The 114,232-nt window shown below is 63.5% G+C and carries 103 protein-coding genes, 4 tRNA genes, 1 other RNA gene and 1 riboswitch (1 of these 109 cut by a window edge); of the genes, 65 read left to right on the top strand and 43 right to left on the bottom strand.

What is annotated here, in order from left to right:
- The 3 genes from O3301_RS28160 to O3301_RS28150 all read left to right on the top strand — a co-directional run.
- On the top strand, positions 1-31 hold the final stretch of the coding sequence (locus O3301_RS28160; RefSeq protein WP_010396213.1) for a YbdD/YjiX family protein. 170 nt of this gene lie to the left of the window's left edge; only the last 31 of its 201 coding nucleotides appear in the window; its start codon lies off the left edge, out of view; its stop codon occupies positions 29-31.
- Positions 32-346: 315 nt separating this feature from the next.
- A complete protein-coding gene (locus O3301_RS28155) occupies positions 347-3,205 on the top strand; it encodes a response regulator (RefSeq protein WP_305058100.1) in 2,859 nt (952 codons plus the stop codon).
- A gap of 1 nt (position 3,206) precedes the next feature.
- Positions 3,207-5,366 carry a bifunctional diguanylate cyclase/phosphodiesterase gene (locus tag O3301_RS28150; protein ID WP_305058099.1) on the top strand — a complete coding sequence of 720 codons (2,160 nt, stop codon included), beginning with the start codon at positions 3,207-3,209 and terminating at the stop codon, positions 5,364-5,366.
- On the opposite strand, the gene O3301_RS28145 is transcribed toward O3301_RS28150, so the two are convergent.
- The 5 genes from O3301_RS28145 to dnaX are packed head-to-tail and all read right to left on the bottom strand — an operon-like array spanning position 5,335 to position 11,045.
- Complete coding sequence (locus O3301_RS28145; RefSeq protein WP_305058098.1) at positions 5,335-6,477, bottom strand: esterase-like activity of phytase family protein; 1,143 nt, start codon at positions 6,475-6,477, stop codon at positions 5,335-5,337. The genes O3301_RS28150 and O3301_RS28145 overlap by 32 nt on opposite strands.
- A 33-nt stretch (positions 6,478-6,510) precedes the next feature.
- Positions 6,511-7,731 (bottom strand): CaiB/BaiF CoA-transferase family protein, encoded by a 1,221-nt coding sequence (locus tag O3301_RS28140; RefSeq protein ID WP_305058097.1) that lies wholly within the window; start codon positions 7,729-7,731, stop codon positions 6,511-6,513.
- 7 nt (positions 7,732-7,738) lie between these two features.
- Positions 7,739-8,329 carry a recombination mediator RecR gene (recR, locus tag O3301_RS28135; RefSeq protein ID WP_034786598.1) on the bottom strand — a complete coding sequence of 197 codons (591 nt, stop codon included), beginning with the start codon at positions 8,327-8,329 and terminating at the stop codon, positions 7,739-7,741.
- A gap of 47 nt (positions 8,330-8,376) precedes the next feature.
- Positions 8,377-8,703, bottom strand: coding sequence for a YbaB/EbfC family nucleoid-associated protein (locus tag O3301_RS28130; RefSeq protein WP_034759121.1), 327 nt, complete (start codon positions 8,701-8,703; stop codon positions 8,377-8,379).
- A 41-nt stretch (positions 8,704-8,744) separates the two neighbouring features.
- Complete coding sequence (dnaX, locus tag O3301_RS28125) at positions 8,745-11,045, bottom strand: DNA polymerase III subunit gamma/tau (protein WP_305058096.1); 2,301 nt, start codon at positions 11,043-11,045, stop codon at positions 8,745-8,747.
- A 56-nt stretch (positions 11,046-11,101) separates the two neighbouring features.
- On the opposite strand from dnaX, the gene O3301_RS28120 reads away from it, so the two are divergent.
- Entirely contained in the window at positions 11,102-11,254 is a 153-nt protein-coding gene (locus O3301_RS28120) for a hypothetical protein (RefSeq protein ID WP_161789605.1), read from the top strand.
- A gap of 28 nt (positions 11,255-11,282) precedes the next feature.
- On the opposite strand, the gene ffs is transcribed toward O3301_RS28120, so the two are convergent.
- Positions 11,283-11,381: signal recognition particle sRNA small type (ffs, locus tag O3301_RS28115), an RNA gene on the bottom strand.
- A gap of 82 nt (positions 11,382-11,463) precedes the next feature.
- Positions 11,464-12,948, bottom strand: a complete 1,485-nt coding sequence (gene ubiD / locus O3301_RS28110; RefSeq protein WP_071650179.1) for a 4-hydroxy-3-polyprenylbenzoate decarboxylase — start codon at positions 12,946-12,948, stop codon at positions 11,464-11,466.
- Positions 12,949-13,427: 479 nt separating this feature from the next.
- Here ubiD and O3301_RS28105 point away from each other — a divergent pair, with 479 nt between their 5' ends.
- Positions 13,428-14,345 carry a lytic transglycosylase domain-containing protein gene (locus O3301_RS28105; protein ID WP_180278601.1) on the top strand — a complete coding sequence of 306 codons (918 nt, stop codon included), beginning with the start codon at positions 13,428-13,430 and terminating at the stop codon, positions 14,343-14,345.
- Between the two features lie 121 nt (positions 14,346-14,466).
- Here the strand turns inward: O3301_RS28105 and nusB are convergent, their stop codons facing one another.
- The 3 genes from nusB to ribBA form a co-directional block, all read right to left on the bottom strand.
- The gene (gene nusB, locus O3301_RS28100; protein WP_034759129.1) at positions 14,467-14,937 is read right to left on the bottom strand and encodes a transcription antitermination factor NusB; all 471 of its coding nucleotides are present in this window, start codon (positions 14,935-14,937) and stop codon (positions 14,467-14,469) included.
- Between the two features lie 188 nt (positions 14,938-15,125).
- A complete protein-coding gene (gene ribH / locus O3301_RS28095; RefSeq protein WP_034759563.1) occupies positions 15,126-15,608 on the bottom strand; it encodes a 6,7-dimethyl-8-ribityllumazine synthase in 483 nt (160 codons plus the stop codon).
- A 176-nt stretch (positions 15,609-15,784) separates the two neighbouring features.
- On the bottom strand, positions 15,785-16,903 hold the full coding sequence (ribBA, locus tag O3301_RS28090; RefSeq protein ID WP_289918956.1) for a bifunctional 3,4-dihydroxy-2-butanone-4-phosphate synthase/GTP cyclohydrolase II: 1,119 nt from the start codon (positions 16,901-16,903) through the stop codon (positions 15,785-15,787).
- A 368-nt stretch (positions 16,904-17,271) separates the two neighbouring features.
- Here ribBA and O3301_RS28085 point away from each other — a divergent pair, with 368 nt between their 5' ends.
- On the top strand, positions 17,272-17,697 hold the full coding sequence (locus O3301_RS28085; RefSeq protein WP_305058095.1) for an OsmC family protein: 426 nt from the start codon (positions 17,272-17,274) through the stop codon (positions 17,695-17,697).
- Here the strand turns inward: O3301_RS28085 and O3301_RS28080 are convergent.
- From O3301_RS28080 to glyA, 11 genes are all read right to left on the bottom strand, one after another.
- On the bottom strand, positions 17,694-19,073 hold the full coding sequence (locus O3301_RS28080) for a hypothetical protein (protein WP_305058094.1): 1,380 nt from the start codon (positions 19,071-19,073) through the stop codon (positions 17,694-17,696). The two genes, O3301_RS28085 and O3301_RS28080, sit on opposite strands and share 4 nt — an antisense overlap.
- A gap of 99 nt (positions 19,074-19,172) precedes the next feature.
- Positions 19,173-19,808 carry a riboflavin synthase gene (locus tag O3301_RS28075; RefSeq protein ID WP_034786589.1) on the bottom strand — a complete coding sequence of 212 codons (636 nt, stop codon included), beginning with the start codon at positions 19,806-19,808 and terminating at the stop codon, positions 19,173-19,175.
- 30 nt (positions 19,809-19,838) lie between these two features.
- Positions 19,839-20,912 (bottom strand): bifunctional diaminohydroxyphosphoribosylaminopyrimidine deaminase/5-amino-6-(5-phosphoribosylamino)uracil reductase RibD, encoded by a 1,074-nt coding sequence (ribD, locus tag O3301_RS28070; protein ID WP_369812253.1) that lies wholly within the window; start codon positions 20,910-20,912, stop codon positions 19,839-19,841.
- A gap of 76 nt (positions 20,913-20,988) precedes the next feature.
- Positions 20,989-21,639, bottom strand: coding sequence for a GspH/FimT family protein (locus O3301_RS28065; protein ID WP_369812250.1), 651 nt, complete (start codon positions 21,637-21,639; stop codon positions 20,989-20,991).
- A 3-nt stretch (positions 21,640-21,642) separates the two neighbouring features.
- A complete protein-coding gene (locus tag O3301_RS28060; protein WP_305058092.1) occupies positions 21,643-22,146 on the bottom strand; it encodes a type IV pilin protein in 504 nt (167 codons plus the stop codon).
- A 58-nt stretch (positions 22,147-22,204) separates the two neighbouring features.
- On the bottom strand, positions 22,205-25,984 hold the full coding sequence (locus O3301_RS28055; RefSeq protein ID WP_305058091.1) for a PilC/PilY family type IV pilus protein: 3,780 nt from the start codon (positions 25,982-25,984) through the stop codon (positions 22,205-22,207).
- 155 nt (positions 25,985-26,139) lie between these two features.
- Positions 26,140-26,769 carry a PilX N-terminal domain-containing pilus assembly protein gene (locus tag O3301_RS28050; RefSeq protein WP_305058090.1) on the bottom strand — a complete coding sequence of 210 codons (630 nt, stop codon included), beginning with the start codon at positions 26,767-26,769 and terminating at the stop codon, positions 26,140-26,142.
- Positions 26,770-26,808: 39 nt separating this feature from the next.
- A complete protein-coding gene (locus tag O3301_RS28045) occupies positions 26,809-27,768 on the bottom strand; it encodes a PilW family protein (protein ID WP_305058089.1) in 960 nt (319 codons plus the stop codon).
- Complete coding sequence (gene pilV / locus O3301_RS28040) at positions 27,765-28,334, bottom strand: type IV pilus modification protein PilV (RefSeq protein WP_305058088.1); 570 nt, start codon at positions 28,332-28,334, stop codon at positions 27,765-27,767. Before pilV ends, O3301_RS28045 begins: the two co-directional genes overlap by 4 nt.
- Positions 28,335-28,576: 242 nt before the next feature.
- Complete coding sequence (nrdR, locus tag O3301_RS28035; RefSeq protein ID WP_077401309.1) at positions 28,577-29,038, bottom strand: transcriptional regulator NrdR; 462 nt, start codon at positions 29,036-29,038, stop codon at positions 28,577-28,579.
- A 144-nt stretch (positions 29,039-29,182) separates the two neighbouring features.
- Complete coding sequence (gene glyA, locus O3301_RS28030; RefSeq protein ID WP_034786580.1) at positions 29,183-30,430, bottom strand: serine hydroxymethyltransferase; 1,248 nt, start codon at positions 30,428-30,430, stop codon at positions 29,183-29,185.
- 111 nt (positions 30,431-30,541) lie between these two features.
- Positions 30,542-30,666: riboswitch (ZMP/ZTP riboswitch) on the bottom strand.
- 314 nt (positions 30,667-30,980) lie between these two features.
- Here glyA and ybgC point away from each other — a divergent pair.
- From ybgC to O3301_RS27975, 11 genes are all read left to right on the top strand, one after another.
- On the top strand, positions 30,981-31,382 hold the full coding sequence (ybgC, locus tag O3301_RS28025) for a tol-pal system-associated acyl-CoA thioesterase (protein ID WP_099387060.1): 402 nt from the start codon (positions 30,981-30,983) through the stop codon (positions 31,380-31,382).
- 47 nt (positions 31,383-31,429) lie between these two features.
- A complete protein-coding gene (gene tolQ, locus O3301_RS28020; RefSeq protein ID WP_034759183.1) occupies positions 31,430-32,119 on the top strand; it encodes a protein TolQ in 690 nt (229 codons plus the stop codon).
- A 15-nt stretch (positions 32,120-32,134) separates the two neighbouring features.
- Positions 32,135-32,575, top strand: a complete 441-nt coding sequence (locus O3301_RS28015) for an ExbD/TolR family protein (protein ID WP_223278896.1) — start codon at positions 32,135-32,137, stop codon at positions 32,573-32,575.
- 48 nt (positions 32,576-32,623) lie between these two features.
- Positions 32,624-33,637, top strand: coding sequence for a cell envelope integrity protein TolA (gene tolA / locus O3301_RS28010; RefSeq protein ID WP_289912157.1), 1,014 nt, complete (start codon positions 32,624-32,626; stop codon positions 33,635-33,637).
- A gap of 5 nt (positions 33,638-33,642) precedes the next feature.
- Positions 33,643-34,911: a Tol-Pal system beta propeller repeat protein TolB gene (tolB, locus tag O3301_RS28005; RefSeq protein WP_369812252.1), complete on the top strand. Its 1,269-nt coding sequence runs from the start codon at positions 33,643-33,645 to the stop codon at positions 34,909-34,911.
- A gap of 43 nt (positions 34,912-34,954) precedes the next feature.
- On the top strand, positions 34,955-35,476 hold the full coding sequence (gene pal / locus O3301_RS28000) for a peptidoglycan-associated lipoprotein Pal (protein ID WP_034786578.1): 522 nt from the start codon (positions 34,955-34,957) through the stop codon (positions 35,474-35,476).
- Positions 35,477-35,610: 134 nt separating this feature from the next.
- On the top strand, positions 35,611-36,369 hold the full coding sequence (ybgF, locus tag O3301_RS27995) for a tol-pal system protein YbgF (RefSeq protein WP_099664974.1): 759 nt from the start codon (positions 35,611-35,613) through the stop codon (positions 36,367-36,369).
- Positions 36,370-36,436: 67 nt separating this feature from the next.
- A tRNA-Lys gene (locus O3301_RS27990) sits at positions 36,437-36,512 on the top strand.
- A gap of 89 nt (positions 36,513-36,601) precedes the next feature.
- Positions 36,602-36,677 (top strand) — tRNA-Lys (locus O3301_RS27985).
- A gap of 294 nt (positions 36,678-36,971) precedes the next feature.
- Positions 36,972-37,721, top strand: coding sequence for a hypothetical protein (locus tag O3301_RS27980; RefSeq protein ID WP_305058087.1), 750 nt, complete (start codon positions 36,972-36,974; stop codon positions 37,719-37,721).
- Positions 37,718-39,223, top strand: a complete 1,506-nt coding sequence (locus O3301_RS27975) for a hypothetical protein (protein ID WP_305058086.1) — start codon at positions 37,718-37,720, stop codon at positions 39,221-39,223. Before O3301_RS27980 ends, O3301_RS27975 begins: the two co-directional genes overlap by 4 nt.
- Before the next feature lie 311 nt (positions 39,224-39,534).
- On the opposite strand, the gene O3301_RS27970 is transcribed toward O3301_RS27975, so the two are convergent.
- Together O3301_RS27970 and O3301_RS27965 are read right to left on the bottom strand one after the other, a co-directional pair.
- Positions 39,535-40,659, bottom strand: coding sequence for an acyltransferase (locus O3301_RS27970; RefSeq protein WP_305058085.1), 1,125 nt, complete (start codon positions 40,657-40,659; stop codon positions 39,535-39,537).
- Positions 40,660-40,781: 122 nt separating this feature from the next.
- The gene (locus tag O3301_RS27965) at positions 40,782-41,123 is read right to left on the bottom strand and encodes a helix-turn-helix transcriptional regulator (protein WP_289907442.1); all 342 of its coding nucleotides are present in this window, start codon (positions 41,121-41,123) and stop codon (positions 40,782-40,784) included.
- Between the two features lie 106 nt (positions 41,124-41,229).
- Here O3301_RS27965 and O3301_RS27960 point away from each other — a divergent pair, with 106 nt between their 5' ends.
- Entirely contained in the window at positions 41,230-42,318 is a 1,089-nt protein-coding gene (locus tag O3301_RS27960) for an NADH:flavin oxidoreductase/NADH oxidase (RefSeq protein ID WP_305058084.1), read from the top strand.
- Here the strand turns inward: O3301_RS27960 and O3301_RS27955 are convergent.
- Positions 42,312-43,799, bottom strand: coding sequence for an MDR family MFS transporter (locus O3301_RS27955; protein WP_305058083.1), 1,488 nt, complete (start codon positions 43,797-43,799; stop codon positions 42,312-42,314). The genes O3301_RS27960 and O3301_RS27955 overlap by 7 nt on opposite strands.
- Complete coding sequence (locus tag O3301_RS27950; protein ID WP_305058082.1) at positions 43,796-44,254, bottom strand: MarR family winged helix-turn-helix transcriptional regulator; 459 nt, start codon at positions 44,252-44,254, stop codon at positions 43,796-43,798. Before O3301_RS27950 ends, O3301_RS27955 begins: the two co-directional genes overlap by 4 nt.
- A gap of 130 nt (positions 44,255-44,384) precedes the next feature.
- On the opposite strand from O3301_RS27950, the gene O3301_RS27945 reads away from it, so the two are divergent.
- The 5 genes from O3301_RS27945 (at position 44,385) to O3301_RS27925 (ending at position 47,385) form a co-directional block, all read left to right on the top strand.
- Positions 44,385-44,460 (top strand) — tRNA-Lys (locus tag O3301_RS27945).
- A gap of 72 nt (positions 44,461-44,532) precedes the next feature.
- A tRNA-Lys gene (locus tag O3301_RS27940) sits at positions 44,533-44,608 on the top strand.
- A gap of 206 nt (positions 44,609-44,814) precedes the next feature.
- On the top strand, positions 44,815-45,915 hold the full coding sequence (locus tag O3301_RS27935) for an alkene reductase (protein WP_305058081.1): 1,101 nt from the start codon (positions 44,815-44,817) through the stop codon (positions 45,913-45,915).
- A 16-nt stretch (positions 45,916-45,931) separates the two neighbouring features.
- Positions 45,932-46,420, top strand: a complete 489-nt coding sequence (locus tag O3301_RS27930) for a nuclear transport factor 2 family protein (RefSeq protein WP_305058080.1) — start codon at positions 45,932-45,934, stop codon at positions 46,418-46,420.
- Entirely contained in the window at positions 46,417-47,385 is a 969-nt protein-coding gene (locus tag O3301_RS27925; RefSeq protein ID WP_305058079.1) for an LLM class oxidoreductase, read from the top strand. The genes O3301_RS27930 and O3301_RS27925 overlap by 4 nt, the downstream gene beginning before the upstream one ends.
- A 6-nt stretch (positions 47,386-47,391) precedes the next feature.
- Here the strand turns inward: O3301_RS27925 and O3301_RS27920 are convergent, their stop codons facing one another.
- Positions 47,392-48,318: a LysR family transcriptional regulator gene (locus tag O3301_RS27920; protein ID WP_305058078.1), complete on the bottom strand. Its 927-nt coding sequence runs from the start codon at positions 48,316-48,318 to the stop codon at positions 47,392-47,394.
- 83 nt (positions 48,319-48,401) lie between these two features.
- Positions 48,402-49,181, bottom strand: a complete 780-nt coding sequence (locus tag O3301_RS27915) for a helix-turn-helix domain-containing protein (RefSeq protein ID WP_305058077.1) — start codon at positions 49,179-49,181, stop codon at positions 48,402-48,404.
- A 65-nt stretch (positions 49,182-49,246) separates the two neighbouring features.
- Here O3301_RS27915 and O3301_RS27910 point away from each other — a divergent pair, with 65 nt between their 5' ends.
- Together O3301_RS27910 and O3301_RS27905 are read left to right on the top strand one after the other, a co-directional pair.
- On the top strand, positions 49,247-49,504 hold the full coding sequence (locus O3301_RS27910) for a hypothetical protein (protein WP_305058076.1): 258 nt from the start codon (positions 49,247-49,249) through the stop codon (positions 49,502-49,504).
- Positions 49,505-49,571: 67 nt separating this feature from the next.
- Positions 49,572-50,180 (top strand): YigZ family protein, encoded by a 609-nt coding sequence (locus O3301_RS27905; protein ID WP_289899320.1) that lies wholly within the window; start codon positions 49,572-49,574, stop codon positions 50,178-50,180.
- Between the two features lie 260 nt (positions 50,181-50,440).
- Here the strand turns inward: O3301_RS27905 and O3301_RS27900 are convergent, their stop codons facing one another.
- Genes O3301_RS27900 through O3301_RS27890 form a run of 3 tightly spaced genes read right to left on the bottom strand, consistent with a single transcriptional unit; the run spans position 50,441 to position 51,860 of the window.
- Positions 50,441-51,046 (bottom strand): hypothetical protein, encoded by a 606-nt coding sequence (locus O3301_RS27900; RefSeq protein WP_305058075.1) that lies wholly within the window; start codon positions 51,044-51,046, stop codon positions 50,441-50,443.
- Between the two features lie 33 nt (positions 51,047-51,079).
- A complete protein-coding gene (locus O3301_RS27895; RefSeq protein ID WP_289899322.1) occupies positions 51,080-51,469 on the bottom strand; it encodes a hypothetical protein in 390 nt (129 codons plus the stop codon).
- Positions 51,470-51,482: 13 nt separating this feature from the next.
- Positions 51,483-51,860: a nuclear transport factor 2 family protein gene (locus O3301_RS27890; protein WP_251350913.1), complete on the bottom strand. Its 378-nt coding sequence runs from the start codon at positions 51,858-51,860 to the stop codon at positions 51,483-51,485.
- 262 nt (positions 51,861-52,122) lie between these two features.
- On the opposite strand from O3301_RS27890, the gene O3301_RS27885 reads away from it, so the two are divergent.
- The 4 genes from O3301_RS27885 (at position 52,123) to O3301_RS27870 (ending at position 58,018) form a co-directional block, all read left to right on the top strand.
- Complete coding sequence (locus tag O3301_RS27885; RefSeq protein ID WP_251350914.1) at positions 52,123-53,523, top strand: L-cystine transporter; 1,401 nt, start codon at positions 52,123-52,125, stop codon at positions 53,521-53,523.
- A 483-nt stretch (positions 53,524-54,006) separates the two neighbouring features.
- Positions 54,007-56,520 carry a TonB-dependent siderophore receptor gene (locus O3301_RS27880; RefSeq protein ID WP_305058074.1) on the top strand — a complete coding sequence of 838 codons (2,514 nt, stop codon included), beginning with the start codon at positions 54,007-54,009 and terminating at the stop codon, positions 56,518-56,520.
- Positions 56,521-56,540: 20 nt separating this feature from the next.
- On the top strand, positions 56,541-57,464 hold the full coding sequence (locus O3301_RS27875) for an S-adenosyl-l-methionine hydroxide adenosyltransferase family protein (RefSeq protein ID WP_305058073.1): 924 nt from the start codon (positions 56,541-56,543) through the stop codon (positions 57,462-57,464).
- 236 nt (positions 57,465-57,700) lie between these two features.
- Complete coding sequence (locus tag O3301_RS27870; RefSeq protein ID WP_289918904.1) at positions 57,701-58,018, top strand: hypothetical protein; 318 nt, start codon at positions 57,701-57,703, stop codon at positions 58,016-58,018.
- Positions 58,019-58,118: 100 nt separating this feature from the next.
- Here O3301_RS27870 and O3301_RS27865 read toward each other — a convergent pair whose 3' ends face one another.
- From O3301_RS27865 to O3301_RS27855, 3 genes are all read right to left on the bottom strand, one after another.
- Positions 58,119-61,340 carry an efflux RND transporter permease subunit gene (locus O3301_RS27865; protein WP_305058072.1) on the bottom strand — a complete coding sequence of 1,074 codons (3,222 nt, stop codon included), beginning with the start codon at positions 61,338-61,340 and terminating at the stop codon, positions 58,119-58,121.
- 3 nt (positions 61,341-61,343) lie between these two features.
- Entirely contained in the window at positions 61,344-62,516 is a 1,173-nt protein-coding gene (locus O3301_RS27860) for an efflux RND transporter periplasmic adaptor subunit (RefSeq protein ID WP_077401247.1), read from the bottom strand.
- A 240-nt stretch (positions 62,517-62,756) separates the two neighbouring features.
- On the bottom strand, positions 62,757-63,182 hold the full coding sequence (locus tag O3301_RS27855) for a divergent PAP2 family protein (protein WP_289918902.1): 426 nt from the start codon (positions 63,180-63,182) through the stop codon (positions 62,757-62,759).
- Positions 63,183-63,416: 234 nt separating this feature from the next.
- Between O3301_RS27855 and O3301_RS27850 the strand changes: the two genes are divergently transcribed.
- The 11 genes from O3301_RS27850 to O3301_RS27800 all read left to right on the top strand — a co-directional run bounded on the left by O3301_RS27850 (position 63,417) and on the right by O3301_RS27800 (position 74,111).
- Positions 63,417-64,499, top strand: a complete 1,083-nt coding sequence (locus tag O3301_RS27850; protein ID WP_289912190.1) for a DUF475 domain-containing protein — start codon at positions 63,417-63,419, stop codon at positions 64,497-64,499.
- A 225-nt stretch (positions 64,500-64,724) separates the two neighbouring features.
- Complete coding sequence (locus O3301_RS27845) at positions 64,725-65,300, top strand: TerD family protein (protein ID WP_099664994.1); 576 nt, start codon at positions 64,725-64,727, stop codon at positions 65,298-65,300.
- A 187-nt stretch (positions 65,301-65,487) separates the two neighbouring features.
- Positions 65,488-66,204, top strand: a complete 717-nt coding sequence (locus O3301_RS27840) for a TIGR00266 family protein (protein WP_070224704.1) — start codon at positions 65,488-65,490, stop codon at positions 66,202-66,204.
- Positions 66,205-66,301: 97 nt separating this feature from the next.
- Positions 66,302-67,339 carry an ATP-grasp domain-containing protein gene (locus O3301_RS27835; RefSeq protein ID WP_305058071.1) on the top strand — a complete coding sequence of 346 codons (1,038 nt, stop codon included), beginning with the start codon at positions 66,302-66,304 and terminating at the stop codon, positions 67,337-67,339.
- Positions 67,336-68,493 (top strand): phosphoribosyltransferase domain-containing protein, encoded by a 1,158-nt coding sequence (locus O3301_RS27830; RefSeq protein WP_289912193.1) that lies wholly within the window; start codon positions 67,336-67,338, stop codon positions 68,491-68,493. Before O3301_RS27835 ends, O3301_RS27830 begins: the two co-directional genes overlap by 4 nt.
- Positions 68,471-69,223 (top strand): HAD family hydrolase, encoded by a 753-nt coding sequence (locus tag O3301_RS27825; RefSeq protein ID WP_099664997.1) that lies wholly within the window; start codon positions 68,471-68,473, stop codon positions 69,221-69,223. Before O3301_RS27830 ends, O3301_RS27825 begins: the two co-directional genes overlap by 23 nt.
- Positions 69,220-70,320, top strand: a complete 1,101-nt coding sequence (locus tag O3301_RS27820; RefSeq protein ID WP_305058070.1) for a cysteine protease StiP family protein — start codon at positions 69,220-69,222, stop codon at positions 70,318-70,320. Before O3301_RS27825 ends, O3301_RS27820 begins: the two co-directional genes overlap by 4 nt.
- The gene (locus O3301_RS27815) at positions 70,313-71,299 is read left to right on the top strand and encodes an HpcH/HpaI aldolase/citrate lyase family protein (protein ID WP_289899329.1); all 987 of its coding nucleotides are present in this window, start codon (positions 70,313-70,315) and stop codon (positions 71,297-71,299) included. The genes O3301_RS27820 and O3301_RS27815 overlap by 8 nt, the downstream gene beginning before the upstream one ends.
- Positions 71,296-72,540: a TerD family protein gene (locus O3301_RS27810; protein WP_289918892.1), complete on the top strand. Its 1,245-nt coding sequence runs from the start codon at positions 71,296-71,298 to the stop codon at positions 72,538-72,540. Before O3301_RS27815 ends, O3301_RS27810 begins: the two co-directional genes overlap by 4 nt.
- Positions 72,541-72,573: 33 nt before the next feature.
- The gene (locus O3301_RS27805; protein WP_046682297.1) at positions 72,574-72,948 is read left to right on the top strand and encodes a hypothetical protein; all 375 of its coding nucleotides are present in this window, start codon (positions 72,574-72,576) and stop codon (positions 72,946-72,948) included.
- A gap of 209 nt (positions 72,949-73,157) precedes the next feature.
- Positions 73,158-74,111: a hypothetical protein gene (locus tag O3301_RS27800; RefSeq protein WP_305058069.1), complete on the top strand. Its 954-nt coding sequence runs from the start codon at positions 73,158-73,160 to the stop codon at positions 74,109-74,111.
- Positions 74,112-74,193: 82 nt separating this feature from the next.
- Here O3301_RS27800 and O3301_RS27795 read toward each other — a convergent pair whose 3' ends face one another.
- Both O3301_RS27795 and O3301_RS27790 read right to left on the bottom strand, forming a co-directional pair.
- On the bottom strand, positions 74,194-76,641 hold the full coding sequence (locus O3301_RS27795; protein ID WP_305058068.1) for a hypothetical protein: 2,448 nt from the start codon (positions 76,639-76,641) through the stop codon (positions 74,194-74,196).
- 232 nt (positions 76,642-76,873) lie between these two features.
- A complete protein-coding gene (locus O3301_RS27790; protein WP_305058067.1) occupies positions 76,874-77,887 on the bottom strand; it encodes a serine/threonine protein kinase in 1,014 nt (337 codons plus the stop codon).
- 104 nt (positions 77,888-77,991) lie between these two features.
- Here O3301_RS27790 and O3301_RS27785 point away from each other — a divergent pair, with 104 nt between their 5' ends.
- The 6 genes from O3301_RS27785 to O3301_RS27760 all read left to right on the top strand — a co-directional run bounded on the left by O3301_RS27785 (position 77,992) and on the right by O3301_RS27760 (position 84,300).
- Complete coding sequence (locus O3301_RS27785) at positions 77,992-78,690, top strand: UPF0149 family protein (RefSeq protein WP_034785080.1); 699 nt, start codon at positions 77,992-77,994, stop codon at positions 78,688-78,690.
- A 78-nt stretch (positions 78,691-78,768) separates the two neighbouring features.
- Positions 78,769-79,689, top strand: a complete 921-nt coding sequence (locus O3301_RS27780; RefSeq protein WP_305058066.1) for a LysR family transcriptional regulator — start codon at positions 78,769-78,771, stop codon at positions 79,687-79,689.
- Positions 79,690-79,799: 110 nt separating this feature from the next.
- Positions 79,800-81,335 carry an MFS transporter gene (locus tag O3301_RS27775; RefSeq protein WP_305058065.1) on the top strand — a complete coding sequence of 512 codons (1,536 nt, stop codon included), beginning with the start codon at positions 79,800-79,802 and terminating at the stop codon, positions 81,333-81,335.
- Positions 81,336-81,362: 27 nt separating this feature from the next.
- Positions 81,363-82,433, top strand: coding sequence for an HlyD family secretion protein (locus O3301_RS27770; RefSeq protein ID WP_305058064.1), 1,071 nt, complete (start codon positions 81,363-81,365; stop codon positions 82,431-82,433).
- Positions 82,430-83,869 carry an efflux transporter outer membrane subunit gene (locus O3301_RS27765; protein ID WP_305058063.1) on the top strand — a complete coding sequence of 480 codons (1,440 nt, stop codon included), beginning with the start codon at positions 82,430-82,432 and terminating at the stop codon, positions 83,867-83,869. The genes O3301_RS27770 and O3301_RS27765 overlap by 4 nt, the downstream gene beginning before the upstream one ends.
- Complete coding sequence (locus O3301_RS27760; RefSeq protein ID WP_305058062.1) at positions 83,866-84,300, top strand: hypothetical protein; 435 nt, start codon at positions 83,866-83,868, stop codon at positions 84,298-84,300. Before O3301_RS27765 ends, O3301_RS27760 begins: the two co-directional genes overlap by 4 nt.
- A gap of 13 nt (positions 84,301-84,313) precedes the next feature.
- Here the strand turns inward: O3301_RS27760 and O3301_RS27755 are convergent, their stop codons facing one another.
- From O3301_RS27755 to O3301_RS27735, 5 genes are all read right to left on the bottom strand, one after another.
- Positions 84,314-85,102: an ATP-binding cassette domain-containing protein gene (locus tag O3301_RS27755; RefSeq protein WP_305053575.1), complete on the bottom strand. Its 789-nt coding sequence runs from the start codon at positions 85,100-85,102 to the stop codon at positions 84,314-84,316.
- Between the two features lie 10 nt (positions 85,103-85,112).
- Positions 85,113-86,165, bottom strand: coding sequence for an iron ABC transporter permease (locus O3301_RS27750; protein WP_305058061.1), 1,053 nt, complete (start codon positions 86,163-86,165; stop codon positions 85,113-85,115).
- A complete protein-coding gene (locus tag O3301_RS27745) occupies positions 86,162-87,088 on the bottom strand; it encodes a hemin ABC transporter substrate-binding protein (protein ID WP_305058060.1) in 927 nt (308 codons plus the stop codon). Before O3301_RS27745 ends, O3301_RS27750 begins: the two co-directional genes overlap by 4 nt.
- Positions 87,076-88,173, bottom strand: coding sequence for a hemin-degrading factor (locus O3301_RS27740; protein WP_305058124.1), 1,098 nt, complete (start codon positions 88,171-88,173; stop codon positions 87,076-87,078). The genes O3301_RS27745 and O3301_RS27740 overlap by 13 nt, the downstream gene beginning before the upstream one ends.
- A 224-nt stretch (positions 88,174-88,397) precedes the next feature.
- Entirely contained in the window at positions 88,398-89,297 is a 900-nt protein-coding gene (locus O3301_RS27735) for a DMT family transporter (protein ID WP_099665011.1), read from the bottom strand.
- Positions 89,298-89,614: 317 nt separating this feature from the next.
- On the opposite strand from O3301_RS27735, the gene gcvA reads away from it, so the two are divergent.
- A complete protein-coding gene (gene gcvA / locus O3301_RS27730) occupies positions 89,615-90,559 on the top strand; it encodes a transcriptional regulator GcvA (RefSeq protein WP_289899339.1) in 945 nt (314 codons plus the stop codon).
- Positions 90,556-90,903: a hypothetical protein gene (locus O3301_RS27725; protein WP_305058059.1), complete on the top strand. Its 348-nt coding sequence runs from the start codon at positions 90,556-90,558 to the stop codon at positions 90,901-90,903. The genes gcvA and O3301_RS27725 overlap by 4 nt, the downstream gene beginning before the upstream one ends.
- Here O3301_RS27725 and orn read toward each other — a convergent pair.
- Positions 90,898-91,494, bottom strand: coding sequence for an oligoribonuclease (orn, locus tag O3301_RS27720; protein WP_180278604.1), 597 nt, complete (start codon positions 91,492-91,494; stop codon positions 90,898-90,900). The genes O3301_RS27725 and orn overlap by 6 nt on opposite strands.
- Before the next feature lie 56 nt (positions 91,495-91,550).
- On the opposite strand from orn, the gene O3301_RS27715 reads away from it, so the two are divergent.
- The 15 genes from O3301_RS27715 to O3301_RS27645 all read left to right on the top strand — a co-directional run bounded on the left by O3301_RS27715 (position 91,551) and on the right by O3301_RS27645 (position 109,483).
- Complete coding sequence (locus tag O3301_RS27715; RefSeq protein WP_289907387.1) at positions 91,551-92,831, top strand: M48 family metallopeptidase; 1,281 nt, start codon at positions 91,551-91,553, stop codon at positions 92,829-92,831.
- Positions 92,828-93,193: a 4a-hydroxytetrahydrobiopterin dehydratase gene (locus O3301_RS27710; RefSeq protein WP_305058058.1), complete on the top strand. Its 366-nt coding sequence runs from the start codon at positions 92,828-92,830 to the stop codon at positions 93,191-93,193. Before O3301_RS27715 ends, O3301_RS27710 begins: the two co-directional genes overlap by 4 nt.
- Positions 93,190-94,095, top strand: a complete 906-nt coding sequence (gene rsgA / locus O3301_RS27705) for a ribosome small subunit-dependent GTPase A (RefSeq protein ID WP_099665016.1) — start codon at positions 93,190-93,192, stop codon at positions 94,093-94,095. Before O3301_RS27710 ends, rsgA begins: the two co-directional genes overlap by 4 nt.
- A gap of 266 nt (positions 94,096-94,361) precedes the next feature.
- Positions 94,362-94,811, top strand: coding sequence for a hypothetical protein (locus O3301_RS27700; protein ID WP_305058057.1), 450 nt, complete (start codon positions 94,362-94,364; stop codon positions 94,809-94,811).
- A 173-nt stretch (positions 94,812-94,984) separates the two neighbouring features.
- On the top strand, positions 94,985-97,840 hold the full coding sequence (locus O3301_RS27695) for an ATP-binding protein (RefSeq protein ID WP_305058056.1): 2,856 nt from the start codon (positions 94,985-94,987) through the stop codon (positions 97,838-97,840).
- A 285-nt stretch (positions 97,841-98,125) separates the two neighbouring features.
- Positions 98,126-99,046: an ornithine carbamoyltransferase gene (gene argF, locus O3301_RS27690; RefSeq protein ID WP_077401165.1), complete on the top strand. Its 921-nt coding sequence runs from the start codon at positions 98,126-98,128 to the stop codon at positions 99,044-99,046.
- A gap of 69 nt (positions 99,047-99,115) precedes the next feature.
- The gene (locus tag O3301_RS27685; RefSeq protein WP_034759383.1) at positions 99,116-100,351 is read left to right on the top strand and encodes an argininosuccinate synthase; all 1,236 of its coding nucleotides are present in this window, start codon (positions 99,116-99,118) and stop codon (positions 100,349-100,351) included.
- A 187-nt stretch (positions 100,352-100,538) separates the two neighbouring features.
- Complete coding sequence (locus O3301_RS27680; RefSeq protein WP_289912213.1) at positions 100,539-102,350, top strand: methyl-accepting chemotaxis protein; 1,812 nt, start codon at positions 100,539-100,541, stop codon at positions 102,348-102,350.
- A 4-nt stretch (positions 102,351-102,354) separates the two neighbouring features.
- Entirely contained in the window at positions 102,355-102,810 is a 456-nt protein-coding gene (locus O3301_RS27675) for a chemotaxis protein CheW (protein ID WP_099665020.1), read from the top strand.
- Complete coding sequence (locus O3301_RS27670; protein ID WP_289899347.1) at positions 102,807-104,048, top strand: protein-glutamate O-methyltransferase CheR; 1,242 nt, start codon at positions 102,807-102,809, stop codon at positions 104,046-104,048. Before O3301_RS27675 ends, O3301_RS27670 begins: the two co-directional genes overlap by 4 nt.
- Positions 104,049-104,057: 9 nt before the next feature.
- Complete coding sequence (locus O3301_RS27665) at positions 104,058-104,744, top strand: chemotaxis protein CheW (RefSeq protein ID WP_305058055.1); 687 nt, start codon at positions 104,058-104,060, stop codon at positions 104,742-104,744.
- Positions 104,741-107,044 carry a hybrid sensor histidine kinase/response regulator gene (locus O3301_RS27660; RefSeq protein WP_305058054.1) on the top strand — a complete coding sequence of 768 codons (2,304 nt, stop codon included), beginning with the start codon at positions 104,741-104,743 and terminating at the stop codon, positions 107,042-107,044. Before O3301_RS27665 ends, O3301_RS27660 begins: the two co-directional genes overlap by 4 nt.
- Positions 107,045-107,054: 10 nt before the next feature.
- Positions 107,055-108,107: a chemotaxis-specific protein-glutamate methyltransferase CheB gene (gene cheB, locus O3301_RS27655; protein WP_099668186.1), complete on the top strand. Its 1,053-nt coding sequence runs from the start codon at positions 107,055-107,057 to the stop codon at positions 108,105-108,107.
- Positions 108,108-108,117: 10 nt separating this feature from the next.
- Complete coding sequence (locus O3301_RS27650; protein ID WP_305058053.1) at positions 108,118-109,143, top strand: diguanylate cyclase; 1,026 nt, start codon at positions 108,118-108,120, stop codon at positions 109,141-109,143.
- Between the two features lie 25 nt (positions 109,144-109,168).
- A complete protein-coding gene (locus tag O3301_RS27645; protein ID WP_099665025.1) occupies positions 109,169-109,483 on the top strand; it encodes a pyrimidine/purine nucleoside phosphorylase in 315 nt (104 codons plus the stop codon).
- Between the two features lie 65 nt (positions 109,484-109,548).
- Here the strand turns inward: O3301_RS27645 and murB are convergent, their stop codons facing one another.
- Complete coding sequence (murB, locus tag O3301_RS27640) at positions 109,549-110,577, bottom strand: UDP-N-acetylmuramate dehydrogenase (protein WP_305058052.1); 1,029 nt, start codon at positions 110,575-110,577, stop codon at positions 109,549-109,551.
- Positions 110,578-110,762: 185 nt separating this feature from the next.
- Between murB and O3301_RS27635 the strand changes: the two genes are divergently transcribed.
- A complete protein-coding gene (locus O3301_RS27635) occupies positions 110,763-111,248 on the top strand; it encodes a YajQ family cyclic di-GMP-binding protein (protein WP_034759416.1) in 486 nt (161 codons plus the stop codon).
- A 183-nt stretch (positions 111,249-111,431) separates the two neighbouring features.
- Positions 111,432-112,697, top strand: coding sequence for a nitronate monooxygenase (locus tag O3301_RS27630; protein ID WP_305058051.1), 1,266 nt, complete (start codon positions 111,432-111,434; stop codon positions 112,695-112,697).
- Between the two features lie 54 nt (positions 112,698-112,751).
- On the opposite strand, the gene O3301_RS27625 is transcribed toward O3301_RS27630, so the two are convergent.
- On the bottom strand, positions 112,752-114,050 hold the full coding sequence (locus tag O3301_RS27625; protein ID WP_305058123.1) for a leucine-rich repeat-containing protein kinase family protein: 1,299 nt from the start codon (positions 114,048-114,050) through the stop codon (positions 112,752-112,754).
- Between the last annotated feature and the right edge of the window lie 182 nt (positions 114,051-114,232).

Raw genomic sequence — 114,232 nt, 5'->3', positions numbered from 1 at the left:
CGGCGCCGGCAAGCGTGGCGGTTGCTGTTAGCGGACACCTGACCCAGCCTACTGCGCGTCGGCATAGGCGGCTTGCGATGCTCACCGCCTCGGCGGCCCCGTACAAAGTACGGTTGCGCTTCTCGGCCACCTCTCCCTTCCGCTCGCTACGGCTGAGTCAGGTGTTGTTGCTAAGCAATAATTTGAGGGCGGTCTTGTGAGACTGCCCTTTTCATTTCCTCTCTTATAAGTTCCCCTCCCCTTTCTTCCATTAGACCCACATCAATATCAGGGTGTGTCTTCGCGTCTATATTTTTCCAATAGGAATTAAATAACAGTCAACGGGCGACCGGGGAAGCAGCGACGCATGTTCAATTTCCAACGCTCCAGCATCAGCCAGAAGCTGACCATGATCTCGGTACTGTCGTCGGGCTGCGCGCTGCTGCTGGTGTTCGTGGCGTTTGCGCTGACGTCCGTGCTCAGCCACAAAAATGATGAAGGCAAGCAACTGCTGTCGCTGGCGGGCGTGATCGGCGCGGCCGGCGCCGTGCCTTTGCTGGCGGGAAAATCGGCGCAGGGGCAGGCGGAACAGGTGCTGGCGGCTTTGTCCGCGCGCAACGAGGTGGCCCAGGCGGCCCTGTTCGACAAGGGCGGGCGCCTGTTCGCCCTGTACCGCGCGCCGCAGCATGCGGACGGCCTGCCGGCGCCGGAAGACATGGACCCGGCCTTGCTGGCCGACATGGCCGTGCAGCCCGTCACGCAAGGCTCGGGCACGACCCTGGCGCCCGCCATGCGCCTGTACCGCCCCGTCTACCGGCCGGGCGAGCCGCAACAGATCATCGGCGCCGTGCTGATCGAGGCGGACCTGAACCACATGTGGCGCGACATCGGCCGCCACGTGAGCGCCATCGGCGGCGCCACCGTGCTGTCCTTCCTGGTCGCCGTATTCCTCGCGCGGCGCTTCAAGAGCGTGATCGCCGAACCGATCACCAAGCTGATCGATACGGCGCAGAAAGTGTCGAGCAGCCAGACCTACAGCCACCGCATCGCGCACCAGCGCAGCGACGAGCTGGGCGTGCTGATCGACAGTTTCAACGACATGCTGGCGCAGATCGACAGCCGCGACAGCACCCTGGCCAATTACCGCGACCAGCTGGAGCGCCAGGTGGGCGTGCGCACGGCGCAGCTGGAAAAGGCCAAGGATGCGGCCGAGGCGGCCAGCCAGGCGAAGAGCGCCTTCCTCGCCACCATGAGCCATGAAATCCGCACGCCGATGAATGGCGTGCTGGGCATGACGGAACTGCTGCTGGCCAGCCCTTTGAGCCCGCAGCAGCGCCACTACACGAGCATGGTGCAGCGCTCGGGACAGAATTTGCTGGTGATCATCAACGACATCCTCGACTTTTCCAAGATCGAGGCGGGCAAGCTGAGCGTCGAATACATCCGCTTCAATTTCCGCGAATTGCTCGACGATATAGAACACGTGTTCGCGCCGCAGGCGGAAGCGAAAAACATCAGCCTGGAATTCGACATCGCCTACGACATCCCGATCGCCATCTGCGGCGATCCGAACCGTTTGCGCCAGATCATCGTCAACCTGCTGGGCAACGCCATCAAGTTCACGGAAACGGGCAAGGTCACCGTGAAAGTGACCGTGTGCAGCGAAGACGCGCCCAGCGTGGGCTTGCGCTTCGAGGTGCACGACACGGGCATCGGCGTGTCGAACGAAGCGCAGACGCGCATCTTCGAATCGTTTTCGCAGGCGGACGGCTCGACCACGCGCAAGCACGGCGGCACGGGCCTGGGCCTGACGATCTCGAAACAGCTGGTGGAGCTGATGGGCGGCACTATCGGCGTTGATAATGCTTTAACGCAAGGCTCGATCTTCTGGTTCGAAGTAAATTTCGATAAGCGGCGGGTCGACAGCGACGACCCGTCCTTCAACCTGAAAACCACGCGAGGGTTACGCGCCTTGATCGTCGACCACACACCCGCCACGCGCGCCGTGCTGGAGCGGCAACTGGCCAGCTGGCACATCGTCAGCGACAGCGCCGGCACGGCCAGCGACTGCCTGGGCAAGCTGCGCGCGGCCGCCCAGGCGGGCACGCCGTATGCCGTGGCCCTGCTCGACATGGAATTGCCGCGCACCAGCGGCCTGGCCCTGGCCGCCAACATCAAGAGCGACCCGCTGCTGGCCGACCTCAAGCTTTTGCTGCTGAGCACGGAACAGGCGGCGGCCGACCCCGTGCAGCGGCGCGAGGCGGGCGTGGCCTACCAGCTGATCAAGCCGGCCCGCGAATGCGACCTGTTCGACTGCATCGTCACGCCGCCGCGCGCCAGCGACAGCCTGCGCATCCATCCGCCGCACACGGCGCGCCAGGTGGGCCGGCGCCAACGCCGCCGCGTGCTGCTGGCCGAGGACAATCCCGTCAACGTGGAAGTGGCGCTGGCCATGCTCGACAGCCTGGGCCTCGATGTCGTCTGCGCGCGCAACGGCGAAGAAGCCCTGCAGGCGGCGCAAGCCGAGGATTTCGATCTGATCCTGATGGATTGCCAGATGCCCGTGATGGATGGCTTTGCCGCCACGGCGGAAATCCGCCGCCATGAACAGCACTGCGGCCACGCGCGCGTGCTGCCCATCGTCGCCATCACGGCCAATGCGCTGCAGGGCGACCGCGAAGCGTGCCTGGCGGCCGGCATGGACGACTACCTGAGCAAACCTTTTACGCAGCAAGACCTGGGCCACACGATCGCCCGCTGGATCACCCTGCCGCGCGCGGCCACCGTGCACCACAGCGAAGCGCCGCAGGAGGCGCCTGCCGAGCCGCCGCCCGTGGCGACGCCGCCGGCGCCTGCATCCCCGGCATCGGCCCCGCCGCTGAACCGGCAGGCGCTGGAAAACATCCGCGCGCTGTCCGGCACGGATGGCGATGCGCTGCTCGAACGGGTCATCCTCGCGTTTACCGGCGAGACGCCGCGCCAGCTGGGCGCCATGCGCGAAGCCATCGCGAAAGCGGATGCGGAAGCGCTGCGCAAGGTGGCGCACAGCCTCAAGTCGGGCAGCGCCAACGTGGGCGCCGACGGCCTGGCGCAGCTGTGCAAGGAAATGGAAAAACTGGGCCGCGCCGGCAGCACCGAGGGCGCGACTCCCCTTCTGCAGCAGATGCAGCAAGCCTTCCTGGCCGTACGCGAATCGCTGAACGCCATCCTCGTGAAGGAACACTGACATGACAGCGCCCCTCTCCCCTCCCCGCGGCCTGGTGCTGGTGGCCGACGACGATCCCGTGATGCGCCTGCTGATGCGGCAAATGCTCACGCAGGTGGGCCTGGACGTGATCGAGGCCGAGGACGGCGTGCAGGCGTTGGCCAGCTACAAGCACAGCGGGCCGGACCTGGTCATGCTCGACGTCGACATGCCGGCCATGGACGGCTTTGCCGTGTGCCGCGAAATCCGCCACCAGGAAGTGGGCGGCACGGTGCCCATCATCATGGTCACGGGCGGCGACGAGCTGGAAGCCGTCACGCGCGCGTACGAGGTGGGCGCCACGGATTTCATTTCCAAACCCATCAACTGGCCCATCCTCGGCCACCGCGTGCTGTACGTGCTGCGCGCCAGCGACGCCATCGCCCGCCTGCGCATCGCCGACGCGCACAACCGCGCCGTGCTGGCCGCCATCCCCGACACCTTCTTCCGCCTGAACCGCGAAGGCTTTTATCTCGACTACGAACAGGGCCACGACGCCAGCGCGGGATTTTCCCTCAGCGACTGCGTGGGCAGCCATATCCGCGACGTGCTGCCGCCCGAGATCGCCGCGCGCCTGCTCGACAAGGCGCACGCCGTGCTGGCCACGCAGCATATCGGCTCGGTCGACTACACGCTCACGCACGAAGACAGCACGCGCCATTTCGAGGCGCGCCTGGTGGCGACGGGGGCCGACGAGGTGCTGGGCCTGGTGCGCGACATCAGCGAACGCAAGCGCACGGAAGAACAGATCCGCCGCCTCGCGTATTGCGACAGCCTGACGGGCATCCCCAACCGGCAAGCGTTCCTGGAAACCCTGGAGCGCGAACTGCTGCGCTCGAAAGAGCACGACAAGAAATTCGCCGTGCTGTTCATGGACCTGGACGCCTTCAAGCGCATCAACGACACCCTGGGCCACGACGTGGGCGACCATTTGCTCAAGGTGGTGTCCGAGCGCCTGCGCGAAACCATCCGCCCCAGCGATCTGGTGCTGCGCGCCGAACACGAGTTTGAAACCACCTTCGGCGGCAACAACCTGGCGCGCCTGGGCGGCGACGAATTCACGATCCTGATTCCCGACCTGGAGCGGGTGGAAGACGCGCTCAACGTGGCGCACCGCGTCAAGGAAGCCATGCGCCGGCCCTTCATGATCGAAGGACATGAAATTTTTGTCACGGCCAGCATCGGCATTTCGCTGTATCCGGAAGATGGCGAGGATTGCAACTCGCTATTGAAATATGCGGACACGGCCATGTACCACGCGAAGAACTGCGGCAAGAACAACGCCAAGCTGTACAGCTCTTCGCTGACGATGGAAATCATGAGCCACGTCAAGATGGAAGTGGGGCTGCGCAAGGCCTTGCAAAACAACGAGCTGTACTTGCTGTACCAGCCGCAGATCGACGTGCCCAGCACGCAGATCGTCGGCGTGGAAGCGCTGGTGCGCTGGCGCCATCCCGAACGGGGCATCATCTCGCCCACGGAATTCATCCCGCTGGCCGAAGAGACGGGGTTGATCGTGCCCATCGGCGAATGGGTGCTGCGCACGGCGTGCAACCAGGCCAAGGCGTGGCAAAGCGACGGCGGGCGCGCCATCCGCATGGCCGTCAACCTGTCGGCCAAGCAATTCAAGGATGAAAACCTGATGCAGATCGTGCTGTCGGTCCTGGCCGACACGGGCCTGGATGCGCGCCTGCTGGAGCTGGAATTGACGGAGGGAACGTTGATGGACGATGCGCGCGCCACCATGGTGACCCTGGAACAATTGCGCGGCATCGGCGTGTACCTGTCCATCGACGACTTCGGCACGGGCTATTCGTCCATGAATTACCTGAAACGCTTCGACGTGCGGGCCTTGAAAATCGACAAGAGTTTTATCGCCGGCTTGCCGCAGGATACGGAAAACGCGGCCATCACGCGCGCCATCATCGCCATGGCGCATGGCTTGAAAATGGTGGTGGTGGCCGAGGGCGTGGAAACGGACGAACAGCTGCTGATGCTGGAAGAATACGGCTGCGACATGGCGCAGGGATATTTTTTAGGCCACCCGTCGCCGCACGACACGATCACGGCCATGCTGGCCAGGCAACGGGGCCAGCTGGCCAGCGTGGAAACTAGAGCACTTCGAAGGCAAGGATTTGCGTGACTTGCTGGGCGTTGAAATTATCGTCGGAAATCATCACCAGGCTGCGGCGGCCGTTTTCCAGGCGCGGGCCCCAGCTGATGCCTTCGATATTGTCGACCCGCGGCAAGCCGATCTTTTCCAGGTCCAGCAGCAATCGCTTGCGCGCCGGCACGTATACCGCGCCCACCAGGGCCGGGATGGCCTGGATATCGGTGGCGCCCTGCGTATCCATTTCGTAGATGCGCACGTGATTCGTGTAGATGCCGTCGGCGTGTTCCACGCCGGCCCGCTCCACCACCAGCACCTGGTGATCGTTGACGGCGAGGATTTCCGACACGCCATTGTCCGCTTCCTTCCCCGGCGCGGGCCGCGAGGCCACCGGCTCGATCGGATACGCGTACTGGCCCAGCACGGTGCCCGCGCGGTCCAGGCGCGTGATGCGCACCACGGAGCCGTTATCGGGCGTGGCCAGCGGGCCATCCTGGTACAGCGCCGCTTCCATGCCCAGCCACAGGCTCTTGCCATCGCTGGCAAACGACAGCGCTTCAAAGCTCATGTTGTTGCGCGATCCCGTTTCATCCTTCGCCACGTTGAACATGGCGGGCGTGGGCAAGGTGGCCAGGTAGTGGCCGCCGCTATCGGCGTGGCGCACGAACGGGTGCAAACCCACCTTGCGGTTGCCTTCGCTGCCGTACCACAGGCTGCCGTCCTGGGGGTCGACGCGGATGGTTTCGATGTCGGGCACCTGGTCGCCCTGCTCCAGCCTTGCATGGGCCAGGTTAGGATAGCGGCTGCCGTCGGGCTGCGTGAAGAAATGCACGCTGTTGAAGGTCACACCGGCAAATGCGCGGCTGTCGTAGTCGAGCGCGGCGCGGTAGAAGCGGGCCGGATTGATTTCCGAGCGGTCATCGCTTTCCATCACCCAGCTGTTATTGGCCGCATCGTAATCGATGCCGGACAGGCCGCCCACCGTCGTGCCCTCGAACGGGTATTTCAAGGCGATGCGCTGTTCGCCGATCAGGCGCAAGCCCGCGATCGGTGCGTCGTGGGAGAAGCTGGCGCAAGCGGAGAGAAGAACGGCGGCGGACGCCAGGGCAAGCGCGGTGCGCGCGCTGCGGAACAATTGAGGCATGATCGGTATCAAAGGAGTCAGCGGGAGCGTGGCTTACACCACGCCATCGGTCTTGAGCCGCGCGATGGCGGCCGCATCATAGCCGAGCGACGCCAGCACCTCGTCGTTGTGCTGGCCCAGGGTGGGCCCCAGCCACTGCGTCTTGCCCGGCGTGGCGGACAGTTTCGGGCTGATGGCGGGCAATTTGACGGGCGTGCCGTCGGCGAAATGGTGTTGTTCGAACATGTCGCGGGCGAGGAATTGCGGGTCGCTCAGCATGTCGCGCACGGAGTAAATCTTCCCGGCGGGCACGTCGGCCGCCTTCAACACGGCCAGCGCGCTGTCTATCGTGTGCGTGGCGCACCAGGCGCCGATGGCGTCGTCGATTTCCTGCGTGCGCGCCACCCGGCCGTCGTTGCGCGCCAGTTGCGGGTCGCCCGCCATGTCGATGCGGCCCATGGCCAGCATCAGCCGCTTGAAGATGGCGTCGCCATTGCCTGCGATGACGATGTTTTCGCCGTCGCCCGTCGTGTAGGTATTCGAGGGCACGATGCCGGGCAGGGAACCGCCCGTGCGCTCGCGCACCACGCCCGCCTGGTCGTATTCGGGCACCAGCGACTCCATCAGGTTGAACACGGATTCGTACAGGGCCACGTCGACCATCTGCCCTTCGCCGCCATCCCGGCCACCCGTCACGTCGCGGTGGCGCAGCGCCATCATGGCGCCGATCACGCCGTGCAAGGCCGCCACGGAGTCGCCGATGGACACGCCCACGCGCACGGGCGGACGGTCGGCAAAGCCGGACACATAGCGCAAGCCGCCCATGGATTCGCCGATGGCGCCGAAGCCAGGCAAGTCCTTCATCGGCCCCGTCTGGCCAAAGCCGGACAGGCGCACCATGATGAGGGACGGTTTCTCTTTCTTGAGCTGCTCGTAGCCGAGATCCCACTTTTCCAGCACGCCGGGGCGGTAATTCTCGATGATGATGTCCGCTTCCAGGGCCAGCTGGCGCGCGATGGCGCGGCCCTCTGGCGTTTTCAGGTTCAGCGTTAAACTTTTCTTGTTGCGCGCCTGCACCGACCACCACAGCGAGGTGCCGTCCTTCAGCACGCGCCAGGTTCGGATGGGGTCGCCGCCATCGGGCGACTCGATCTTGATCACGTCGGCGCCGAATTCGGCCAGCATGCGGGCACAGAACGGCCCCGCGATCAGGGTGCCCAGTTCCAGCACTTTAATGCCTTGCAGTGGACCAGTGGTCGCGGAGGATTCTGTCATGTTGTAGTCAGGTTGCCCTGCGGTCGAGCATCGCGCGGGCGATGGTGCCCGCGTCGACGTATTCCAGTTCGCCGCCCACGGGCACGCCGCGGGCCAGACGGCTCACGCGCAAGCCCCGCGCCTTCAGCATTTCGCTGATGTAGTGGGCCGTCGCTTCGCCTTCATTCGTGAAATTGGTGGCCAGCACCACTTCGCCGACCACGCCATCGTTGGCGCGGTTCAGCAATTTTTCCAAGTGGATATCTTTCGGGCCGATGCCATCCAGCGGAGACAATCTCCCCATGAGGACGAAATACAGGCCCTTGTAGGTGAGCGTCTGCTCGATCATCAGCTGGTCGGCGGGCGTTTCCACCACGCACAGCAAGCGCTTGTCGCGCTCTTCGTCGAGACAGGTCTCGCACACTTCGTGTTCGGTAAACGTATTGCACAGGCCGCAGTGATGCACGGCATCGACGGCCTGGAACAGGGCGCGCGACAGCATGGCCGCGCCTTCCCTATCGTGCTGCAACAAATGAAATGCCATCCGCTGCGCCGACTTGGGGCCGACGCCGGGCAGGCGCCGCAGCGCCTCGGTCAGGAATTCAAGCGACTTGGACATGGATCAACCTTGCCCCGTGCCATGGATCGAGCGCATGCGGCAGTGCATCAGAATGGCATTTTGAAGCCGGCTGGCAAGTTCATGCCGCCAGTCAAGCCTGCCATTTTTTCCGCGGACGTCGCTTCCGCCTTGCGCACAGCGTCGTTGAAGGCGGCGGCCACCAGGTCTTCCAGCATGTCCTTGTCGTCGGCCAGCAGCGACGGGTCGATGGACACGCGCTTGACGTCGTTCTTGCACGTCATGACGATTTTCACGAGGCCGGCGCCGGACTGACCTTCCACTTCCACCAGCGCCAGTTGTTCCTGGGCCTTTTTCATGTTGTCTTGCATTGCTTGCGCCTGCTTCATCAGGCCAGCCAGTTGATTTTTCATCATGAGAATGCTCCGTTCAATTCAGTTTGTGAGTGTGTTAATCATCAATGCAGGGTCGGCGCGGCGGAGCCGGCCGGTGCAGGGGTAATTGTTCCCGGCACAACAAAAGCGTCGAATACACGCTTCATGTCGAGCACGAAGGGATCGCTGGCGATGGTTGCTTCCGCTTGCAGCTGGCACGCCTCGCGGTGTGCCTGCGCTTCCGCGCTGGCCGTGTACCAGACGGCGCCCAGTTCCGTATCGACCGCGACCTTGCGGCCGAAGCGTTCGGTGAGCGCGGCCGCCAGTTTTTCCACGTTGGCGGGACTGCGCCACGTGTCGATGGGCACGCGCAGGCGGAACGTGGTGCTGTGGCCGTCGTGCAGGCATTCGATCAGCTCGGCCTGCACGGCCAGCTGCTGGGCCACGCCGCGCAAGGGCAGCACGGCGGCGACGGCCGGCCAGTTGCCGTCCCAGTCCAGGCCCGGCACGGGCGTGATCACATACGGCCCGCTGGGCGCGGCTTGCTTGGCGGCACGCTGCGGCATGACGACGGCCGGCTGCTCGCTGCTCGGCGCGGCGGGTGCCGACACGGCGGCGGACGCGCTGTCGTCGGAAAATTCGGTGACCCACGGCGGCAAGTCGTCATCCGGCTGCGCTGGCGGCGGCGCGGCAGGACGCGCCTGCTGCACAGGCGCCGCGGCGGCCGCCGGTGCTTCCATCACGGCAACTGGGGGCGCATCGTCCCACGGCGCAGGCGCTTTTGCGGCGGCGGGCGGCGGCGGTGGCGCGGCCTGGACGGGTGCGGCCGGGGCTGGCGCCGCGGAGACCGGCTCCGGTGCGGGTGCAGCCGGCTTGGGCGCCGACGATGGAGCCGACGGCGCGCTGCCGGGACGGCCTTTCGAGGCGGCGCGGGCCGCTTCCAGCGCCGCATTGATGGCGGCGCGGGCGGAGCTGATCGGGGCGCCCGATGCGGCCGGGGCGGCTGCGGCAGGAGCAGCCGCTGGTGGCGGCGCCGGGGCGGCGACAGGCGCCGGTGCCGGAGCAGCCGCGCGCGGCGGCGGCGCTTCGCTGCGCGCCATGCTGGCGGCAGCGGCGGCCACGACGGCGGGCGGGGTCACGGCGGCATGGCTGGCCACGCTGTTCGTGGCGGCGCGGGCTGCCGGGGCGGATGCGCCAGCGGCGGCGCGCGCGGCCGCGACGGCGGCGGGACGGTTACCCGGCGCGGCCGCTGGTGCGGCGGCCGGCACGCCATCGGCGCCGCCTATGCCGGGCCGAAAGGCCAGCATGCGCAGCAGGGTCATGGTAAAGCCCGCATATTCATCGGGCGCCAGGCCCAGTTCATTGCGGCCATGCACGGCGATCTGGTAAAACAGCTGCACTTCTTCCGCGTCAAATGCGCCAGCCAGGCGCACGATATCCGCGTATTCAGGCAGATCCTGCGGCAAGGCGGCCGGCACGGTTTGCGCCAGCGCAATGCGGTGCAATAAAGTGCCCAAATCCTGCAGGGCGCCGTTGTAGGACAGGCTGCGCGAGGCCATCTCGTCGGCCACGGCCAGCAAATCGGCACCATCCTGCTGCGCCAGCGCGTCGAGCAGGCGCACCAGGTACGACTGGTCGAGCGCGCCCAGCATGCCTTGCACGGCATCTAACGTGACTTCGCCGGCCGCATAGGCGATGGCCTGGTCCGTCAGCGACAGCGCGTCGCGCATGGAACCGTGGGCGCCCTGGGCCAGCAGGCGCAAGGCCGGCTGTTCGAAGGCGATGCCTTCCTGTCCCAGGATATTGTCCAGGTGGCTGATGATGTGGCCGGGCGGCATCTGCTTGAGATTGAACTGCAGGCAGCGCGACAGCACGGTCACGGGTATCTTTTGCGGGTCCGTCGTGGCCAGGATGAACTTGACGTGCTCGGGCGGCTCTTCCAGCGTCTTCAGCATGGAATTGAACGCGTGGTTCGTCAGCATGTGCACCTCATCGATCATATAGACCTTGAAGCGGGCATTGCTTGGCGCATACACGGCTTGTTCCAGCAGCTGCGCCATTTCATCGACGCCGCGGTTCGACGCCGCATCCATCTCTATATAGTCGACAAAGCGTCCCGCGTCGATCGCCGTGCACGCTTCGCACACGCCGCACGGCTGGGCCGTGATGCCGCCCGTGCCATCGGGGCCGATGCAATTGAGCGACTTGGCCAGGATGCGCGACAGGGTCGTCTTGCCGACGCCGCGCGTGCCCGTGAACAGGTAGGCGTGATGCAATCGGCCGCTGTGCAAGGCATGCGTGAGCGCGCGCACGACGTGCTCCTGGCCGACGAGCGTCTCGAAATTCTTGGGGCGGTATTTACGGGCGAGGACTTGATAGGACATGCTGAGATTTTACCATGCGATTTTGCGGGTGATCCTGCGCGGCGGGCGCAAGCCTCATGGCCGGGCCATTCAAAATGGCAAACGCGGCAAAGCAGCAATTGTATAACATGGCCAGCTGGAAATATGGAAAACACGGCAAGCCCGGCAATGCTGCGGGTCGGCAAGAAAATGGCGCCGTAAAAGCAAAAAAGCTGCCCATGGCAGCTTGATTGTCGATCCTGATAAAACATTCCCGAAGGAGGCGAGCCTGATCTGCGGCACTCATGGTTAATAGCCGTGGCTGCTTCGTTCCCGACCTGACCAGGTTAGCCATGCCACGATGCGCAGGGGCCCGCCGGGGACAATTATAACCGGTCTGCGGGGAATGGGGAAGTTGAGGCACAAACCGCCCTTCCCCGCAAGCAAGCGGCTGAGCGTATTACAAGCCCAGCTCTTGCCAGATGCCATCCACCTTCGCCTTCACTTCCGGCGTCATGGCGATCGTCGTGCCCCATTCGCGCGTCGTTTCGCCCGGCCATTTATTCGTCGCATCGATGCCCATCTTGCTGCCCAGGCCGCTGACCGGCGAGGCGAAGTCCAGGTAATCGATGGGCGTGTTGTCGACCAGGGTCGTGTCGCGGATGGGGTCGACCCGCGTCGTGATGGCCCAGATGACCTCTTTCCAGTCGCGGATATTCACGTCTTCATCGACCACCACGATGAACTTGGTATACATGAACTGGCGCAGGAAGCTCCACACGCCGAACATCACGCGCTTGGCGTGGCCCGCGTACTGTTTCTTGATCTGCACCACGGCCATGCGGTAGCTGCAGCCTTCGGGCGGCAGATAGAAGTCGGTGATTTCGCTGAACTGCTTTTGCAGCAGGGGCACGAACACTTCATTCAGGGCCAGGCCCAGCACGGCCGGCTCGTCCGGCGGTTTGCCTGTATACGTGGAGTGGTAGATCGGGTCGCGGCGCATGGTGATGCGGTCGATGGTAAACACGGGGAAACTGTCCTGCTCATTATAGTAGCCCGTGTGGTCGCCATACGGCCCTTCCAGCGCGTGCTCATAGCCGCTCGGATGATTTTCGTCCGGGTAGATATGGCCTTCGAGCACGATTTCGGCGGACGCCGGCACGCGCAGCTCGCTGCCGATGGCTTTCACCAGCTCCGTGCGGCTGCCGCGCAGCAAGCCGGCGAACTGGTATTCGGACAGGCTGTCCGGCACCGGCGTGACGGCCCCTAATATAGTAGCGGGATCGGCGCCCAGCGCGACGGCGATCGGATACGGCTTGCCCTTGCTCTGGATCGCGTGCTCGCGGAAGTCCAGCGCCCCGCCCCGGTGCGCCAGCCAGCGCATGATGACTTTATTACGCCCCAGCACTTGCTGGCGGTAAATGCCCAGGTTTTGCCGCTTCTTGTTGGGGCCCTTGGTGATCACCAGGCCCCACGTGATCAGGGGAGCGACGTCGCCGGGCCAGCAATGCTGGATCGGCAGGCGCGCCAGGTCCACGTCGTTGCCTTCCCAGACGATTTCCTGGCATTTCGCGCCGCGCAACTCCTTCGGCGACATGTCCCACACGGATTTCACCAGGGAACCGAGTCCCAGCAAGTCCTTGAAATCCTTCGGCGGTTCCGGCTCCTTCAGCCGCGCCAGCACATGGCCGATCTTGCGCAACTCGCTGACGTCTTCCGCGCCCATGCCCAGCGCCACGCGGCGCGTGGTGCCGAACAGATTGCCCAGCACCGGCATGTCGTATCCCGTCGGATTGTTGAACAGCAAGGCCGGTCCGCCTGCGCGCAAGGTGCGGTCGCAAACTTCCGTCATCTCCAAAATCGGTGAAATGGGGGTCGAAATGGGCTTAAGTTCACCCATTTGTTGCAGTTGAGAAATAAAATCTCGCAAATCTGAATATTTCATGTGTTTTTAATTTTTTTTGACGTCGGACGCCGTTGCTGAAGGATCTATGCCAAGTAATTGATTTTATTGGCTTTTGGCACAATGCAAGTCAAAAAGTAAGACATAAAAGTAATAAAGAAACGATTCGTTAGTATTGACTTGATATAAAACGGCTTCTACAATTCGCCCAACTTGAAAGAGCACGCCGGCCCAGAGCTTGATTTTAGCGTTTCTCTTTCATTCACGGAGTCGGGGCTCCACATGACATTTTAAGGAGTGTTTTCAAAAGGCGTCTGCCTTACCCCCGGTAAAAGTTGTATTGCGACTGATCCAATACCAAAAACGGGACCGATCAGCTCAAGCAAGCAATGACGGCGTTTCTCGCACGCATCCATACGCGGCGGAAACGATGATATTTCTGATGCACGGCATTGGCAGTACCCACAACACCGCGAGACCGCGGAGGGACTGCCTGTTGACGCGACATTTCGGGGAACTCTATGACTCATCGTAGCACTGAAGCAGCATTGCCTGCTTCAACCGTGGCTGGCCAGCCAGCGTTGGCGCGTTTGCGCGCCCGCGCACAGGCCATTTCGGCACGTGGCGTTTTGACCACGGCACAACACACACTGACAGTCTTCGGCATTTCCGCCCTGGCACTGATCGCCCTGCTGATGTTCCGCCCTGACCTGGGCAAGCAACTGACGCACAGCCTGTTCCCGCTGCCGATGGCAGAGGCGCAAGCCGTTGAAGCACCGGCCCTGTCCGCACTGATGGAAGCGCCTGCTTCCGTGCAGACGGCCGCCGCCAGCGATACCCCGCTGACCAAGGAAGAAAAAGCCTTGCTGGGCACGCAAAAGCAGCAGCAATGGGTTACCAACTGGCTCTCCAAGCGCTACCGCGTGGCCAACGACGCGACCAATATGCTCGTCTCGACGGCGTACCTGACGGCCCGTGAAATCAAGCTGGACCCGCTGCTGATCCTTGCCGTGATGGCCATCGAATCGGGCTTGAACCCGTTCGCGGAAAGCCCAGTCGGCGCGCAAGGCTTGATGCAAGTCATGTCGAAAGTGCACCATGAGCGCTTCCAGGAAATGGGCGGCGTGCAAGCAGCGCTGAACCCGGTCGCCAACATCCGCGTCGGTTCGCTGATCCTGAAGGATTACGTCACGCGTGGCGGTTCCGTCGAAGCGGGCCTCAAAACCTATGTGGGCGCCGCCAACTTCGCCACCGACTCGGGCTACGGCTCGCGCGTGCTGGCCGAATACCGCCGCCTGAAACAAGTGTCGGCCGGCCAGCGCGTGCCGACGACGACACCGGTGATGGCATCGAACACACCAGCGCCAGCCAAGGCGCCGGCAGCGGAAAGCGGCATCACCATCAAAGTACTGCCCCACAACGAGATCGCCGGCCTGTGACCCTTTAAAAGCCCTCACAGGGGCATCCAAAAAGCAGCACCCAGTAAAAAAGCCACCGCACGCAAGTGCCGGTGGCTTTTTTATTGCCCTGCGGCACTGGCCGCAGGAACTGCTCTGTATATTACTTGCGCTTGTTGGCGTTGACTTCTTCCTCGCGGAATTTCACTGCCAATTTATCCAGCACGCCGTTCACATACTTGTGGCCATCGATACCGCCAAACGACTTGGCCAGCTCGACCGCTTCATTGATGACGACGCGGTACGGGATTTCCATGTTGTTCTTCAGCTCGAAAGCGCCGATCAGCAGGATGCCGTGTTCGATGGGCGACAGTTCCGCGATATTGCGGTCGATCAAGGGTGCCATGCTTTCGCGCAGCGCCAGCGAATCCTTGATGGCGCCGTACAGCAACACCGTGAAATGATCGCCATCGGCCTTGTCGAAACCATGCGCGGCGCGAATATTGTTCACGACGGTAGTCGCGTCTTCATTGTTCAGCAGCCACTGGTACAAGCCCTGCAGCGCAAACTCGCGCGCGCGGTGACGCGGCGTGCGGTTTTTGCTGGGATTGGCGAGCAAATTTTTCTCAGTCATGATTGTTACCTGTTCTTAAGTACGTGTTCACTACAAATTCCGGCGAGACACCGCAGTGCGCTTTTAGGCAGCGCAGCCGCGGCTCAAGCGTGCGTGAGAAGGATGTCAGGGCAAGGCGCGAGGCCGAAGACAGTACGAAAGTACGGCGAGGCCTTGCAACGCAGCCATGGCATTCTTATCACACGCGCTTAGTCTTCGTCGGTGTCCTGCAACTCTTCCAGCGCTTGCGCCAGATTAGCCATTTCCACTGCCACGCGTGCCGCTTCTGCTCCCTTGACCAGCATGCGTACTTCCGCTTGCTCATCGTTTTCCGTCGTCAACACTGCGTTGGCGATGGGGATGCCGTAATCGAGACCGACGCGCGTGATGCCCGCGCCCGATTCGTTCGATACCAGCTCGAAGTGGTAGGTTTCACCGCGAATCACGGCGCCCAGTGCGATCAGGGCATCGAATTGCTCGGTTTCCGCCATTTTTTGCAGAATCAGTGGGATTTCCAGGGCGCCCGGCACGGTCACGTGCAGGATATCTTCATCGGCCACGCCCAGCTTGCTCAACTCTTCCAGGCATGCCGACAGCAAGCCACCACCGACGATTTCATTGAATCGTGCCTGGACGATACCGACGCGCAAACCTTCGCCGGCAAAATTAGTTTCGTATGCTCCTACGGTCATCATATGCCTCTTTAATCTGGTGGTTCAGGGCGACATGCACATGTCGCCATCGTTTACTCTACATCGACGCCTGACAAAATCGTAGCGAGCGGCAGCGAGTTTCGGTCGAGAAGCGCAACTGTACGAAGGTACAGTGAGCATCACAGGCCGCAAATCGCGACGCGCAGTAGATTTAGTCAGGCGTCCTGGCCTGGGTGGCACTGAAAACCTGTTACTTCCAGGTCGAAACCGACCATCGACGGCATCTTGCGTGGGCTGGCCAGCAATTGCATCTTGCTCACGCCCAGGTCGCGCAGGATTTGCGCGCCGATACCATAGCTGCGCAAGTCCATGCTGGCGGCGCGGCCTTTCGGCTTGGCTTGCGGCGTATCGAGCGCGGCGAACTGGGCAAACAGCTCGCCCGACGTCTCGCCGCAATTCAGCAAGACCATCACGCCCCGCTCGGCCTGCTTGATGGCGGCCATCGAGGCGGCCACCGTCCACGAGTGGGTAGTCGCTTCGCTTTCCAGCACGTCCAGCAAGGAAACGGGCTGGTGCACGCGCACCAGCGCTTCCAGGCCGGGCGCCAGGTCGCCATGCACGAGGGCCAAATGGGCCGATGCGCTCGGTTTGTCGCGGAAGGCGATCAGACGGAATTCGCCATGCGCCGTATGCAGGGTGCGCTCGGCAACACGCTCGACCAGGGACTCCGTCTGGCTGCGGTAATGGATCAGGTCGGCAATCGTACCGATTTTCAAGCCATGTTGCTCGGCAAACAACAGCAAGTCCGGCAAGCGCGCCATGGTGCCGTCGTCCTTCATGATTTCGCAAATCACGGACGCGGGCGTCAAGCCGGCCATGGCCGTCAGGTCGCAACCGGCTTCCGTATGGCCTGCGCGCATCAGCACGCCGCCTTTTTGCGCTTTCAGCGGGAAGATATGGCCAGGCTGGACGATATCGCTGGGCTGCGTGCCCTTGGCAACAGCCACCTGGATGGTCTTGGCGCGGTCGGCGGCGGAAATGCCCGTCGTCACGCCTTCGGCCGCTTCGATGGACACGGTAAAATTGGTGCCGTAGGCGGTGCCGTTGCGCGATGTCATCATCGACAGGTTCAGCTCGTCGCAACGCTCTTCCGTCAGGGTCAGGCAGACCAGGCCACGCGCATGCGTGATCATGAAATTGATGGCTTCAGGCGTCACGAAATCGGCGGCAAGCACCAGATCGCCTTCATTTTCCCGGTCTTCTTCATCGACCAGTATCACCATGCGGCCGGCGCGTAATTCAGCGACGATCTCTTCGGTGCTGGATATAGACATTGTTCATCCTCGTATGACGCCTGGCAAAACCTGCTGCGCGTCGGTTTTGCCAGGCGTTGTTAGTGAAACTAAAAACGAAACTAAAAACTGAAACCGAACTGAAACATCGAGTGCGAATCTTCCGCGAATTTCCGGGAATTTTCTTATAACCTGCTATTTTAAAGGATTTAGCGCTTGCAGACCTGAAATAAGACAGCTTTGCGGCACGGATGCCACCGCCTGCCCCGCAAAGCGCCAATTCCCTGATCCAGCGCACACGGCGGCGGCAAGACGCGCGCCGCCGGCCTTGCAAAGAGCATAAGATCAACCCGTCACCGCCACGGCGCTGACGCCCCATTCGCAGCGACACCCCACACAGGAGCGGCACTATGAAAACCAACGGATCGGCCATCTGGTCAGGCGGCATCAAGGATGGCAAGGGCGCCATCAGCACGCGCAGCGGCGCCTTGCAGGAATACCCCTATGGCTTTGCCAGCCGCTTCGAAGGCAAGCCGGGCACGAATCCCGAGGAACTGATCGGCGCCGCCCACGCGGGTTGCTTCACCATGGCCCTGTCGCTGATCCTTGGCGAAGCGGGCCTGACGGCGGAAAAGATGGAAACGACGGCCGAAGTGACCCTCGACAAGGTGGACGACGGCTTTGCCATCACGGCCGTCCATTTGATCCTGAAAGCAAAAATCCCCGGCGCCAGCCAGGCTCAATTCGAGGAATTGACGTCCAAGGCCAAGGCCGGCTGCCCCGTGTCGAAGCTGCTCAAAGCCAATATCACGCTGGACGCCACCCTGCTGCCCTAGATTTTCGTCACGGGCTTGACGGGCTCCACGGCAGCGACGGGCGCCACCAGCGGCAGGCGCGAGTCGCTGGCCGGCAAGGGCCGGTTCATCAAGCCGGGATTCAAGGCTGCATTGTTCAGGTTATACGCGGCGATGGCCGCCGCCACGGACGGGTCTTGCGACGACGGCGGCGGCACGGCCATGCCCGCGTTTTGCGCGGCCAGCTCTTGCGCCTGCGCATTTTGCTGGGCCAGCTGGGCTTGCGCCGTCGCCAGGCCCGCGTCGGCTTGCCCCTGCGCTGCGCGCGCCAGCGACTGCGCCCGGTCGGATGCCGCCTGGGCCGCCATCTGCGCGTCGCTGGCGGCCAGCTGGGCCCGCACGGCGTCGTCCGCGGCCGCTTGCGCCTGCTGCTGCAAACCCTGCTGCTGCACTTGCCCCTGGCGCAGCTCGTCCACGCGCGCAGCATCCTGCTGCTGCGCCTGCTGATCGGCATCCAGGCGCTGGGCATCGACGCGCAGGTTGTCCGTGCGCTGCGTCTGCAGCAAGTCCGCTGCATTGTCGGCCTGTTGCGCTGGCGGCTGGGGCCGCAGTTCCTGCAAGTCCAGGTTCAGTTCTTCCGCTTCCAGTTGCTGCTGCAGTTCCAGTTGCCGCTGCGCAATGGCGGCTGTCTGCGGCAGTGCCGCGTCGACGGGCTGCTGCGCGGCCTGCGACGCCTGTACGGCGCCGGACGGCAGTGTTTCTCCCGTCAAATCCGCTTCGACACCGGCCGCCAGCGGCGCGCCCTGCTGCCGGGCCAGCACGGCGCCCACTTGCGCCAGCACCTCCGTTCCCTGTTGCAAGGCGTCCAGAGTGGCATTGCTGTCGGCCGCATACGCGGCTTGCAATGTTGCCGCATCGACATCTTCATTGCGCAAGTCGATGCCGATGCGGGCCAGTTGTGCCTGCGTGAGCAAGCTGCCGTCCTGCGCCAGCGCCGTGGCCGCATCCGTCGTGCCGTCGCCCGACAATAAATCGTAGCGCTGCGCCAGGCTGCCCGGCGTGTCGCCGGCCGTGGCCAGCTGGCTGGCGTCGATGCCGCTCGTTTGCAACTGGGCGAACGATTCCGTCAGTTGCCGCGCCAGCGCCAGCAAGTCGTCATTGACATTCACGGGGGTATTGGCCGCCCTGGCCTCTTCCGTGGCGCCCTGCAAGGCCAGCAGTTGCCGGCGCGATAAGGCCACGCCGGACAGGAACTGGCCCAGCGGGGAGATGTCTACCTGCGTCGAGGAAAGTATTGCAAGGGCAGCCGCCGCGCCGGATGCCGGCACGGGCTGCGCCGGCGCCAGAGCTGCCGTTGCGCCCACGCGGGACGTGGCCGGGATGGTGTTGGGCACGGTTGCGCGCGAAATCGGGTCCATGGCTAGCCTCCACTGCGGAAAGCTTCATAGTATGCGCGTCTGCAAGAAAAGCAACACACGCCTGGCAAGGCGGCTGTGTTGCCCTGTTCAGTTCTTATATCAGGCGGCGGCCTTGTCCAGCGACAGCATGCGCTCGACATAGCGGGCGATCAGGTCGATTTCCAGGTTGACCTTGCCATCGACCGTCAAATGTTTCAGGGTCGTCATGGCGATCGTGTGCGGGATCAGGTTGATCGAGAAGCGGCAGCCGTTGACGGCGCCCGCGCCCAGGTCTTCCACGCGGTTGACGGTCAGCGACACGCCATTGACGACGACGGAACCCTTGAAGGCCAGGTATTTCGCCAGTTCGTGCGGCGCTTCGATCACCAGCTCCCACGATTCGCCCACGGCTTCGAACTTGCGCACGATGCCCAGGCCGTCGACGTGGCCGGACACCAGGTGGCCGCCCAGGCGCTCGGCCAGGGTCAGGGCTTTTTCCAGGTTCACTTCCGTGGTGGTATCGAGGCCCACGGTGCAATTGAGGCTTTCACGCGAGACATCGACGGCAAAACCCGTGTCCGACTTTTCCACCACCGTCATGCAGGCGCCATTGATGGCGATCGAATCGCCCAGGGCCACATCGGCCAGCGGCAAGCCGCCCGCGTGAATATTCAGGCGCACGCCTGCATCGAGGCCGCCGTCGAGCGGTTGCACGGTTTCAATTTTGCCGATGGCGGCAACAATTCCTGTAAACATGGAGCTAACCTTATAAAAAGTGTAAATCTATTAAGTACGCTGGGCGAATCTTGCAAGGATACGCACATCTTCGCCCACTTGCTGAACCTGGTGAAATTTCAAAGTGCGCTGCTGCTTGATATCCGTCAAGGCGGGCAAGGCAAACATGCCTTGCGCATCACCCAGCAAGGTGGGCGCCAGGTAGACCAGCAGCTCGTCGACGCAGCCTTCGCGGATCAGCGAACCGTTCAGTTTGGCGCCTGCCTCGACGTGGACTTCATTGATTTGCCGGCGTCCCAGTTCCAGCATCAGCGCGGCCAGGTCGACCTTGCCGGCCGCGTTCGGCAACAGGATGACTTCGGCACCCAGCGCCTGCAGTTGCGCCTGTTTCTCCGGGTTGGCGACGGCCGCCACGATCCACGTGCCGCCGCCCTGCAGGATGCGCGCGTCGAGGCTGATGTCGAGCCGGCTGTCGACGACGATGCGGCGCGGCTGGCGCGGCGTCTCGACGGCGCGCACGTTCAGTTGCGGGTCGTCCGCCTTGACCGTGCCGATGCCCGTCAGGATGGCGCAGGCGCGCGCGCGCCAGGCATGGCCGTCGGCGCGCGCCTCGGGACCCGTGATCCACTGGCTCTGGCCATTGTGCAAGGCCGTCATGCCGTCCAGGCTGGCCGCCGTTTTCAGGCGCACCCACGGCTTGCCGCGCTGCATGCGCGAAAAGAAGCCGATATTCATTTCATGCGCCTCGTCGGCCAGCACATCCGTGGTGACGGCGATGCCGGCCGCTTCCAGCTTGGCCAGCCCCTGCCCTGCCACCAGCGGATTCGGATCCGTCATGGCGGCCACGACGCGGCCCAGCCCCGCGCGCACGAGCGCATCGGAGCATGGCGGCGTGCGGCCATGGTGGTTGCACGGTTCCAGGGTGACATAGGCCGTGGCGCCGCGCACGTCGTTGCCGCGCGCCGCCGCATTGGCCAAGGCTTGCACCTCGGCATGATCCTGCCCGGCCGCCTGCGTCACGCCGGCGCCGATCACCTGGCCATCCTTGACGATCACGCAGCCGATGCGGGGATTGGGCGAGGTCGTGTACAAACCGCGCGCCGCCCATTCCAGCGCCAGGCGCATGCCATCGATATCGTTGAGTATTTCCACGGGCTTCTTTGATAGTGAGTGATAGGTGAGTCGGATTAGATGAGTCGGATTACGAACTGTCGGCCACGCCGCTGCAATTGGCCGCTTGCTGCTGCGGGTCGCACACGCGCACCCTGCCCAGCATATTGATTTTAATATGGCGCACCTGCTTTCCCAAAGCCAGGGACAAGGTCCCCCAGCGCGCCGCCAGACTATTGGTCGCGCTGCAACTGCGGCCTGCGCCATTGTAGGCGATATAAAACGGCACCGTGGCCGACGAAAACGCGAACTGGGCCGTGATGCCCTCCGGCAGCGGCCCCTGGCGGAACAGCAATTCGTCATCGCCATCGAACGCCAGGTTGGCATTGCGGTCGATGAATGCCAGCCAGCCCATGCGCCAATCCATGCCACCGGGTCCGGCCGGCATCAGCAGCACGCGCTGCCCCCGCGCCATCGCCTGCGCCCGCGTCAATTCGATGGCCGAGAACAAGTCCATGGCCGCCGCCCGCACCTGCTGGCGCGCCAGCACCTGCTGCAGACTGGGCATGGCGGCGGCCGCCAGCAGCGCGGCAATCGCCAGCACCGCCAGCAATTCGAGCAAGGTATGCCCCGCCCGGCGTGGCTGCTTGCGCGAACGGGCAAACCAGGGCCGGCCGCAGGAAGGCGAAAGGCGGCATGAGAGTAAATCCCCGCTGCCTCGTGCCCGCGCCAGCGCAACCATGACCTAGGGCCAGCAATGGCTGGCTGGGCCGCTGCTGCCGCGCTGGCCCGTGCTGTTCAGGGACAGGATGCCGCAATCGGTATCCTGGAATTGCGCATCGACCTTGGCCGTGCCCGGCATGGCCCGCAACAGCACGCATTGCCCGATAGTCGCGCCGGGACAGGCCAGCGCCTCGATTTCATACGCGCTGCCGGCAGCCGGTCCTTCGCCGGACCACCAGGGAAACTGCTGCGCCTGCGGCGCGGGCGACGCCGAGGAAAAGGCCAGATAGTGATTGTTTTGCGAATAATAGCGCTCCTGTTGCTGCATCAGGCGCAGCAGGGCCGCCTGCCCCTGCACCCGCTTGGCGCGCACGACATGGCCGTGATAAGCGGGCGCGGCCAGCGCCAGCAGCAGGCTCACGATCGCCAGCACGGCCAGCAGTTCGATCAGGCTGAAGCCCGGCGGGTTGGCAGCAGGAGCGCCTCCGTTTGCAGTGCACCAGTTCCGCCTTGCCAACGTCCCCATGCGATTTCCCCCTTTCCAAAAAGCGCCAGCCGATACGCTGCACCGGCCTTGCCCATGGCTATTTTTTCTTGGCCGCCTCGTGCAATTCGCGCCAGTTCGCCACTTCACGCCAGCTGAGGCGCCGGGCCGGCAGCGGTGCACTGGCGACCTTGAGCGCCGCCCCGCTGGCTGCGCCGGGCAAGCCCGGTTGCAGCACGGCCAGTTCCTTGCGCCCCTCGGCCCGCCCTGCCGCCGTCGGGGCGCCCACCGTGCTGTTCAGTTCGAGCGCCAGCGGCGGCGCGCGCGCCAGGCCATCGAACAAGCGCCCCGTCTGCGCGCCCGCCTGCACGACACCGGCACCATCGGCGGCAAAACCGCTCAGCACATCGAGCACGTACAGGCGCGTGGCGGGCTTGGCGCAAGGGTCGCGCCCCGGCAAGACGGTGTTGAACAACACCTTGCCGGCGGCCAGCACGGGACTGCTGACGCTGCGTTCGCCCGTTTGCCCGGTATTGAGGAAATCGAGATACCAGCCGCGCATGGCGTCGCTGCCCGTGTAGCGCAGCTCCGCGCCGTCGACGCGCACGCCGCCCGCCGCCTCGCCCAAGCTGCGCTGCTCCAGGTCGGCCCGGCTGCGCGTGGAAGATGACTCGCGCACATCGTCGTGCACGGCATAAAACGACTGCGACAGGAAGGCGGAAGGCCAGGTATCGGCCGCTTCGACCAGCTTTCCCGTGCCGAACAGCAGCACATAGCCGCCGCCGGGCGCGTAGGCCACGCTCAGTTGCTGCGTCACGGGCTGGCGCCGGCCCTGCGCATCGCGCGCGACAAAGACGAGCTTGCGTCCCTGTCCCTCCTTCCACGGCGGCCCGCCAGCCATGTCGAGGCGCCAGATATTGCCCTGCAAATCGCCCGCATACATGTACGCCAGCGCGCCGTCGCTGCCCGGCACCACGGCGGGCGGACCCAGCGCCTGGGGGATGGCGTCCTCATCCGCGTTCGCGCCCGCATCAGCGTCGTGGCCGCCGCCGCTGGCCACGGGCACCTTGAGGCGGAAGTAATTACTTCCCAACACCCATGGCATGCCGGGCGCCTTGTCCAGCGCCAGCAGGAAGATGGCGGCGGCCGACGCGGGCGCCGTCGTGTCCTTGCCATCGTTCACATGGTTGTTGTAGCCGCTGGCGACGATGGCAAAGTCGCGGTAGGCCGGCGCGCCCTCCTTGCCACCCATATTGATGCGGGCGAAGGCGGGCGGCGCGCGCACATTGCCCATCAGCCTGTCGTCGCGGTCCGTAAATTCCCACAGCGCCCCGTCTTGCGCGAAGCGGGCCGGGTCGGTGATATCGAGCGCAAACACGCCCTGCGCCCCGCCGCCCATGCCCGACACCAGCACCGTCTTCCAATGTCCCAGCGCCAGCACTTCCGCCGTGGCCGCCGCGCCGTCGAGCAGCGGACCGGAGCTGTAGTGAGTGCTCGCAGCGGCTGGCGCAAGGTGCAGCAGCGCTTGCGGCAGATAGGCAAACAATTCGCTGCCCGTGCGCGCATCGAAGGCATGCAGCAAGCCATCGCTGGCGCCCAGGTACAGCATTTTGCGCCGCTGCAGCAGCGCCTGGCGGTGCAAGCCATAGCCGGCGCCCGGCATGCCCAGCCCGGGCGCGCCCACGTACAGCAGATTGCCGTATGGCGCCGCGCCCAAGCTGCCTGGCCTGCGCCGCAGGAAGCCGCCTGGCTGGCCCACCTCGTGCGTGCGCTGGCCCAGCAGGTACGCCAGGCGCGCCTCGCCCCGGCCATCGCCACTGTCGAATGCGCCGCGCTGCACTGCGTCGAGGCGGTTCCAGGCCAGCGGCATCAGGCTGCCCTGGGCGTCGAGCGTGTAGACGGGACGCAAGGACGCGGGCGCGCCATCCGGCACGGGCTTATCCTGTCCGCCGGCAGTCCACCATGGCTTGCCGGGAAGCAATGCGCCATCGGCCCCCACGGCAAACGCGGTGCGAGACAAGGTCATGCCGCCATCGGCCAGGCGCAGCTGCGTCTGGAACCAGTATGCCTCTTCCGTGCCGCTGGCCAGCGCCATCAGGGCCGGTCCTGCGAGCGCCGCCGGCAAGGTGCCCTTATCGGCTGCTGCGAAGGCTGCGCGCAGTCCCGCGATCAGGGCGGCAGGATCGCTGCCGGGCAAGTAATGACCAGGCCAGCGGCCATCGAGGCTCCATTCATCCAGCGCGCCGCCCGTCGCGCTCTTGAAGGGGTTGGCATCGCCATTCGCATCGAGAAAACCGCCATATTTGGACGCCAGCAGCAAGGGGGTGGCAGCAGATTCGCCGGCCGGGTCGCCCTGGCGCAAGTCGCCCGCATAGTGCTCGACCTTTGCACCGCCGTCGTTCTTGCCGCCGGGACGCAGAGCCTGCACGTGCGACCAGTAGGCCAGGCCCGCCGCATGGTAGCTGGCGCCGCCCGCCCCGTCGGCCAGCAATTCCAGCGCCGCCAGCTCCGGCCGTGGCGCGGGATTGCCGGGCGTGCCACCGCTTTCCAGGCTGCCCACCGCATGCGTCCAGGCCATCGCATCGAACGGCGGCGGCGCAAAACCGTCCGGCGCGCGGGCGCGGTCGCCGGATGCGGCGGGAGTGACCGGGACATTGCCGGGCACGTAACGGTCGCCCGCCATGCCCGCATCGCCGAGGCTGACGACGATGTGCCGCTGGCAACTGGCCGTTTGCGGGTCGCTCCATTGGGTCACGACCGGCAAGCCGTCGTCGATAGCAGGCGGGGCCGTCACAGGCGGCACCGGGGCGCTCGCTTGTCGTCCCTGCAGGTAGCGCAGCGATTCGTACAGCAATTCGGCCAGCGGCGCCGCCCTGGCGTACGCGCCAGGATGCCCCGGATTGCCGCGGCCCAGGCCATTGATGTAAGCGGTCACCCCGCCGCCAAGGCCCGCGCCCTGGGTCGCAGCTTCGGCCACACACACGCCGGTGGCAGGATGCCACTCGGCGCCGGCATTGTCTTGCGGCAAATAGTCGGGCGCCGTCCAGCGCTGCCTGCCCACATGGGCCAGCGGCGCGCGCAGCACGCCGCCATACATGGGGCCAGCGCTGGCGGGCATGCCGTTCAAATGACCAAACACGCCCACGCGCACCCTGCCACCATGGCGCTGCACGGCGCCCACCGGCTTGTAGTTCTTGCCATACGCCAGACACAAGTCGTCGCGCAGCGGCCCCTCATTAGCATCGCACACGCGCACGCGCGCGAGGAACACCCCGTGCGTGGCAGCAAGGCCAGGCGCATCGCAAGTGCCGCCCGCAGACTGGCCAAGGCTGGCGTCGCCGAACAGCAGGCGGTTGCGGCAGGAAACGATGGCCAGTTGCGCCAGCGCAAATGGCGTCGCCGCCGCCACGCCAGCCTGCAGTACCTTGCGCGGGAAAAAGACGGGGTGGGCAAAAAAGTCGATGGGGCTGTCGGCGTCGGGCAGGTAGGCGCGCTGCAGCACCGTCTTGCGCACTTCGTCGATGACGCGGTCGCCACCCGTCAGCGCGTAGCGGACGAGGTCGAGCATGCTGGTGCTGGCCCAGTTGAGAAAGTTGCCGCTGAAACTGTCGCCGCCGCAACCGTGCAGCGCATCGGCCGGTTTCAGCACGGAGAAGTAAGCGGTCGCTACGCGCAAGTCCGGCAGCATGACGCCATCCTTGCTGCGATACGGATAGCTGTAGCACATGCGCGCATGAAAATACCCTACGTACTCGCGCTGCGGCGCATAGTCGCCGCCATGCGCGGCAGCGGCTGCCGCATGCGTGAAGGACAGGTTGAGCAACAGATTCGGCGGCACCCTGGCGCCGTGCAAGCCCGCGTCGGCCCGTGCCAGCGTCACCGGCGGGACGGCGGCGGCAAGGGCGCCGCCGCAACAGAGGCTAGCCAGACAGGCCAACAGCATCAGCCAGACGCAGCCGGCATGCCGCCGGGCAGACCGCAAAGCATGCCACAAAGTGGACGGCAAAGTGGGCGGCAAGATGAACCACGACGCCCTCATGGCCCCGCTCCCGCCGCCTGCTTGCGGTAATAGCTTTGCAGCACGACTTGCGTGCTTTCCTGCGCGCCAAAACCGATGGCCGTGATGCGGTACACATAGCTTTCCGTGGCCAGACCGCCGGCCGCTGCCGTGGCCTGCGCGCCGGGCGGGTGAAATGGCAGCAGTTCGATCAGGTAGCGGGGCCGGCGCGACGGCAGGAAGCCCTGCCCCGTCTGCATGACGGCGCCCGTAAACTGGCCATACGGCACGGTGCGGCTGCTGCCTTCGGCGCCATCGAGGTCCGTACTCAACCAGAGCGCCGGCGCCTCCGGGGCCGCGGGCAGGCACAGGCCCAGTGCGCCGCCCTCGCCGCAGCCGTCCGCGAACCCGGCCGCACTGCCTGGCGCGAAGAGGCTGCTGCGTCCCGGCGCGCCGGGCAAGCCTTCGATATCGTTCTGCGCATCCACCAGTGCCTCCTCCGCCGCCTGAAACGCGATCTGCCGGTCGCGCTCGCCGCGCGCCGCCTTTTCTCCCTGCAAGGCCATCTGCGCCGCCGATATGCCCAGCAACAAGATGATCACCAGCAGGCACAGCACATACACGAGGGTGGCGCCGCCGCATCGCGCACAAGGTGGGCGCCAAGGCACGCGACAGCGGACGCCCGCGCCAGCCATCGCGCCGCCCGCCTAGGCCGGCCCGTTGCGCAGCATGATGCTCGTCTGCACCAGTTGCCGCAGCCGCGAACGCGTCGCGGCAGGCAAGGACGCGCGCGCGATGCGCACGCCCGTGTCGCCGGCGCCATGCGCCTCGGCATACGCCTTGCCGAACAGGTCGAACTGCGCCGGCCCCAGTTCCGCCATCTTGTCGGCCGGTCCCGCCTCGCCATGCAGCAACAGCGCCACGCGCACGCTGGCCACGCGTTTCCAGTGCGTGCGCCGTTGAAAATCGCGCTGGCGCGCGGCCGCGTCCGCCCCCTCCAGCAGCAGCGCCGCATCGTAGGCGTCGAGCGCGCTGGCGTTGACATAGCGGTTCGCCACGCCGTCAGGCGGCGTATCCGTGTCGAGGCCATACAGCACCTGGAAAGCATCGACGCCACGGATGACGGCGTCCGCGCCCCAGCCGTTCGTGCCGCGGTATTTGCAGCGCAGCTCGCCTTCGCCATCGGCGCCCTGCGCCACGTAGAAAACGCTCCAACCCCGCTGCGCCTCCGTTTGCGCCGCGCCCACGCCGAAGCCGGCGCAATTGAGGACGGAACCGTCACCGCCCTCTTCCTTGCCGGCGCCGTAATAGCGCAGGGCCAGCACGTCGCTGCCATGCAGGGCGCCGGGCAGCGCGCCGCTGATGCCGTCGCTGTTCTTGCCCAGGCTGTGCGCGTCGAGACCGGCGATATTCGCGCTGTCGTAATCGGCATGGGCGACGGGCGCGGCGCTGCTATCCCAATTCACATACGCCGTCTGGCGCACGGCGCGGGCGATGGCATCGAGCGCATAGCGGGCGTTGTCATCCAGGCGCGCGCTGGCGGACTGGTCGCCATAGCTGCCGCTGGCCGCCAGCAGCACGCTACTGGCGGCCAGCATCAACAGCGCACCGAGCGACAGGGCCACCAGCAATTCGATCAGGCTCATGCCACGATGCCCGCCGTTCATGCGCCGCCCCCGCCCAGCTGGAATGCCAGCCTGGGCAGCGACTCGCCTGCCGCATTCACGGCGGGCGAGCCATCGGGCAGGCGGCCGCGCCAGCCCAGCTTGATGACGATGGGCGCCCCCTTGCCGCCGCTGCACGCCCACTGCAAGCCCTGGGCGGCGGCATCCCACGCGGCAAGGTCGCGGCAGATGCGCAGGCGCGCGCCGGGCAAGGCCGCGTGCAGCCCTTGCTTCCATTCGGCGATGTCGAATTGCGCCAGCTCGGCCGCGCTGCAGGCGGCAGCGCCAAGACAGTCCGGCGCGCCGCCGCCAGCTTCGGCGCCGTCCGCCGCCGCATATGCCACGTTCAGGTAGGGATTGCCCGCATCGGGGCCATTCATGAGCACGTTGTTCGCGCGCATGCGCTCGGCCATGCCGGCGGCCAGTTGCACGCCCGCCGACAACAGCGCCGACTCGTGGCGCGCGCGCACGGCGTTCAATTGCAGGATGCTGGCGCCCAGCAGGCCCAGCGCCAACAGCAGCAGCGACACCAGCACTTCGACAAGGCTGCTGCCACCCGCAGGAAACATAGTGCGACCGCCCTTGCGCATACGCTACTCCCTTCCGCAGAAAGAGCCGCAGGAACAGGCGGCCCAGCTACAAGATAGGCGCGCGCAAAAACCCGCGTCTGCGCTAGCGCAAACAGGACGATGATAAGTCGAGAAGAACGGCGTTGGGATTGATCAGACCGCTTGCCAGGCAAGCGCCGGCATGGTGAACACGGGGCGCAGGAGCGGCCCCGCTGCCGGCAAAGTGAATGTCCGGGTGAGCGTCAGGGCTTGCGCGCCTGGCCCACTTCGGCGATCGCGTCCTGGAACTCGGCCAGGTCTTCGAAATTCTTGTAGACGGAGGCAAAGCGGATGTAGGCGATCTTGTCCAGGCGCTTGAGTTCCTGCATGACGAGTTCGCCGATATAGCCGGATTCGACTTCACGCAAGCCGCTGGTAAGCAGCTTCTCTTGGATGGACGCGATGGCCGTATCCACAGAGGCGGCCGCGACGGGACGCTTACGCAAGGCCAGCATCAAACTGCCGCGCAACTTATCCGCAGCGAACTCCGTCCGGCTGCCATTCTTTTTGACGACGGCCGGCATGATAAGTTCAATGCGTTCGTACGTGGTAAAACGCTTGTCGCATTTGCCGCAGCGGCGGCGGCGCCGAATGGCATCCCCTTCCTCCGATACGCGCGTATCGAGAACCTGGGTGTCGCCGTGCTGGCAAAATGGACATTTCATGGGCTGGCTACAACTTTATAGTAATAATTACGGGAAATCGCCGCCCTTGTACAAAGGGCGCCCGAATCACTCCGGGCGCCCTTGGGCACGACTGGAATGTGTCATACAGAATCTTACTCCGTATGACACATTCTGGACAAATAATTATGCTGCGTACACTGGGTGCGCGTCGGCCAGCACTTTCACGGCCGCTTTCACGCGCTCGATGGTGGCGGCGTCATGCGGATTGTCCAGCACGTCGGCGATCAGGTTGCCCACCTCTTCCGCTTGCGCTTCCTTGAAACCGCGCGTCGTCATCGCCGGGCTGCCCAGGCGGATGCCCGAGGTGACGAACGGTTTTTGCGGGTCGTTCGGGATGCCGTTCTTGTTGCAGGTGATGTGCGCGGAACCGAGGATGGCTTCGGCTTCCTTGCCCGTCAGGTTCTTGGCGCGCAGGTCGACCAGCATGACGTGCGATTCGGTGCCGCCGGACACGATGCGCAGGCCGCGCTTGATCAGGGTTTTCGCCAGCACGTCGGCGTTCTTGATCACTTGCTTCTGGTATTCGACGAATTCAGGGCTCAGCGCTTCCTTGAAGGCGACGGCCTTGCCGGCGATCACGTGCATCAGCGGGCCGCCCTGGATACCAGGGAAGATGGCCGAGTTGATGGCTTTTTCGTGTTCGGCCTTCATCAGGATGATGCCGCCGCGCGGGCCGCGCAACGATTTGTGCGTGGTCGAGGTGACGAAGTCGGCGAACGGCACCGGGTTCGGGTACAGGCCGGCGGCGATCAAGCCGGCGTAGTGGGCCATGTCGACCATGAAGTAGGCGCCCACTTCCTTGGCGATCTTGCTGAAGCGTTCGAAGTCGATCTTTTTCGAGAATGCCGACGCGCCGGCGATGATCAGCTTTGGCTTGCGTTCGCGGGCCAGGCGTTCCATTGCCTCGTAGTCGATGTCTTCTTCCGCCGTCAAGCCGTAGGAAACGACGTCAAACCATTTGCCGGACATGTTCAGCGGCATGCCGTGGGTCAGGTGACCGCCTTCGGCCAGCGACATACCCATGATCAGGTCGCCTGGTTTCAACATGGCGAAGAACACGCCCTGGTTCGCCTGCGAGCCGGAATTCGGCTGCACGTTTGCGCATTCGGCGCCAAACAGCTGTTTCACGCGGTCGATGGCCAGTTGCTCGGCCACGTCGACGTATTCGCAGCCGCCGTAGTAGCGCTTGCCTGGATAGCCTTCGGCGTACTTGTTCGTCAGCTGCGAGCCTTGCGCTTCCATTACGGCTGGCGACGTGTAGTTTTCCGACGCGATCAGTTCGATGTGGTCGTGCTGGCGCGTGTTCTCTTTTTGAATGACGGCGAACAATTCAGGATCGACGTTGGCGAGGTTGTGATCTTTTGCAAACATGTAAAAACTCCAAGTATGAGGGTGCTTGTACTGGCAGGTTGGATCGAATGAGGGGAGCCGGCGTTAAGTGAATAACAACATTGGACAGGCAGCCTCTTCGTGCTTTTCCATAGTGGCTACCCAGGCGAACGGCTGATGAAAAATCTCACGTTTCCCGGTGGGTGCCCACCTTTCGCCGGTTTGCCGACCGCCATTCATGGAGATCGCCCGACTTTTCGCCAGTCACGTGAGACGTAATGGAAGTCAAATTGTAAGTTAAGTACCCAAATTGAGCAAGGAATGCAACCGTGCGGCTATAATCGCCGCGCGCTATCGCAGCCCGGGCGCGGCCACAGGCCGCCCCGGGGATGGCCGCCGCTTTTAAGCTGGGCTTAAACCTGGCCATGGCATGTAAGCGTATGTTACGAAGCTTGCCATTGCACACGCCGGATTTACAATGCTGCGGTGCAACTTATATGCAGCTTTTGCATGGCTTTCCAGCAAGCGCCCACAGTCACAAGAAGAAAAATCGCGTAAAATGTTGCTCAATCTCACTACTGGCGCAATAAACATGCCTTCAGTCTTTACCTGGAACGTACGTGTCTACTATGAAGACACCGACGCCGGCGGCATCGTCTATTACGCTAACTACCTGAAATTCTTCGAGCGCGCGCGCACCGAATGGCTGCGTGCCATCGACGTGGGCCAGCAGGCATTGCTGGAACAGCATGACGCGATGTTCGTTGTCAAAAGCGTCAACGCCGACTATCATGCGCCAGCCAGGCTCGATGACACGGTAAGATTAACCTTAAGCATAGAAAAAATGGGGCGTGCCTCCATCGTTTTCCTGCAACAAGCCTGGTGCGGCGACCGCCTGCTCAACACGGCCCGCGTCAAGATCGGCTGCGTCGATTCGGCACTGCGCCCGCGCGCCGTGCCTGATGCAGTCGCGGCCCGCATGCGCGCCGCCTGAGCCCTACCCGCCACCTCCGGACAATTCACCCAACAGACTGCCAGCCAATGAACGTTACACAAGATCTTTCTTTCCTCGCGCTCATCTCCAATGCCCATTTGATCGTGCAACTGATCATGGCCCTGCTGCTGCTGATTTCCCTGACCAGCTGGACCTACATTTTCCGCAAGATGTTTGCCGTGCGCCAGGCGCGCAAGCAAACCATCGAATTCGAACGCAGCTTCTGGGCCGGCGGCAACCTGCATGCGCTGCACCAGAACGCCAGCGGCAACCGCGACCAGAGCGGCGCGCTGGCCCGCATCTTCGACGCCGGCATGGGCGAATTCATCAAGGGCAAGGCTTCCTACGGTTCGCGTGAAGCGCTGGACGTCGGCGCCGTGCTCGACGGCGCACGCCGCGCCATGCGCGCCGCTTTCCAGCGCGAAATGGACGTGCTCGAATCGCACCTGGCCTTCCTCGCTTCCGTCGGCTCCGTCTCGCCGTACATCGGCCTGCTCGGTACCGTCTGGGGCATCATGAACGCCTTCCGCGGCCTGGCCAACGTGCAGCAAGCCACCCTGGCCGCCGTCGCGCCCGGCATTGCCGAAGCGCTGATCGCCACCGCCATCGGCCTGTTCGCAGCCATTCCCGCCGTCGTCGCCTACAACCGTTTTTCGCATGACATCGACCGCCTGGCGATCCGCTTCGAGAGCTTCGTCGAGGAATTCTCCAACATCCTGCAGCGCCAGTCGCGCTAAGAGGGAGCAAGTTTCATGGGTTCCTCCTTTAATAGTGGCGGCATGCGCGGTGGCCGTGGCCGCAAGTTCAAGTCCGAGATCAACGTCGTGCCGTATATCGACGTGATGCTGGTGCTGCTGATCATTTTCATGGTGATGCCGTCGTCGAACAATCCCAGCGTGGTGAACTTGCCCAACGCGGAAAAGTCGGCGAAACCGCCCGATGACTATATTCAGATCGTGCTGAAACCGAATGGTTCGCTGTCGATCGGCGTCATCGGCAAGGAACAGCTGTCGCCGGAAACGGAACCGAACCGCGACGCCCTGCTGCGCAAGCTGCGCGGTTTGCACGAAAGCAATCCCGACTATCCCGTGATGATCGCGGGCGACAAGGAAAGCAAGTACGACGATGTGATCCAGCTCATTTCGGAAGCGAAAAAGATGGGCATTACCCGCGTCGGCCTGGCCACCAAGTAAGCGCAGCACCCTGTTTCCAGACTTGACCGTTTTTAGATAGACTAGACTTTGCAGACCAAACAAATCGACCATGTACTCGGCAAGCCCTACAGCGTGCCGCGCGAACGCAGCCGCTGGCCCTCGCTGGGCCTGGCGCTGGCGATGCACCTTGGCCTGCTGTTTTTCCTGTGGGTGGGCGTACACTGGCAAAATACGGAACCTGTCGCCGTCGAAGCGGAAGTGTGGGACCTGAAAGTGCAGACGGCCGCGCCGCCGCCCGAAGTGGCGACGGAACCGGAGCCGACACCGGCGCCGCCGCCGGAACCGCAAGTGGAACAGCCGGCCCCGCCGCCACCGCCGCCCGTGGCCGCGCCCGAGCCGAAGGTCGACCTGCGCGAGGCGGAAATCGCCCTCGAACGCAAGAAGGCCAAGCTGAAAGAAGAGAAAGCGGCAGCGGAAGAACGCCGCAAGCAGGAATTGAAGGAACGCGAGGAAGAAAAGCGCGAACTGGAAAAACAGAAGCAGAAAGAAAAAGACAAGGCTGAAAAGCTGGAAAAAGAAAAGGCCGACAAGCTGGAGAAAGCCAAGCAAGCCAAAGAGAAAGAAAAAGCGGCGGAAGAAAAAGCCGAGAAAGAACTGTCCGATAAAAAAGCGGCGGCCGAAAAAGCGGCCAAGGCGAAAAAAGCGGCGGAAGAGAAAAAAGCCGCCGACAAGGCGCGTGAGGCGGAAATGCGCCGCATCACGGGCGCTGCAGGTGCAGGCACAACAGGTACGGCCGCGAAAGCGACCGCGCCACGCAAGGACAGCGGCTATGTCGCTGCCCTGACGAGCAAGATCAAGAGCAATATCGCGTACAGCGGTAGCACGGACGTGCCGGGCAACCCGCGCGCCGTGTTCAAGATCGAGCAACTGCCAACTGGGGAAATTATTTCGGTCCGAAAGATTAAAAGTAGCGGCCTGCCGGCGTATGACAGCTCGGTGGAAAACGCCATTAATAAATCGTCGCCACTGCCGAAGAAAAAAGACGGCACCGTGGAACGCGAGATTGAACTCATATTCGAGATGAAGGATTTGCCTAAATGATGACCATGAAAAAAATGAGCTATGTCGTGCTCTGCGCCGGCCTGATGCTGGGAGCCGCCGGCGCCCAGGCGCAGCTGCGCGTGGAGATTACGGGGATCGGCAGCAACCAGATCCCGGTGGCTGTCGCCAGCTTCGTCAATGAATCGGCGGCGCCGCAGTCGCTGTCGGGCATTATCAAGGCCGACCTGGCGCGCAGCGGCGTGTTCAAGCTGATCGACGCCGATGCGCCCGTGTCGGAAACGGCGCCCGTCAGCTACGAGCAGTGGAAATCGCGCGGCGCCGACGCGCTGGCCGCCGGCACCGTGCAAAGCATGGCCGATGGCCGCCTGGACGTGCGCTACAAGCTGTTCGACACCATCAAGGGCGCCCAGATCTCCAGCATGAACAATGCGGCCGCGCCGCAGTTCAACCGCTTGCTGGCGCACAAGATCGCCGACGATATCTATGAAAAGTTGACGGGCGTCAAAGGCGCGTTCGCCACGCGCATCGCCTACGTCACGCAATCGGGCCGCGAATACCGCCTGGAAGTGGCCGACGCCGATGGCGAAGGCATCCAGGTCGCCCTGCGCTCGAACGAGCCTATCATTTCGCCGTCGTGGTCGCCGGACGGCACCAAGGTCGCGTATGTATCGTTTGAAAAGAAAAAGCCCATCGTCTACGTGCAAAACCTGGTGACGCGCCAGCGCACCATCGTGTCGAATGAAAAAGGCAGCAACTCGGCGCCGAGCTGGAGCCCGGACGGCTCGCGCCTGGCCGTGGCCCTGTCGCGCGACGGCCATACCCAGGTCTACACCGTCAATGCCGACGGCAGCGGCTTGCGCCGCGTCAGCACCAGCAGCGGCATCGATACGGAACCCCAATTCTCGGCCGATGGCCAAAGCATTTATTTCACCAGCGATCGCAGCGGCGGACCACAAATCTACCGCATGTCGACCAGCGGTGGCGAAGCCAAGCGCGTGACGTTTGGCGGCTCCTACAACATCAGCCCGCGGATTTCGTCCGACGGGAAGACACTCGCTTATATTTCCCGTCGCGACGGCAATTTCCAGCTCTACGCGCTCGACCTGGCTAGTGGCCAGGAACTGCGCCTGTCGGACACCGCCAACGACGAATCACCGAGCTTTTCGCCCAACGGGAAATATATCATGTACGCGACCGAATCCGGACGACGCAAGTCGCTGGCAGTGGTATCGGTGGATGGCCGCGTCAAACAGCGTTTGACTACGCAAGCTGGCAATATCAAGGAGCCCACCTGGGGTCCTTTTATGAAGTAAATGCTGTACAGTTTCACCTTTAACCATGACCCGGAGAATAAAAATGAGTAACTTTAAAAGTTTGGCTTTCATCGCCGCTACCGCAGCCCTGCTGTCCGCCTGCAGCACCCCAGTCAAAGTAGCAGAGACCCCAGTGGTTGAGCGCGCTCCTGAAAAAGTCGTCGCTCCAGTTGACACCCGTCAAGTTCAGCCAGTAACGACCGCATCGGTCGATCCACTGGACGATCCAAAAGGCGTGCTGGCTAACCGCAGCATCTACTTCGACTTCGACAAATACGTCGTGCGCGAAGCGGACACCCCAGTTGTGCAAAACCACGCTGGCTACCTGGTGAAAACGCCTAGCCGCAAGATCCTGATCCAAGGTAACACCGATGAACGCGGTGGCGCTGAGTACAACCTGGCCCTGGGCCAGAAACGTGCTGAAGCCGTGCGCAAGTCGATGGCAGCCCTGGGCGTGCCAGAAGGCCAAATGGAAGCCGTGTCGCTGGGCAAAGAAAAGCCTAAAGCTCAAGGCAGCAACGAAGCAGCATGGGCAGAAAACCGCCGCGCTGACATCGTTTATTGATGTTCAGGGGTGAGCGCGGCAGCATTGACGCTTACCTAACTGGCCAGTCATAGGCATAATAATGGGGCGCAGCGCGGTGATTCACCGCCCGGCGCCCCGTTTGCATGTTTGCGTAACTTTTGAAAGCCCGACTCATGATGACATTCTCGAAAGCCGGCGTCGCCGCCGCCTTGATGGCCGCGTTTGCCTACCTGCCCCTGCACGCCAACGCCGCCCTGTTCGATGACGACGAAGCACGCAAGGCCATCCTCGAGCTGCGCGCCAAGGTCGACGCCATGGCGCGCGACCTGAACAGCCGCATCGACGCCAAGGCGGACAAGACCAGCACCTTGAGCCTGCTCAACCAGCACGACCAGACCATGCAGGAGATCGCCCGCCTGCGCGGCCAGATCGAAGTGCTGGGCAACGACCTAGCAAACACGCAAAAGCGCCAGAAGGATTTCTACACCGATATCGACGCGCGCCTGCGCAAGCTCGAACCGCGCCAGGTCACCATCGACGGCCAGGAAGCGGCCGTGGGCGTGTCCGAGCAAAGCGCGTACGAATCCGCGTTCGGCCTGTTCAAGTCGGGCGATTACAAGGGCGCCGTGACGGCCCTGGACGGCTTCGTGAAACGCTATCCGGAATCGGCCTATGCGGCCAACGCGCAATACTGGCTGGGCAACGCCTATTACGCCCAGCGCGACTGCAAGAGCGCCATCACGGCCCAGCAGGCCGTGCTGAAACACTACCCGGACAGCCCGAAAGCGCCCGACGCCATGCTCAACATCGCCAGCTGCTACACGGAGCTGAAAGACAAGCCGAACGCGACCAAGACGCTGAACGCCCTGATCTCGCGCTACCCGGACTCCAGTGCGGCCCAGGCGGCCAAGGAACGGGGCGGCAAAAAGTAAAAGCGGGGAAAAAGTTGCCCGTTAGGTTTGACAGAATCCCGGGCACCCCCTATAATCTTTCTTCTTCGGGTCGTTAGCTCAGCTGGTAGAGCAGCGGACTTTTAATCCGTTGGTCGCAGGTTCGAATCCCGCACGGCCTACCACGAATACGCAGTACTGATCTGCTTGCGAGTTGTTATAGCAAGCATTTTTTTACGGCACAGTGTTACCGAAGTTGTTGTAAAAAGTTTTTGGGTCGTTAGCTCAGCTGGTAGAGCAGCGGACTTTTAATCCGTTGGTCGCAGGTTCGAATCCCGCACGGCCTACCAAATACTATGAAGAAGCCAACCGTTCGCGGTTGGCTTTTTTGTTATGGGCCCGCCTTGCCCCCCCCCAAGTAGCTTACTCATTCGAGAGGCTTGATGGCCCGCTGCTCCCCATATCAATGGGAATGAAATTTACTGCATTTGTCGATCTGCACATCTCTGAGGCGATGAGCTAGCTATCAAAGATAGAATGACCACCTTCTCTTTTGTGTCAATTAAATCGCTGCAAGTGAAAAATATAGACTTCTAGCAAATCCATAAGTATCCTATCCAGAAATCTATTTTCCCATATGCCCAATGACTGACATCGAATTCCTGCTGTGTGGCACTAACGCCGAAAGCGGAATAGCAAAAAAGGCTTTAGATCAGCTTTCAGCTTCGATCAAGAGCTTCTCAACCCGCTCACTATCGCTATTGAATGACGGCCCGCAGGCTGACGTGATTTCGCTAGGTCCGTTTTGCGCTCGCGTGTTATTAGAAAACTCTTGTGCTGCATTGGTGGGCAGACTCGATCCATTTCGAATGCTGTATCTAGCCGAATTCCAGAATCAAGTTGAGTATGAACCTGGGAAACGCGCCAAGTCAGCATTCTCCTGGACAGGCGATGTTCTACCCGTGGAGGAAAAGAATCAAGTCTTATGGCACCTTGACTTTGATGTCCCAAAAATTAGTCGAGCTTTGTTCTCGAAGCATATGGATCACATCTATTGGAAGCTTGCCGTGGAAAACATGTTGGACTATGTTTCAACCTTACCAAATAACCCACTCTTTTCGGAAATCTACGGCCTAGACTCCGAAACTTATCTTCGGGAAACTGGGGGGCGAAGTAGTCAACTTTACTCGATGCTATCCAAAGGCGTACATTGGGAGTTTTTTAGTAGCGCACTACTTTTTGATGAGGAGACCGTTAAAAATGCTATCAGAGACACATGTGCATTAGTAGCACACCTAGGTTTAATATCCCATTTCATACCCACTTCTTATGCCAAATTGGCACCTGAAGTTGCGGCTCAAAAATACTTAAGTTTCAGAGGGCTTTTCTCGTGAATGGCAACAATAATTTTGATGATGACGCAGGCTTAATTTTAGCTGCTGAGGAATGCCCTCCAGAAAAATTTGAGGAATATCACAAATTTTCGAAATATGATGAGGTCATCATCCGAAAGCTATGCGCACATGGCCCTGTTCTCATACGTGGTGGACGTGGGAGTGGAAAAAGTGCATTGCTAATCGAATCCTATCGAAGGATGAAAAAAATTGACGGAATATTTCCAGTTTATGTAAGCTTAAGATATTTACCGCTATTGCAATCAGATGGCTTGGAATATATCACTCATTTCTGCAGCGTTCTTTCAAATTCCATACAACGTGAGATTTCCGAACTAGATTTAGACTACACCTTCACTTTTGCAACAGATCAACTCTCGTTGCAGCTGGAACTATTGAATTTGGCGCAGACCGTTGGCGTTCGTATTGTTCTTCTTTTCGATGATGCCGCACATATTGGCCGCGAAAAGCCTCTAGAGGTATTTTTTGATCTATTTAGAACCTTATCTAGTAGCCTTATATCGTGCAAAGCCTCTATATATCCAGGGGTTACAAAATTTGGCATAAGATTCGATGTATTCAATGACTCAACGGTTGTTGACATCAGTCGATCGGATGTCCTATCAGCTCCCGACTTCTTCCCTGATGTAGTTCGGGCACGCTACCCATCCCTTGCAGAAAAACAAACATTTTCTGACAGACTTTCACCATCTAACTTTGCGAATCTTCTAGGAAGAGCAGTCGTTGGTAATTTACGTGGATTTATTCTAGCCTGCAATCGTTTTGATGGTTTAGAAAAAGTGGGGATACCTGAAGTTAATAAGTGTATGCTAGATATGGCGTCCGACTATTTCTGGCCGCTAATGGATGAGGTAGCGCCAAAACTCGGCGTATATGAACCTTTAATTGAGCCTGCAAGAGAAATTATAGAAGCCATAGTGGAACATGCCACAAAACCTGTTCGTGATCGAACCAGAAGTATTGCACAAGATAAAGTGCTTGTTCATCGTCAGCTAGTAAGTCAGTACACAAAAATATTTGAGATACTCGAGTATCTCGGCTTTGTCGCTCGCCGGGAAGCCTCTCGCGCTCTCAAATCTGGAGGGCGAGGTCCTATTTTTGCTATAAATTTATGCAATTTATTGGATTCTATTCCATCAAAGCGACTTACTTTCGAAATGGTAGACGAATGGCTGAGCGGAAATAGTGAGCCTTCAGATATTCACATTTCTGGCTCCATTTTCCACGATATAGTTCTTCCTACTTTACCTCAAGAACATGGACTTGCAATTTTAGAGAAGCCAATTGATATGTTAGGTAGGTCCGCTGCTTATCCATATGGCTTTACTCCTTACTTAATTGAAACTCTGCATGCAGGGGGAATTGAAACTGTAGGGCAACTCGCTAATAGTTCAGATCAACAACTCGACGACATTGACAATATTGGTTTGGCAAAAATTAAAATTATCAGGGAGACAGTATACCAAGCGATTTGGATGTGAAATAATTTTGCAATCTGTAGATTTGTAATACGCGCGCAGCCATGCTCTGCTCCGTTAACGGTTCTAACTACAACTGACCGTGCCTCGGGAAAAATCACGTATTAGAAGTCCGTACAAATTACTTGTAAGACGGGGCGGGAGATATCTCAGCCCGAAAGCTGTCTTAGCGGACTCCTAATCCGTTGGTCGCAGGTTCGAATCCCTCACGGCCTACCAAATACTATGAAGAAGCCAACCGCTCCCGGTTGGCTTTTTTGTTACGCGCGGCCACTTCTGCCGCGCATCAACAGCGAGCAGCGTGGTGCCGCCATCTAGGCCGAAACCGCCCGCACGCCAGCCTTGCCCATCCACTGCTGCACCACCCGCCCCAGCGGCACCTCCACCCAGCGGTAAAACGCAGCACCGGCCGCCAGGCTGGCGCCCCAGGCCGTCAGCATGCCCAGCGCCTGCCACCCAGGCTCAAGCGGGACATAGCTGATAAACAGCGCATTGACCAGCAGGCTGACGGGAAAGTGGACGAGAAACACGGCATACGAAATGCGTCCGAGGGCGTTGATGACATTCCAGGCGCCGCCCTGGGAGGGCGTGCGGGCGCGGCCGAACAGGAACAGGGCGCAGGCGACGATCAGGGCCAGGGCGATGCGGCTGCGGTAGTCGACGGCCAGGGCCAGCAGGACGGGCACGGCGGCCATGGCCATGAGCGCGGTCATGGCGCCGGGTTTGCGGGCCGGATCGCTGGCCCACCAGGCCAGCATGCCGAGACCGTAGCTGCCGAAGAAATACGGCGCCCAATTGTCCCAGCCCGCGTCGAGATTGAAATACAGCAAGGAAAAAGTGATGCCCGCAGTGACGGCCAGCGGCATCAGCCAATGCCCGCGCCGCTGGCCCGCCAGGCGGCCGCCCAGCCACAGCAACGCTACCGTCAGCAAGTACAGCTGGAAATCGATGGCCACGTACCAGGCGCCGGCCGACAGCGACTCATAGCCGAGCACGCCGTGCAGCAGCAAGGCATGGGCGCTCAGCTGGCCCAGGGTGACAGCGGCCGACATGGAATCGTGCAGCATCCAGATGCCGGCCACGGGCGTGACGATGGCCGCGAGCAAGGTGGCGGCCAGGAAAGGCGGCGCCAGCTTGGCGTAGCGGCGCCAGATCGCCTGCAGCGGCGCGGCAATGCCGGGGCGGCCGGCGGGCGACAGGGATTTGGCGACGAGAAAGCCGCCGATGACGAGAAACACTTGCACGGCGATGCGCGCGCTGCCGCCCAGCCAGCCTAGCAGCTCGGGCAACAGGGGTTGCACGTAGTCGGACATGGGGCCGTAAAACGCCAGGTGATGCAACACGATCAACTGCGCCGCGCCCGCCTTCAAACCATTGATCCAGCCAAACTGCGGACGATGTGCCAGGTCCGCCTGTGATACCACTGCTGCTGCCGTCATTCCCATCCCTTGCCATGCCAGGCAGTCTCGCCAGCCCATCGCGCAACAGGCGCGCGGCTGAGGATTTACCGAAAGGCCGATATCATAGCCGAGCCTGAAAAATGGCGGGGCACGGCAGGCGGCTAAACTGTCGGCTTTTCCGCCTGCGGCGGCTCGGGCACCAAGGGCTGCTGCGCCAGAATCGCGTCCAGCAAGCCGGGGAAGCGGCTCTCGATATCGGCGCGGCGCAAGGTGTTCATGTGCGTCGTGCCCGCGTTTTCCGTGTAGACGAGGCCCGCTTCGCGCAAGACCTTGAAATGGTGGGAAACGGTCGATTTCGGCCGTCCGCCGTCGAGGTCGCCGCAAGCGGCCGCATCGACTCTGGCCAGGTGGCGCACGATGTCGAGGCGAATGGAATCGCTCAAGGCGTACAGCACGCGCTCGAGGACGAATTCGCTGGCGGGGGGATGTTTGTGTGGACGCATGAGCAGAATCATACAGCATGCGCTATACTAATTCCATTCTTCGAATATTTACGAACTACCGAATCAGCATTCACTGACATTTCCACCAACAAACACAAAGGCCACCATGTCCGCCCTCTTCCAGCCCTACACCCTCAAAGGCATCACCCTGCGCAACCGCATCGCCGTGCCGCCCATGTGCCAGTACATGGCCGTCGATGGCCAGGCCAACGACTGGCATCTGTCGCATTATGCAGGCATGGCGCGCGGCGGCGCGGGCCTGGTGATCGTCGAAGCGACGGCCGTGGCGCCGGAAGGCCGCATCACGCCAGGCTGCACGGGCATCTGGAACGATGACCTGGCGCAAGCGTTCGTGCCCGTCGTGAAAGCCATCAAGGCGGCCGGCTCCGTTCCCGGCATCCAGATCGCCCACGCGGGCCGCAAGGCCAGCGCCAACCGCCCCTGGGAAGGCGACGACCATATTGCCGAAGGAGACGCGCGCGGCTGGCAAACCATCGCCCCGTCCGCTATCGCCTTTGGCGGCGGCCTGCCGAAAGTGCCGCGCGCCATGGACCTCGACGATATTGCCCGAGTGAAACAGAACTTCGTCGACGCGGCCGTGCGCGCCCGCGAAGTGGGCTTCGAATGGCTGGAGCTGCACTTCGCCCACGGCTACCTGGCGCAAAGCTTCTTTTCCGCCCACTCGAACCAGCGCGACGATATCTATGGCGGCAGCCTGGAAAACCGCAGCCGCTTCCTGCTGGAAACATTGAAAGCCGTGCGTGAAGTGTGGCCCGAGCACCTGCCGCTGACCATCCGCTTCGGCGTGCTGGAATTCGACGGCCGCGACGAGCAAACCCTGCTCGAATCGATAGCCCTCGTGCGCCAGTTCAAGGATGCCGGCATGGATATGATCAGTGTCAGCATGGGCTTCACGATTCCCGACGTGGCGATTCCGTGGGGCCCGGCCTTCATGGGCCCGATCGCCGAGCGAGTCCGCCGCGAAGCGGGCGTGCCCGTCTCGTCCGCCTGGGGCTTCGGCACGCCGGCCATCGCCGAGCGCGTCGTCAAGGAAGGGCAGCTGGACGTGGTGATGGTCGGCAAGGCGCACCTGGCCAACCCGCACTGGGCATATTTTGCCGCCAAGGAACTCGGCGTGGAACGCGCCTCGTGGACCCTGCCGGCGCCGTACGCGCACTGGCTGGAACGCTACTGATCATCCCTGACCGTCGCCGGATGCCCCTCCAGGGGCAGTTCCGGCAGGAACAGCAGGAAGACCAGTCCCACCAGCAGCAGCACGGCGCCGGCGCCAAACACGCTGGCGATCGCATGCCGGTACACCTCCACCGTCTGCACTGCCGCCTGCGCACCCAGCGCCGAGACGGCTTCCACGCCATGCTGGTGCAGCTGGCGCGCAAGGATGGCGCCGGACGCCGTCACGCCCAGCAAGCCGCCCAGCGAGCGGAAAAAGGCCAGCATGGCCGTGCCCACGCCGCGGCGCGCCAGCGGCAAGGCATTTTGCACGGCGATCGTCATGTTCGGCATCACCAGCCCCAGCCCCGTGCCCAGGAAGAAGATGGCCGGCTCGATGATCCAGTAACCGCGCGACGTTTCCATGGCCCAGGCCAGCACGGCAAACGACACGACCGCCAAGGCCAGACCCGCCACCTGCACCATCTTGTACTTGCCCGAACGCGACAGCACCCGGCCATTGAACATCGACGACGCCACCAGCCCCACCATCATCGCCACCGTCATCACGCCCGATTCGGCGGGACTGGTACCCATCACCAGCTGGAAGAACAGGGGAAAGAAGACGCTGGCGCCCATCAGGCCCATGAACGTCATGGCCATCACCAGGCTGGCGATATTGAAGGTGCGGTTCTCGAACAGGTCGGGCGGCAGCACGGGTTCATCCACCCGTCCCACGTGGAAGGCCAGCCAGATCCCCAGTAGCACGGCCACGCCGCCGCACACCTTGATCGCCAGCGCATCCCATGGCCACTCGGTGCCGCCCAATGCCAGCACCAGCAGCGCCGCCGTGACGGCGCCCGTCAGCAAGGCGGAGCCAAGATAGTCGATCTTGTGCGCATGCGCGGGCGCGGGTTTGCGCATGGCGCGCGCGATGATGACGAAGGCGGCGGCTCCGACGGGCAGGTTGACAAAGAAAATCCAGTGCCACGACAAGGCGTCCGTGATCACGCCGCCCAGCACGGGGCCCAGCACGCTGGTGACGGCAAACACGATGGGCACCATGCCTTGCCGCTTGCCCCGCTCGGCGGGCGGCACGATGTCGCCGATGATGATCTGCGCCAGCGGCATGAAGCCGCCCGCGCCCAGGCCCTGGATGGCGCGGAAGATGATCAGTTCCGTCATGTTCTGCGCCAGTCCGCACAGCACGGAACCGAGCAGGAAAGTCAGCAAGGCCGTGAAGATCATGGGGCGGCGGCCGTACTGGTCGGCCAGCTTGCCGTACAGGGGCATGGTGGCCGTCGAGGCCAGCACATACGCCGTCACCACCCACGACAGGTGCGCCATGCCGCCCAGGTCATCGACGATGCGCGGCAAGGCCGTCGCGACGATGCTCTGGTCCAGCGCGCCCAGGCCCAGCACGGCCATCAGGCCCAGGTAGGTGGCGCGCACTTCGCGCTCCGTCAACGGCGCCTCTGCGCCTGCGGGTATGCCGAGGCCGTTCATGCCTGGCCTATCTCGAGCAGCGGCTGCATGGCGGCGGCCAGCGCATCGACCTGCTGCGGCGTCAGGCGGGCGATGCGCCGCGCCAGCGCATCGCGGCGGCGCGCGCGCAGGGTCTCGAGGATGGCCAGGCCATGCGCGGACACGTGCAGGCCGGAACGGCGCCGGTCCTGCGGATCGGGCGCGCTGCGCTCGACGAGACCCGCCTCTTCGAGCGACTTGACCTGCGCGCTGACGGTCGGCCCGCGCACGTTCTGCAGGCGCGCCAGCGCGGCCACGCCGATGCCGGGCTGCTCGTGGATCAGCACCAGCAGCATGTACTGCATCATCGACACGCCGCCTTCCAGCTCGCCCCCTTCGCGCTGCATCGAGCGCAGCAGGCGCTTGAACGCCGTGCGCAATTCATCGGACAGCGCCAGCGCGCGTTCGGGGATGGGAAGTTCTTCGGTAGTGGACATGGAAATATATAAGTAGGTAGGCTATCTACCTATATTAGACCGTGCATGAGGGCCATGCAAGGCTTTTTTCCGCCCACACGCCACCCAGCCCTTCCCAAAACCGCCGTTGGCCGTCATAATAGCCGCCCTTGGGTCGTTAGCTCAGCTGGTAGAGCAGCGGACTTTTAATCCGTTGGTCGCAGGTTCGAATCCCGCACGGCCTACCAAGATTCAGCCGTCAGCATGGCAAGCATGTTGATACGGCACAGCGTTACCGTAGTTCAGTAGTCAAAGTTTTTGGGTCGTTAGCTCAGCTGGTAGAGCAGCGGACTTTTAATCCGTTGGTCGCAGGTTCGAATCCCGCACGGCCTACCAAATACTTCAGAGAAGCCCACGAATTCCGGTTCGTGGGCTTTTTTGTTTTACAGTCCCCCTCCCCCAATTCGATACCTTTAGGATCGAGTCTACTGAATAAAACCACGATTATCTTTCCCCAGTTCATAAATACAATGGACGGCATGGCGGCACAGGCAATGCCTGCGCCCGCATCACCGCATCGTATTTGACCGAAAGGACTGGCCATGAAAAAACTCTTCACTCCGTATGACCTCGCAGGACTGACCCTGCCCAACCGCATCGTCATGGCGCCCATGACGCGCTCGCGCGCCAGGGATGGCGTGCCCGATGAACAAACGGCGCTGTACTACGCCCAGCGCGCGTCGGCTGGCCTGATCATCAGCGAAGGCATCCCCGTCAGCCGCGAAGGCACGGGCTTTCTGTTCGTGCCCGGCCTGTACACGGATGCCCAGGAAGCCGGCTGGCGCCAGGTGTGCGACGCCGTGCACGCACGGGGCGGGCGCATCTTCGCCCAGCTGTGGCATGTGGGCCGCCTGTCGCATACGTCGCTGCAAGCCGGTGGCGCGGCGCCCGTGTCGTCCGTTGCGCGCCGCGCGGACAACTCGCCCGCGTTTGCCTGGGCGTCGCCTGGCGTGGCTGGACAAGTCCCCGCCAGCGCGCCGCGCGCCCTGGACGCCGCCGACATCCCCCGCATCGTCAACGATTTCGTGCTGGCCGCACGGCGCGCCATGGCCGCCGGTTTCGATGGCATCGAACTGCACGGCGCGAACGGCTATCTGTTCGAACAATTCATCAACGGCGCCCTCAACACGCGCGACGACGCGTATGGCGGCACGCTTTCCAAGCGCCTGCGTTTGATCCTCGACACCATCGACGCCCTGAGTGCGGAAGTGGGCGCGCAGCGCGTCGGCGTGCGCATCTCGCCATTCGGCCGCCTGTACGACATGCAGCCGTTCGACGACGAGGCGGCCACCTGGCTGGCCCTGGCCGAAGCCTTGAATGCCCGAGGCCTCGCCTACGTGCACACGAGCGACCAGCTGACCCTGGGGCAAACACCGATTCCCGCCGGCTTCGCGGCCGAATTTCGCCGCACCTACCGCGGCACCCTGATCTCGGCGGGCGGCTTCGACGGCGACAGCGCGGAAGCGGCATTGCAGGAGGGCCGCATCGACCTGGCCGCCTTCGGCCGCCCGTTCATCGCCAACCCCGACCTGGTCGAGCGCCTGCGCCACGGCTGGCCGCTGGCGCAGGCCGAACGCGCCACTTTCTACGGCCCGCACGGCGCGAACGGCTATACGGACTACCCCGCCTTTGCGGCGCAATAAATCAAAGGGACACACGATGAACATGCAAACACTGCTGGACCTGGAAGCCATCAAAAACCTGCGCATCCGCTACAGCCACTTATTGGACAGCAACCGCATCGATGAATTGTCCGAACTGTTCGCGCCGGACGCCGTCTGCAACGCGGGACTGGGCGCATGGCGGGGCCGCGACGCCATCCGCGCCGGCCTGCAGCAAGCCTTCGACGGTTACGACACGGAGCACCACGGCAGCTATCCTTTCCTGCACGCCGTGACGAACCACTGGGTGGAACTGCTCGACGCCGACACGGCACAGGGACGCTGCTACCTGATCGACCTGCACACGCGCCAGCCGGAGCAGCGCGATCCGTGGATTTTGCTGGGTGCGTATGCGGACGAGTACCGCCGCATCGACGGCCGCTGGCAGATCAGCCGCTCGCAGCTCGACATCGTCTGGCCCGCGCGCAATGGCGGCGGCGGCCAGCCCGGCGACCATCTCGTGCTGCCCGCACTGGAGGGCGCATGACGGCGGCCGGAACGCGCATGGACATGACGCAGCACGCCCCATTCCGGCGCGTGTTCAGCCCAGGCAAGCTGACCTTCGGCCTGATCGCGCCGCTGGAAGCGTATCCCGGCACGCCCGTGCCCACGATGCAGGACCACGAACGCATGGCCAGGCTGGTCGACGATGCGGGCTTTGCCAGCATCTGGCTGCGCGACGTGCCCTTCCTCGACCCGGCCTTCGGCGATGCGGGGCAGGTATTTGATCCCTTCGTGTATGCGGGCTTCCTGGCCTCGGTCACCAAACGCATCGGCATCGGCACGGCCGGCATCGTGCTGCCCTTGCGCGATCCCGTCATCGTCGCCAAGCAGGCAGCTTCGGTGGATCAATTGAGCGGCGGACGCTTCCTGCTTGGCCTGTCGACGGGCGACCGCCCGGCCGAATATCCGGCCTTCGGCGCCGATTTCGACAATCGCGACGAACGCTACCGCGAAGCCTTCGCGCTGCTGCGCCAGCTGGGCGGGCAAGACTTCCCCGCCGCCACGACGCAGCATTACGGCACCCTGGATGGCACCTTGGACCTGCTGCCCAAGCCCGTGCGCCGGCACCTGCCCATGCTGGCGATCGGCCGCTCGCGCCAGCCCATCGACTGGCTGGCGCGCAATGTCGACGCGCGGATCTGGTCCGTCGACGATGGTCAAGCGATCCAGGACATCCTGGCCAGCCTGCGCCACCATGCGGGCGAGCAGCCGCCGCCCGCGTATGGCTACGCCACCTTCTTCGACCTGGACAAGGACCCGGACGCGCCACCGCTGCGCTTCTACAATGTGGTGCGCATCGGCCGCCATGCCCTGATCGAACGCTGGCAGGCGCAGCGCGAACTGGGCGTGCGCCACGTGGCGCTGAACATGAAGCCGTCGCAGCGCCCGGCCGAAGAAGTCATCGCGGAGATGGCCGAGCATGTGCTGCCCCTGTTTCACGCGGACTGAGGCCGCTCAATCGGCGGGGTGAAACACGGGATTCGGTGCGGCCGCCAGCGCCACCAGCGCATCGATGGCTGCGCGCAGGCGCGGCTTCACATAGCGCGTGGCCGGCCACACGGCGTGAATCGGCATTTCGCCGCCCGCATGCTGTTGCAGCACGGGTACCAGCTGGCCCGACGCCAGGTGCGCGTCGATCAGCCAGGTGGGCAGCTGGCACAGGCCTGCGCCCGCCAGGGTCGCTGCCAGCATCGCTTCGCCGTCGCGCAAGGCATGGCGCACGCGGATGGCCTGCTCGGTGGAGCTGCCGTCGGCTTCGCGCAGCAGCCAGGTGGCTGGCCCTTGCCGGCGCCAGCCCACGATGCAATCGTGCCGGGCCAAGTCGTCGCGCACCCGCGGCGTGCCGTGGCGCGCCAGGTAGGACGGGGCGGCGCAGATCAGCAGCCGCTGCGTGCCCAGCTGGCGCGCCACCAGGTCCGCATCGTTGTTCAATGCGCCGATGCGCACGGCCAGGTCGATGCCCTCCTCGACCAGGTTGACGGTGCGGTCCGTGAAGGTCACGGCCAGTTCGATGCCAGTGTGCTGTTCGGCCAGTGCCAGCAAGGTGGGCAGGATGTGGCGGCGGCCGAACGCGGCCGGCACGTCGACGCGCAGGCGTCCCGTGGGCACTTGCTGGCCGACGATCAGGCCATGCTCCGTCGCCTCCAGGTCTTCCAGCATCTGCACGCACATGTCGTAATACGTGCGCCCTTCCGGCGTCAGGGTCAGGCGGCGCGTGGTACGGTGCAGCAGCTTGGTGCCCAGGCGCGCTTCCAGCCGCGACACGCTCTTGCCCACGCCCGACGCCGTCACGCCTTGTGCGGCGGCGGCGGCGGCAAAACTGCCCAGCTTGACGGTCATGACGAAATCGTTGATGCCATCGAAGCGGTCGTCGTTGTGCATATATTGTGGAATCCAGAGAACGAATTCAGCGATTTTACGCCGATTGTATGCTTGCAGTCTTCAACACGCTGGCGCGCCGCCCTTCACCCGGCCATGGCCCCATACCTCCCCGGCGTCACGCCCATCACGCGCCTGAACATGGCGATGAAGGCGCTGACGGTCTCGTAACCCAGGTCCAGTGCAATCGTCGTGACGGGCTGGCCGGCGGCCAATAGTTCCAGGGCGCGCATGATGCGGGCGCGCTGGCGCCAGGCGGAGGGCGTAAAGCCCGTCTCGATCGTGAATCGGCGCGCCAGGGTGCGCGGCGAGACGCCGGCCCAGGCGGCCAGCACTTCCACGCCCCGCTCGTCGGCCAGGTCATCGAGCACGGCGCGCGCCACGCGCAGCAGGCGCGGGTCCGTCGGCAAGGGCAAGCCGAAGGCCTCGTGCGGCGAAGCGGCGATCTCGTCGAGGATCACGCCCGCCACCCGGGCCTGCCGCGCGTCCAGCGCGCCATCGTCCCAGGCGCTGGCGCGGCCCACCGCTTCGCGCAGCAAGCCCGAGACGCGCATCACGCAAGGCGCGGCGGGCAAATCGCCGCAACTGGCCTCCCACACATACACGCTCCAGCCCGCAAACGGACCATGCGAACGCAGCCCATGCACGTGATGGGGCGGCATCCACACGCAATGGCTGGCCGGCACCACCCACTGCCCGCTGTCGGCGGCAACGGAAAGCAAACCTCGCATGGCGCCGAACAGCTGGCCGCTGGCATGGCGGTGCGCCGCCGTCACCCGTTCTTGCGGCTGGGACATGCGCATGGCGCGCAGCGGCGCCAGCAGCGTCGGCGGCAAGATTGGCGGATTTGACGTATCGATAGTCATAAACAACGCAGGCAAGACAATTCCTCCATCATACAGTGGAGTCTTTCGATATTCAGGAGTGCAGCATGCGAGCAGAAGACGTATTACCCGATCAACAAAACCAGGGCCAGTTCAATGGCGTCACCGTGCGCAAGGGAACGGTGGGCGCCTTCCTGGCCAATACCCGGCTATGGCTGGACGACACGAGCAGCAGCGCCGAAAAAGCCATCGCCGAACGCGACATCCTCGACGCGCTGCCCGCCCTGCACGCGCTGGGGCTGTTCGACATCGTGCAAGTGCGCGATGCTGCGCTGCGCGAACTGGTATCGCCATCGGCCACGTAGGCGGCACTGGCTCGTCGCGGGCGCGCATTTCCTCTATCATGCTGCTTTGCCCGCCTCCGCACTCGCCATGCCGTTTACCATTGCCGCCCCCGTCCACAGCGAACTGATCATCAAGAAAAGCCGTTTCATCGGTTGCGTGCAACCGATGACGGACCGCGCCAGCGCGCAGCAGGTGGTCAACGATTTGAAGGCCCAGCATCCGGGCGCCTGCCATGTGTGCTGGGCGCTGCTGGCGGGCGGGCAATCGGCGGCCGTCGACGATGGCGAGCCGAGCGGCACGGCCGGGCGGCCCATGCTCGACGTGCTGCGCCACCAGGACCTGGAAGGCGTGCTGGCGACCGTCGTGCGCTACTTTGGCGGGATCAAGCTGGGCGCGGGCGGCCTCGTGCGCGCCTACACGGACAGCGTGGCGCAAGCGTTGTTGCAGGCGGAAAAGACGGCCATCGTGCGTCAAAGATCCCTGCGCTGCACGGTGCCGTATGCGATGGAAGGCATGCTGCGCCGCGAACTCGATGGCGCCGGAGCCACCTTGCTGAACGTGGAACACGGCGCAGACGTACTGTTCGACTTCAGCCTGCCTGAAACGGCTGCCACCGCCCTGCTCGCCCACCTGCTTGAGGCGGGGAATGGACGGATACAGTGGCTGGACGCGCAGGATGGCGAGGACCAGTCATAATCAACTGGTGCAGTCCGGCGGACATGATGGACGGTGATAAGCGCCCCATAGAAGACATATCTGCTTGTGCAGGAATACGCTGATCCACCACCACGGCGAAATCGCCTTCATTCCCGGGCATATAATTTCCGCAATCTGTACAAATGCCCGCACCGGCATGCCCGCTCGCCCACGCTTTATTGGCGTCCACCACATCTGTCCCACCATAATACAGATGCCACATATGTTTTTTCATGGCCTTGCCTTGAAAACCACCATCGTCATGGATAGCGCTGCTCCTGATATCCATTCGCAAACACATGGGAAATATTCTCCATCTGTCCGTCCACATAGCCGAACAGAATCTGATATCCGGTATGGTTTTCCTGGCCATGCTCTCTCTGCCGGACCATGATGGAATGGAGGCGATCATCCTCATACAGATAATCGTAAGTCCCTTCGCCAAATTTTCCGAAATTAATGTCCTGCGCGATGCGTGCCCCGTCAAGAAAACTGAGCATGACATTCCTCAAGCTCCCTCCCGCATTGAAATGCACGCTTTTCAGTTCGCCGCGCTCATGAAAATAGAAGCCCCTGTTGATGATGGCAGCAGATCCGCCATAGCTTTCCACCAGGATGACCCTGCCTTCCCCATCGAAATGGTAGACATGGGTATCTTTCAGCGTCGCGGGCAGCGACTTTAGCTCTTTTCCCGGCTTGAAGCCGGCCCTTTGGGCTTCGAATGGCCTGACATTACATAACGGCCCTTTGCTGATCAGCGTTCGCGCCACGCGCAGTTTGGCGGCATCCACATACGTCGCCATGAACAAGTCGGATTTCGACGCTATCGCGTAGAATTGCTCGCCCAGTTTTTGGATTTCACTCATGCTATATCGCTCCCGCTACGACACTTCCAGCAATCAAGCCTTGCGCGGGCGCTTGATCTGCAACAAGATGAAATGCGTCCACGCCAGCGCCGGCAGCACCATCAGCAACAACATCAGTCCGGCCGGCATGTCCGGCACGAAACGCACGAAGCAGGCGAGAAAACTGGCGATGGCCAGCCAGAAGCGCCAGTTGAACGCGTATGCCTTGCGCGCCACCGTCGCCAGCGCGATGCGCCAGAATTCCAGCAAGGCCCACAGGCCGCCCGTCAGCAGCAACGCGGCCAGCGCATTGGCGCCGGGGGCGTCGGACCAGGTGCGCACCAGGTTGTACAGCAGCACGGGATAACCGGCCGTGATGGCCAGGGTGGCCGGGCCGGCGGCGATGACAGCTTCCAACAGCTGCCCTTTGGAACGATGATCCACTAAATCTTGCTCCTCAAGCCACGACGCCGGAATGGGCGGCGATCACTTGCAGCGCGCCGGCCGCATCCTGCGCCCAGACGCGCGTAAAACGGAAGTCGCCATGCGTTTCCACGTCGTGATAGCTGCCCGTCAGTTGCATGCGCACGGAAACCACGGCCACGTGGCCGTTGACGCGCACATGGCGCTCGGAGGCGCGCAAGTCCGTGATGGTCAGCAAGCGCTGCTCATGCGCGGCCAGGTCCGCATGTTTGCTCAGCAAATGCCCCAGATGATTGGTGAACAACAAGTCATCGGCCAGCAAATCTTTCAGTACCGCAACGTCGGAGGCCATCATGGCCAGGCGCAAGCGTTCTTCCGCATCGAGTACCTGCACTTCCGTTAAAGCATTCATCTTTTTCCTTGAAATAATTGGCACGATATTAATAAATAAGCAAAACATGCTGGCATGAAATCGTGTTTTTCACAATCCGCCGGAAGACTTATGCCTGTGGAGCATATTCATATAGCGTAATATTCGCAGCGGTATTGCGCAAAACGCCACCATAGTACTGTACAGTGCTTGCCCTTTCGCCCGGGGCAAGAGCGAAAGTTACTGGTAGCAAAGTTCCACGTGCTCTCCGCAGTCTCGAATAAAACCAAGATAAGGCCCACTTATGGCAATTAACATCATTCTGAACCTGCTCGTTGCGCTGATCGTCTTCGCCTTCATGTTCCACCAGCAACGCAAACACGCGACGTTTACCGTGCGCGTCTTCACGGGCCTGGGCCTGGGCGTACTGCTCGGTGCGGCCGTGCAGTGGCTGTACGGCGCCGGCTCGCCCATCATCGCCGGCACCAATGAATACATCGACATCGTCGGCAGCGGCTATGTGAAATTGCTGCAAATGATCATCATGCCGCTGATCATGGTGTCCATCATCTCCGCCATATTGAAACTCAAGGACGCGAGTTCCCTGGGCAAGATCAGCGCGCTGACCATCGGCACCCTGCTCATCACCACCACGGTCGCCGCTGCGCTGGGCATTTTGATGGCCAAGCTGTTCGGCCTGACGGCTGTCGGCCTGACGTCGAGCGCCGCCGAAGTGGCGCGCGGCGTGCAGCTGCAAGGCTCGCTGGAAACGGCAAAGGCCCTGTCGCTGCCGAAACTGCTGGTCAGCTTCGTGCCGACCAACCCCTTCCTCGACATGACGGGCGCGCGCAAGACATCGACCATCGCCGTGGTCGTGTTTTCCATCTTCATCGGCATCTCGGCCACGGGCATCGCCGCCAAGAAGCCGGAAATTTTCGCATCCTTCGAAAACTTCATGAAAGTGGCGCACGCCATCGTCATGCGCATGGTCACCCTGGTGTTACGCCTGACGCCGTACGGCGTGTTCGCGCTGATGTTTGAAGTGGTGGCCTCGTCGAGCTACACGGACATCTTGAAATTGATCAACTTCGTCGTCGCCTCGTACAGCGCGCTGATCTTGATGTTCCTCGTGCACCTGGCCATCATCGCCGGCGTGGGCCTGAATCCGCTGCGCTTCGTGAAAAAAGTCTTCCCCGTGCTGGCCTTCGCGTTCACCTCGCGCACCAGCGCCGGTTCGATCCCGATGAGCGTGCAGACGCAAACCCAGCGCCTGGGCACGCCGGAAGGCATCGCCAACTTTGCTGCCTCGTTCGGTTCGACCATCGGCCAGAACGGCTGCGCCGGCATTTATCCCGCCATGCTGGCCGTCATGATCGCCCCCACCGTCGGCGTCGATCCATTCACGATCAGCTTCCTGCTGCCATTGCTGGCCATCATCACCATCGGTTCCGTCGGCGTGGCCGGCGTGGGCGGCGGCGCCACGTTTGCCGCCCTGATCGTGCTGTCGGCGATGGACTTGCCCGTCGCGCTGGCCGGCTTGCTGATCTCCGTCGAGCCGCTGATCGACATGGGCCGCACGGCCCTGAACGTGAGCGGTTCGATCACGGCGGGCACCGTCACCAGCCGGGTCATGGGACAAACCGACCTGGCCGTCTACAACAGCGACGACGCGCCCGACCTGGACGAAGCGGAACACGCCGCCTAGAACGCATAACCAAACCTACTGCGCGAACAGTTACTGATCGCCATCGCCGAGCGCGATGGCGATGTGCACCTCTCCGAACTTGGTGCGCGCCAGGCGCAAGCCCTGGGCGACTGGTTCGCCTCCCTCACCCTCCCCCCTGAACAACAGGCAACTGTCGTGCTGTATTTGCCTACATGCGGGCCCGGCGTACAGCACAAGCCGTGCTGGCGCGCATCGGTGCGGACAGCCTCCCCTGCGTGGTAGCCGACGAGCGCCTGCGTGAAAAGGAGCTCGGCATCCTCGACCGCTGGAGGCGGCCGGCACACCCGTCACGGCCCAGCCCGACATGTCGGCCGCGCCGAAATCCTGAGCGGAGGGTCATAACGGCATAAAAACAACAGCATAAGCATATCCAGAAAGAATCGTTAGCGCCGGCGGGCGCCTCCCTTAAGCTCATGGCAACTGTTTCCACACCGACACTAATCGAGCCCAAAGGACACCGCCTTGCATCCGCGCCATTCATCCGCCCCCGCCCCCCTTCCCGCCACGCCGCTGCGCGCCATCGTGCTGGCCTGCGCCATGCTGGGCGCACCGTCCGCCTGGGCCCAGGACGCGCAAGCCACCGCCGGCACAGGCGCTGCCGCTGAAACGGCGGGCGCCGGCATCGACCAGGTCACCGTCGTCGGCTCGCGCGCGCGCAACCGCACGGTGTTCGACAGCAGCGTGCCCATCGACCGTTTCGGCGCGCGCGAAGTGAGCAATGCGCTGGCGACGGGCGACGTGGGCGCGGCCCTGCAAAACCTGTCGCCTTCGATCAACTTCCCCCGCATCGAGTCGAGCGGCGCGTCGGACTCCGTGCGCGGCATCCAGTTGCGGGGACTGGCGCCCGACCAGGTGCTGGTGCTGATCAACGGCAAGCGCCGCCACACGAGCGCCGTGCTCGACACGGAAAGCAGCTTTGCCGGCACCGTGCCGGTGGACATCAACGCCATTCCGCCGAACGCCATCGACCATATCGAAATCCTGCGCGACGGCGCCGGCGCCCAGTACGGCAGCGATGCCGTGGCGGGCGTGATCAACATCGTGCTGAAGAAGGCCCGTACGGGCGGCGCCGCGTCCATCAGCTATGGCGCCAACCACACGCATTTCGACCCGACCGATCAAACCCTGACGGATGGCCAGACCGTCATCGTCAACGCCGACTATGGCGTACCGCTGGGCGAGACGGGATTCTTCCGCTTCGGCGCGGAAACGCGGCGCCGCTCGCCCACGGAACGTGCCGGCCCCAGCGACGCGGGCTGGACTTCCTACAACTTCACGCCTGCCGACCAGGCCCTCGACGGCAAGGTGGTGTTCAAGTCGGGCGACTCGCGCCAGCGCAACAACTATCTGTTCTACAACACCCAGCTCACCCTGGATAACGGCCTGGACCTGTATTCGTTTGCCACCCTCAACGAGCGCACATCGGACGGCAGCGCCTACTTCCGCTATCCGGGCGACCCGTCGAATGTGCCGGCCCTGTATCCGAACGGCTACCGCCCCGTCACCAACGGCGACAAGCGCGACCTCAGCATCGTGGCCGGCGTGCGCGGCAGCTGGGGCGAGTGGAACTGGGACGCCAGCGCGCGCCACGGCAGCGACCGCTTTGACTACGGCGTGAGCCACTCCGTCAACGCCTCGCTGGGCGCGGCCAGCCCCACGCGTTTTAATTTGGCCGGCTTCGACTTCCGCCAGAACGCCTTGAATCTCGATGCCACGCGCAGCATCGACATCGGCTTGCCCGCGCCCTTGAACCTGGCGGTAGGCGCCGAATGGATGCGCGAAACCTACACCAGCTCGGCTGGCGACCCTGCCTCGTATGCGGCCGGCAGCTTTACCGATGCGCCGCCGGGCGCGCAGGCGGGGCCAGGCTTGCGCCCATCGGACGCCTACGACGGCAGCCGGCAAATCCGCTCCGTGTATGCGGACGTGGAAAGCGACCTCACGCCGCGCCTGCTGGTAGGCGCCGCCGCCCGCTATTCCGATTACAGCGACTTCGGCAGCGCCAGCACGGGCAAGCTGTCGACGCGCTATAAAGTGACGGACAACTTCCTCCTGCGCGGTTCGCTGTCGAACAGCTTCCGTGCGCCGGCCCTCGTGCAGACGGGTTTCCGCTTCGCCACCCTGAACTTCAATGCCGATGGCACGGCCCTGCAAACGGCGGCCCTGCTGCCGGCCAGCGATCCGCTGGCGCGCAGCTTCGGCGCGCAACACCTGAAACCTGAAAAATCGACCAACGTCTCGCTGGGCCTGGCCTGGAAACCGGCCGCCGCCACCAGCGTGACGGTAGACGCCTACGTGATCCGCATCCGCGACCGCATCACGCGTTCGAGCGACTTGCAAAGCGACGCCGTCACGGCCTACCTGGCCGCGAATGACCGCAGCGACATCCAGTCCGTTGCCTACCTGGCCAACCTGCTCGACACACGGACCAAAGGCCTGGACGTGGTGCTGAACCACGACCTGGCGTTCACCTCAGGCAAGCTGAACCTGAATGCAGCGCTGAACCTGAACAAGACCAGCCTCGACAAGGTACACCAGAGTTCCGCTGCGCTGGCCAACATCGATCCCAGTCTGACCCTGCTGACGGAGACGAGTTTGTTCCGCATCAAACATGCGTCACCGTCCAGCAAATTAATCCTCGGCGTCGATTGGCAGGCGGCCGGCTGGGGCGTGCAGGCGCGCGCCACGCGCTTTGGCGAGCTGAAAGACTTTTCGTATGACAGCGATGCGCCCTTGATCGACGGCATCCCCGCCCAGCGCTTCGGCGCCGTCTGGTCGCTGGACCTGGAAGGCCAATTGAAACTGAGCAAGCAACTGACCTTGAGCGTAGGCGGCAACAACATCCTCGACCGCTATCCGCAGCGCGTGCGGGAAACGAATAACGCCACGTATGGCGGCGCCCTGCCCTACAATTTCATCAACCCCATCGGCGTCAATGGCGCGTACTTTTACGCTAAATTAAGCTACACATTCTGACACTGGATACAAAGGAAATCATGATCATCAAACGCCTCTCCCACCTCGTCGCCGGCACCTGCCTCAGCGCCCTCCTGCTGTCGTCCGCCCAGGCCGGCGCGCCGCTGGTGCTGATGACGGACTTCGGCACGGCCGATGGCGCCGTGTCGGCCATGCATGGCGTGGCCTATGGCGTCGATCCGCAGCTGACCATTTCGGACCTGACGCACCAGATTCCCGACTACGACATCTGGCTGGGCGCCTACCGTTTGTACCAGACGGCCAATTACTGGCCGCAAGGCACGGTATTCGTTTCCGTCATCGATCCGGGCGTGGGCACGGCGCGCAAGTCGGTAGTGCTGAAAACCAAGGGCGGGCGCTACTTCGTGGGGCCGGACAATGGCCTGTTCACCCTGATCGCCGAGCGCGACGGCGTGGCCGAACTGCGCGAAATCGATGAAAAGGTCAACCGCCTGGCTGGCTCCGCCGAGTCGTACACCTTCCATGGCCGCGACGTGTACGCGTACGTGGGTGCACGCCTGGCGTCGGGCGCCATCAGCTATGAACAGGTGGGTCCTCAATTGCCGAGCGAATCCGTGGTGAAGATCGCGTATCAAAAGCCTGTACGCGACGGCAACACGATTCGCGGCATCGTGCCCGTGCTCGACGTCAAGTACGGCAATGTCTGGACAAACATTCCGAAATCCCTGCTCGATGAATTGCAGGTAAAACTGCATGACCCGCTGCAAGTACGCATCTTGCACAAGGGCAAGCAAGTGGCCAAGGTCACGGCGCCGTTCGAGCACACGTTTGGCGGCGTCGCCAAGGGCAAGCCCCTCGTCTACCTGAACAGCCTGCTCGACGTGGCCGTCGCCATCAGCCAGGGCGACTTTGCAGCCAAGCACCACGTCGAGTCGGGCGTGGATTGGGAAGTGGAAGTGAGCAAGCCTCCTGCCGCCAAATAAATCGTCTTGCGCGGCCAGGGCGTCCTGTCCTGGCCCACCCCGTATCCCTGGCGGATTTGCGCTGCGTCAAACGCAGCGCGCTCCCCGTCTCCGCCAGCACCGCGCCTGTGCAAGTCCGGTGAACCAGTACCGGCCCGCCGACTCTAAACCTTGCAAGCGATGCCAGCCTTGTTCCAGATGCGCAATCTGGCGAGGCATGCGTTTCCACGACAGTCTTACACTGAAAAGGAACAATCATGACGGCTCCACTCCTGACCACCAGCAAGCTCGTCCTCGGCAGCGCCATCGTCTGTGCGCTGCTGGGCGGTTGCAACAAACGCAACGATACCAGCACCACCGCCACGCCCGCCGCCACCGCGCCGGCAACGCCGCCCGCCACCAGCGGCACGTCCGGTACCACGGGCACGACCAATCCGGACGCCACCACGCCGGCCACGCCAGGGATGGCACCGGGCACCACCACCAACCCCGATGGCACGACCACCCCGCCCTCCACCACGCCGCCTGGCAACGGCACAGGCACAGGGACCACGCCGCCACCGCGCAACAGCTAGCGCGCCGCGTCCTGGCCAACCGGGCAGGCAAAAAAAAAGAGCCTTCCGCGGAAGGCTCTTGAAATACCACGGCGCAGCGCAAGCTGGCCTTGGCCCGGTTTTACTTTTGCAGGCTGACCGACGTCGCCTTCGGCGTGCGGCGTCCCATCAGGAACAGCACGGCCTTTTTCAGCATGCGGTAAGCGAAGCGCACCAGCAGCAGGGTCAGCACGCACTCGATCAAGGTCAAGATCATGGCTACGGCCACGGGCATGCGCGCGGCGCGGCGGTGGAACTTGGCCACGGCGCCATCGCGGGCGATTTCGATGCTGTCGTAGAAGGTCGGCACGACCAGCAGGGTCAGAATCGTCGAGGTGATGGTGCCGCCGATGATGGCGATCGCCAATGGACGGTAGAACTCGCCGCCCTCGCCCAGGCCCAGCGCCACGGGGAACATGCCGGCAATCAGCGCGAACGTCGTCATCAGGATGGGGCGCAGACGCATGCGGCCCGCATACATCAGCGCGTCCTCGCGGCCATGGCCCTCTTCCTCGCGCTTGCGCGCCGCGTCCAGCAACAGGATGGCGTTCTTGGCGACCAGCCCCATCAGCATGATGATGCCGATAAAGCTCATCAGGTTGAGGGTGTTATTGGTGATCACCAGCGCCACCACCACGCCGATCAGACTGAGCGGCAAGGACATCATCACGGCCACCGGCGCGGTAAATGAACCAAACTGCATGACCAGGATCAAATACATCAAGCCGATACCCATCACCAGCGCGATCAGCATTTCCGTGAACAGCTCTTGTTGATCCTGGCCGGCGCCACCGAGCGCCAGGCCGTAGCCGGGCGGGAAGTCGATGGAGTTGGCCAGTTTCATGGCGTCGCTCGTCACTTCGCCGTTCGAACGGCCCTGTGCATTGGCCGACACGGTAATCGTGCGCTTGCCATTCTTGTGCTCGATGCCGGAAGGGCCCTTGCCCATGGTGATGGTGGCGATCTGGTCGAGCGGGACCATTTGCGAAGTCCCCGTCACGCTGATCGGCAGGCGCTCGATGTTTTCCGACGCCACGCGGTCATCGGGATGCAGGCGCACGGCCACGTCGCGCGTTTCACCCGTCGGATCGACCCAGTCGCCCACTTCCACGCCGGCAAAGGCCACGCGCAACGATTGCGCTGCATCATTGACGGAAATGCCCATCGAGTTGGCCAAGCCACGGTTGAGCTCGATCTGCAGCTCGTTCTTCGGGTCTTGCTCGGACAGGCCCACGTCGACGGCGCCAGGAATGGCGCGCAGCTTGTCCATGTAGGCATTCGTGATTTCCATCAATTTACGCGAATCCGGGCCCGTGAATTCCACCTGGATCGGTTTTTGCGAACCGTTGCTCAAGTCATCCTGCACCACGTATTCGGCACCCACCAGGCGCGACATCTTTTCGCGCAGCTCGACGGCGATTTCCTTGGCCGAACGCTTGCGGGTATTGCGCTTGCCGATGTCGACATACACTCGTCCGCCGCCAGCATTGATGGAACTGTTGGTATCCTTGGTTTCAGGCAAGGTACGCGCCAGCACGGCCGCCGCTTCCAGTTTCAAACGCGAATACTCGATGCTGCTCGACGATGGCGTGCGCACATTGATCATCAAGTTGCCCGAATCGGATGCTGGCAGGAAACTCGTGCCGCCATGGGTAGCGTGCAGGGCGATGGCGCCCACCAGGCTGCCGAAGGCGATCACGGCCATCCAGCGGCGGTGATGCAGTGCCCAGGCGATCACGCGGCCGTAGCGGTCGGCCTGGTGGTCGAACCAGTGGTTGAATTTTTCCAGTACGCGGCCGATGCCTTTTTTCGGCGCCGAATGTTCCTCGACCGGGTCGCCCCAGTAAGCCGACAACATCGGGTCGAGCGTAAACGAGATGCCCAGGCTGACGAGCACCGAGCACGTCACCGTCAATGCAAACGGACGGAACCATTCGCCGGAAATGCCGGGCATGAACGCGACGGGAATGAAGACGGCGATGATGGAGAAGGTCGTGGCGGCCACGGCCATGCCGATCTCGGCCGTGCCTTCCAGCGCGGCCGTGCGGCGGTCCTTGCCCATCTGCATGTGACGCACGATGTTTTCACGCACGACGATGGCATCATCGATCAGCACGCCAATGGCCAGCGACAAGCCCAGCAAGGTCATGAAGTTCAGGGTAAAGCCGCACAGCCACACGGCAATGAAGGCGGCAATCACGGACGTGGGCAGGCTCAGCGCCGTGATCAGGGTCGAACGCCACGAGTTCAGGAAGGCGTAGACGACGAAAATCGTCAGCACGGCGCCCAGTACCAGCGATTCGATCACGTTGTTCAAGCTATGCTGGGCGTTTTCGCCGCCGTCGCGCGTCACTTGCAGGATCGTGCCTTTCGGCAAGGTCTTGTTGATTTCCGCCACCATGTCGCGGATCTTGTTGGCCACGCTGACGGTGGAAGCGTCGCGCACGCGGGTGATCGAAATGCCCACGTTGGGCTTGCCGCTGCGCATGCTCAGGCTGTTGACTTCGGCAAAGCCATCTTCGATGGTGGCCACTTGCGCCAGGCGCACGATTTCCTCGCCGCGGCGCTTGATCACCACTTTCTCGAAGTCGCTTGGCGACTCGATGCGGCCCACGAGGCGGATGCTTTTCTCGTCCAGGGTGCCGCGCACCTTGCCCACGGGCGCATTCGTGTTCTGGTTGCGCAAGGCGGTGACGACGTCGCTGACGGAAACATTGTATTCACGCAACTTTTCAGCCCGCAGCAGCACGGACAGTTCGCGCTTGAGCGAACCGCCCACGTTGACCAGCGCCACGCCATCGACGGTGCGGAAGCGGTCCGACAGCACGTCCTCGGCCAGGCGCGAAATTTCCGCATGGCTTTGCGTATTCGACGACAGGGCCAGTTGCATGATGGGCTCGGCAGCCGGATCGATGCGCTGCAGGATAGGTTCGCGCATTTCCGTCGGCAACTTGTAGCGCACGGCGGCAATCGCATTGCGGATATTGTCGGACGCTTCGATCAAATTGGTATTGAAGGAAAACTTCAGGAAGATGCTGGCCGAACCTTCATTCGAATCGCTGTTGACTTCGGTCACGCCGGAAATGCTTTGCAAGGACTTTTCCAGGCGGTTCACCACTTCGCGCTCGACCGTGTCGGGCGACGCGCCAGGGTAAGGAATGCTGACGACGATGAACGGTACCTCGACGTCCGGGTTCTGGTTGACGCGCAATTTCTTGAGCGCCAGCAAGCCGACGCACATCATGGCCAGGATCAGGACGATGGTGGCGGTGGGCCGCTTGATACTGAAATCAGAAAGGAACATGGCTTAGTTTCCTTTACCGGCAACGGCGGTGCTGCTGCTGGCCACGGCGGCGGCTGGCACGGCCTTGGCGGCCGTCAATTCCACTTTCTGCCCATCCTTGAAGGTCGAGCCCGGCGTGCGCAGCACGGTGTCGCCGCTGGCCAGGCCGCTTTGCACTTCCCACTGGCCCGTGCGCACGTCGCGCGCGCCGATACGCAAGTTAACTTTATGCAAAGCCTTGTCCTTGACTTTCCACGTGTACGTGACGTCGCCCGCCTTCACCAGGGCCGAGTCGGGGATCATCAGCGCGCTGACGGTTTCCGTCTCGATGCGGCCTTCCGCATACAGGCCGGCCACGCGCGGTTGTTCCTTGTCATTGAAATCGACCAGCACGGCCACCTGGCGCGTGACGGCGTTGGCCGCCGGATCGACGCGGCGCACCTTGCCCGCGAAATCCTGGCCTGGATAACCATTGATGCGGAACAATACGGGCTGGCCCACCTTGACGACGCCGATCTTGTCGGCCGACACCAGGCCTTCCAGGCGCATGCTGGTTGGATCGATGACCTTGATCAATTCCTTGCCGATCTGCGCCGTATCGCCATTCGATACCTTGCGCTCGCTCACGATGCCGTCGAACGGCGCACGCACGAGGGTGCGCTGCAACTGCTGGCGCGCTTGCACGGCGCGGCTTTTCGCGGCGGACAGATCGCTTTGCGCATTGTTGCGGCGGATTTCCGCGTCTTCCAGCGCCTGCGTCGAGGTCATGCCCGAAGCGCGCAGGGTTTTCATGCGCTGGAACATGCGTTCGGACTGCTCCAGCACCTGGCCGGCGGCGCGGCTGGCTTCCTCGGCCGAATTGAGGCCGTCGCGGATGGACGTTTCGTCCAGGCGCACCAGCACGTCGCCCCGCTTGACGATTTCACCATTTTCCTTCATGACCTGGATCACCACGGCCGACACTTCGGCGCGCAAGTCCGCGTTGCGCTCGGGCTGCACGGAACCGGTGATGACCGGCCCCGACGCCAGCGCATTGCTCTGGATGGTCAGCAAGTCTTCCGGGGACACGAGCAAATTGGCGGCAGCGCCCGCCTGTTCCTTGGCATTCTTGCCGCCCTTGCCGGGATCTTTGGACTCTTTGCCGCAGGCGGCCAGGGCAGAAGCGATTGCCAGAACAAACAGGGTTTTGCGCAACATGGGTAATTCTCCGGATAGATAGCACCACTACCGTTCCCGCGGCCCGGATAGGGCTGCAAGCGATAGCAGGCATAATATTTTTATTAAAACCACAAGCGCCAAAGTATCCATGAGCGCGTCCGGGCATGTCAATCGGCGGTTTCCTGTAATGCTTTAATCAATGGATGAAACGTAGTTTTTACGCGCTGAAACGCAAAACCCCGCCTTGAAGCGGGGTTTTGCGTTTCAGGGGAAGCGAACTTAGCGGCCGAAAATGGTGTTAATCAGGAAACCGATGGCCACGCCCGTGCACAGGCCGCCGGCGATTTCCACCAGGGTATGGCCCATGCGCTCGCGCAACCAGGTATGCGCGGGGCTGGCCGCTTCCTTGGCCAGGCGGTTGATGGCGGCCGCCTGCTTGCCCACGTGCTGGCGCAGGCTGTTGGCGTCGATGATGACGATGAAAGCCAAGGTCACTGCCACGCCGAAGGCGGGATGGCCGATGCCTTCGCGCAAGGCGATCAGGGTCGCCATGCTGGACACGACGGCGCTATGGTTGCTGGGAAAGCCGCCATTGCCGACCAGGCCGAACGCCCATTGCCGCGTGCGGACACTGTTGATCAGGAATTTGATCGGTCCGACCAGGATCCAGGTGATCAGGGGCGTGACGAGGTAAGCGATATCCACGGGGTATTCCTTCTTATATATGTATAGGGTGCGTCAGGGGAGACAGGCGCGCCGCAATTATCGCAGAACATCCGCGCCAGCAGAACTGTCTTCCGTCGGCCTATAAAACGCCGCCCCCGGCGGCAACTAATATAAAATCATGGCATATACAACAATTGACGTATATCAACACCGAGTGCGGCGCGTACAGCGGCGCGGATAATCAAACGTCTTCATATTTGCAACGGGGTACTCATGCGGCATTTCAGAATTTCCTTTTTAGTCACTTTTATCCTGATGGCAGTATCAGGCTGGTGGGGTTACAGCCATAGTGGCATGCCGGGCCTGATCCAGGCGCTGTGGATCACGGGCGTGCTGGGCATCATGGAAGTGTCGCTGTCGTTCGACAATGCGGTGGTGAATGCCTCGGTCTTGCGTCACTGGAATGAATTCTGGCAAAAACTGTTCTTGACGGTAGGTATCCTCGTGGCCGTCTTCGGCATGCGGCTGCTGTTTCCATTGGTCATCGTTTCCGTCGCCACGGGCCTGGGCCTCGTCGACGTATGGACCATGGCCACCACGACGCCCGATGTGTACGCCAAGCACCTGACGGACAACCATGCGCAAGTGGCGGCCTTCGGCGGCGCCTTCCTGCTGCTGGTGTTCCTGAACTTCCTGTTCGACGACGAGAAGGAATTGCACTGGCTGGGCTGGGCCGAGGAAAAAGTCAACGCGCTGGGCACCGAAAGCCTGGCCGTGCTGATCACCATGGGCGCCGTGGCTGCCTGCGTGGCGATGGGCCCCGTGGAACAAAAATACAGCGTGCTCGCGTCGGGCATCGTCGGCATCGCCGTCTACATCGGCGTGAACTGGATCAGCGGCTTGCTGGAAGAAGGCGAACCGGACTTGCAGGATGACGCAGAAGAAAGCGCCGCGCCGGCCAGGAACGGCAATGGCGACCTGGTAAAAACGGTAGCGCGCGGCAGCATCGGCGGCTTCCTGTACCTGGAAGTGCTGGACGCCTCGTTCAGCTTTGACGGCGTGATCGGCGCGTTCGCCATCACCAACGACGTCGTCATCATCATGCTGGGCTTGGCCATCGGCGCCATGTTCGTGCGCTCGATGACGGTATACCTGGTGCACAAGGGCACGCTGGACGAATTCGTCTACCTCGAGCACGGCGCCCACTATGCGATCGGCATCCTTGCCTTGATCATGCTGGCGTCCGTCAAGTACCATATTCCGGAGTGGTTCACGGGCCTGTCGGGCGTGGCCTTCATCCTGGTCTCGCTGTGGTCATCCTTGCGTTATCGCAAACGGCACGCGGCACAAGCTTGAAATCGGGGGTTCCGCCCCCAATTGAGAGAGTAATGGCACGAGCGCCTTGCGCTCATCCCATGAAGGCATGTCTAACAACGCCTGACAAAACCGTAGCGAGCGGAAGGAAGTTGTGGCAGAGAAGCGCAACTGTACGAAGGTACAGTGAGCATCGCAGGCCGCAAATTACGACGCGCAGTAGGTTTTGATTGGCGTTTTGAGTTAATTACTGAAAAGGAGCACCACATGGCAATCAGTTTGCAAAAAGGCGGCAACGTCAACCTGAGCAAGGAAGCACCGAACCTGAAGAAGATCATCGTCGGCCTCGGCTGGGATCCTCGTTCGACGGACGGCGCCACCTTCGACCTTGACGGTAGCGCTTTCCTCCTGAAAAGCGACGGCAAAGTCCGTGGCGACTCTGACTTCATTTTCTACAACAACCTGAAGTCGACCGACGGCTCCGTCGTCCACACGGGCGACAACCAGACGGGCGAAGGCGAAGGCGACGATGAGCGCATCGAAATCGACCTGACCCGCGTACCAAACGACATCGACCGCATCAGCATCACCGTCACCATTCACGACGCCGACGCGCGCCGCCAGAACTTCGGCATGGTCTCGAAAGCCTTCATCCGCTGCCTGAACGCGGAAGGCGAAAAAGAAATCGCCCGCTACGACCTGTCCGAAGACAGCTCGACGGAAACGGCGATGATCTTTGGCGAAATCTACCGCTACAACGGCGAATGGAAGTTCAAGGCTATCGGCCAGGGCTTCAACGGCGGTCTGGGCCCACTGGCCCGCTCTTTCGGCGTCAACGCCTAATTCACACTCGTTAAACCTACTGCGCCGCTCACTTTCGGGCCTGCGTTGCTCGCTGTACCTGCGTACAGCTGCGCGACTTAACCCGAAATCGAGCTTGCTCGCTACGGTTTTCCGAGGTGAATTATCTTAATGTCATATCATTACTGCCGCCTGCACAGTTCAGGCGGCTTTTTTTTGGAGATTTATCATGCCAGTATTTAGTGTCACGGGCGACGTCGATCCTTTCCTCCACGTCAGCATGAAACAGGGCGAAACCATCTATTGCGAATCCGATGCGATGGTGATGATGGAAACGGCGCTGGACTTGAAAGGCAAGATGACGGGCGGCCTGGGCAGCGCCATCATGCGCCGCTTCGCGAATGGCGAATCGTTCTTCCAGCAGCACATCGAAGCGGTGCGCGGCAGCGGCGATTGCCTGCTCTCGCCCACCCTGCCGGGCGCCATCGAAGTGGTCGACGTGGGCGCGCGCCAGTACCTGCTCAACGACGGCGCCTTTGTCGCCGCCACCTCGGGCACGGAAATGAAGGTGCGCACGCAAAGCATCGGCAACGCCCTGTTCGCCCAGTCGGGCGGCTTCTTCGTCATGGAGACGGCCGGCACGGGGCAAGTGGTGGTGTCGGGCTTCGGCTCCATGTTCCAGCTCGATGTCGAGCCGGGCAAGGATGTCGTGATCGACAATTCCCACGTCGTGTGCTGGGACAATAGCCTGAAATACGAGATTTCCGTGACCACGGGCGGCGGTTCGGGCGGCGGCGGCATCGGCGGCTTCCTCGGCAATATCGTCAACAGCGTGACCAGCGGCGAAGGCATCGTGCTGCGCTTTTCCGGCTCGGGCAAGGTATTCATCTGCTCGCGCAACCGCGACGCCTTCCTGAAGTGGACGGCCAGCGGCAAAGCCGGCTGATTCCCCCTCCTCTATAAGGCCAGGTTAAGTCTGGCCGCTTAGAATCCCCGCGCGCGCACCTGCGCGCGGCTTCCCTATTTCCACCCGGTCCCCGTACATGCAAAGAGTCTGGTTCAACAAAACATTTTCCTCCGTCGGCACGGCCATGCGCCTGATCCGCGAGGCCGATATGGCCGCGACAAACGGTGCGCCCCGCTATCACCTCGTATGCAGCAATACGAACGCGCACGCGGCCGCCTTCCTGGCGGCCCACGAATACGCGGTCGAACCGTCCGGCCTCACGGGTCTCGATTATGTCGAGTGGTGCCTGGAATTTTGCCGCGACCGGGGTATCACGATTTTCTGGCCCGGCAAGGAAGCAGGCCTGATCGGCAGCGCCAGCGCGCGCTTCGCCGCCATCGGCACGCGCGTGCTCAGCGTGGCCAGCGAAGAGACCTTGACCCTGATGCATGACAAGGCGCGCTTCTGCGACGGCCTCGATCTGCCCATGGCGCGCCCTGCCGACTACCGCGCCGTCACAAACATCGCCGAATACGACGCCGCCTGTGCCGAACTGCGCCCGCTGCATCGCAAGCTGTGCATCAAGCCGTCCGAATCCGTGTATGCCCTGGGCTTTGCCATCCTTGATGAAGAGCGCACCAGCGCCCAGCTGTTGCTGGCCGGCGCCGCCTACCAGATCAATGCGCAAGAGCTGCGCAACGGCCTGGCGCAGATGGCATCGTTCAAGACCCTGCTGCTGATGGAATACCTCGATGGCCACGAATACAGCGCCGACTGCGTCGCCGACCAGGGCAAGCTCATTTGCGCCGTGCCGCGCAAGAAGCTGCACGGGGGCGGCAGCGGCCAGCTGATCGAGCTGCGCGCCGACTTGCTGGCGGCCTGCGACAAACTGGCGCGCGACTACCGCCTGAATGGCGTCTTCAACATCCAGTTCCGCGAGGGCGCGAATGGCCTGGCCTTGTTGGAGATCAACCCGCGCATGTCGGGCGGCATCGGCATGGCGTGCGCGGCCGGTCCCAACCTGCCCTACCTGGCGCTGGCCGGTTTCGACCAGGGTTTCGACAAGCTCACCGTGCCCGCCATCCAGGAAGGCATGCGCGTGGGCGAAGCCGCCTACGCCGTGGAGCTGCCATGAACCTCGTCAAGCAGCAGATGCCCACGGGCGAACTGACCTTGAAAGTGGACGAGGCGCGCTTTCCGCTGGATTGGCTGATCGGCTTTGCCGCGCGCGCCAACGCCAAGCGGGGCTTTTTGTTCCTGTCCAAGGTGCTGGGCAAGCACTGGCCCGTCACGCCGCGCGCCATGCAAACCATCCACGACGACCTGGCCGCGCAGATTCCCCCCAGCCTGCCCGGTCCCGTCGTCTTCATCGCCATGGCGGAAACGGCCGTCGGCCTGGGCCAGGGCGTGTTCGAGGCGTGGCTGCGCGCCAATCCGAATGGCAAGGCCCTGTTCTTGCACAGCTCGCGCTACCGCGTGGGCAGCGTGCCTTTCTTCGAATTCGAGGAATCGCACAGCCACGCGCCGCGCCAGTTCCTGCATTTGTCGGACGCGGCCAGCGCCCTGTTTTCCACCGCGCGCAGCCTGGTGCTGATCGACGATGAAGCGTCGACCGGCAACACCTTCGCCAACCTGGTGCAAGTGTGCCGCGCGCGCTATCCGCAGCTGGAAAAGCTGCACCTGGGCGTGATCACCAATTTCATGGGCCAGGCAGCCAACGCGGGCTTGAGTGAGCGTTTCGGCCTGCCCACCAGCATAGGCGCAGCCTTGTCCGGCCAGTACGCCTTCCAGGCCGGCGATGCGCCGGCACCCGTGGCGGCCAGCGCGCAGCGCTTCGAGGCGAATGCGGAACGGGGCGCCAGCCCCGCCTTCGGCCGCATCGGCGTGGGACGCGCCTTGAATCCGCCGCAAGGCTTGGCGGTACAGTTGGCGCAGGAAATCGGCGCCGGTGACTCCGTGCTGGTGCTGGGCACGGGCGAATTCATGCATCCGTCGTTCCTGCTGGCGCGCGAATTGGAAAGCCTGGGTAAGAACGTGGTGGTGCAATCGACCACGCGCTCCCCCATCCTGTCGTGGGGTTCCGTCGGCCACATCGTCCGCTGCGACGACAATTACGGCGAAGGCATCGCCAATTACCTGTACAACGTGGCTCCTGGCCAGTACCAGCACGTTTTCATCTGCCATGAAACCCCGGCCAGCCCGGCCCTCATGCAACTCGCCGGCCAGCTCAATGGCCGCCTGTTCCACTTTCAGTCAGAGACCAAAATTGAAGAAATTCCTGTTTGTTGATCTGGACGACACACTGTTCCAGACCCCGAAAAAATGCCCCGGCGAGACCGACCTTCAGCCAGCCGCCTACCTGAAAAATGGCGACGCCTGCTCGTTTACGACGGCGCGCCAGCGCGCCTTCTTTGACTTTGCGCAAAGCGGCATGACCCTGATTCCCGCCACGGCGAGAAATGGCGACGCCTTCCGCCGGGTCGACCTTCCGTTTACCAGTTACAGCGTGCTCGATTACGGCGGCATCGTGCTGCAGCCGGGCGGCGCGCTCGACGCGGGCTGGCTGTCCCTGATGCAGGACGACATGCAGACGGCCTTGCCCGGCCTGCGGGACGCCATGCGCATCATCGACGATTTCCAGGCCAAAACGGGCATGCCCTCTCGCGCGCGCCTGATCGAGGACTACAACACGCCGTTCTATATCGTCGTCAAGGACCATGAAGCGCGCGGCGAGCGCCTGGCCGACATCGAGGAGCAGGTGCTGCAGCAGTGGATCGCCACGGAAGGCAGCGACTACTTCATCCACCGCAACGGCAACAACCTGGCCGTGCTGCCGAAGACCCTGAACAAGGCGCGCGCCGTGGCTTACCTGCGCGCGGAGCTGGAAGCCGAACACGGCCCCATCGTCAGCTTCGGCATGGGCGACAGCCGTTCGGACGCCCGCTTCATGGCCGCCTGCGACTACGCCATCATCCCCAACGGCACCCAGCTGGCGGCACTTACGGTGGCGGCACTATGACCAGGCAGCATTTCAGCGGCAGCTACCGGCAGGAAGACGTGGAGTTTTTGCTCACGCCGATGGCGCTCGAACCCATCCTCGACCTGGCCGAAAAAGAGCGGCTGATCCAGTCGGGCCAGCGCCACTACAGCGAAATGCTGTCGCCGGAATCCCTGCCCTCGCCCGCCTACCTGGCCCTGTTCCAGAGCGCGTTCGCGGCCAACCGCCTGCAGATGGCGCGCGACTGCCTGCGCCTGGCGGCCCTGATCGCGGCGCGCCGCACGGGGCCCGTCACGCTGGTGTCGCTGGCGCGCGCCGGCACGCCCGTGGGCGTCATCCTGGGCCATTTGCTGCGCCAGGTGTTCCAGCGCGAGTGCCAGCATTATTCCGTCTCCATCATCCGCGACCGCGGCATCGATGCGAACGCCTTGCAGCACATCCTGGCGCACGGCCATGGCGCTGAATCCCTCGTCTTCGTCGATGGCTGGACGGGCAAGGGCGTGATTTCGCGCGAACTGCGCCAGACCGTCAACGACTTCAACGCCACGCATGGCACGGAGATCGACGGCGGCCTGTTCGTGCTGTCCGACCTGGCCGGCACGGCCGCCTGCGCCGCCTCGTCGGGCGACTACCTGATCCCGTCAAGCATTTTGAATGCCACCGTCTCGGGCCTGGTCAGCCGCTCCGTGTTGAATGAAGCCATCGGCCCGGACGACTTCCACGGCTGCGTGTATTACGCGCAGTTCGAACAGCACGACCAGTCGCGCGCCTTCGCCGACGGCCTCGTGGCCGACGCCATGGCGATTGCCGCCAGCAGCGGCATCCCGCTGGCCGAAGCGAGCGATGCGCCAGCCATGGCGGCCCGCTCGCAAGCCTACATGGCCGCGGCACAGCAAGAGTACGGCATCAGCGACATCAACCTGATCAAGCCAGGCATCGGCGAGGCGACCCGCGTGCTGCTGCGCCGCGTGCCCGAGCGCCTGATCGTGCGCGACACGAATGCGCCGGACGTGGCACATTTGCTGCTTCTTGCGCAGGAAAAAGCCATACCCGTCACAGTAGAACCGGCGCTGCCTTACCAGGCAGTCGCCCTTATCAGGAGCGCAGTCGATGGATAACAACTCCCTACACCCGCAAAGCGAGCATAAGGCGGCGCTGGGCGCCTCCATGTATGTGCCGACCACGCACAAGGATTTGCTGGCGATCGCCAATGGCGACAAATTCAGCCATTTGCGTTCGGTCATACTTTGCACCGAAGACGCCATCGCCGAACGCGACCTCAGTTACGCGCTGTTCAATTTGTCGCTGGCGCTGCAAAACATGGGCGCCGAATCGGACACCTTGCGCTTCGTGCGCGTGCGTAATCTCGAAGTGCTGGCGCGCGTGCTGTCCATGCCCGGCGCCGACAAATTGAGCGGCTTCGTGCTGCCCAAGTCCACACGCCACAACTTCGCCGCGTATTTCGAGCTGGTGCGCCACACGCACCATTTGCTGATGCCGACCCTAGAAACGGCTGAAGTGTTCGACGACGAGGAAATGAAGCAGTTCCGCCTCCTCCTGTCCGCGCCGGAAGTGCGCCGCCGCATCCTGGCCTTGCGCATCGGCGGCAACGATCTGCTGGCCCTGCTGGGCTTGCGCCGCCCTACCAGCGGCACCATCTATTCAACCCCGCTGGGACAGGTCATCGGCCGCCTGGTGACCATCTTCAAGCCGCACGGCTTCCAGCTGACGGCGCCCGTCTTCGAGCACCTGTCGCAAGGCAGCTGGCTGGATGCAGAAGTGGCGCAGGACATGGCGCACGGCATGATCGCCAAGACGGCCATCCATCCGGACCAGGTGCCGCAGATCGAACGCCACTACCAGGTGGCGCAGTCGGACATCGAACTGGCGCTGCGCATCATCGATCCGGACAGCCCGGCCGTGTTCCGCATGCAGGAATCGATGTGCGAAGTGGCCACGCACAGCAGCTGGGCGCAGCGCATCATCGAGCAGGCGCGCCTGTTCGGCATCCGCCACGCGGCCGACACGGCGCCGGCGCACGCACCGACTACCTCATTGACTCAACTCTCAAGCGACGAAGGGATTGCACGACCATGACCAATTTCACACGCGGACAAAAAGGCAAACTGGCTGACCTGGGCTTGAATGGCCCGTTTGCCGTCACGCTCGATATCGTATCGGGTTCGATGGAAGTGGACGTCAGCTGCTTCGGCGTCGATGCGGCCGGCAAGCTGTCGGACGACCGCTACATGGTGTTCTTCAACCAGAAAAGCGCGCCGGACAACGCCATCACGGTGGACTTGAACGGCCCCCGCTCCACCTTCCAGGTGGACCTTTCCCGCCTGCCTGCCTCGATCGACAAGCTGGTCTTCACGGCGGCGACGGAACAGGGCAGCATGCGCGCGCTGGGCAATTCCAGCATGGCGCTGGGCCAGGCGGCCACGTTTGCCTTCACGGGCAATGACTTCCAGGACGAAAAAGCCGTCATCATCGGCGAACTGTATCGCCGCGACGGCAGCTGGCGCTTCGGCGCCGTGGGCCAGGGTTTCGCGGGCGGCCTGGCGGCGCTGCTGAAGCACTTCGGCGGCAGCGAGGCGGCGCAATCGTCCCCGGCACCGGCTCCCGTTCCCGTGCCCACGCCGGCAGCCCCGCCGGCGGCGAATAAAATCTCGCTGTCGAAGATCCGCCTGGAAAAGCGCGGCGACAAGATTTCGCTCGACAAGCGCGACAGCGGCGGCTATGGCCGCATCCGCGTCAACCTGAACTGGAACCAAAACGCGTCGCAAGGCCAGGCGCCCGCCTCGAAACTGGACACGGGCTTCCTCGGCAAGCTGTTCAACAAGCCGGCTGGCCGTGCGGGCGGCATCGACCTCGACATTGGCTGCCTGTTCGAAATGAGCGGCGGCGCCAAGAGCGCCGTGCAGGCGCTGGGCAACAGCTGGGGCGCATATGACCGTCCGCCGTACATCCACCTGGAAGGCGACGACCGCACGGGCAGCGTCAGCAGCGGCGAAAACATCTTCATCAACGGCACCCATTTCGACCAGATCAAGCGCGTGCTGGTCTACGCCTTCATCTACGAAGGTGTGCCGAACTGGGCCGCCACGGATGGCGTCGTGACGATCGAAATTCCCGGCCAGCCGACCGTGGAAGTGCGCCTCGACAGCGACAGCCAGCACGCCATGTGCGCCATCGCCATGCTGGAAAACCACGGCGGCAACCTGCAGGTGACAAAATTGGTGGAATACTTCGGCGGCCAAGGTAAAATCACGGCGCACCAGGCGATGGACGAGCGCTACAACTTTGGTCTCAACTGGAAAGCCGGACGGAAAGATTAATTCTTTCTCCAATTAAACAATTCACCTCCCAACATGACCCCAACGACCAAAAAAGTCACCTTCGCCTTCGCCATCTTCCTCGTGGCCGGCTTCCTGCTGCTGGCAGCCTACACGTGGATGGCCCTCAGCTTCTCGTACTCGGAAGGCGAACGGGCGGGCTACCTGCAAAAGTTCTCCAAGCGGGGCTGGATCTGCAAGACATGGGAAGGTGAATTGCTGCTGACGGCGCTGCCGGGCACCATCCCGGAAAAATTCCAGTTCAGCGTGCGCGATGAAGAAGTGGCGAAGCAATTGACGGCCGCCGCCGGCAAGCGCATCCTCGTCACCTACAGCCAGCACAAGGGCGTGCCCACGCAATGCTTCGGCGAGACGGAATATTTTGCCGATAAAGTCGTATTGAGCCAGTAATAAGACAGCAATACGCCCGCAAGTCCAGCAATCCTGCGCCGGCCAGCCCTTCCAGGCCGGCGCCTCACACATTCTCACTTTCTTGTACACTTGTGACGAGTTCTGGCTGAACAGTTTACAAATGTAGTCAATGTGCAAGATTCTTGTGCCATCGCATGTCGCTCCGCCAGCCGATCGTTAGCGTGTATTCACCCGTCACTGGAAACGTCATGCGCATACCATTCATCGCCCTGGCGCTGCTGGCCGCCTCGCCCCCCCTGTCCGTCCGGGCACAGGACTTGTCCGGCATGGCCGGCGCCCTGAAAGTCAGCTCGACCAGTGAGCGCACCTTTGTGGCCGCCGTCAGCTACACACAGCCCGTGGGCAACTACAATGCCGTCAGCCTGTCCTACATCAACGAGGGCCATCCGCAAGACCATCACCGCGACGGCATGGCGGGCCAGGCCTGGCTGCGCACGAAAAAAGTGGAGCAAGGCCTGATGCTGGGCGCCGGCGTGGGCCGCTACTTCTTCTTCGACACGGCCAGGACCGACGACGGCCTGCATAACTTCGACAATGACCACGGCTGGGGCTCCATCGTCAGCCTGCAGGCGCGCTGGCAATTCGACAACCGCTGGTATGCGCAAGCGCAGCTCAACCGCATCAAGCCGGACGGCAAGGACAACACCACGCACCTGCTGATCGGCGCCGGCTACCGCTATGACGGCGTGCCGGGCGCCAAGCTGCACTTGCAGAACTGGGCGTACGACGACACCTTGACCTTGGCGACGGGCCACACCATCGTCAACAGCCTGCGCTCCGAGTCCTCGCGCCCCTTCACGCTGGAATACCGGCGCGCGGCGGGAAAATACGTGGACTGGACCGTCACCGCCCTCGATGAAGGCAACACCGACCTGGCGCACCGGCGCGGCGTGGCCGCCCAGCTGTGGCTGATCCGCTCGCTCAATGAAAAGGTGGAATTCGGCATGGGCGGCGGCCCCTACGTGGCGTGGGACGGGCGCGACACCCAGGGCCACGGCACGCGCCTGACAGGCTTGCTGTCGGCCGCGGCCCGCTACCACGTCGACCGCCGCTGGGTGGCGCAAGTGGCGTGGAACCGGGTCATCACCGATTATCACCGCGATGCGGATGTGCTGCTGGTGGGGGTGGGACGGAAGTTTTGAGCGAGATGCAGACGTAACCCAAACCTGGGACTGGGGTCGGACCTTAAGGTCCGACCCCGGGTGTTATCGGGTTTTCAGGCCTTCAACGTGAGCGCCAGACGGCGCCTGCGGATTCATTCGGCTGCGTCAGGCGCTCGATCACTTCGCGCGTCAAGCTGGCCGAGCTGACTTGTTCGGCTTTCGCGCGGGCGGCGCTCAAGGAGCTGGAAAACGCGCTTTGCGGCTGCTCCAGGCTGGCGCGCAGGGCGGCCAGTTCGCGCTCCTGCTGCTGCGCGCGCGCCGTTTCCATCTCCAGCAATTGCTGCTTGGCCTCGGCCATCGCGCGCGTCGTCTCGGCTGCCTTGCGCTGCAGGGCGGCGTGGGCCTGGGCACTGGCCAGCAAGGCTTGCTGCGCGGCAAGCTTCTCGCTGGCGGCCTGCTGTGCGGCCAGTTCCAGCTGCTCGCGCTGGCGCATGGCGTCCAGCGCCTGCTGTTCCAGCACGGCGCGCGCGTCGGCTGCCGCCGTCGCCTGCTTTTCCGCTTCCAGGCGGCCGGCAATCGCTTGCGAGGCACGCTCTTCGGCGCTGCTGGTCTGGCGCTGCTGCACCAGTTTTTGCGCAATCAGCGCCAGCGACTCGCGTTCGGCCGCGACGAAATCGCGCTCGGACGCCAGCAGCGCTTCGGCGGCTTGCGCCTTGTCTTCTTCCACGCGGGCGCGCTCGCTGTGCACCTGCCCCAATTCCACGGCCAGGCGCGCCTGCGCCTGCACGGCTTGCGCGGCGGCGGCTTTCTGCTCGCCTTCGACCAGCGCCTGGTCCATCAGGATGCGGATCGCGTCGGCTTCCTTCTGCGCCGCTTCCTGCAAGGACTGTTCGGCCGCATGTTGGCCGCGCAGCAGTTCCGCCTGCGCGCCTTCGGCGGCGATGCGTTCCTGCGCCGCGTTGCACGCCAGCGCTTCCGCTTCCAGTTTTTCTTTCAAGGCCGCGATGGCGGCTTGTTCGGCGGCCAGGCGTTCCTGTTCCGCCTGCAGCAGCTGCTCGGCCTGCAAGGCTTTTTCCTGCGCCAGTTGCGCTGCCTGTTCCTGCGCGGCTAAAGTTGCTTTTCCAGCATCGACCTCGGCCTGCTCGGCGTCGTTCTGGCTGGCGGCCAGTTCCGCCGCCTGGCGCGCCAGTTCGGCCCGCTCATGCGCCAGGCTGGCGGCGCGCTGCTGTTCTTCCAGTTCGCGGGCCGCCGCGACGGCAGCTGCCTGCTCGGCCGCTTCGCGTGCCTTGGTCTGTTCCAGTGCGGCCGTTTCCGCCTCCAGCTTGGCGTGGCCGGCGATTTCCGCATCCTGTTCGGCGGTGACGCGGGCCAGCGCCACGGCGCGCAGCTGGCGGTCCACCTCGATGCGCGCCTCGGTGGCGGCCAGGATGCGCACGTCGGCATCACGGCGCGCCTGCGCGCTGGCCACGGCGACCATTTCCAGGCGCTCGCGGTGGATGGCCGCGTCGCGCAATTCCTTTTCCGTCTGCAGGCGCAAACGCAGGGATTGCGCCGCGTGGCGTTCCGATTCCGCCTGCGCAAGCGCGATGGCTTCGCGTTCCTGCTCCAGGTGCGCCAGCGCGCGCGCTTCTTCCAGGGCGCGCACTTCGGCGGCGGCACGGTTGAAGGCCGATTCCAGCGCGATCTGGTCGGCGCGCTCGCGCTGCACCGTCAAGTCCAGCGCTTCGCTTTCCGCTTCGGCCAGCATCTGCGCCGTCTGGCGCGCACCGTGCGCATGGCGTTCGCGCTCGCGGGCCAGCACGGCGACTCTGGCGTCGGCCGAGGCGATGCCCACCATTTCTTCCTTGGCCGCCTGCACGGCGGCGACGCGCTCGACGGCTTGCAGGCGCGCCTGCTCCGTCTGTACTTGCAATTCTTCAGCGGCGCGGGCGGCCTGTTCAGCCAGTTCCGACTGCACGGCCACCTGCTCGCTGGCGCGCAAGCGGCTTTCCTGTTCGGCGCGCGCACGCTGTTCGGCGGCCAGGCGGATTTCATTGTCGGATTCCACGCGGGCGCGCAATTCGGCCGTTTCCTGCTTGACGGCTTCCAGGCGGGCCACGCTGGCTTGCGCGGCGGCGCGCATGGTATCGAGACGTTCGCGGTTGGCGGCAATCGCCTCTTCGGCGGCCTGTGCATTTTGCTGTGCGGCAGCGGCGGCGGCGGCGTCGATGGCGGCGCGGTCCTCGGCCAGCGAGCGCACGCGCGCCTCGGCCAGCGCGCGGCTTTCGGCGGCGCAGGTGGCCTTCGCTTCCGCTTCCACGCGGGCAATCGCCTCGTGGATGGCTTTCAATTCCATTTTCTGGCGTTCGGCGGCAGGCGCCTTGGCGTCGGTTTCCGCTGCCGGTTCGGCTGGCGGCTGGGGCGCAGGGAGCTCAGCGGCGACTGGAGCAGCAGGCACGGGCGCCTCGGTCTTGCGCTCCAGGTCCTTGAAATCATGCAGCGAGACCATGCTGTCCTGGTCGAACTCGTCGTCGGCGGAATACGCGACGGTGAGGGAGGCGGCCTGGCGCTGATTTTGCTGTGCTTGCATGATTTCTCGCTTATTCGGGTGAATTCCGTTGCTTATGGGAATTTATTACCACCATTATCGAACAGGCATGCACAAATCAGCGCGGCAAGAAGAGCCTGTTTTACCGCTCTTTTCAGGAGTTGCCAGGGATTTAAGCGTCCGAGAAAATGCTCAGGGCAAGGCGCATTGCCGAAGGCAGTACGAATAGTACGCCCAGGCAATGCAACGCCGCCATGGGCGTTTTATCGCGCGCTTAAACAGGCCACAATGGCGCCTCATCCATCAAGGCCACCTGTTCGCGCAACTCGAGGATGCGGTCCTGCCAGTAGCGCTGCGTGTTAAACCACGGGAAGGCGACGGGAAAGGCGGGATCGTCCCAGCGGCGCGCCAGCCAGGCGGAATAATGGATCAGGCGCAGGGTGCGCAGCGCTTCGACCAGGTACAGCTGGCGCGGGTCGAAATCGCAAAAATCCTCGTAACCGGCCAGGATGTCGCTCATCTGGCGCACCTGGTCGCCCCGCTCGCCCGACAGCATCATCCACAGGTCCTGGATGGCCGGGCCCATGCGGCTGTCGTCGAAATCGACGAAATGGGGGCCGGCATCCGTCCACAGCACGTTGCCGCCATGGCAATCGCCATGCGTGCGCAGCACGGCCACGTCGCCCGCGCGGTCATAGCAGCGCTTGACGCCGTCGAGCGCCTGCTGCGCCACGCTGGAATACGCGGCCAGTAATTCGGGCGGCAAGAAATTACCTTCCAGCAAGAATTCGCGCGGCTCGACGCCGAACGTCTGGTGGTCGAGCGCCGGCCGCTCCTTGTAGGTGGACAGCGCGCCGACGGCGTGGATGCGGCCGATGAAGCGCCCTATCCATTCCAGGGTCGCCGGGTCGCCCAGCTCGGGTGCGCGGCCGCCGTGGCGGGGGAAGACGGCAAAGCGGAAACCCTGGTACTGGTGCAGGGTGCTGCCGTTGATTTCCAGCGCCGGCACTACCTGGATTTCGCGCTCGACCAGCTCGGACACGAACGCGTGCTCCTCCAGGATGGCCGTATCGCTCCAGCGCGCGGGGCGGTAAAACTTGGCCACCAGGGGGGCACTGTCTTCGATGCCGACCTGGTAGACGCGGTTTTCATAGCTGTTCAGCGCCAGCAGACGGCCATCGCCGCGCAAGCCCACGCTGTCGAGGGCGTCGAGCACGCAATCGGGGCTCAGGGCGGAAAAAGGATGGACGGGCCGGTCGTCCTCGTGCGGCTGGTTTTCATTGTGCATAAGCGACATTGTAAGGCGCGCGCGGGCCGCCGGTGCAAACACTTCGGTGATGAAGCGCCGCAAGGCGTATACTGGCGGCTTATATTCAATACAAAGAGCAAGCCATGCAACTCGAACAGCCATTATCAGAAAAAGAATTCGATGAATTAGACCAATTCCTGTTGTCGGAGCGCTGCTCCGAAGACGCGATGACCATGGATATGCTGCACGGCTATCTGACTGCCGTCGCCATCGGCCCGGAACCGATCATGCCGGCCGAATGGTTGCCGCGCGTGTGGGGCGAAGATGCCGAAGATGCGCCGAAATTCAAGAACAGCAAGGAAGAAGAGCGCATCGTCAACCTGATCATGCGCTTCATGAACGAAGTGCTGGTGACGTTTGAAGTGGCGCCGAAGGAGTTCGAAGCCCTGTTCGTCGAACACGACTACGAAGGCCAGACCCTGATCGATGCCGAAGCCTGGTGCTGGGGCTTCTGGGACGGCATGGAACTGCGTCCTGGCTCGTGGAACGAGATCTGGGATTCCGAAGTGGCCGAGCTGATGCAGCCGATCTACCTGCTGGGCGCCGACGAAATCAAGGAAGAAGAGCTGAAACTGGTGGAAGACCCGGTCAAGGCGCACAAGCTGGCGCAGGAACTGGAAGCGAACCTGCCGGCCATCCACCGTTTCTGGGTACCCCGCCGCAAGGCCCCCGTGCAAACCATGAAGCGCGAAGAGCCGAAAGTGGGCCGCAACGACGACTGCCCTTGCGGCAGCGGCAAGAAGTTCAAGAAATGCTGCGGCGCCGAGCCGGCAGCCGAGTAATCCCGCAGTAGCATCCCCTGATGCGCCGGCGTCCTGCCGGCGCAGCGCCGACGTTGGCCCCCGGGCTATAATCGCCGCATGAAACTCCCCGACCTGAACCTGCTCATCGCCCTCGATATCCTGCTCGAAGAAGGCAGCGCCGTGGCTGCCGCGCGGCGCATGAATTTGAGCGCGCCGGCCATGAGCCGCACCCTGGCGCGCATCCGCGACGCCATCGGCGACCCCGTCTTCGTGCGCTCCGGGCGCGGCCTGGCGCCCACCCCGCGCGCGCTGGAATTGCGCGAACAGGTGCGCGGCGTGGTGGAGCAGGCGCACGCCATCTTCACGTCCGGCCGCGAAGTGGACTTGCGCACCCTGGAACGCACCTTCAGCCTGTGCGCCAACGACGTGTTTGTCGGCGCCTACGGCGGCAAGCTGCGCGACCTGCTGGCCAGCCATGCGCCGCACACGGTGCTGCGCTTCGTGCCCGAAGGCGATGGCGCCACGGAAAACGACGCCTTGCACGCGGGCCGCGTCGACCTGTACATCAGCGCGCGGCGCGCCTTTGCACCCGACATCAAGCTGCAGCAGCTGTTTACCACCGGCTTTGTCGGCATCGCCCGCAGCGACCACCCGATCTTCGACGGCCCCGTCAACCTGGACAGCTTTACCGAATACGAACATATCAGCGTCTCGCGGCGCGGCCTGGCGCGCGGCCCCTTCGACACGGCCCTGGCGGAGCGGGGCTACACGCGCCGGGTGTCGCTGATCAGCCCCAACTTCCAGTCCGCCATCTTCGCCGTGGCCGATTCGCGCCTGCTGCTGCCGCTGATGCCCACGCCCCTGCTGGCCATCGTCGAGCGCCTGGGCTTGAGGCTGCGCACCTTCCAGCTGCCCATCCCCGTCGACAGCGTGGAAGTCTTCCAGGCCTGGCACCCGCGCCTCGACCACGACCATGCGCACCGCTGGCTGCGCCGCATGATCAAGGAGCTGTGCGGCAGCGCGCCGCCGGGCATCTGAATATCTGAATCATTGCGTCAGACGCAATTCAGACTTCATTAATTATCAATTTTCACAAGATTAACGGCTACCTATACTGCGTGGACTGATTCTCATCCACGGAGTTCCCTGTGTCCGCTGTACTGCTACCCGGCGCCGTCCCGACGGCGCCGCCTCCCCCAACACCGCCCGCGCCGCCCGTTTTTGGCCTGCGCCTGGCCACGGGCCTGGCCGGCGTGCTGCTGGCCGTACTGGTGTCCGGCCTGAATGAAAACATCACCAAGGTCGCGCTGGCCGACATCCGCGGCGCCATGGGCATCGCGCGCGACGACGCCAGCTGGCTCGTCGCCCTGTATGCGGCCGCCTCGGTGTCGGCCATGGCGTTCGCGCCGTGGTGCTCCGTCACCTTTTCGCTGCGGCGCCTGACGGCCGCCGCCATCCTCGTCTGCATGGCCGCCGGCGTGCTCTGCCCGTTCGCGCCGAACCTGTCCGTATTGATGTTCCTGCGCGTGGTGCAGGGCGCGGCCGGCGGCGCCCTGCCGCCCATGCTGATGACGGTGGCGCTGCGCTTCCTGCCGCCCAACATCAAGCTGTATGGCCTGGGCGGCTACGCGCTGAGCGCCACCTTCGGTCCCAGCCTGGGCACGCCGCTGGCCGCCTTCTGGACGGAATACCTGGGCTGGCAATGGGCGTTCTGGCAAATCGTCCCGGGCAGCATCGTCGCCCTGCTGATGGTGTCCTGGGGCTTGCCGCAAGACCCGCTGCGCCTGGAACGCTTGCGCCAGTTCGACTGGCGCGGCTTGCTGCTGGGCTTGCCCGCCATCAACATGCTGGTGGTGGGATTGCTGCAGGGCGAGCGCCTCGCGTGGTTCGCCTCGCCGCTGATCTGCGTGCTGCTGGGCGGCGGCCTGCTGCTGCTCGTCTTGTTCTTCATCAACGAATGGTCGCATCCGCTGCCGTTTTTCAAGCTGCAGCTGCTGTCGCGGCGCAACCTGAGCCACGCCCTGCTGACCCTGGGCGGCGTGCTGTTCGTGCTGCTGGCCGTGATCCTGATTCCCTCGTCCTACCTGGCGCAGGTGCACGCTTACCGTCCGCTGCAAACGGCGCCCGTGATGCTGATGGTGGCGCTGCCGCAATTGATCGCCCTGCCGCTGGTGGCCGCCCTGTGCAATATCCGCGCCGTCGACTGCCGCTGGGTGCTGGCCATCGGCCTGGCCCTGCTGGCCCTGTCCTGCGTGCTCGGCGCGCGCATGTCGCCGGACTGGATCCGCACGCATTTCTACCTGCTGCAAGCGGTGCAGATCTTTGCGCAACCGATGGCAGTGATTCCCTTGCTGCTGCTGGCCACCACGGGCCTGGCGCCGCAGGATGGCCCTTTCGCCTCCGCCTGGTTCAACACCATCAAGGGCATGTCGGCCGTCGTCGCCACCGGCGTGCTCGATGCGCTGATCACGCGCCGCAACCATTTTCATTCGACGGTGCTCAGCGAACGCCTGGGCAACCTGCCAGCCGGCGTGGACATGGCGGGAATTGCGCAGCGCATGCATGCGCAAGTCGTCACCCTGACCTCGTCCGACCTGTACCTCACCGTGGCCGCCATCGCGCTGGCCATGATCCTGATCATTCCCATCCTGCCGACGCGCGTCTATCCGCCGCGCGCAGCCTGATTTCCATTTTTACGAAAGAGCTTCACCATGCAAACACCCATACTGCGCTCGCGCGCATTTCTTCTCGGCCTGGCCTTGCTGGCCTGCGCCCTCGCCTTTTGCGCCTGGCAACTGCTGTTCGCCCGTGGCGACGAACAAGCCACCGACGACGCCTTCGTCAGCGCCGACTACACCGTGCTCTCCCCCAAGGTGGGCGGCATCGTGCGGGAAGTGCTGGTGGAAGACAACCAGACTGTCAAGGCGGGTCAGCTGCTGGCGCGCATCGACGACCGCGACTACCAGGCCGCCGCCTCCTCGGCCCGCGCCGAAGTCGCCGGCGCCGAAGCGCAGCTGGACTATGCCCGCGCCACCCTGCAACGCCAGCAATCGGTGATCGAGCAAGCCACGACCCTGGTCGACGCCAACCAGGCGGAAGACAAACTGGCGCAGCAGGAGCTGGCCCGCTCGCAGCACCTGGCCGGCCAGGGCGCGGGCAGCGTGCAGAATGCCCAGCAGGCGCAATCGCGCTTCGACGTGAGCCGCGCGCGCCTGGCGCAAAACCGCGCCGCCCTCGTCTCCACCCGCAAGCAGACGGACATTCTGCAGGCGCAGCAAGGCGCGGCCGAAGCGGCCCTGCTGCGCGCCCGCGCCAGCCTGCAACGGGCCGAACTTGATCTGTCGCATACGCAGCTGCGCGCCCCCATCGACGGCATCGTCGGACGCCGCGCCGTGCGCGTCGGCGCCCTGGTGGCTCCTGGCGCCAGCCTGATGGCCGTGGTGCCATTGAACCGCAGTTTCGTCGTCGCCAACCTGCAGGAAACCCAGCTGACCCACGTGCGCCAGGGCCAGCGCGCCAGCATCGCCGTCGACGCCTATCCGGGCATGCTCCTGCATGGCACGGTGCACAGCATCGCGCCCGCCACGGGCGTCACGTTCGCCGCCATCGCGCCGGAAAACGCCACCGGCAACTTCACCAAGGTGGTGCAGCGCATCCCCGTCAGGATCGCGCTCGATCCCGGCCAGGATGGCGATGCCCGCCTGCGCGTGGGCATGTCGGCCGAAGTGCGCATCGATACAGCCATGCGCCGTCCACAGCTGCAACAGGTGAGCGCGCGATGAAAGCACTGATACTCTTCACGGCCCTGGGCCTGGCTGGCTGCGGCAGCGTCGGCAGCGACTTCCAGCGCCCGCACCACGAGCTGGGACAGCAATGGCGCCAGGCGGAAGATGCCCGTTTCGCCGCCAGCCTGGATGGCACCATCGAACAGCGCTGGTGGGACAGCTTTGGCGACGCCACCCTGTCTTCCCTGCTGCAGCGCGCCGCCGGCGCCAACCTCGACGTGCTGGCGGCAGGCAGCCGACTGGAACAGAGCCGCGCCGCGCGCGGTGTGGCCGGCGCCGCGCAAGGCCCGTCCCTGGGCGCGAATGGCAGCTATGGCCGCGCGCGCAACAGCGAACAAGGCTTGAGCGACCCGTCGCGCCACAACGGCCAGTTCGCCTACAGCCTGTGGCAAGGCAATCTCGATGCGGCCTGGGAGCTGGACTTGTGGGGCCGCGTGCGGCGCGAAGTGGAAGCGGCCGACGCGCGCGTCGACATGGCCGTGGAAACGCAGCGCGGCGTGCTGCTGGCCGTGCTGGCCGAGACGGCGCGCGACTACATCGAGTTGCGCGGCGCGCAGCAGACCCTGGCCATCACGCAGCAACTGCTCGATATCGCCCGCCATACCCTGGACCTGACGCGCATCCGCCTGCGCGAAGGCGCGGCGACGCAACTCGACGAGGCCGAGGCGGCAGCCCACGTGGCCACCATCGAAGCGCGCCTGCCGCCGCTGCAGCAGCGCGAAGCGCGCCTGGGCAATGCCCTCGCTCTCTTGCTGGCGCTGCCGCCGCAAGCCTTGCAGGCGGAACTGGCGGCGGGCAAGGACATTCCGGGCGTGGCCCTGCAGGTGCAGCTGGGCGTGCCGAGCAGCCTGGCCGAGCGGCGTCCCGACATCCGCCGCGCCGAAGCGCAGCTGCACGCGGCCACGGCCGCCATCGGCGTCGCGCAAGGCGACTTTTATCCGCGCATCACGCTGTCGGGCAGCGTCGGCCTGCAGGCGATGCAGCTGTCCGACATCGGCTGGGACGCCAAGCGCTTCGCCTTCGGCCCCGGCTTCAGCGTACCCCTGTTCGATGGCGGCCGCCTGCGCGGCAACCTGCAATTGCGCGAAGCGCAGCAGCAGGAAGCGGCCATCGCCTACCGCCAGACGGTGCTGGCCGCCTGGCACGAGGTGGAAGACGCGCTATCTGGCTACCAGGCCAACGCCCGCCGCCAGGCCAGCCTCGATGAAGCCGTCAAGCAGGGACGCCGTGCGCTGGGCAGCGCGGAACTGCAGTACCGCCAGGGCGGCACGGACCTGATCAACGTGCTGCATGTGCAAAACACGCTGTTGAACAACGAAGCGGCGCTGGTCGACAGCCGCGCCACCGCTTCGCTGTCGCTGGTCCAGGTCTACAAGGCGCTGGGCGGCGGCTGGCAGGCATTTTCAACCACCTCGCAAGGAAGCACGCCATGAAACCGAATCCCGCACATTTCTCCATCCACGACGTCAGCGATTTTCCCGTCGTGCGCTTTCGCCCCGAAACGGCCGTCACCGGCTATGCCCCGCTGTGGGAAAACGACATGGACGCCCTGCTGCGCCATGGCGAACCGTTCGTCATGCTGTTCGAAGAGGAACGCGGCGATGAAGCGCACATCGACCGCAAGCGGCGCGGCCTGTGGCTCAAGCACAACAAGGCAGAGCTGGCCGCCCTGTGCCGGGGCCTGGTGTCGGTCGAGGCGGACGCGCAACAGCGCGCGCGCCTGCAGGCGATGGCGGCCGGCGCCATGAAGGCATTCGGCATCCTGCAGGAGGTGGCGGCCACGCGCGAACAGGCCGATGCGCTGATGGTGTGGCTGCTGGGCAGCGGCCAGATGGCGCGGCCGCGCACGGCGGACGTGTGGTGAGTGAGTGAGTCGGTCAGGCGGCCCTGCGCACGGCGCTTCTGGCAGGGATGACGCACACGTCGCCATCGCTGCTGGTCGCCGTCGTCAGGGCAATGCCGTACAGCGCCGCCAGGGCGGGCACGGCGCCGGCATCGCTGGCGATGTCGGCGACCAGCTGGCCCGAACGCACCAGCAGCAGGCGCTCGAAGCCCAGCAAGGCGTGATTGATGTCGTGCAGGATAGCGACGACGGCGTGGCCGCGCGCGGCGCAAAACTGCTGCAGGCTGTCGAGCAAATCGAACTGCAGGCCGGGATCGAGCGCCGCCAGTGGTTCGTCGACGAGTATCAAGCCATCGTGTACGTCCCACATCTGCGCGAAGATGCGCGCCAGCTGTACCCGCGCCTGTTCGCCGCCGGACAGGGTGTCCAGGCGGCGGCCCAGCAAATGCGCGGCGTGCGCCAGGGCGGCCGCGTCCTGCACGATCTGTTCCAATTGCGGGTCGACCAGGCGCGCCACCCGCCCCAGGCCGATCACCAGCTCGCACTGCAGTCCGAAGGCCACGTTCGAGCCTTGCGGCAGGACGGCGCGGCGCCGGGCCAGTTCGGCCAGCGGCCACTGCGCCAGCGGCCGGCCCGCGAACGCCACCTGGCCCGCCTGCGGAGGCAGTTCGCGCGCCATCAGTTTGAGCAGGGTCGACTTGCCCGCGCCGCTGGGGCCGAGGATGGCGATGCGCTCGCCCGGCGCTACCTGCAGATTGAAGGGGCCGAAATACTGCTGGCCCAGTTGCGTGGTGGCGAAGGAGAGTTCCAGCAGGGGCGTCATGCGCATCCTTTCAGGCGGTGCCGTGGCGGAAGCGCCGCAACAGCATCAGGAAAAATGGCCCGCCCAGCAAGGCCGTGAAAATGCCGACGGGGACTTCCGCCGGAATGGCCACCGTGCGCGCCAGGGTGTCGGCCAACAGCAGCAGCAAGCCCCCCATCAGCATCGCCAGCGGCAATACCTTGCGCTGGTCAGCGCCCAGCCAGGTGCGCACCAGGTGCGGCGCGATCAGGCCGATGAAGCCGATGCCGCCGCACCAGGCGACGGCAAAACCCGTCAGCACGGCCACCAGCACGATCACCTGCGTGCGCAGCCGGCCCACGTCGATGCCCACGTGCAGCGCCTGCGCCTCGCCCAGCGCCAGCGCATTCAATGAGCGCATCAGGAAGTGCGTGGCCCACAGCGCGCCGGCCAGCACCACCAGCAAGGCCGCTACCTGGCGCCAGCTGCCGGCCGACAGCGATCCCAATGTCCAGAAAGTCAGGGTGCGCAATTGGTCGTCGCTGGCCAGGTAGATGCACAGGCCCATGACGGCCACCGTGATGGCGTTCAGCGCCACGCCCGTCAGCAGCAGGCCGACGATGGAGCCGGGCGTGGCCCAGCGGGCGACCCGGTCGAGCAGCACGCAAATGAGCATGGCGCCGGCAAACGCGGCGGCCGGCAGCAGCCACACGCGCAGCTCGGGCCCCACGTGCAGGCTGGCGGCAAAGACGATGGTGGCCGCGCCCGCGCAGGCGGCGCCGCTGCTCACGCCCAGCAGGCCCGGATCGGCCAGCGGATTGCGGAACAGCCCTTGCGTCAAGCCGCCGGCCAGCGCCAGCGCGGCGCCGATCAGTATGGCAAACAGGGCCCGCGGCAGGCGGATATGCCACAGTACATACGCGCCGCCGGACAGCGCCTCATCGCCAGCCTGCAAGGGCGCGAGCCAGTCGGCCAGCGCCACCGGCACGGCGCCCGCCTGCACGGCGATGAGCAAGCCGCACGCCAGTGCGGCGACCAGCAGCCCGCCAGCGCCCCAGCGCGGCCAGCGCCAGGGAGCGACGGAGGCCAGGGAGGCCACGTTCATGCGGCCATGGCTTTGGCAAACGCTGCATCGAGTTCGGCCAGCGCCTGCGGCATGCGCGGGCCAAAGCCCAGCAGCAGCATGGCTTCCAGCGAGACGATGCGGTGCTTGCGCCCGGCCGGCGTCTGCGCCAGCCCTGGCAGTTTCAAGATGCCGTCCACGCCACCCGAGGCCTTCAAGCCCTGGTCCGTGACGAGCACCAGGTCGGGCCGCGCGGCGATCACGGCTTCCGGCGTGAGCGGCTTGTAGCCGGCAAATCCGCCCTGCCCGCCCATCACGTTGACGGCGCCCGCATACGCCAGCATGGCGTCGGCGCCCGTCTCGCGCCCGCCCACCATCACCTGGTTCGGCGCATGGGCGAGGATGAACAGCACGCGCACCGGGGCATGACTGCGCTGGCGCACCTTGCCCAGGGCGCCGTCCCACTGCTGTTGCAAGGCTTGCGCCAGGCGCGCGGCGGGGTCGGCGCGTCCCGTGATCTGGCCCACCTGTTTTACCCGTTCGAGCAAGCCTTCGAATCTGTTATTCGCGTTCAGTACCGCCACCGGCACGCCCGCGTCGCGCACCTGGCGCAGCACCGTTTGCGGCCCCGCCTCCTCGGTGGCGATCAGCTGCGTGGGCGCCAGCGACAGCACGCCCTCGGCCGACAAGGTGCGCGCATAACCGACCTGCGGCAACTGCTGCGCCACGGCCGGATACAGCGAAGTGGTATCGACGCCCACCAGTTCGCCCTGCGCCTCGAGCGCGTAGACGATTTCCGTCAGGGCGCCGCCCACGCTGACGATACGCCGCGCCTTGACAAGCGGCTTGCCGGCGTCGCTGACGGCCGCCAGCACCTGCATCGGCGCGGCCAGAGCCAGGGCTCCCGCCCCCATTTTTTTCAGCGCGATGCGGCGCGCCACGCTGGCGGCGATCATGCGGCGCATAGTTCGCCCTCCTGCAGCACGCGCTCGACGACGTTGCGCCATTCGCACAGTTCATGCACGCCCGGCTTGCGTTCGCCGAAGAACATGACGATGGTGTCGCCCTTGGCGTCGAACAGTTCCACCGACGTCACCAGCCCGTCGACCGTGGGCTTTTTGACCACCCAGGCGCTGGCGATATGGTCTTCGCGCAAATGCAGGTTGAAGCGCGCATCGAGGACATTGATCCACGGCCCCATCACGGCGATCTTGTGCACGGGCCCCGAATGGATCTGGATCATGCCCGCATTGCCGACGAAGGCCATGATGGCGACTTTTTCGAGGGCGGCGCTGTTGAGCAGGTCGAGCACGCAGGATTTGTCGAGCTGCTGCACGAAGCGCGCCTCGGCCAGGCGCAGGCCTTGCAGGCGCGAGACCGAATATTTTTTCAGCAGGGTGAAAAATTCATGCGTGTCGCGCAAATCGGCCCAGGCGGCGCGAAAGCCGGCCACGTCGATCTGCGCGTCGGGCAGTTCGGCCGGCGGTGCAGCCGGCGCCGTCACGGCGATGCCTGCCGCCTGGTCCGCGTCGGCAAAATGCGCGACCAGCGCGTCGTAGGCGGCCAGGTCGCTTTGCGGCTTCATGAAAATCTTGTGCACGGCATGGCCGGCAGCATCGAAAAATTGCAGGCTGCGCTGCACTTCCTTCCCGCCCCCTTTTTCGCTCACCTCGCGCACGGCAAAGCCATGCGCCCACTGGCGGTAAAACACGCGCAAGTCGATGTCGCCACCGAGCACCAGGCCCACGTGGTTGTTGTGACTGGCTTTTCGATAGACACCCGTCTTTTCATGCACGCACGAAGCGTTGCGCGTCAGCGCCATGACTTCGCCCAGCGGTTCCAGCGCGGCGATGATGGCGGGCCAGTCGGCCTGCAGGCGCTCGGCGCCCAGCAAGGCGCCATCGGCCGGCGACAAGCCGGCATGCGCGGCGATCAACTCGCCTTCGGAAATGGCCAGTTCCTCGGCGATGTCGCGGTGGCGGGCTTTTTTCTCGCGGCGCAGGCGGGCAAATTCGCTGGCGACCAGCTCGGTGTTGCAAATAGGGGGCATGCTCGTCACGGTGTCTCCTTTCAAGGCGAACACTGGCTGGCATGGGCTGGCTGGTGGTGGGGGAATCTTGAAGTTAATTATAAATGAGAATCATTCGCAATCAAGGCTTATTTATGTGAAAAAAAATACGCGCAAAAAAAAGCGCCGCGACAGGAAACCCGTCGCAGCGCAAAGGAGACCGATCGATACGACTGATCAGTGTTGAGAAAATGTCAGCGTTGAACTCAGGCGCTGGCCTGTACCGCCGGCATGGATGCCGGTTTCGCCGCCGGGCGCTGTGCCAGCAATACCACGGCGGCCAGCACCATGGCGCCGCCCAGCAATTGCGTGCCGCTGACGGATTCCTTCAGCAAGGTCACGCCGAACGCCATCGTGATGACGGGTTCGAACGTGGAAATGATGGATGCCTTGGCCGCGCCGATTTGCGCCACGCCGGCAAAGAAGGCGGCAATCGCGATGGCCGTCGAGAACAGGGCGATGGCGCTGACGGCCAGCCAGCCCGTCGCCGTGCCCGGCAAGGACACGCCTTGCCACAAGGCAATCGCGCTGTTCGACAGACCTGCCGTGCCCAGGATCACCACGCAAGCGGCCAATGGGTGAATATTCTCGCGGCTTTTCGACAGGCTGTTGCCAAACAGAATGTACACGGCGTACACGCCGGCTGCCATCAAGGCCAGGGCGATGCCGATGGGCTGGCCCTGCAGCTTGCCGCCCAGGGTGATGGCCATGCCGGCAATCGCCAGCGCCATCAGCACCAGCATGCGGCGGTCCAGCTTTTCCCAGCCCAGCGCCAGCGCCAGGATCGTCACCAGCACGGGATACACATACAGCAACATGCCGCACAGGCCGCTGCTGGCATACATGAGGGCATTGAAATAGCCTTGCGACTGGGCCGTGTACATCAAGCCCATCAGCATGTAGCCGGCCAGCAGGCGGCCGCGCGGCAAGCGCCAGCCACCCAGCCACACGAGCGGCAGCAACAGCATGGCGGCGATAACGAAACGCAAGGCCAGCATGGTCGACGGGTTGACCCCGGACGCATACGCCGCCTTGGCAAACACTGCGGAACTGCCGAAACCGGCAGCCGACAGCAACACCAGCGCAACAGCGCGGCGATCAGACATGACGAAACCTCTTTGAGTACGCCAGGGCAAACCTGCTGCGCGTCGCGCTTTGCGGCCTGCGATGCTCACCGTACTGAAGTACGGTTGCGCTTCTCAGCCACAAATCACTGCCGCTCGCGACGGTTTTCCCAGGCGTTGTAAATATTAATGCCAAGCAAGGCTGGAAGGTGATGCGTGCGTGAAATACATGCGTGAATCCTATTGCGGGTCACTTCACGCATAGACGGCATCATATTCGCTTGCGCAAAATGAAACAAACCAATATTCTTCACGGATAGGCCGAATATTACTGAGGCTCAATTCACTTGAAGAGTGCCATGTCACGTCCCTTGCCCCCGCTCGCCGCCCTGCACGCCTTCGAGGCGGCTGCCCGCCATGAAGGCTTCCAGCGCGCAGGCGAAGAATTGCACGTCTCGGCCGGCGCCATCGGCCACCACGTAAAACAGCTGGAAGCGTGGCTCGGCATCGTGCTGTTCCAGCGCATGCCGCGCGGCGTGGTGCTCACCAGCGCCGGGCAGCGCTATGCGGCTTCGCTGGGGCCGATCCTCAACCAGCTGGCCGACGTCTCCGAGCAGGCGCGGCGCCAGGGCGACGACAAGGTGGTGACGGTGACGGCCACCAGTTCGCTCGTCTCGCGCTGGCTGATGCCGCGCCTGGGCCGCCTGCGCGACCGCTATCCGCAGATCGAACTGCGCGTGCTGGCCTCGATGCACCCGGTCGACCTGGCGCGCGATGGCGTGGACGTGGCCATCCGCCTGGGTCCGGGCCGCTATCCGGGCCTGAAAGTCGATTTATTGATGGAAGAATGGTTTTCCGCCGTCTGCAGCCCCGATTTCCGCGCCAACGCGGCCAGCCTGCGCCAGCCCGCCGACCTGCTGCGCTACCCGCTGCTGCACGACGAACCGGAAGTGCACCTGCCCGGCGAAATCGACTGGACGCGCTGGCTGCACAGCTGCGGCGTGCATTACAGCGGCAATAGCGGCAACAGCGGCGCGCGCTTTTCGCACACGTATCTATGCCTGGACGCGGCCGCCAGCGGCCAGGGCGTGGCCATCGCCGCCAGCCCCCTGATCGGCGACGATTTGCGCTCGGGCCGCCTGGTGCGCGTGTTCGAGCACGCCGTGCGCGGCCCCCACTGCTATTACTTGCTGCGCTCGCCCCAGGCGGAAACGCGGCCCCTCGTGCACGCCTTCTGCGAATGGCTGATCGCCGAGGCGCGCGCCGACCAGGAAACCGTCTGGCCCACCGTGGAGAGCGCATGACAAACACGGAACTGGCGCGCAGCGCCCGATTTATTGTCCAGCATGAATATGAACACGCCAAGGTGACGGCGGCCGACGGCCGGCAAGCCAGCCTGGGCGAGTTCTATGGCGACCCGGCCGTGGCCTTGATCGACATCAATGAGCAATGGTGCGCCGTGGCGGGAGAAGGATTGGTGCTGTGCCGGCTGGAGCAACCGTTCGGCCAGTGCACGGCATATTTCCGCGAACCTGGCGAGACCGTGTGGATCACGGGCTTGCGGCAAACGGGACCGTTTGCGCTGGAATGGCAAGGCGAGGATGGCGCTTGGTCCGCCCTCGCCTTTGGAACATGCGAAAAGTTATAACTTGATGAAATTTTCGCGGTAATACTTCAGCTCTTCGATCGACTCGAGGATATCGGCCAGTGCCGTGTGCTTCTGGTGCTTCTTGAAACCGGTGGCGATTTCCGGCTTCCAGCGCTTGCACAGCTCCTTCAATGTCGATACGTCAACATTGCGATAGTGGAAGAACGCTTCCAGCTTCGGCATGCCGCGCACCATGAAGCGGCGGTCCTGGCCGATGGTGTTGCCGCACATGGGCGACTTGCCAGCTGGCACGTATTTCTTCAGGAACGCGATCAATTCCGCTTCCGCCTGCGCTTCCGTCACGGTCGACGCCTTGACCTTGTCGATCAGGCCCGAGCGGCCGTGCGTGCCCTTGTTCCAGGCATCCATCTTGTTCAGGGTTTCATCCGATTGATGAATCACAAACACGGGGCCTTCGGCCAGCAGGTTCAAGTGCATGTCCGTCACCACCACCGCCACCTCGATGATGCGGTCGGTATCGGGCTCCAGGCCCGTCATTTCCATGTCGACCCAGACCAGATTCATCTCATTGGGACGTGCCGGAACAATCGGTGCGGGGGTGGATGCAGTTAAGTCGGTCGCTTGTGACATAATTCTCTCTTGGCCTAATCAAACTAAATAATCAGCCATTTTCTCACAGGCACAGAATGTATTCACTCGCGTTTTCGATTTTGTTTGTATCCGTCCTCGTTTTGACCCTGGCCGTGCGCTTCTGGCTCGCTTCGCGGCAGATTCGCCACGTGCTGGCCCACCGCGCCTTTGTTCCGCCGGAATTTGCGGAAAAGATCCCGCTGGCCGCGCACCAGAAGGCGGCCGACTACACGGTGGCGAAGACCAAGTTCGGCTTGCTGACCCTGCTGGTCAACTATGCTGTGCTGATCGGTTTTACCTTGCTGGGCGGCCTGCAATGGCTGGCGCTGCACCTGAATGAATGGATGGGCTCTGGCTCGCCCATGCTGTACCAGATCGGCCTGATCGCCGCCTTTGCCGCCATTTCCGGCCTGATCGACCTGCCCTTCGATTATTACCGCCAGTTTGTGCTGGAACAACGTTTCGGCTTCAACACCATGGCGCGCAAGCTGTTCTTCACGGACATGCTCAAGGGCGTGGGCCTGGGCGCCGTCATCGGCCTGCCGCTGATCTGGGTCGTGCTGACCCTGATGGCCAAGTCGGGCGGCCTGTGGTGGCTGTACGCGTGGTTCGTCTGGAGCGGCTTCCAGCTGCTGATGATGGTGCTGTTTCCGACCGTCATCGCCCCCCTGTTCAACAAATTCACGCCGCTGGCCGACGAAGCGCTGAAAAGCCGCATCGAAGGCTTGATGCAGCGCGTGGGCTTCGCCTCGAAAGGCTTGTTCGTCATGGATGGCTCGAAGCGCAGCGCCCACGGCAATGCGTATTTCTCGGGCTTTGGCGCCAATAAGCGCATCGTTTTCTTCGACACCTTGCTGTCGCGCCTGGCGCCGCAGGAAATCGAAGCCGTGCTGGCGCATGAACTGGGCCACTTCAAGCTCAAGCACATCGTCAAGCGCATCGCCATGATGTTCGTCATTTCGCTGGGCTTTTTGGCGCTGCTGGGCTTCCTGAAGACGCAGCCATGGTTTTACGCGGGCCTGGGCGTCGACCCCGTCGCCCTGGCCCTGACGGGCCAGCCGACGGATGCGCTGGCGCTGCTGCTGTTCATGCTGGCCTTGCCCGTCTTTACTTTCCTGCTGGGACCGTTGACCTCGCTCAGCTCGCGCAAGCATGAATTCGAAGCGGACGCCTTTGCCGCCACGCACACGCAGGCGGACGACCTGGTCTCGGCGCTCGTGAAAATGTATGAAGACAATGCGTCAACCCTGACGCCCGACCCGCTGCACTCGGCCTTCTACGACAGCCACCCGCCGGCCAGCGTGCGCATCCGCCACCTGAAAGGGGCTACGACATGAATACGCCATCGACTTCGCAAGACCTGGCCCAACTGTCCTGCGCGCCGCGCCAGCAGGCGCTGGGCGACACGGACATTGCCACCCTGCACGCCCTGCTGCCGCAATGGAGCTTGCAAAATGGCAAGCTGTGCCGCGACTTCGGCTTCAAGAATTACTACCAGACCCTGGCGTTCGTGAACGCCCTGGCCTATATGACCCATACGCAAGACCACCATCCGGAGCTCATCATTACTTACAAAACCTGCGCCGTGCGCTACGACACGCACTCGGTCAACCAGGGCGCCGGCGGCCTGTCCGAAAACGACTTCATCTGCGCCGCCAAGGCCGACCTCATCTACCAGAGCAGCCAGGTGGCCCCATGAGCGAAGGCAAGTTGACGGGCATCATCATCGCCGCCCACGGCCGCCACTACCTGGCCGACGTAGACGGCGCCAAGCTGCAATGCGTAACGCGCGGCAAGAAAACCAATGTGGCCGTGGGCGACATCGTGCACCTGACGCGCACCTCCAACGACCAGGCCGTCATCGACCGCATCGAGGAACGCAAGACCCTGCTGTACCGCTCGGACCAGTACAAATCGAAGTTGCTGGCCGCCAACCTGACGCAGCTGTTCATCGTCGTGGCGACGGAACCGGGCTTTGCCGACGACCTGATCTCGCGCTCGCTGGTGGCGGCCGACGCGGCCGGCATCGAGGCGCGCATCATCCTCAACAAGACGGACGTGACCGCCTCGCTGGAGCGCGCCCGCGAACGCCTGCTGCCGTATTCCTCGATGGGCTATCCCGTCGATGAAGTGTCGGCGCGCGCCGAACCGGAGCACGCAGTGGCCACCCTGGCGCCCCTGCTGGCGGGGCAGTCGTCGATCCTCATCGGCCAGTCGGGCATGGGCAAGTCGTCATTGATCAACCTGCTGGTGCCGGACGCGGACATCGCCGTGCGCGAAATCTCGGCCGCGCTCGACACAGGCAAGCACACGACGACCTTTACGCGCCTGTACAAGCTCGACGAACTGGGCGCAAACAGTTCCATCATCGATTCGCCCGGCTTCCAGGAATTCGGCCTGTACCACTTGTCCGAGGGCATGCTGGAGCGGGCCTTCCGCGAATTCCAGCCCTACCTGGGCGGCTGCAAGTTCTATAACTGCCGCCACCTGATCGAGCCGCAATGCGCCATCCTGCAAGCCTTGTCTGAAGGCAAGATCGCCAAGATGCGCCATACCCTGTACGGCCAGCTGCTGCATGAATCGGCGCAAACGCTGTATTAAACGCCCGCCGCAACGCAAAAATAGCGACAGAAAACTTAGGCTGGCAAAATTTAATTTTGCCGCCGAGTTCGCTTTCCACGTTTAATCCCAAAACTGTTCATCCGCCGTTTTATGCATTTCAGCGCGTAAAAGCGGCCTTCCATCGCCTGCCGCTGGCGATGGAAGGCCGCGTTTGTTAACTTGACACCAGTCCCTGCTGGAAACCTGCCAGCGACCACACGATCTAACTCCAATCAAACCAGCCATCCTGATCGAAGGTGAATGTCATGCACACCAAACGCGTCCTCCCCCTTCTCGCCGCCCTCTTCGCCCTGGCCGGCGGCACCGCCCAGGCCCAGACGGCCATTGCCCCGCAAAGCACCGACAGCGTGCGCGTCACCTCCGGCGCCGCCTATCACGTCACGGCCCAGGAAGCCTTTGCCATCGAACAGCAATACCGCCTGTCAAACGGGCAACGCCTGGAAATCCACCAGCAGGAAAACCATTTCTTTGGCCGCCTGATCGATGACCGCGAATGGCAGAAAAAGGCCAGCGTGCAAATCTATCCCACCGGTCCCGGCCAGTTTGTCAGCAAAAAGGGCGCGACCTTCGTCTTCAGCAACGATGGCGAGCGCGGGCATGTGACGATCGATGACGCCCAGCTCCTGCCCGGCTTGCATGTGAGCGCAGACATGCGCAGCGCCAGCAACGGCGGCATCCGCGTGGTGTCGCGCTAGGCGCCTGCCCCCCATCGAACGCCGAGGGCAAATCGCCCCCGCCTGTGCCGCCATGCACGATGAATAATTCTGACTGGCGCACTGAACAATTCCCCGCAATGCAGCTTACAATGCCATCAAGATGGCCTGTGCGGTCGCAGGTTGGCGCCACTGTTTGCGGGGAGAATGCTTGAATGGAAATGTTCGCGCTCGAACATGACGTAGCGCAGTGGGAAAACGCATTGCTGCCGTTGCGCGGCGCCGGGCGCGTACCGCTGCTGTTGTTGCTGTCCTGGCATTTGCGCCAGCGCGATTGCCTTCGAGCAACTCAGCTGAGCGAGGAAGCTTATCTGCTGCTGCCGCTGGCGGGCCTGGAACCGGCCGCACTGGAACAGGCGCAGGCGCGTCTGCAACTGGTGCAGGCAGAGGTTGCATGGCTGCAAGGTGCGCTCGATACGGCGGAAAGCCTGGCCATGGCCGCGCACGCTATCCTGTGCGCGCATGGCGACGGCGCCGCCTGCGCCGACGCCCACTGGCTGTTGTCCTCGATTGCCGTCGACCGGGGCGACCATGCCCGCTGCGATGCGGAACTGCTGGCCGCGGCCGAACAAGCGCGCGGCGCCGGCGATGCGATGCGCGCCAGCCTGGCCGACGCGGCCACGGCGCGCTGGGCCGTGCTGCGCGATGCGCCAGCCGCACAGGCGCGCTGGGGCAGCCATTTCCAGGCCGACAGCGCCAGCGGCAAGCTGCCCGCGCCGCTGGCCGCCTGGGTGCATGACTTCCGCGGCTTGCTGGCGCACACCTCGCGCGACCTGGGCGCGGCCGCCGGCCACTACATGCAAAGCTACGAGGCGGCGCTGGAAAGCGGCCAGCTGCGCGGCGCCATCACGGCCGCCATCAATATCGGCGACTGTTTCGCCAGCCTCAACGACAACGAATCGGCCCTGGAGTGGATGCAGTGCGCGCTGGACTTGGCGCGCCCCACCGGCTGGCCGCGCAGCATCGGCGCTTGCCAGACGCATACGGCCGAAACCATGCGCAAGCTGGGCCGCCTGGCCGCCGCCGAAGACTTGCTGCGCCAGGCGCTGCTCATCCTGGCGCCCGTGGCTGGCGCGCGCACCTATGCCAACGCCCTGTTCCACCTGGGCGAACTGAGCCTGGACAAGGGCGACTACGACACGGCGCTCGACGCCTTCAGCCGGCTGGCGCAACGCGCCGAAGCGCTGGGCCAGGCCGATTTCCGTAGCATGGCGCAGCGCGGCAGCGCCCACGCGCTGTCCTACCTGGACCGCCCGGACGAAGCGCTGCAGGCGGCCGAGCGGGCTTGCCAGCTGGCCACCGCGCAGGGCGACGCCATGCACCAGGTGGCGGCGCTGCGCGTCTTGTCGATGTTGCATGCGCGCCATGAGTTGCCGCCGCCCGCGGACATGCTGGAACGCAATCCCGCCCTGCATTTCCTGCACCAGGCGCTGCAGGTGGCAGCTTCCATCGACGGCTATTCGCCGCCCGGCGAACTGCTCGATGCACTGGCGCGCGAATACGCGCATGCGGGCGACTATGCACGCGCCTACGATATCGCCCTCGATGCGGGCATGGCGCGCGAAAAAAGCCACACCCAGCAAGCGAGCAACCGCGCCACCGCCATGCAGGTCTACCACCAGACGGAACATGCGCGCTCGGAAGGCTATCACCACCGCGAACTGGCCGCTTCCGAAGCGCGCCGCGCCGAAGTGCTGCAACAGACCAGCGACACCCTGGAACGGCTGTCGGCCATCGGCCAGGAAATCACCACCCACCTCGACGCCAGCGCCGTGTTCCAGGTGCTCGACCGCCACGTGCATGCCTTGCTGCCAGTTAACACCTTCGCCGTCTACATGCTCGACGCCGCAGGCACGGCGCTGCGCCGCGCACATGGCATGGAGGCGGGCCGGCCCCTGTCCGACAACGCCATTCCACTGAGCAATCCACGCGCCTACTCCGTGCGCTGCCTGCTGGGCCGACGCGAAGTGTATATCGACCAGGTGCCGCCGCGCCGCCACGCCTACACCGTGCCCGGCACCCTGCATAACCAGAGCGTGCTGTACGTGCCGCTGATGGTGGGCGAACGCGTGCTCGGCGTGATGACGGTGCAGGCCTGCCACGCCAACGCATACGGCGAACGCGAGCGGCTGATCTTCCGCACCCTGTGCGCGTATGGCGCCATCGCGCTCGACAACGCCAGCGCCTACCGGCAATTGCAAGATGCCCAGGCGCAACTGGTATCGCAGGAAAAACTGGCCGCCCTCGGTTCGCTGATGGCCGGCGTGGCGCATGAACTGAATACCCCGATCGGCAACAGTCTGTTGATCGCCAGCACCATGCAGCAAAAGACGGAAGACGTGGAACGCCTGATGAACGGTCCCGGCCTGCGCCGCTCGGACCTGGCCGCCTTCATCGACGATGCGGGCAAGGCGTCGGCGCTGGTGATGCGCGGCCTGCGCAGCGCGGCCGACCTGGTCAACAGCTTCAAGCAGGTGGCCGTCGACCGCACCACCGAGCAGCGGCGCCGCTTTGACTTGCAACAAGTCAGCAATGAAATCATCGCCACCGTCATGAACCGCATCCGCAGTTCGGGCCACCGCATCGAAATGGAGATAGCCTTCGGCATCGCCATGGACAGCTATCCCGGCCCGTTCGGCCAGGTGGTCACCAATCTGATCAACAATGCCCTGCTGCACGCCTTCGCCCCCGCACCCAACGATGGCGGCGTCGGCACGGGCTGCATGCGCCTGTCCGCCACGGCGGACGCGGCGCGCGTGCGGATCGTCTTCGAAGACAATGGCGGCGGCATCGCGGAGCAGCATTTGTCGCGCATCTTCGACCCCTTCTTTACTACCAAGCTGGGCCAGGGCGGCAGCGGCCTGGGTTTGTCGATCAGCTACAACATCGTCACGGCCCTGCTGGGCGGCACCATCCAGGTGGCCAGCAGCCCCACCGGCACGCGCTTCACGCTGGACTTGCCGCTGGTGGCGCCCCAGCTGGACGGCGCCGCGCCCGCCAGCATCTATTAATCCACCACCCCGTTGCCCGGGCGCAGGCTTGCCTATACAAGTACGCGCCCGGGCAGTCTTTCCAATCTAAAAGCAAAACCCTTATAATTGAACGGCTGAAGTACTTGCCATTGCATTATTTTCAACTTGGCAAACCGCATCGTACCGCGCGACAGGCGTCGCGCTGGCACCGATCAACACAGCAGCGCGCCGGGCGAGGCAGTCATCAGACGAGATGTTGTACGCTGATGCAACCCGGCGGGAAAGGCACGCCGCCGGCGGCCTGCGCATCTTCAAGTGGTCATTATGTCGACAAAAAAACCGATCAAGCACTACCTCCAGTTCTCCGATTTCACGTTGGAAGAGTACGAATATGTGATCGAACGCGCCCATCTGATCAAGCGCAAGTTCAAGAACTACGAAATCTACCATCCACTGATCGACCGCACCCTGGTGATGGTCTTTGAAAAGAACTCGACCCGCACGCGCCTGTCGTTCGAAGCGGGCATGCACCAGCTGGGCGGCGCCGCCATCTACCTGAACACGCGCGATTCCCAGCTGGGCCGCGGCGAGCCGGTGGAAGACGCGGGCCAGGTCATGTCGCGCATGTGCGACATCATCATGGTGCGCACGTTCGGCCAGGAAATCATCGAGCGCTTCGCCGCCAATTCGCGCGTGCCCGTGATCAATGGCCTGACCAATGAACACCACCCGTGCCAGGTCTTTGCCGACATCTTCACCTACATCGAACACCGCGGCTCGATCGCCGGCAAGGTGGTCGCCTGGATCGGCGACGCCAACAACATGCTGTACTCGTGGCTGCAAGCGGCCGAAGTGTTCGGCTTCCATGTGAACGTGTCGACGCCGAAGGGTTACGACATTGACCTGGCGCAAGTCAAGACCGAGCGCTACACCTTCTTCGCCAATCCATCGGACGCCTGCGAAGGCGCGCACCTGGTCAACACGGACGTGTGGACCAGCATGGGTTACGAAGCGGAAAACGCGGCCCGCATCGCCGCCTTCGACGGCTGGATCGTCGATGGCGCGAAGATGGCCCGCGCCGCGCCCGACGCCCTGTTCATGCACTGCCTGCCCGCCCACCGCGGCGAGGAAGTGGCTGCCGAAGTGATCGACGGCCCGCAATCGGTGGTGTGGGACGAGGCGGAAAACCGCTTGCACGTGCAAAAAGCGCTGATCGAATACCTGTTACTCGGTAAAATCAACTAATTCGCCAGGCACTGCATAGCTCCTGGCAGCATCGCAATACATACATCGACAACGACAACTGGAAGCAATATGAGCGACATTAAAAAAGTAGTCCTGGCCTATTCCGGCGGACTCGACACCTCCGTCATCCTGAAATGGCTGCAAGATAACTACCAGTGCGAAATCGTCACCTTCACGGCCGACCTGGGCCAGGGCGAAGAACTGGAACCGGCGCGTGCCAAGGCCATCAAGTTCGGCATCAAGCCGGAAAACATCCATATCGAAGATGTCCGCGAAGAATTCGTGCGCGATTTCGTCTTCCCGATGTTCCGCGCCAACACCGTGTATGAAGGCGAATACCTGCTGGGCACCTCGATCGCCCGTCCGCTGATCGCCAAGCGCCTGATCGAAATCGCCAACGCCACCGGCGCCGACGCCATCTCGCACGGCGCGACCGGCAAGGGCAACGACCAGGTGCGTTTCGAGCTGGGCGCCTACGCGCTGAAGCCAGGCGTGAAAATCATCGCCCCATGGCGCGAATGGGATCTGCTGTCGCGCGAAAAACTGCTGAAGTACGCGGAAGACGCCGGCATCGAAATCGACATGAAGCACAAGAACGGCGGCGCGCCGTACTCGATGGATGCCAACTTGCTGCACATCAGCTTTGAAGGCCGCCACCTGGAAAACCCGAGCGCCGAAGCGGAAGAAACCATGTGGCGCTGGACCGTCAGCCCTGAAAAGGCGCCGGACGAAGCGGAATACCTGGACATCGAATACGAAAAAGGCGATATCGTCGCCATCAACGGCGTGCGCATGTCGCCTGCCACCGTGCTGGCCGAACTGAACAAAGTTGGCGGCAAGCATGGCGTGGGACGCCTGGACCTGGTGGAAAACCGCTACGTCGGCATGAAGTCGCGCGGCTGCTATGAAACCCCGGGCGGCACTATCATGCTGAAAGCCCACCGCGCCATCGAATCGATCACCCTGGACCGCGAAGTTGCCCATCTGAAAGATGACCTGATGCCGCGCTACGCGTCGATGATCTACAACGGCTACTGGTGGGCGCCCGAGCGCGTTGCCCTGCAAACCCTGATCGACCACACGCAGGAAACCGTGAACGGCTGGGTACGCATCAAGCTGTACAAGGGCAATGTCATCGTCGTGTCGCGCGATTCGAAAACGGATTCGCTGTTCGACATGAACATCGCCACCTTCGACGAAGACGGCGGCGCCTACAACCAGGCCGACGCCGGCGGCTTCATCAAGCTGAACGCCTTGCGCATGCGCATCGCCGCCATCGCCCGCGAAAAGCGCGGCCAGAAGTAATTAGTTACTGGGAGGCACTACCTCCCGCGCCCGCCAAAAGCCGCCTCCGGGCGGCTTTTTTACGTTTGAAACGCACTCGGCAGCGATTTACCGCCCCGCGCGTACCCAGATCGCCCCCATTTTGCTGTCCTCATGGCAAAATGCTACAGTGCAATTGTGCTGACCTTCCCGCTTCCGGAGCCCTCCCATGTTCAAAGACCTGAGTATCAAGAATAAACTGTACCTGGGCTTCGGCTCCATCGTGGCCATCATCCTGATCCTGCTGGGCGTGGCCTACAACAGCTTTTCGCGGCTGTCGGAAGCCAATGCATGGGACCGGCACACGATGGAAGTGCTGGTCGAGATCGACAAGATTCACAATTCCATCCTGCAAATCCAGGTGGAAGCGCGCGGTTTCATCCTGACCGGCAACGAAGCTTCGCTGACGCCGGAAACCGATGAAACAGGGGTGCTGAGCCAGCACACGCAAAAAGCCATCAGCATGACGGTGGACAACAAGGTGCAATCGGAACGCTTCCGCAAGATCGACCAGCTGAGCAGCACCTGGGTCAAGGAGTGGATCACCCCCCTGATCGAGAAACGCCGCGCGCTGGGCAATGCGCCGGGCGCCACGGAAACGGTGGCGCGCCTGCTTCCGCCGGCCGGCTCGCCCGGCATCGTGCAAGCCAACAAACTGCTCGACGAAGCCGCCGCCGAAGAAAACCGCTTGCTGGCCGAGCGCACGGCCACGTCAAGTCGCCTGCAGGAAACCATGCTGCTGACCTTGGCGCTGGGCGGCGTGCTGTGCGTGGTGCTGGCGCTGGGCATTTCCTTCATCCTGGCCAAGGCCATCCTCGGCCCGCTGAACAGCCTGACGGACGCCGTCGGGCGCATCGCCGGCGGCGAGCAAGGCGCACGCGCCGCCATCATTTCGCGCGACGAGCTGGGCAAGGTGACGGAAGAGTTCAACCGCATGGCGCAAACCATCCAGGACAACCAGGCCAATGAACTGGCCGCCACGAATAGCCTGCGCGCCAAGGTCGATTCCCTGCTGGAAGTGGTGTCGAAGGCGGCCTCGGGCGACCTGACGGGCAAGGTCGGCATCACGGGCAACGACGCCATCGGCCAGCTGGGCAACGGCCTGGCGAAGATGTTTGAAAACCTGCGCAGCCTGCTCAACAATGTGCAAAAGGCCGGCATCCAGGTGACGACCTCCGCCACGGAAATCGCCGCCTCGGCGCGCCAGCAGGAAGCCACGGGTATTGAGCAAGCGCAAACCAGCGTGGAAATTCTCAGCACCACCAAGGAAATCTCGGCCAACACGAGCCAGTTGCTGAAAACCATGGAAGACGCCACCGCCGTGGCCGACTACACGACGAATGCCACGGCCGAAGCGCAAAACAACCTCAAGCGCATGGATTCGACCATGCAGCACATGGTCTCGGCCACCGATTCCATCAACGCCAAGCTGGCGGCCCTGTCGGAAAAAGCCAGCAATATCAATAGCGTACTGATCACCATCACGAAAGTAGCCGACCAGACCAACATCCTGTCGCTGAACGCCGCCATCGAGGCGGAAAAAGCGGGCGAAGCGGGCCGCGGCTTTTCCGTCGTGGCGACGGAAATCCGCCGCCTGGCCGACCAGACGTCCGTCTCCACCTGGGATATCGAGCAAATGCTCAAGGAAATGCAGTCGGCCGTGTCCGCCAGCGTGATGGGCATGGATAAATTCTCGGAAGAAATTCGCCGCAGCGTGGGCGAGGTACGCCAAGTGGCGGAACAATTGTCGTCCGTGATGGACCAGGTGCAAAAACTCACGCCGCAATTCGATGCCGTGCTGCAAGGCATGCAGTCGCAGGCGATCGGCGCGTCGCAAATTTCCGACACCATGATGCAGCTCAACGACGCCACGCAACAGACGGTGGAGTCGCTGAAGGCCACCAGCGAAGCGGTGCACCAGCTGCAATATGCGGCGGGCGACCTGCAGTCGAGTGTGTCGACCTTCGCCGTCACCATCTGATCCCATGAAAGTGCTGCTCTTTCACATCGGACGCGACCGCTATGGCCTGCCCCTGGCCGGCATCGTGCGCGTTCTGCCGCTGCTGGAGCTGAAACAGTTGCCGCTCACGCCAGACTACGTGGCCGGCCTGATGGACTTGCACGGCACGCCCGTGCCCGTGATCGACCTGTCGCGCCTGGCCGGGCTGCCGGCCGCCGCCGCGCAATTCGACACGCGCATCGTCATCGTCGACTACCGCGCGCCTGGCGGCGCCACGCATGCGCTGGGCTTGCTGGCCACGCAGGTGCGCGGCATCGCCGACATCGCGGCGGACAAGCTCGAGGATAGCGGCGTGGCCACCGCGCCGTTCCTGGGCCAGGTGGCCAGCGACGCCGACGGCATCGTGCAGCTGGTGGAACTCGAACACCTGCTGCCGCCGGACGTGCGCGCGCTGCTGTTTCAAGACGCGGGCGCGGCATGACGGCCCAAGCCCTGCTGCGCCGCGCGACCGGCCTGTCCGTCTCCAAAGCCGTGGCCGAGCGGGCCGTCGGCCAGCGCATGGAGCAAACGGGCTTCAGCGATAGCGAAGCCTACCTGCAAGCGCTCACGCCGGCCGAAATGACGCAATTGATCGAGCTGGTGGTGGTACCGGAATCGTGGCTGTTCCGCGACCCGCAGGCGTTCTACGCCACCGTCGAACTGGTGCAGGAACGTTGGGCGCGGGGGCGCGCCACGCGCATCCTGTCGATCCCGTGCGCGGGCGGCGAGGAACCGTATTCGATGGCCATGGCGCTGCGCGACGGCGGTGTGCCAAAACAGGCGTTCAGCATCGACGCGTATGACCTGAGCCCCGGCTGCATCGAGCGGGCGCAGGCCGGCGTGTATGGCCGCAACGCCTTCCGCGCGCAGGACGTGGCCTTCCGCGAGCGCTATTTCACGCACGTGGCCGACGACGCCTACCGCATCATCGACTCCTTGCGCGAGCAAGTCACCTTCAGGCAGGGCAATCTGCTGCAATTCGATACCGCCACCTACAGCCGCCATTACGACGTCATCTTTTGCCGCAACCTATTGATTTACTTCGACAAGCCGACCACGCGCGCGGCCATCCACAACCTGTCCGCCCTGCTGGCAGACGACGGCATGCTGCTGGCCGGCTATGCGGAAGTGCCGTCGTTCTGCCAGAACGGCTTTGCGCCGCTGCAGTTCCGCCAGGCCTTCGCCCTGAAGAAGGAAACGGCGGCGCCGGCCAGCCCCGTGCAAGTGGCGCCGCTGCCGGCCGCGCGCCCCCTGCGCAGCGTGCCGCCCGCGCCAAGGCGCGCCGCCGCAGCCGCCCCTGCCGCCGCGACAGCGCCGCGCACGCGCCCAGTGTCCGTGCCGTCGCCGGCGCCGGCCGCGCAAGCCGATTTGCTGGCCGAGGCGCGCCTGCTGGCCGACCGTGGCCAGTTGCGCGAAGCGGGCGAAAAATGCCACGCCCACCTGGCGCGCGTGCCCGAGGCGGCGGAAGCGTATTTCATGCTGGGCATCATCAATGAACTGGCCGGCAAGATGGACCTGGCCGACGATTACTGGCGCCGCTGCATCTACCTGCAGCCCGACCATTACGAGGCGCTGTGCCACCTGTCGCTGCTGGCCGAACGCAATGGCAACCACACGGCTGCCGCCACCCTGAAGGCGCGCGCGGCGCGCATCTACCAGCGCCGCCAGGCGTCCAACTAAGGGGCAAGCATGACCAACCTCATCGCCACCGAGTCCCCCGACGCCATCGACGACTGCTGGAACCATATCGGCGTGGTCGGCGACCAGAGCTGCCCCAGGCTGCCGGCCAACGTGCATTGCCGTAACTGCGACGTGTATGCGGGCGCCGCCCAGCGCAACCTGCAGCGGCCCGTGGATGAACACTACCAGCGCGACTGGGCCAGCCACTTCCGCCAGATCGATGCGGGCGGCGAAGTGCGCGACAGCTCGGCGCTGGTATTTCGCATCGGCCGCGAATGGCTGGCGCTGCCCACGCGCGTGTTCGACTCCGTGGCGCCGCAGGCCAAGCCGCACGTGCTGCCGCACCGCGGCGGGCGCGGCCTGGCGGGCATCGTCAATATCGGCGGCAAGCTGTATCCCTGCATGTCGCTGGCATACTTGCTGGGCATCGACGAACAGGGCGCGCCGGCGGCCCGCGGCCGCCACACCTTTGCGCGCCTGCTGCTGATGCGCTGGGAAGAGCAGGCTTACGCGCTGCCCGTGGCCGACCTGCACGGCATCGTGCGCTATGCGTCGAGCACCGTGCAAGCGCCGGCGGCCACCATCAACAAGGGCCTGTCGCGCTATCTGTCCGGCGTCATCACCGAGGGCGACATGCGCATCGGCTGCCTCGACACGGCGCTGATCGGCTTTCAACTTGCGAGACTATTACGATGAGCCAGGACCAGCACGGCGACCTGAGTGCCTTTTCCATGCTGGACCTGTTCCGCATGGAGGCGGACAGCCAGACCCAGATTCTCACCGACGGCTTGCTGGCCATGGAGCGCCATGCGGGCGATGCGGCCGCCGTCGAAGCGATGATGCGCGCGGCGCACTCGATCAAGGGCGCCGCCGCCATCGTCGGCCTGCAAGTGGTGGTGCAGCTGGCGCACGGCATGGAAGACAGCTTTGTCGCCGCCCAGCACGGCCGCCTGAAACTCACGCCGGAGCGGGTCGACGTGCTGCTGTCGGGCGTCGACCTGATCGTGCAGCTGTCGCGCCTGGACGACGCAGGCGCCGAAGCGTGGCTGGCCGCCAATGCGGCGCAGATCGACCAGACCCTGAACGCCATCGCCGGCATCGCCGACCTGCCCGAATTGCCGGCCCTGCCCCCGGCGCCGGCGCCCGTGCCAGCGCCGGCAGCGGTGGCGCCACAGGCTCCCGTGGCCAGCGGCCTGGCGGGAGAGGACGCGGAAGCGGAAGCGACAGAAGCTGCCGCGCCCGCGCCGCGTACAGGTGCCGCACCGGCCAAGGCCCAGGCGCAGAATTTCGACAAGCTGCTGTCGCTGGCCAGCGAATCGCGCATCAATGCGCACCAGATGCACCCGTTCATCGGTGCCTTGCAGCGCTTCAAGCGCAACCAGAGCAGCCTGTTTTCCGCCATCGAGCATTTGCACGAAGCCATTGCCCGCTCGGGCGACGCGGGCCTGATGGAAAAATCCCTGCTGGCGCTGCAAAAGACGCAGCCCCTGAAGCAATTCATGCTCGAGCACATCGCCGACATCGAAACCTATGAGCGGCGCCTGCTGGCCGTCTCGCAAGGCATGGTCGACGAAGTGCTGGCGCTGCGCATGCGCCCTTTCCGCGACGGCATCCACGCCTTCCCGCGCATGGTGCGCGACCTGGCGCGCAGCCTGGGCAAGGAAGTGCAGCTGGAGATCGAAGGCGAAGACACCTTGGTCGACCGCGACATCCTGGCGAAGATCGAAAGCCCGCTGAACCACATGCTGCGCAATGCCATCGACCATGGCATGGAAGGCCCGTACGAGCGCATCGACGCGGGCAAGGAAGCGCTGGGCACGATACGCATGGAAGCGCGCCACCGCGCCGGCATGCTGAGCATCGAAATCAGCGACGACGGGCGCGGCGTCGACCTGGAAAAGATCCGCCAGTCCGTCATCGAGCGCAAGATGGCCAGCCCCGCCATGGCCGCCGCGCTGTCGCCGGGCGAGCTGCTGGAATTTCTGTTCCTGCCCGCCTTCAGCCTGAAGGCGACGGCCAATCAATTGTCCGGACGCGGCGTGGGCCTGGACATCGTGCACGAGACGATACGCCAGCAAAACGGCACGGTGCGCCTGGAATCGGAGCCGGGCCGGGGTTTCCGCGCCCTCATCACCCTGCCGCTGACGCAATCGATCGTGCGCGCGCTGGTGATCGATATCCAGGGCGAAGCCTATGCCATCCCCATCGTCAAGGTGGAAAGCGTGGTGCGCGTGCCGCAAGCGGCCATCCATACCCTGGAAAACAAGCAGTTCTTCGAACTCAAGGGCGAGCATCTGGGCCTGGTCTCGGCGGCGCAGGTGCTGGAACTGGGCGAAGCGGCGAACCAGGCCGAGGACTTGCCGGTGGTGGTGATCGGGCGCGGCAAGCAAAGCTATGCCCTGGTGGTCGACGCCATCCGCGGCGAGCAAAGCCTGGCGGTGCAGGCCATCGATCCGATCTTCGGCAAGATGCGCGACATTTCCGCCGCCGCCCTGCTCGATGACGGCGAGCCGGTGCTGATCCTCGACGTGCCCGACCTGCTGCTGTCGATCGACAAGCTGCTGCACGAAGGCGGCCTGCACCAGCTGGCGCAGGCGGGCCACGCGCAGCAGCGCCGCGCCAAGCGCATCCTCGTCGTCGACGATTCGCTGACGGTGCGCGAGATGGAGCGCAAGCTGCTGCTGGCGCGCGGTTTCGAAGTCGACGTGGCCATCGACGGCATCGACGGCTGGAACGTCGTGCGCAGCGGCGAGTACGACCTGGTGATCACCGACGTCGACATGCCGCGCATGGATGGCATCGAACTGGTTTCGCTGATCAAGAAGGACCTGCACCTGCACAAGCTGCCGGTGATGATCGTCTCGTACAAGGACCGCCCGGAAGACCGCGCGCGCGGCCTGTCCGCCGGCGCCGACTATTATCTGACCAAAGGCAGCTTCCACGACGAGACCTTGCTCGACGCGGTGGCCGACCTGATAGGAGATGCCCGCTTATGAGTTGTACTTCATGAAAATTGCCATTGCCAACGATGTCGCCATGGCCGCCGAGGCCCTGCGCCGCGTGGTGGCCAGCACGCAGGAACACCAGGTACTGTGGATCGCCCGCACGGGGCTCGAAGCCGTGCGCATGTGCGAGGGCAACCGTCCCGACCTGATCCTGATGGACCTGAACATGCCGGAGATGGATGGCGTTGAGGCGACGCGCCTGATCATGGAGCAAAGCCCGTGCGCCATCCTGGTGGTCACGGGACGCCCGCAAGACAATGTCAACCAGGTCTTCCGCGCGCTGGGCGCGGGCGCGCTCGACGTCACGGCCACCCCCGTGCTGCAGGGACAAGTGGGCGGCGACAGCGAACTGCTGGCCAAGATCAAGACCATCGGCAAGCTGATACGCCACAGCGCCGAAACGCCGCCGCCGCGCCAGGCGAACGGCAATGGCGGCGAACGGGCCGACGGGCAAGTCACCACGCTGGTGGCCATCGGCGCCTCGACGGGCGGCCCTTCGGCCGTGGCCAAGGTGCTGTCCGGCTGGACGGCGCCGCCCGGCTGCGCCATCGTGGTGGTGCAGCATATCGATGAAACCTTCGCCTCGCACTTCGCCAAATGGCTCGATGACCAGCTCAGCATGCCCGCGCGCGTGATCGTCGAAGGCGATGAACTGGTGTCCGGCACGGTACTGATCGCCAAAACCAATGATCACTTGCTGCTAGATCAAAATTATCGTTTGGGTTACGATGCAGCACCACGCGAGTATGTTTACCGCCCGTCCGTCGATGTCTTCTTCAACTGCGTGGCGCAGCACTGGCGCGGCGACGCCATCGGTGTATTGCTCACAGGCATGGGGCGTGACGGCGGCGATGGCTTGCTGGCCATGCGCCGCGCCGGCAAGACGACCATCGCGCAAGACCAGGCCAGCAGTGCCGTGTACGGCATGCCGCGCGCGGCGGCCGAACTCGATGCGGCGCAGCACATCCTGCCCCTGGATAGAATAGGCGCCAGCCTGCGCAGCCGCCTGGGCGCCAAACTCAACAATGGGTGGGAGCCCTCCCCTAACATCTGAAAAGAATGCAATGCCAGAATTCTCCTCCAGTTTCAGCCAGCATGAGCCCGCATTGACCGAATTCAAGGTCAGCGTGCTGCTGGTGGACGACCAGTTGATCATTGCCGAGGCAGTACGGCGCATGCTCAGCGACCAGCAGGATATCGAATTTCATTACGTGACCGACGCCACGCAGGCGCTGGACACGGCGCTGCGTTTGCAACCGACCGTCATCCTGCAAGACCTCGTGATGCCGGGCATCGATGGCTTCGCCCTGATCCAGCTGTACCGCGAAAACGAGGCGCTCGCGCATGTGCCGGTGATCGTGATGTCGGCCAAGGATGACCCGAAACTGAAGGCGCACAGCTTTGCCGTCGGCGCCAACGACTATGTGGTGAAACTGCCGGACCGCCTGGAGCTGCTGGCGCGCATACGCTACCATTCCAACGCGCACATCAGCCGCCTGCAGCGCGACCAGGCTTTTCGTTTCCTGCGAGAAAGTCAAAAGAACCTGGCCGACGCGAATATTGAATTACAGAAACTCGCCGCCCTCGATGGCTTGACGGGCATCGCCAACCGCCGCCGCTTCGATGAAACCTTGCAATTCGAATGGCAGCGTGGCCAGCGCGACAAGACGCCGTTGAGCTTGCTGTTTTGCGATATCGACCATTTTAAAAGCTATAACGATCACTTTGGCCACCTGGCGGGCGACCTGTGCCTGAAAAAAGTCGCCGCCGTGCTGACGGAACATTTGAAGCGCCCGGCCGACCTGGCCGCCCGCTACGGCGGCGAAGAGTTCGCCCTGATCCTGCCGGAAACGGAGGCTGCAGGGGCCCTGCTGATCGCCGAAGCGTGCCGGCGCCACCTGGAAGGCTTGCAGATCGAAAATCCAGCGGCAAGCACGGGCATCGTCACCATCTCGATCGGCGTGGCCACCATCGTGCCCTCGCCGGACTCGACGGTCGAGCAATTGATCAACCGCGCCGACCAGGCCCTGTACGCGGCCAAGCGCAGCGGACGCAACAGCGTGCTGAGTGCCGCTGACGTCCAGGACTGATTTTTAACAGCAAGGAAAGTGAAGCATGAGCACACAACTGGACAATGTCAGCGTCGTCAAGAAGTCGAATATCTACTTTGACGGCAAATGCGTCTCGCACAACGTCATCCTGGCCGATGGCACGAAGAAAAGCGTGGGCGTGATTTTCACGTCATCGTTGCGCTTCAACACGGGCGCGCCGGAAATCATGGAAATCGTCGGCGGCCTGTGCAAGGTACGCCTGGCCGACGCGACGGAATGGAACAGCTATGGCGCGGGCACGCAATTCAAGGTACCGGGCAATAGCTATTTTGATATTGAAACCGTCGAAACCGTAGATTACGTCTGCCACTTCGGCTAATCCACGCAGAAAAAACGTCCATGGCTGCGTTGCCCTGAACATTTTTTCAAGCGCGGATTGACTATTTAGACAAACACAGGCTCGGGCGACAGGCGTACGCCATATTTCGCCTCTACATCATCCTGTATCGCTGCCGCCAGCCGGGTAATGTCCGCGCCACGAGCGCCGCCATTATTCACCAGAACCAGCGCCTGCTTGGGATACACTCCCGCGGGCCCCAGGTTTTTCCCCTTCCAGCCGCACTGATCGATCAGCCAGCCGGCCGCCAGCTTTTCCGTGCCATCGGGCTGCGCATGGTGTACCAAAGTGGGGAAACGTTCCAACAAGGCAAGACATTGCTCCCGTGACACCACGGGATTCTTGAAGAAGCTGCCCGCATTACCTATGACGGCCGGGTCCGGCAATTTTCGCCGGCGGATCGCCATCACCGTGTCGGCCACCTGTTGGGGGGTCGGCTCGGCAATATTGCGTTCGGTCACGGCCTGCGCCAGTTCCGCATAGCGCAAGTTCGGCTGCCACTCGGCCGGCAAGGCAAACGTGACTTCCAGCACGATCAGTTCGCGGCCATCCGCCTGCTTGAAGATACTGTCGCGGTAAGCGAAACGGCAGGCATCGCGGTCCATGTCGAAGACGATGCCACTGCCACTGTGCATGACGCTCACGCTGTGCAGATAATCCTTGATTTCAACGCCATACGCGCCAATATTCTGGATAGGCGCCGCGCCCACCGTGCCGGGAATCAGGGACAGGTTTTCCAGCCCGCCCACGCCTTGCGCCAGGGTCCACTGCACGAAATCGTGCCAGTTTTCGCCGGCTGCGGCAGTGACGAGTATCGTCTCGAAATCCGCCTGCGCCAGGCGCATGCCGCGCGTGGCCATGTGCAGCACGGCGCCGGGAAAGTCGCCCGTCAGCACGATGTTGCTGCCGCCGCCCAGTATCAGGCGCGGCATGGCGGACAGGGCGGGATCTTGCAGTGCGGCGTGCAATTCGGCCTGCGAGGTGATGCGTACGTAGGCGGCCGCATTGGCCGCGATGCCGAAGGTATTCAGGCGCTGGAGGGAGTAATTGTGTTCGATGGTGAGCTCTGCAGACATGGGATCGGGAAATTTTGCTCGATTATAGAGCGAAAGCGACAAAAAACCACCTCAGGACAAGGGCGACTTGCCCGTTGTCCGTTAAAATGTCGCATCTTTAACAGGGCCGTCCCATGGCGCAGAATCAGCCGCCAAGGCCCAGCGCGCCGAGCGTGCGCTCGCTTTAACAAGAAAAGGAACAGACCATGCCGTCATTTGATGTAGTCTCCGAAGCCGATATGATCGAAGTCAAGAATGCAGTCGAGCAATCCAACAAGGAAATCACGACCCGCTTCGACTTCAAGGGCAGCGACGCCCGCGTCGAACACAAGGAAAATGAGTTGACCGCGTTCGCGGACTCGGAATTCCAGCTCAGCCAGGTGCGCGACGTGCTGACCAACAAATTGACCAAACGCAAGGTCGATGTGCGCTTCCTCGACGAAGGCGACATCAAGAAGATCGGCGGCGACAAGGTCAAGCAGATCATCAAGATCAAGAATGGCATCGAATCGGATGATGCCAAGAAAATCGTGCGCGTCATCAAGGACAGCAAGATGAAAGTGCAAGCGAGCATCCAGGGCGAAGCCGTACGCGTCACGGGCGCCAAGCGCGACGACCTGCAGGCGGCCATGGCCATGCTGCGCAAGGACGTGCCCGACATGCCGCTGGAATTTAACAATTTCCGCGATTAATTTCGATGATGCGCACGCTGCGGCCTGCGCTTGCACCGGCATGGCGGCAAGCTGCCTCGGAGCGCCTGCGCGCTTGGGGTAGAATTGAAGCTGCGCACAGCTACATGCGCCCGCGCGCCTGACCGGCAGCGGGCTTGACCGTACATCTGGCTCAGTGATAACCACGGTAGTCTAAGGATAGCAATGAAACGTGTTGATGATTTCCGCCTGCGATTTGGCAAAAAAGAATATGTGCCCATCATGATAGGCGGAATGGGTGTGGATATTTCCACGTCGGAGCTGGCCCTGGAAGCGGCCCGGCTGAACGGTATCGGCCATATCTCCGATGCCATGGTGGAAGACGTGTCGGATCGCCGTTTCGACACCACCTTCGTCAAAGACAAGACGAAACTGTACAAGTTCAACATCAATAACAGCGACAAGGCCGTGGTGCAATTCGACCTGGGCCGCCTGGCGGAAGCGCAGCGCCTGCATATCGGCCGCACCATGGAAGCGAAAAAAGGCGATGGCTTGATCTTCGTCAATTGCATGGAAAAGCTGACGATGAACGGCCCCCGCGAAACCTTGCGCGTGCGACTGAATGCGGCGCTGGATGCGGGCATCGACGGCATCACCCTGTCGGCCGGCTTGCACTTCGGTTCGTTCGCCTTGATGGCCGACCATCCGCGTTTCCGTGATGCCAAGCTGGGCATCATCGTCTCGTCCGTACGCGCCTTGCAGATTTTCCTGCGCAAGAACGCCAAGCTGGACCGTTTGCCCGACTTCATCATCGTCGAGGGACCATTGGCCGGCGGCCATCTGGGCTTCGGCATGGACTGGGCCAATTACGACCTGCACACGATCACGGCGGAACTGCTGGCCTACCTGAAGGCCGAACAGCTGGATATCCCGCTGATCGCCGCTGGCGGCATCTTCACGGGCAGCGATGCCGTTTCCTTCCTGGAAGCGGGCGCGGCTGGCGTGCAAGTGGCGACGCGCTTTACCGTCACCAAGGAATGCGGCTTGCCAAACAAGGTCAAGCAGGAATACTACAAGGCCTCGGAAGAAGACATCATCGTCAATGGCGTCTCGCCGACGGGTTACCCGATGCGCATGCTGAAGAACACGCCCGCCATCGGCGCCGGCATCCGTCCAGGCTGCGAATCGTATGGCTACCTGCTCGACGCGACGGGCAACTGCGCGTACATCAACTCGTACAACCGCGAAGTGGCGGCCCACCCGGAGCAAAAAACCGTCGTCGTGATGGACAAGACTTGCCTGTGCACGCACATGCGCAACTTCAACTGCTGGACCTGCGGCCACTACACGTACCGCCTGAAGGACACCACGCATAAGCTCGACAACGGCGAATACCAGATCCTGACGGCCGAACACGTCTTCAAGGATTACCAGTTCAGCGTCGACAACCAGATCGCCCTGCCGGAAAAAGAAGTCCTGGTAGCAAGCTGAATCTTGTCAGCCTGAAATAAAAATGGCGCAGCCTGCGAAGGCTGCGCCATTTTTTTATGCGGGGAACATGTCCCGCAAGGCCCGTTCGATCACCTCAAAGCTGGGCCGCTGCAATGCTTCTTCCTGCAGGCAATCTTCCATCATGACGTGCAGGGCCGGCAAAGGCGTCGCACAATGGGCGATCAGCTCGCCCAGCAGCACGCCAAAGGCACGTGCCTCTATGCCCTGCAGCAAGCCCCCTTGCGGAGAGCCGGGAACAAACATGGACGCCGCACCAAAGTCGCCCAGCAGGCAGGCGCCGGCATCCGCATGCAGGATATTGTGGGCATACAGGTCGCCGTGCACGATACCGTGCGCATGCAACTGCCGCACGGCCGAGGCGATGCCATGGGCAATCGCCAGCGTTTGCGGAAAATCAAAGCGCGCGTCATCGGCATACACATCGCGCGTACACGACTCCAGGCTCGGCGGCCCGGCTAGGCTACGGAAGGCCGCGTCAACGAGCGGCATGACGAGTCCCAGCGCTCCTTGCGGATGTGCATCGAGCGTCCCGAGGATGGGAATCAGGCTCGGATGGGCACCGGCGCCGACGCAGGCGGCCATTTCACTGCGCGGCAAGCCATCGCTGGTCATGGCCCCCTTGAACACTTTGACGGCGACCTCATCGACGCCATCCAGGCGGGCACGGTAAATCACGCCCGATGCCCCCTCGCCCAGCTGCTGCGCCAATGCCAGGCGCTGCCACGCGACGCCCGCTGCGGCTGAACCGGCCAGGGCCGCCAGTTCCCGCGCTTCCGTGTAGGGATTGCCCGCGTACGCGAGCCAGCTCAGGCGTGGCAGGGACAGCAGACAGTCGGGCAGCGCCGTGAAACGATTGGCGGCGATGCGCACCAGTTCCAGCCGGCGGCAGTTCGCCAAGGAAGCGGGCAAGCTGTCCAGGCAATTTCCCGCCAACATGAGTTTCTGCAATTGTCCGCACTTGCCCAGTTCCTCCGGCAAGGCTTCGATGGCATTGTCGGTCAGGGTCAGCCAGCGCAGCCTGGATGGCAAGGCTGCGGCCGGCACGTGGCGTATCCGGTTCGCCTTGAAACCAATCATTTCCAGCGCAGGACAGGAACCGAGCACGGCCGGCAAGCTGGTGAACAGGTTGTTCGAGCAAAAAATGATGCGCAGCTTGTGCAGGCGTGGCAAATCGTCGGGAAGCGTGGCAAGCGCATTGCCGGACAGGTCGAGGATTTCCAGGCTGTCGGCGAGGTCGAAGATTTCGCGAGGGAATGCCGTCAAGCCGCAGGACAGCGTCAGACGGCGCAGGCCGGCCAGTTGGCCAGCGCGTAATTGCTCCAGTGTATGCACAGCAGACAAGATATTCCTTTCAAGCTAGCACGCGATCGATGCCATGCATAAAATCATTGGACGTAAAAAAACCCCAACCGGATCACCGGAAGGGGTTTTTTCGAATAACAAGCCTGACGATAACCTACTTTCACACTGGTTGCAGCACTATCATCGGCGCAAAGTTGTTTCACGGTCCTGTT

This window comes from Janthinobacterium sp. SUN211, assembly GCF_030587315.1.
Taxonomy (GTDB): Bacteria; Pseudomonadota; Gammaproteobacteria; order Burkholderiales; family Burkholderiaceae_D; genus Janthinobacterium; species Janthinobacterium kumbetense.
Note: the sequence above shows the minus strand (reverse complement) of the source record. Positions and strands in the feature narration are given on the sequence as shown.

What these genes read in the sequence shown, in the direction of transcription:
- O3301_RS28155 (WP_305058100.1), top strand. Translation starts at nt 347, where the DNA reads ATGTTCAATTTCCAACGCTCCAGCATCAGCCAGAAGCTGACCATGATC.
- O3301_RS28150 (WP_305058099.1), top strand. Translation starts at nt 3,207, where the DNA reads ATGACAGCGCCCCTCTCCCCTCCCCGCGGCCTGGTGCTGGTGGCCGAC.
- O3301_RS28145 (WP_305058098.1), bottom strand. Translation starts at nt 6,477, where the DNA reads ATGCCTCAATTGTTCCGCAGCGCGCGCACCGCGCTTGCCCTGGCGTCC.
- O3301_RS28140 (WP_305058097.1), bottom strand. Translation starts at nt 7,731, where the DNA reads ATGACAGAATCCTCCGCGACCACTGGTCCACTGCAAGGCATTAAAGTG.
- recR (WP_034786598.1), bottom strand. Translation starts at nt 8,329, where the DNA reads ATGTCCAAGTCGCTTGAATTCCTGACCGAGGCGCTGCGGCGCCTGCCC.
- O3301_RS28130 (WP_034759121.1), bottom strand. Translation starts at nt 8,703, where the DNA reads ATGATGAAAAATCAACTGGCTGGCCTGATGAAGCAGGCGCAAGCAATG.
- dnaX (WP_305058096.1), bottom strand. Translation starts at nt 11,045, where the DNA reads ATGTCCTATCAAGTCCTCGCCCGTAAATACCGCCCCAAGAATTTCGAG.
- O3301_RS28120 (WP_161789605.1), top strand. Translation starts at nt 11,102, where the DNA reads ATGGCCGGGCCATTCAAAATGGCAAACGCGGCAAAGCAGCAATTGTAT.
- ubiD (WP_071650179.1), bottom strand. Translation starts at nt 12,948, where the DNA reads ATGAAATATTCAGATTTGCGAGATTTTATTTCTCAACTGCAACAAATG.
- O3301_RS28105 (WP_180278601.1), top strand. Translation starts at nt 13,428, where the DNA reads ATGACTCATCGTAGCACTGAAGCAGCATTGCCTGCTTCAACCGTGGCT.
- nusB (WP_034759129.1), bottom strand. Translation starts at nt 14,937, where the DNA reads ATGACTGAGAAAAATTTGCTCGCCAATCCCAGCAAAAACCGCACGCCG.
- ribH (WP_034759563.1), bottom strand. Translation starts at nt 15,608, where the DNA reads ATGACCGTAGGAGCATACGAAACTAATTTTGCCGGCGAAGGTTTGCGC.
- ribBA (WP_289918956.1), bottom strand. Translation starts at nt 16,903, where the DNA reads ATGTCTATATCCAGCACCGAAGAGATCGTCGCTGAATTACGCGCCGGC.
- O3301_RS28085 (WP_305058095.1), top strand. Translation starts at nt 17,272, where the DNA reads ATGAAAACCAACGGATCGGCCATCTGGTCAGGCGGCATCAAGGATGGC.
- O3301_RS28080 (WP_305058094.1), bottom strand. Translation starts at nt 19,073, where the DNA reads ATGGACCCGATTTCGCGCGCAACCGTGCCCAACACCATCCCGGCCACG.
- O3301_RS28075 (WP_034786589.1), bottom strand. Translation starts at nt 19,808, where the DNA reads ATGTTTACAGGAATTGTTGCCGCCATCGGCAAAATTGAAACCGTGCAA.
- ribD (WP_369812253.1), bottom strand. Translation starts at nt 20,912, where the DNA reads ATGCGCCTGGCGCTGGAATGGGCGGCGCGCGGTTTGTACACGACCTCG.
- O3301_RS28065 (WP_369812250.1), bottom strand. Translation starts at nt 21,639, where the DNA reads ATGGTTGCGCTGGCGCGGGCACGAGGCAGCGGGGATTTACTCTCATGC.
- O3301_RS28060 (WP_305058092.1), bottom strand. Translation starts at nt 22,146, where the DNA reads ATGGGGACGTTGGCAAGGCGGAACTGGTGCACTGCAAACGGAGGCGCT.
- O3301_RS28045 (WP_305058089.1), bottom strand. Translation starts at nt 27,768, where the DNA reads ATGAACGGCGGGCATCGTGGCATGAGCCTGATCGAATTGCTGGTGGCC.
- pilV (WP_305058088.1), bottom strand. Translation starts at nt 28,334, where the DNA reads ATGTTTCCTGCGGGTGGCAGCAGCCTTGTCGAAGTGCTGGTGTCGCTG.
- nrdR (WP_077401309.1), bottom strand. Translation starts at nt 29,038, where the DNA reads ATGAAATGTCCATTTTGCCAGCACGGCGACACCCAGGTTCTCGATACG.
- glyA (WP_034786580.1), bottom strand. Translation starts at nt 30,430, where the DNA reads ATGTTTGCAAAAGATCACAACCTCGCCAACGTCGATCCTGAATTGTTC.
- ybgC (WP_099387060.1), top strand. Translation starts at nt 30,981, where the DNA reads ATGCCTTCAGTCTTTACCTGGAACGTACGTGTCTACTATGAAGACACC.
- tolQ (WP_034759183.1), top strand. Translation starts at nt 31,430, where the DNA reads ATGAACGTTACACAAGATCTTTCTTTCCTCGCGCTCATCTCCAATGCC.
- O3301_RS28015 (WP_223278896.1), top strand. Translation starts at nt 32,135, where the DNA reads ATGGGTTCCTCCTTTAATAGTGGCGGCATGCGCGGTGGCCGTGGCCGC.
- tolB (WP_369812252.1), top strand. Translation starts at nt 33,643, where the DNA reads ATGAAAAAAATGAGCTATGTCGTGCTCTGCGCCGGCCTGATGCTGGGA.
- pal (WP_034786578.1), top strand. Translation starts at nt 34,955, where the DNA reads ATGAGTAACTTTAAAAGTTTGGCTTTCATCGCCGCTACCGCAGCCCTG.
- ybgF (WP_099664974.1), top strand. Translation starts at nt 35,611, where the DNA reads ATGATGACATTCTCGAAAGCCGGCGTCGCCGCCGCCTTGATGGCCGCG.
- O3301_RS27980 (WP_305058087.1), top strand. Translation starts at nt 36,972, where the DNA reads ATGACTGACATCGAATTCCTGCTGTGTGGCACTAACGCCGAAAGCGGA.
- O3301_RS27970 (WP_305058085.1), bottom strand. Translation starts at nt 40,659, where the DNA reads ATGACGGCAGCAGCAGTGGTATCACAGGCGGACCTGGCACATCGTCCG.
- O3301_RS27965 (WP_289907442.1), bottom strand. Translation starts at nt 41,123, where the DNA reads ATGCGTCCACACAAACATCCCCCCGCCAGCGAATTCGTCCTCGAGCGC.
- O3301_RS27960 (WP_305058084.1), top strand. Translation starts at nt 41,230, where the DNA reads ATGTCCGCCCTCTTCCAGCCCTACACCCTCAAAGGCATCACCCTGCGC.
- O3301_RS27955 (WP_305058083.1), bottom strand. Translation starts at nt 43,799, where the DNA reads ATGAACGGCCTCGGCATACCCGCAGGCGCAGAGGCGCCGTTGACGGAG.
- O3301_RS27950 (WP_305058082.1), bottom strand. Translation starts at nt 44,254, where the DNA reads ATGTCCACTACCGAAGAACTTCCCATCCCCGAACGCGCGCTGGCGCTG.
- O3301_RS27935 (WP_305058081.1), top strand. Translation starts at nt 44,815, where the DNA reads ATGAAAAAACTCTTCACTCCGTATGACCTCGCAGGACTGACCCTGCCC.
- O3301_RS27930 (WP_305058080.1), top strand. Translation starts at nt 45,932, where the DNA reads ATGAACATGCAAACACTGCTGGACCTGGAAGCCATCAAAAACCTGCGC.
- O3301_RS27925 (WP_305058079.1), top strand. Translation starts at nt 46,417, where the DNA reads ATGACGGCGGCCGGAACGCGCATGGACATGACGCAGCACGCCCCATTC.
- O3301_RS27920 (WP_305058078.1), bottom strand. Translation starts at nt 48,318, where the DNA reads ATGCACAACGACGACCGCTTCGATGGCATCAACGATTTCGTCATGACC.
- O3301_RS27915 (WP_305058077.1), bottom strand. Translation starts at nt 49,181, where the DNA reads ATGACTATCGATACGTCAAATCCGCCAATCTTGCCGCCGACGCTGCTG.
- O3301_RS27910 (WP_305058076.1), top strand. Translation starts at nt 49,247, where the DNA reads ATGCGAGCAGAAGACGTATTACCCGATCAACAAAACCAGGGCCAGTTC.
- O3301_RS27905 (WP_289899320.1), top strand. Translation starts at nt 49,572, where the DNA reads ATGCCGTTTACCATTGCCGCCCCCGTCCACAGCGAACTGATCATCAAG.
- O3301_RS27900 (WP_305058075.1), bottom strand. Translation starts at nt 51,046, where the DNA reads ATGAGTGAAATCCAAAAACTGGGCGAGCAATTCTACGCGATAGCGTCG.
- O3301_RS27890 (WP_251350913.1), bottom strand. Translation starts at nt 51,860, where the DNA reads ATGAATGCTTTAACGGAAGTGCAGGTACTCGATGCGGAAGAACGCTTG.
- O3301_RS27885 (WP_251350914.1), top strand. Translation starts at nt 52,123, where the DNA reads ATGGCAATTAACATCATTCTGAACCTGCTCGTTGCGCTGATCGTCTTC.
- O3301_RS27875 (WP_305058073.1), top strand. Translation starts at nt 56,541, where the DNA reads ATGATCATCAAACGCCTCTCCCACCTCGTCGCCGGCACCTGCCTCAGC.
- O3301_RS27870 (WP_289918904.1), top strand. Translation starts at nt 57,701, where the DNA reads ATGACGGCTCCACTCCTGACCACCAGCAAGCTCGTCCTCGGCAGCGCC.
- O3301_RS27865 (WP_305058072.1), bottom strand. Translation starts at nt 61,340, where the DNA reads ATGTTCCTTTCTGATTTCAGTATCAAGCGGCCCACCGCCACCATCGTC.
- O3301_RS27860 (WP_077401247.1), bottom strand. Translation starts at nt 62,516, where the DNA reads ATGTTGCGCAAAACCCTGTTTGTTCTGGCAATCGCTTCTGCCCTGGCC.
- O3301_RS27850 (WP_289912190.1), top strand. Translation starts at nt 63,417, where the DNA reads ATGCGGCATTTCAGAATTTCCTTTTTAGTCACTTTTATCCTGATGGCA.
- O3301_RS27845 (WP_099664994.1), top strand. Translation starts at nt 64,725, where the DNA reads ATGGCAATCAGTTTGCAAAAAGGCGGCAACGTCAACCTGAGCAAGGAA.
- O3301_RS27840 (WP_070224704.1), top strand. Translation starts at nt 65,488, where the DNA reads ATGCCAGTATTTAGTGTCACGGGCGACGTCGATCCTTTCCTCCACGTC.
- O3301_RS27835 (WP_305058071.1), top strand. Translation starts at nt 66,302, where the DNA reads ATGCAAAGAGTCTGGTTCAACAAAACATTTTCCTCCGTCGGCACGGCC.
- O3301_RS27830 (WP_289912193.1), top strand. Translation starts at nt 67,336, where the DNA reads ATGAACCTCGTCAAGCAGCAGATGCCCACGGGCGAACTGACCTTGAAA.
- O3301_RS27820 (WP_305058070.1), top strand. Translation starts at nt 69,220, where the DNA reads ATGACCAGGCAGCATTTCAGCGGCAGCTACCGGCAGGAAGACGTGGAG.
- O3301_RS27815 (WP_289899329.1), top strand. Translation starts at nt 70,313, where the DNA reads ATGGATAACAACTCCCTACACCCGCAAAGCGAGCATAAGGCGGCGCTG.
- O3301_RS27810 (WP_289918892.1), top strand. Translation starts at nt 71,296, where the DNA reads ATGACCAATTTCACACGCGGACAAAAAGGCAAACTGGCTGACCTGGGC.
- O3301_RS27805 (WP_046682297.1), top strand. Translation starts at nt 72,574, where the DNA reads ATGACCCCAACGACCAAAAAAGTCACCTTCGCCTTCGCCATCTTCCTC.
- O3301_RS27800 (WP_305058069.1), top strand. Translation starts at nt 73,158, where the DNA reads ATGCGCATACCATTCATCGCCCTGGCGCTGCTGGCCGCCTCGCCCCCC.
- O3301_RS27795 (WP_305058068.1), bottom strand. Translation starts at nt 76,641, where the DNA reads ATGCAAGCACAGCAAAATCAGCGCCAGGCCGCCTCCCTCACCGTCGCG.
- O3301_RS27790 (WP_305058067.1), bottom strand. Translation starts at nt 77,887, where the DNA reads ATGCACAATGAAAACCAGCCGCACGAGGACGACCGGCCCGTCCATCCT.
- O3301_RS27785 (WP_034785080.1), top strand. Translation starts at nt 77,992, where the DNA reads ATGCAACTCGAACAGCCATTATCAGAAAAAGAATTCGATGAATTAGAC.
- O3301_RS27780 (WP_305058066.1), top strand. Translation starts at nt 78,769, where the DNA reads ATGAAACTCCCCGACCTGAACCTGCTCATCGCCCTCGATATCCTGCTC.
- O3301_RS27770 (WP_305058064.1), top strand. Translation starts at nt 81,363, where the DNA reads ATGCAAACACCCATACTGCGCTCGCGCGCATTTCTTCTCGGCCTGGCC.
- O3301_RS27765 (WP_305058063.1), top strand. Translation starts at nt 82,430, where the DNA reads ATGAAAGCACTGATACTCTTCACGGCCCTGGGCCTGGCTGGCTGCGGC.
- O3301_RS27760 (WP_305058062.1), top strand. Translation starts at nt 83,866, where the DNA reads ATGAAACCGAATCCCGCACATTTCTCCATCCACGACGTCAGCGATTTT.
- O3301_RS27755 (WP_305053575.1), bottom strand. Translation starts at nt 85,102, where the DNA reads ATGACGCCCCTGCTGGAACTCTCCTTCGCCACCACGCAACTGGGCCAG.
- O3301_RS27750 (WP_305058061.1), bottom strand. Translation starts at nt 86,165, where the DNA reads ATGAACGTGGCCTCCCTGGCCTCCGTCGCTCCCTGGCGCTGGCCGCGC.
- O3301_RS27745 (WP_305058060.1), bottom strand. Translation starts at nt 87,088, where the DNA reads ATGCGCCGCATGATCGCCGCCAGCGTGGCGCGCCGCATCGCGCTGAAA.
- O3301_RS27740 (WP_305058124.1), bottom strand. Translation starts at nt 88,173, where the DNA reads ATGCCCCCTATTTGCAACACCGAGCTGGTCGCCAGCGAATTTGCCCGC.
- O3301_RS27735 (WP_099665011.1), bottom strand. Translation starts at nt 89,297, where the DNA reads ATGTCTGATCGCCGCGCTGTTGCGCTGGTGTTGCTGTCGGCTGCCGGT.
- gcvA (WP_289899339.1), top strand. Translation starts at nt 89,615, where the DNA reads ATGTCACGTCCCTTGCCCCCGCTCGCCGCCCTGCACGCCTTCGAGGCG.
- O3301_RS27725 (WP_305058059.1), top strand. Translation starts at nt 90,556, where the DNA reads ATGACAAACACGGAACTGGCGCGCAGCGCCCGATTTATTGTCCAGCAT.
- orn (WP_180278604.1), bottom strand. Translation starts at nt 91,494, where the DNA reads ATGTCACAAGCGACCGACTTAACTGCATCCACCCCCGCACCGATTGTT.
- O3301_RS27715 (WP_289907387.1), top strand. Translation starts at nt 91,551, where the DNA reads ATGTATTCACTCGCGTTTTCGATTTTGTTTGTATCCGTCCTCGTTTTG.
- O3301_RS27710 (WP_305058058.1), top strand. Translation starts at nt 92,828, where the DNA reads ATGAATACGCCATCGACTTCGCAAGACCTGGCCCAACTGTCCTGCGCG.
- rsgA (WP_099665016.1), top strand. Translation starts at nt 93,190, where the DNA reads ATGAGCGAAGGCAAGTTGACGGGCATCATCATCGCCGCCCACGGCCGC.
- O3301_RS27700 (WP_305058057.1), top strand. Translation starts at nt 94,362, where the DNA reads ATGCACACCAAACGCGTCCTCCCCCTTCTCGCCGCCCTCTTCGCCCTG.
- O3301_RS27695 (WP_305058056.1), top strand. Translation starts at nt 94,985, where the DNA reads ATGGAAATGTTCGCGCTCGAACATGACGTAGCGCAGTGGGAAAACGCA.
- argF (WP_077401165.1), top strand. Translation starts at nt 98,126, where the DNA reads ATGTCGACAAAAAAACCGATCAAGCACTACCTCCAGTTCTCCGATTTC.
- O3301_RS27685 (WP_034759383.1), top strand. Translation starts at nt 99,116, where the DNA reads ATGAGCGACATTAAAAAAGTAGTCCTGGCCTATTCCGGCGGACTCGAC.
- O3301_RS27680 (WP_289912213.1), top strand. Translation starts at nt 100,539, where the DNA reads ATGTTCAAAGACCTGAGTATCAAGAATAAACTGTACCTGGGCTTCGGC.
- O3301_RS27675 (WP_099665020.1), top strand. Translation starts at nt 102,355, where the DNA reads ATGAAAGTGCTGCTCTTTCACATCGGACGCGACCGCTATGGCCTGCCC.
- O3301_RS27670 (WP_289899347.1), top strand. Translation starts at nt 102,807, where the DNA reads ATGACGGCCCAAGCCCTGCTGCGCCGCGCGACCGGCCTGTCCGTCTCC.
- O3301_RS27665 (WP_305058055.1), top strand. Translation starts at nt 104,058, where the DNA reads ATGACCAACCTCATCGCCACCGAGTCCCCCGACGCCATCGACGACTGC.
- O3301_RS27660 (WP_305058054.1), top strand. Translation starts at nt 104,741, where the DNA reads ATGAGCCAGGACCAGCACGGCGACCTGAGTGCCTTTTCCATGCTGGAC.
- cheB (WP_099668186.1), top strand. Translation starts at nt 107,055, where the DNA reads ATGAAAATTGCCATTGCCAACGATGTCGCCATGGCCGCCGAGGCCCTG.
- O3301_RS27650 (WP_305058053.1), top strand. Translation starts at nt 108,118, where the DNA reads ATGCCAGAATTCTCCTCCAGTTTCAGCCAGCATGAGCCCGCATTGACC.
- O3301_RS27645 (WP_099665025.1), top strand. Translation starts at nt 109,169, where the DNA reads ATGAGCACACAACTGGACAATGTCAGCGTCGTCAAGAAGTCGAATATC.
- murB (WP_305058052.1), bottom strand. Translation starts at nt 110,577, where the DNA reads ATGTCTGCAGAGCTCACCATCGAACACAATTACTCCCTCCAGCGCCTG.
- O3301_RS27635 (WP_034759416.1), top strand. Translation starts at nt 110,763, where the DNA reads ATGCCGTCATTTGATGTAGTCTCCGAAGCCGATATGATCGAAGTCAAG.
- O3301_RS27630 (WP_305058051.1), top strand. Translation starts at nt 111,432, where the DNA reads ATGAAACGTGTTGATGATTTCCGCCTGCGATTTGGCAAAAAAGAATAT.